Origin of the sequence: Demequina sp., assembly GCA_024707205.1 — a bacterium.
In the GTDB taxonomy this organism is placed as follows: Bacteria; Actinomycetota; Actinomycetes; order Actinomycetales; family Demequinaceae; genus Demequina.
Genome location: JANQAD010000001.1, coordinates 1817529 through 1931246 on the forward strand (window position 1 = coordinate 1817529; position 113718 = coordinate 1931246).

Below are 113718 nucleotides of genomic sequence, written 5' to 3' on the forward strand. Positions count from 1 at the left end.
TGACCCTGCTCGAGGGAGGTCCGGAGGCTCTCTCCTAGGCGCGGGGGGCGGCGCTGAGGCGGCACGCGACAAAGCGAGGTGACTGTGCAGCCGCACGCGCCGTCGGGCTGAATGCTTGCTCCGCGCTAATGTTGGCCCATGGCAGTGCGAAACGTTACGCGTGCAGCGAAGCCGCGCGAGGAGACCGCGCGCAAGCGTAAGGAGATCCTGCGCGCGGCCACTGACGTGTTCGGATCCAAGGGCTACACCAAGGGATCGCTCGCCGACATCGCCGAGCAGGTGGGCATGACGCACGCCGGAGTGCTGCACCACTTCGGATCCAAGGATGCGCTGCTGCTCGAGGTACTCGTGTATCGCGACGAGACGGACGTCGAGCACCTCGAAGGACGGCACATACCAGGGGGTTTGGACCTCTTCCGGCACCTCGTGACCACCGCGCGGCTCAACGAGCAGCGCCCTGGAATCATCCAGGCGTTCGCGGTGCTCTCCGCCGAATCCGTGACGGACGATCACCCCGCGAAGGAGTTCTTCCGCAAGCGCTACGAGACCCTGCGAGGCGAGGTCAAGGAGGCGCTCACCGAGATCTGCGATCCCACGGATCCGCCGCGCGCGGAGGAGCTCGACTTCGCGACCGCCAGCATCATCGCGGTGATGGACGGCCTGCAGATTCAGTGGCTGCTCGCGCCAGACCAGGTGCGCCTGGCGCAGTCGTCAGCGTTCGCGATCGACGCGATCCTGGCTGCCGCGATCCAAGGTCACCGCCGCAGCGTTATGTAGCTCAACCGGTGCTTACCGGCGCGCCCGGCCCCCACGGAATGCCGAGCGCGAACCATGCGACGAACAGCGCCGTCCAGGTGATGAGGATCCACATCGTGTACGGGATCATCAGCGCGATCACCGTGCCGATCCCGGAGTCCTTCTTGTAGCGCTGGGCGATCGTCACGATGAACGGCAGGTAGACCATGAGCGGGGTCAAGACGTTCATGGGGGAGTCACCCACGCGGTAGGCGGCGAGAAGGGTCTGTGGCGCCACGTCCAGCTGCGCGAAGATCGGCACGAAGATGGGCGCGAAGATGGCCCACTTGGGCACCACACCAGGCAGGATGATGTCGAGCACCACGATGACGAGGATGAACAGTACCAGCAGGATCACGGCGGGCACGTTCGCGTTCTCGAGAATGTGCGCCACCTCCACCGCTGCGACCGTTGGCAGGTTGGACCACGAGAACAGAGCGATGAACTGCGCGATCATCACGAACATCACGAGCAGGCCGCCGAGCGTGCCGAACGTCTTGGCCACGGCGCCCACGGTCGCGTCCCCACCGCGAAGGGTCTTGGCGCCGTATCCGTACGCGATGCCGCAGACGAGGAACGCAAGCGAGATGATGAAGATGAGGCTCGCCATGAACGGGGTGGCGCCGATGAGTTCCCCGGTCGCATTGTCGCGAAGCGGGGCGTTCGGCGGCAGGGAGAGCGCGCTCACGAGCACGACGACCGCGAGCAGGGCCCACGCCGCCCACTTGAGCCCGCGAGCCTCCGCCACCTCGTCTACCTCGTCGTCGGGGTTGAGGCCGCTGCCCTCCGGCGGCACGTAGGTGCCAAGCCGCGGTTCCACGATCTTGACGGTCACCCAGGTGGCGACGACGGCGAGCACGATCGACGACACGATCGAGAAGTAGAAGTTCGCTGTCACGTCAAGGGGTTCCATGCCCGTGGGCAGCACCTCATTGGTGATCTCGGTGATCATCGAGTCCACGGGCGTGATGAGCAGGTTGACCGCGAAGATCGCGCCAACACCGGCGAACGCGCCGCCATGCCTGCGAGCGGATGTCTGCCGACAGAGAGGAATGCGGCGGCCGCTAGGGGTATCAGGATGAGATACCCGGCGTCGCTCGCCACCGATGACAGGACGCCGACGAAGATCAGCAGGAAGGCGAGGATCCTGGCCGGGGCCACCTTGACGATCTTGCGAATGAGGGCCCCCATGAGGCCCGCCTGTTCCGCGACGCCAACGCCCGCCATCGCGATGAGCACCACCGCCACCACACCAAACCCGGCGAAGTTCGCCACGAAGCTGGCGAAGAACATCTCGATGCCATCGCTGCTCAGCAGCGATCGCACCGGGATCTCAACCTCTTGAGTTATGTAGTCGGGGAGGATCACCTCTTGCCCGGTGGTGATGTCCCAGGGGACGATCATCCCGCCGAGCGCCTCGTTGATGGTCGCCAATTCGGATTTGGGGACCTGGGTCACGATCTCGTCCGTCACCGACACCTTGGCCCACGCCAGGATCGCGGACAGCACCGCCACGATGGCGATGAGGTACAGGAACATGATCGTGGGGTTCGGAACCTTGTTCCCCAGATTCTCGATCTTGTCCAGAAACCCGCTCTTCGCGGGGGCTTCGGCAGTCGCAGTCATGGTGACCCCTTTCCAGTCGCGAGCCTATTGGGTTGCGGGCCCGCGCGCCCACAGATACGGCGAGGTATCAGGGAAAGCCCGGGTAGCGTCGGGCAAGCGCGGCTGGGTAGATTGGCCCTGCTGGGGAGCGCGAAAGGGGACGGTATGGCGGGCACGATTCGGGTGATTCAAGCGGACGAGCAGGTGCGTCTCCAGGAAATCGGCGCGCTCACCGCGCTCGCCTACCTCTCGGACGCGCTCGTCGACAACGCCCACCCCTATATCCCCGCGCTCCGGGATGCGCACGCCCGCGCTGAGAAGGCCATCCTGCTCGCGATGGCGGACGGGGAGCGCGGAGAGGGCGCGATCGTCGGCACGCTCACGGTGGTGCCGCCCGGCAGCCCGTTCATCGAGCGAGCGGGATCCGGAGAGTTTGAGCTGCGGATGCTCGCGGTGTCTCCCATGGAGCGCGGCCGCGGCATCGGCGCCGAGCTCACGCTCTACGGGGTCAAGCTCGCGCAGGAGCAGGGCGCAACGGGAATCGTGCTGTCCACGATGGAGACGATGCACGCGGCGCACCGGCTCTATGAGCGGCTGGGTTTTGTGCGGCGCACCGACCTCGACTGGGTTGTGCAGGACAACCCCGACGGCACCGTGACTCCCGTTGACCACGCCCCCGACGCCTCCGCGGGTGAGGTGCGGCTGCTTGGCTACTCGTGGGACATGACGAGGACGGTCTAGCCCAACCCTGCCTTGCGCCGCTGGAATGGGCTCGTAGGTTCACGAAACTTCGATTTGGTGAACCTCAGGGCCCATTCGGGGAGGGTGTGGGCCGCAGAGAGCCCCAGTAGACTCGAGCCATGTCTTCCCTGGAACGTGCGGATGTGGCGCGCCTCGCCGTCCTTGCCCGCATCGACATGACCGACGATGACCTCGACCGACTCTCCGGGCAGCTCAGCGCGATCGTCGACGCGGTCGCAACACTTGCGACCCTCGACACGCACGACGTGCCTGCTACGAGCCACCCCATCCCCATGGCGAACGTGGAGCGCGAGGACGTGATCGAGGAATCGCTGACGCCCGCGCGGGCGCTGTCGGGCGCCCCGCAGGCCGAGGGCGACCGGTTCCGGGTTCCCCAGATCCTTGGGGAGGAGGCATGACCGACTGGACGCGCCGCACGGCGGCGCAGATGGCCGACGCTCTCGCGGCTGGGGAGGTCACTTCCGTCTCCCTGACGCAGGCACACCTTGACCGCATCGCGGCCGTGGACGGCGATGTGCACGCCTTCCTCTACGTGAACACCGAGCGCGCGCTCGAGACCGCCGCCGCGGTCGACGCCGACCGCGCGGCCGGCATCTCGCTGCAGCGCCTCGCCGGTGTGCCGATCGGCATCAAGGACGTGCTCGTCACGGAGGGGCTTCCCACCACGGCGGGCTCCCGGATCCTCGAGGGGTGGATCCCACCCTACGACGCGACCGTGACGCGCAAGGTGCGCGAGGCGCGCATGCCCATCCTGGGCAAGACCAACATGGACGAGTTCGCGATGGGCTCGTCCACGGAGCACTCGGCGTTCGGTCCCACCCACAACCCGTGGGACCTTGACCGCATCCCCGGCGGTTCCGGCGGCGGCTCCGCCGCCGCGCTGGCCGCCTTCGAGGCGCCCCTGACCATCGGCTCCGACACGGGAGGCTCCATCCGTCAACCCGCTTCCGTGACCGGAACGGTTGGCGTCAAGCCCACCTACGGCGGGGTCTCGCGCTACGGCGCCATCGCGCTGGCCAGCAGCCTGGACCAGCTGGGCCCATGCGCCCGCACCGTCCTCGACACGGCGCTCCTGCACGAGGTGATGGGCGGCCACGACCCCCACGACGCCACGAGCCTGCGCGAGCCCGTCCCCGGCGCGGTGGCAGCGGCCCTTGAGGGAGCGTCGGGCGATCTGACTGGCGTGACGCTTGGCGTGATCCGCGAGCTGGGTGGCGAGGGCTACCAGGACGGCGTGAAGCAGCGCTTCGAGGAGGCGCTCGACGCGGCAAGGGCCGCTGGCGCCACGGTGGTCGAGGTGGACTGTCCGAGCTTCGTGTACGCGCTCGCCGCGTACTACCTGATCCTCCCTGCGGAGGCGAGCAGCAACCTCGCCAAGTTCGACGGCGTGCGGTTTGGCCTGCGCGTGGAGCGCGAGAACATCGAGCGGACCATGGCCGCTACCAGGGCCGAAGGCTTCGGCGACGAGGTCAAGCGGCGCATCATCCTCGGCACCTACGCCCTCAGCGCGGGCTACTACGACGCGTACTACGGCTCCGCGCAGAAGGTGCGCACGCTCATCCAGCGCGACTTCGCCGCGGCATTCGAGAAGGCGACCGTGCTCGTGAGTCCCACGGTGCCAAGCACGCCGTTCAAGCTGGGGGAGCGCATCGACGATCCGCTCGCGATGTACCTCAACGACGTGGCGACCATCCCGGCGAACCTTGCTGGCATCCCCGGCATGTCCATCCCTGCGGGTCTCGCTCCGGAGGACAACCTCCCGGTGGGCTTCCAGCTGCTCGCCCCCGCGCACGAGGACGCGCGCCTGTATCGCGTTGGCGGGGCCATCGAGGCCCTGCTGAACGCGAAATGGGGAGGCCCCTTGAGCTCCCTTGCCCCCGAGCTTTCGGAGGTGTCCCGATGACCAAGCTCACGTATGACGACGCCGTGGAGCGCTTCGATCCCGTGTTCGGCATCGAGGTCCACGTGGAGCTCAACACCAAGACCAAGATGTTCTGCGGCTGCCTCAACGAGTTCGGCGGAGAGCCCAACACCCACGTCTGCCCCGTTTGCCTTGGTCTGCCAGGCTCGATGCCCGTAACCAACGGCAAGGCGGTGGAGTCCGCGATCCGGCTGGGCCTGGCGCTCGGCTGCGAGATCCGCGAGTCCAGCCGCTTTGCACGGAAGAACTACTTCTACCCGGACCTCGCCAAGGACTACCAGATCTCCCAGTACGACGAGCCCACGTGCTTCGAGGGCTCGGTGGACGTGGTCCTCGACGACGGCGAGGTCGTGACCATCGCGATCGAGCGCGCCCACATCGAGGAGGACGCGGGCAAGAACACGCACGTGGGCGGCACCGGCGGCATCCAGGGCGCGGACTACTCGCTCGTGGACTACAACCGCGGCGGCGTGCCCCTCGTTGAGATCGTCACCAAGCCCATCGAGGGCATGGGCGAGCGGACGGCCGAGGTGGCCCGCGCCTACGTCGCGACCATCCGCGACATCGTCCGCGGGCTCGGCATCAGCGACGGCCGTATGGAGCAGGGCAGCCTGCGCGCGGACGTGAACCTCTCGCTTCGCCCCAAGGCGGCCGACGGCGCGGATCAGTCCGCGGTGCCGTTCGGCAAGCGCTCGGAGACCAAGAACGTCAACTCGCTGCGCGCGATCGAGCGCGCGGTGCAGTACGAGGCCGGCCGCCAGGCCGAGCTGCTCACCGCGGGTCAGCCCGTGGTGCAGGAGACGCGCCACTGGCACGAGGACACGTCGTCCACGACTCCGGGCCGCTCCAAGGAGCAAGCGGAGGACTACCGCTACTTCCCCGAGCCCGATCTGCTGCCGGTAGAGCCCTCGCGAGCGTGGGTGGAGCAGCTGCGCGCCACCATCCCCGAGCACCCGGCAAAGTTGCGTGCCCGCTTGCGCGAGGAGTGGGGCTTCAGCGAGCTCGAGATGCGCGACGTTGTCGCGGCCGATGCGGTCCAGCTCATCGTCGACACCGTCGCGGCCGGCGCCTCTCCGCAGGCTGCGCGCAAGTGGTGGGGCGGCGAGCTCGCCCGCACTGCCAACGAGCGTGAGGTGACGCTCCAGGACCTCCCGGTCACCGCGCAGGACATCGCCGAGCTCCAGGGCCTCGTAGATGCCGGAACCATCAACGACAAGCTCGCCCGTCAGGCGCTCGAGGGCGTGCTCGCGGGCGAAGGCTCGCCAGCGTCGGTCGTTGAGAAGCGCGGCCTGGTAGTGGTGAGCGACGACTCCGCGCTCGAGGCCGCCGTCGACGAGGCGCTCGCGGCCCAGCCGGACGTTCTCGAGAAGATCCGCGAGGGCAAGATTCAGGCGGCCGGCGCGATCGTGGGTGCGGTCATGAAGGCCACGCGCGGGCAGGCGGACGCCGGACGCGTGCGCCAGATCATCCTCGCGCGCGCTGGCGTGGAGGGCTGACGCCGGGCGCCTGTCGGAGCCGACGGGCACACTGAGGGGATGGCCCCGGACACGCCATCGGTGGAGGACCGCACCACGCCGTCCCAAGCGTGGGTGCGGAACGTCTCGCTGTTCCTCGCCGGACAGACGGTCTCGCTGCTGGGATCCATGCTCGTGCAGTATGCGGTGCTCTGGTACCTCACACTCACCACCAAGGACGGCACGATTCTGGCGCTGTCGGTGGCGTTCGGGTTCCTCCCTCAGGCGATCGTGTCCGTGTTCGGCGGGGTGTGGGCGGACCGGCACAACCGCAAGTACCTCATCATGGCCGCCGACGCGACCATCGCGCTCGCGACCCTCGCACTCGCCCTGTTCATGATGAACGGCGTCACCTCCGTCTGGCTGATCTTCGCGGCGATGGCGATTCGCTCGGCGGGCGCTGGGGTGCAGACGCCGGCGGTGGCCGCGGCGCTCCCGCAGCTCGTGCCGGCAGAGAAGCTGCTGCGAGTCAACGGCATCAACGGCGCCATCCAGTCGGGAATGATGCTCGCGTCACCGCCCGTCGCCGCACTGCTGTACGCGAATGTGCCGCTCCACGGGATCTTCTTCATCGACGTGGGCACGGCTGCCATCGGCATCGGCATCCTTGCCCTGGTGCCCCTGCGAGCGGTCATGCGCAGCGGAGAGCGCGTCGGCTACTTCGACGACCTGCGCGAGGGCGTGCGATACATCGGCGAGCACCACTACGTGAAGTGGGTGCTCTATCTCTTCGGCGGCATCATGATCGCCGTTGGCGCGCCGTCCATGCTGACGCCGCTCATGGTCGTGCGGTCCTTCGGCGACGAGGTGTGGAAGCTGACGGCGCTCGAACTCGCGTTCTCCGTTGGCATGCTGCTCGCGGGCGCCGCGATCGCCGCGTGGGGCGACCGGTTCGAGCGCACCACCCTCATCGTGTGGTCCACGCTCATCCTCTCCGCACTCACCGTGGCGCTCGGCCTGTCGCCCGTGCTGTGGGTGTTCCTGGTGACGATGTTCTTCGTGGGGCTTGCGGTGCCGTTCTTCTCCACCCCCATCTTCACGGTGCTTCAGGAGTCGGTGGATCCCGAGCGGCTCGGCCGCGTGTTCGGGTTCGTGAGCATCGTGTCGGCGATGGGGATGCCCGCGGGCATGCTGGTCTTCGGGCCGCTCGCCAACGTCATCAGCGTGGAGGCGGTGCTGGTCATCTCCGGCGTGCTGATGTTCGGCATAGGAGTGCTCGCGTTCCTGACGCCGAGCGGCCGCGCGGCGCTCGACTACGTGCGGGCACACCGGGCCCCAACTACGCCAGAGTCAGCCTCACCGCAGCCCAGCTGACCGCCGGCAGCTGCACCGTCACGCTGGCACCGTCAACCACCGCACGGCCCGACGCTGGGGTCACCCGGTCTGGGGCGTCGGCCGTGTTCGTGGCCAGCGGATCGGGGTCGGTGAGCACCGTGACCTCTGCCGAGGCGACCTCACCAGGGACTGCGATCGTCAGTCCGTGCTCGGAGTCCGGGTCGAGGTTCACCGCGAAGACGGTGATCGAGCCGTCGTCGGTCAGCGTTGCGACAGCGTCGACGAACTCGCTGGGCCTGTCGCTGGCGAGGACCGTTGTTCCTGCTAGTCGGGCGGTTATCGCGAAGGGGTAGAACGTGGTCTGCCGCCACGCGCGGCCGCCGGGCTCGGTCATGATGGGCGCGATGACGTTCACCAGCTGCGCAAGGGACGCGGCCCGCACGCGATCCGCGTGCCGCAACAGGGTGATGAGCAGGGAACCCACCACCACGGCATCCGCGGCCGTGTACACGTCCTCGAGCAGGTGAGGAGCCACGGGCCAGTCGTCGCCCTCCGGGAACGGATTCACGGGGGTGGACATGCGCCACACGTTCCACTCGTCGAACGAGATCGCGATGCGCTTGTCGCTTCCCCGTGCGGCCGCGACCTCGTCGGCGATGCCCACCACCGTGGTGATGAAGCGGTCCATGTCGTCGGAGGATCGCAGGAAGGCGCTCAGGTCCTGGTTGGAGGGGTCGTAGTACGCGTGCGCCGAGATGAAGTCCACCTCGTCGAAGCAGTGCTCGAGGACCACCCGCTCCCACTCGCCAAAGGTCGCCATGGAGGTTCCCGAGGATCCGCACGCCACCAGCTCGAGCGTGGGGTCGAACTTGCGCATCACCCGCGCCATGTCCAGCGCGGCGCGGCCGTACTGCTCGGGCGTCATCTGGCCCACCTGCCAGGGCCCGTCCATCTCGTTGCCCAGGCACCACATGCGCACGCCGTACGGCGCGTCGGCACCGTTGGCCCGCCGCGCGTCGCTCAGCGCGGTGGCGCCAGGGTGGTTGCAGTACTCGAGCAGGTCCAGGGCCTCGGGTGTCCCGCGCGTCCCGATGTTGACCGCCATCATCGGCGCCACGCCCGCGGCCGCGCACCACGCCATGAACTCATCGGTGCCGAACTCGTTCGTCTCGGTGGAATGCCACGCGAGATCCAGCCGCGTGGGCCGCTCCTCTAGCGGCCCCACGCCGTCCTCCCAGCGATACGAGGAGACGAAGTTGCCCCCGGGATAGCGGATGGTCGTCACCCCAAGCTCGCGCACCAGCTCGAGGACATCCGCGCGGAAGCCCAAGGCGTCCGCCGTGGGGTGTCCCGGCTCGTAGATGCCCGAATACACGCACCGCCCCAAGTGCTCCACGAAGGAGCCGAACAGGCGGCGGTCCACGGAGCCAGCCACAGCGTCGGGCCGTATGGTGAGGTGCGTCATTGCCATAGTTTCAGCCTGCCAGACTGGACCCATGGCATGGGAACTGACACCGACGCCCGTTGGGGCCGCCCAGGGCGAGGGCCTCGTGGCCGCGCTCACGTTTGACGACGGGCCAAACGGCGCGGACACCGCGGAGTTGCTCGACTTCCTGAGCGACCGCGGCATCCGCGCGGTCTTCGCGGTGGTCGGCTCGCAGATCCAGGCGCGCGGTGTCGATGGGCACAGCGGCGCCGAACTGCTCCGCCGCATCGTCGACGAGGGCCACGTGCTGTGCAACCACTCCACGGGATTCGCGGACATGGGCGAGTACTCCGCCGAGGAGGTGCGTGCGGACCTGGCGCGCAACCTCGAGATCATCCGCTCTGTTGTGCCCGACGTTGTGGTCCCCTTCTGGCGCGCGCCCAACGGTTCGTGGGGGTTACGTGCGAGGTGGCGGTCGAGTTGGGCATGCAGCCGCTCGACGTGATCAACCACATCGGCGACTGGGCCGAGCAGGACGCGGATGTGCTCGAGGCGAGGCTGTGGGAGCGCCTGACGCGCGGTCAGCTGCTGTTGATGCACGACGGCGGGGGAGACCGGTCCGGGACCGTCGCGGCGGTCAAGCGCTTCGTCGACGATGCCGTGAGCGACGGCTGGGAGTTCACGCTGCCGGTGGGGTGCGAGTAGCCGAGCGGCTAGCCGAGCCGCGCTTCGCGGCGTCCTGACTGACCCGCGGCCACGTGCACCGTGGCGCTCAGCCCGTGTGCCTCAACCACGTAGTCCCCGCCCCAACCGCTCACGGTGACCACGCCGTCGGGCCCAGGGGTGAGTTCAGTGAGCGGCAGCCACCACTCGCCGTGAACGAGCCCCTGCAGGGCGTCGTAGGCGGGCTTGCGTGAACCGTCGGCGCGGAGCAGGCCAGCGGGCGCCCCGAGCCAGGTGTCGCGGTCGCACAGTCCCCAGTAGGTGACGGACTCGACGAGCGGGTGCTCCACCGCCTGTCGGTACATACGGGTCGTTTCCGAGGCCTGGCGCTCCTCGCCCTCGGGAGTGCTCGGCCAGTGTTCCACCTGGTAATCGTTCAAGTCCACGATCTCCGGCGGCATGAGTTCCCCGGAGACGAGCGTGACCTCGGTGAACTGCAGGGGCAGCCCAAAGGCGCCGAACCGCTCGAGGATCCGGCCCAGATCGTCCTCGCCGCGGAAGCCCTGATGCATGTGGGTCTGGAGCCCGATCGCGTCGATCTGGATCCTCGCCGAGAGGCACTCCTCGATGAGGTTCGCGTACTCCTCGGTGAGGAGGAAGTCGTTGATCACGAGGCGCGCGGCGGGGTTGGCCTCGCGAGCGGTCTCGAAAGCGAGCCGCACCATCTCGACGCGCCCAAGCTCGGCCGCGAGGGGAGTGATCGCGTTGTCCTCGGCCGTGAAGCGCGGCATGATGACGGCCTCGTTGATCGCGTCCCAGTGGTCGATGACCCCGGCGAACGCGGAGACCTCGCGGGTGATGCGCGCGCGAAGCGTGGCCTCCACCTCTGAAAGAGGGCGCCCAAGCAGCCACTGGGGCGCCATCGTGTGCCACGCGAGCGGGTGGCCCTTGAGGCGCACCCCGCGGTCCGCGAACCACTGGGCCGCGGCGAGCAGCCGCTCGGTTTCCGGTGAGCCCTCGCGCGGCTCGAAGTCCCGCCAGTAGAACCCGAGCGTCGCCTGGTTGAACAGGCCGATCCAGGGATCTACCAGGCCAGACGTTGAAGCGGCACCGCTGGCGACATCCATGAGCTCGAACCCGATGTTCCCGAACCCAAAGTCATGGCTCACCTGCCGTAATGACACCGGTGTACCGAGAGGAGTCCCGTCCGGGAGCAGCACCCTCACATCGACGGTGCCGGTGCGATGGGCGAGAGACGTCACGACAGGGCGCTCAGGACACAGTGCTGCGCGTGAGCCGCGGCGAGTCCTCCCGCACAGCGAGCGTCTCGCCCACGACCGCGAACTGAGACTGCGATACCCGCGACTCGGCGTCTCCCACCCACACCTCGAAGTCTCCGGGTTCCACGACCCGCACCAGGTCGCGGTTGGAGAACGCGAGCCTCGCGGTCGGCACCTCGAACGTGACGGTCGCGGAGCTGCCGGCGTCAAGCGCGATGCGCTGGAAGCCAACAAGCTGCGCTACGGGCCGTGAGACGGACCCGAGCACGTCGCGCACGTACAGCTGCACCACATCCTCGCCCGCCAGGGGGCCCGCATTGGTGACCGTGACGCTCGCGGTGACCACGCCGTCGGGCCGCACCAGCTCAGAGACGGAAAGGTCGCCGTAGTCGAAGATGGTGTACGACAGGCCAAAGCCGAACGGGCGCACGGGCGCGGTGCCCACGGAGGTCACGTCGCCGTCGCCGCCGAGCGCGGAGTGCAGGTAGGTGTACGGCTGGGCGCCCGTTGAGCGCGGCATCGTCACGGGCAGGTGGCCCGACGGGTTCACTCGCCCGGTCAGGACGCCCGCCACCGCGGTGCCTCCCTCCTCGCCGGGGAAGAAGGTCTGGATCACGGCCGCGCAGCGGTCCATGGCCCACCCGATCGCGTAGGGGCGGCCGGTGAGGAGCACGAGGACCACGGGCGTGCCGGTTTCGAGAACGGCCTCGACCAGCTCGCGCTGGACGCCGGGCAGTTCGAGCGACTCGACGTCGCAGCCCTCGCCAACGGTGCCGCGGCCGAAGAGGCCCGCGTGGTCGCCGGCCACCACCACCGCGACATCAGCGGCGGAAGCGGCCTCGACAGCGTCGGCGAACCCGCTGCGATCGTCGGAGGCGACGTCGCTGCCCTTGACGTAGGTCACGTCGTGGTCGCCGAGGCCCTCGCGAACGGTGGGCGACTCGAAGCCGGCAGGGAAGCCGGGACGGTGTGCGAGGACGTGGTTGACGAACGAGTAGCAACCGAACAGCGCCGCCGAGCGGTCCGCGTTGGGGCCGATGAGGGCAACCTTCGCCGTGGGTGCGAGCGGGAGCGTGCCGTCGTTCCTGAGGAGGATGACGGAGCGCTCCGCGAGGGCGCGTGCGGCGTCCCGGTGGGCGGGGGAGTCGAGGTCCACGCCAGTGGGGGCGCCTCGTCGAAGGTGGAGTCGAGGAGCCCGAGCGATTCCTTCTGCCGCAGCACGCGCTCCACGGCGCGGTCCACGATCTCCATGGAGACACGGCCCTCGTCGATGGCGCGCCGCAACGGCTCGAGGTACGCATTGCCGCTTGGGAGCTCGACGTCCACGCCGGCTGCGAGGGCCTGGCCGGCGGCATCCGCGAGGTCGTCGGCCAGGCCATGCAGCACCTCGAGGAAGGCGACGCCGAAGTAGTCGGCGACCACCACTCCATCGAAGCCCCACTGCCCACGTAGGAGGTCCGTGAGCAGCGAGGGGTCAGCGTGTGTGGGGACGCCGTCAAGCTGCGTGTACGCAGGCATGATGGCACGCACGCCGCCGTCCTTCACCGCCATCTCGAAGGGGATGAGCAGCTCGTCCGCGACCTCGCGCGGGCCCGCGTGAACGGGCCCGAAGTTGCGACCGGCGGCGGACGCCGAGTAGCCGACGAAGTGCTTGAGCGTCGCGTGCACACCGGCCCCTTGCAGGCCCTGCACAAACGCCGTCCCAACACTGCCGACGAGGTAGGGATCCTCCGCGATGCACTCCTCGACGCGCCCCCAGCGCGGGTCGCGAATCACGTCGAGCACGGGAGCGAGCCCCTGGTGAATGCCGAGGGCGCTCATCGACTCGCCGATGAGTCCCGCCATGCGCTCGACGAGATCTGGCGCGAACGTCGCACCCCACGCGGGCGGCGACGGGAACGTCGCGGCCTTCCACGCCGCGAGTCCCGTGAGGCACTCCTCGTGCACGATCGCCGGGATGCCGTGTCGCGTGTTGCGCACGAGTTCCCGCTGCACGTCCCACAGCCAGGCCGCGCGCTCGTCGGGCTCCACGGGGTTGGTGCCGTAGACCCTGGTGAGGTGGCCGAGGCCCCCGGCAAGGGCGTCGGCCAGGCCGTGCGTCGATACCTGCTGGCCCTGGAGGGGCGCGACGACGTCGCCGGCCTCGTCCTGCCACAGCCCGACGAGCTGGGCGAGCTTCTCCTCGACGGTCATGTCGGCAATGAGCGCGCTAACACGGCCCGACGCTGTGGCCTGGGGCGCTCCCGCGCCCTGGTGAACGGTGGTCACGGCTCAGCCCTTGACCGCGCCCGTGAGGCCGTCGACGATGCGACGCTCGAGGAGGAGGAAGAAGATCAGCGCGGGGATCATCGACAGCGACGTGTACGCCATGATCAGCGTGGTCGACGACGCGTGGGCGCCCTGGAACGCCGTGACGCCTAGCGGGAGGGTCATGCCCTCTTGCGGTCCGGTGAGCAGCAGCAGCGGCAGCAGGTAGGCATTCCACGAGCCGATGAACGCGAGCACGCCAACCGTCACCATGCCGGGACCGGCCAGTGGCAGCACGATGCGCCAGAAGAACCCAACCCGGGTGACGCCGTCAACGAACGCCGCCTCCTCGAGCTCGTTCGGGATCGCCTTGAGGAACGGCCGCATGATGATCACCGTGATGGGCAGGGCGAACGCTATCTGCGGGACTATCAGGCCCCACAGGCTTCCCGTGAGGCCGAGCCCTCTGATCATGAAGTACAGCGGCAGCACGGCAACCGTGAGGGGGAACATCAGGCCGGTGACGAAGATCAGGTAGATGAACTCCCGACCAGCGAAGCGGTAGCGGGCGAGCGGGTAGGCGGCCATCGTGCCGAACAGCACCACGCCGACGGTGGTGCCGAGCGCCACGACGAGCGAGTTGAGCGCCTGCCGCCAGAACGTGCCTTCCTTGAGGATGTCGATGTAGTTGGACCACATCCACGGGTCAGGAAGCCCGGTGGGGTTCGTCGCCAGGTTCTGCTGCGAACGGAAGCCGCCGATGATGAGGTAGAGGATCGGGCCGAGCGTCAGGGCGATGCCGACGAGGCCGATGAAGACCGCGCCGAGCGCGGCGCCATCAAAGCGGCCACCCCGCCGCGGTGAGCCTGCGCGCGGAGGCGCCTCTGCCGTCGGGCTGGTGGGGGAGCTTCGTTGAGCGTTGCAGTCATGGCTACCTCGCCGTCTCAGAGTTGTCGTTGTCGCGGCGCAGGATGGTCAGCATGTAGAAGACGGCCACGACGAGGGAGATGATGAACATGATCACGGCGACCGCGGAGCCAAAGCCCACGTCGTGTCGGAAGTAGCCGAACTGCATCATGAAGGTCGCGATCGTGGAGTACTGACCCTGTGTTCCTCCGCGGTTGAGCACCCAGACCATGTCGAACAGCTGGATGGATCCGATGAGGGACAGGAAGACCCAGATGCGGATGGTGGGGCCGATGAGCGGGATGTTGATGCGGCGCTGCACCTGCCACCAGCTGGCGCCGTCGATGCTCGCCGCCTCCTGGAGCTCTTGCGGCACGCCGGACAGGCCCGCGAGGAACAGGATGATCGCGAGTCCCAAGTACTTCCACGTGACGATGAAGAACACGGTCCATATGCCCCATGTATGGGACTCGAACCAGCCGCCTTCCGGCGCATGCAGCCCGATCGCCTCCATGAACTGGGTGGCGATGCCGTTGGGGTCGAAGATGATGAACCACATGACGCCGGCGATGACCTCGCTGATGACGTATGGGGCGAAGATGATGACGCGCACGACACTGCGGCCTGGGAACCTGCGATTCAGGACCAGGGCGATCATGAGCGCGAGGGGAAGCTGGATCGCCATCGAGGCGACGATGATGAGCAGGTTGTGGCTCATCGCCGACCAGAAGGGCTCGGTGTAGGCGGTCTTGAACGCCTCCCGCGTGGCCGGGTCGTTGCCGCCCCAGAGCGCGCGGGCGTAGTTCTCGAAGCCAATGAACTCGGCGTCGGAGAACTTCTTGATGCCGTTCCACTTGTAGAGGCTGTACCGCGCTGCGGACGCCACGGGGAACACGACGAACAGTGCGAAGAGAATCAGGGCCGGGCCGGTGAAGAGGCCGATTTCCTGCCACTTGCGGCGCTGGTCGCGGCGGCGAAGTGCCACCATGTCCGGGCTGGCGGTACGGGGCCCCGCCGACGACTTCTCGCCGACGGGGCCCTTTCCCTTGCCCGAGGTCTCCATCGTTGTCACGTGGAGCGCCTCGCTTTCTTGTACTAGGTGCTTGCTCTGGTTACTCGGTTGCTGCGGCTGCGGTCATGTTGTCGACCACGCCCTGCGGGGTACCGGTGCCACCGAAGATGGCCACGATGCCGTCGTTGAGCGCGCCACCGACGTTCGGACCGAGGTCCGTGTCAAGCCAGAGCTGGACGTAAGCGGCATTGGAAGCGGCCGCCGCGATCTTCTGGTTGATGGGATCCGCGACCGCGCTGGAAGCGTTCGGGTTGGTGGGCAGGCCACCAACGGCCTCTGCGAAGCCCTTCTGGACGTCGTCGCTCACAATGTACGCGAGGAAGTCCGCGCACTGCGGCGGGGCGTCCACGTAGCAGGAGAATCCGTCACCGCCACCGAGAGCGGCCGTGGGGTCACCCTGGCCACCGCCGACTGCCGGAACCGGGAACCAGCCGAGGTCGTCGAGCAGCGCCTGGTTGGCGGCATCGCTGCCGTCAGTGAAGCCCTGGTAGACGAAGAAGTTCCACTGGCCCATGAGCTCCATGGCCGCGTTGCCGTTGGCCACCATGCCAGCGGAGGACGTGGCGCCGGTCTGCGCGACCGTCGACATGAAGTCCTTCTGGAACGGCTTGGTGTCAAGGAACGACTGCAGGTTGTCGCCGGCCTGCAGGAAGCAGGGGTCGGTGAAGTCGAACGAGCCGAGGTTCTTGATGACGTCCTGCGAGCAGGCCTGGAGGGCGAAGTTGTACCACCAGTGCGCGGCGGGCCACTTGTCAGCGGCGCCGACGGCGATGGGGGTGATGTTCGCGTCCTTCAGCTTCTGCACGTCCGCGTTGAGCTCGTCGAACGTGGTGGGCTCGGAGGTGATGCCGGCCTTCTCGAAGAGCGACTTGCGGTACCAGATGCCCTCAACGGCGAACTGGAAGGGAAGACCGTAGGTCTTGCCATCCGCCTGCCACGGGCCAACGGCACCACCGAGGGTGTCGATGGTGTCCTTCAGCGTGTCGCTCAGGTCCATGAGGTAGCCGGCCTCGGCCTGTGCGGCCATCTCGCCGCCACCCCACTGCTGGAAGATGTCGGGCGCGTCGCCAGACTGCAGCGCGGTGGGGATACGCGTGCGCTGCAGGTCCTCGTTCTGGATCTGCTCGATCTCGATGGTGACGTTGGGGTGCAGGGCGTGGTAGTCGGCCGCGACCTTGTCCCAGTAGTCGCCGAGCGAGTTCTCGCCGGAGTCACCCGCAACACCGTTGTGCCACCAGGTGAGGGTGACGGGCTCATCGTTGGCTGCGGTGTTGGTGGGAGCCGCAGAGTTGGTTGGGTCTCCGCCGCCGCTGCATGCGGCGAGCACCAGCGCAGATGAGGCAGCGATAGCCGCGAGTGCGGCCATTCGTCGCATGTGTGCCATGAATTTGTCCTTTCGGATCGTCGTTGATCTATGCCGAACAGGGGAAGTCTGGCACCGCCAGGCCGTTAACGTCAAACGATATCGATAACGTTTTCGCAACAGTCGAAAACCCGCTACTATTGCGACCATGAACCCAGCGGCGCGCGTCAAGCTCTCCGACGTCGCCGCTCGTGCGGGCGTCTCCGTTGCCACGGTTTCCAAGGTCGTCAACGGCCGGTACGGAGTGTCCAAGGACACGATCGACCTGGTACAGGGCGTGATCGACGAGCTCGGCTACGTGGGCAACCTCTCCGCCGCGTCCCTTCGCTCCTCGAGCACGAACGTGCTTGGCATTCTCGTCGCGGACTTTGAGCCCTACTCCGCGGAGATCATCAAGGGAGCCGCGACCGTCACCCGGGGCACCGCGTGGGAGCTCTTGGCACACGCCGGCGGCGAGACGCACGGTTGGGAGCGCCGCTCGATCGCCCGCCTGGGCGGGACCCTCATCGAGGGGGCCGTGGTGGTGACGCCCACCACCTCGAACTTCAACCTCATCGTTCCTGCCGTCGCCATCGACCCGCACTATGGCCCCAATCAGATGCCGACCGTGGACGCCGACTCCTATGCGGGCGCGCTCGCGGCGGTGGAGCACCTCATTGGTCTGGGCCACACCCGCATCGCCTTCATCGGCGGTCGCAGCGAGCTCGATTCGTCGCTGCTGCGCGAGAACGGGTTCCGCGACGCGATGGCCGCGGCGGGACTCGAGATTCCCGAAGGGTACGTTCGCGAGTCGCGCTACGACCCCGACGTCGCCGAGGCCATCGCCCTCGAGATGCTCGCGCTCCCGGAGCGCCCGACCGCGATCTTCGCCGCGAACGACGTGACCGCGATCCGGGCCCTCGGCGCGGCTCGCATGCTCGGCATGCGCGTGCCGCACGACGTCTCCGTCGTCGGCTTCGATGACATCCCCCAGGCTTCCCTCGTGAGCCCAACGCTCACCACGGTTCGCCAGCCGCTGGGCGCCATGGGCGAGGCCGCGATGCACATGCTGCTCGACATCCTGGCCGGCAAGGACCGCGAGACCCACGTGCGGATGCCCACCGAGCTCGTCGTGCGCGAGTCCACGGCCCCTCCTGCCGCCTGACGCCTAACCCGCCTCAAGCGTCGGGTGGCCTGCTACTGTCTGTGGGCATGACGGGGGTACGGAGCGTGGTGAGCTCCACGGTGATGACTCTGAGTGTGTTGACGCTCGGCGCCTGCGCGTTCGGCGAGCAACAGGTCATCGAGGGCTACATCGACAACGCCTATGACAACCGCGCGGTCGCTCACGTGGTGGTCGGCGAGCGTGGGGAGAGGGATGGGCAGCCGGTCGTTGATCTCATGATCGAGGATTTCGAGATTCTCGAGGAACCCGCGCTGAGTCTCGAAGTCGGTGAGGTCTACACCGTCGAGACCGGTGGTCTCGCCGTGGACGAGGGCACCAACCTCGTCGTCTTCCTCAACTCGATGCCCGCCATTGCGTACGCCATGGACACCTCGACGGACCTGCCGGTCAAAGGTTTCGACACGCCGACGTTTGGTGGGGTCACGCAAGAGGCCGCTTTGGATTGTCTCGCGGACGTCTACGGAACCACGGGACCGCACCGGCGCGAAGAGGTGCTGCGCGAAGACGTTGGCGCCGATATGGACGACCGGCACCACGAATGCAGGAATCGAAACTGAGGCCGAGGTCCAGGTTCGACGGCGGCGCCGGCTAGACCCCGTAGGCCGCCCTGGCGGCGGCGTAGGCCTGGCGGATGGCCGGCTTGGGATCCGGGGTGGGCGAGGCGAAGGTCGCGACAGGCCACGACGGGCGCGAGCCCGTGAGCACCCACGCGGCCTGGGCGGCCGCGCCGGCGGCGACGTATTCGCCGGGCTCCGGGATCTCGACGGGTGCGTCGAACACCTGAGACGCCACCAAAGCCACAGCCGGCGACTGCGCGGCGCCGCCGACAATCAGCACGCGGTTCGCGGAGACCCCGAGACGCAGGATCGCGTCCATGCCGTCGGCGAGGGAGCACAGCATCCCTTCGAACGCGGCGCGCGCCAGGTTCTCCCGCGTCATCGACGCGAGCGTCAGCCCCGTAAGGGAGGCCGTCGCGTGCGGCAGGTTGGGTGTTCTCTCGCCCTCGAAGTAGGGGACAAGAAGAGAGCCGCCCGCGCCGGGTTCGGCGTCCAGCGCGAGGCGGCTCAGCTCATGGTGATCAACACCGAGGACGCGCGCGAAGGCATCGAGGATGCGCGCGGCGTTGAGGGTGGCGATCAGGGGAAGGAAGTCTCCGGAGGCGGAAGCGAAGCCCGCCACGGTGCCGGTCACATCGCGGACCGGTGAGGGCGTGACGGCGAACACCGTGCCCGAGGTGCCGATGGACACCACAACATCGCCCGCAGCGGCACCCAGCCCCAGGCCGGCCGCGGCGTTGTCGCCGGCCCCCGGCCCCAGCGTCGGGCTGCTTGCTGCGATCGAGGAATGCACAACACCCGGGCTCTCCGCCGCCCGAGCACTCGCGGCAGGACGGCGTCATGCCCGAGCGCGGCGGAGAGCAGGTCGCGATCGTAATCGCCGGATGTGGGGCTCCAGTACCCCGTTCCCGACGCGTCCGACCGGTCCGTGGTGAGCGCCTCGAGGTCTGGGCCGAGCGGGGACTCGATCGCCGGCCCATAGCCTCGGAGGCGCCACGTTAGCCAATCGTGGGGGAGCGCTACTGCGGCGACGCGCTCCGCGTTCGCGGGCTCGTTGTCACGCAGCCAGCGAAGCTTGGTGGAAGTGAAACTCGCGACGGGAACGAGCCCGGTCCGAGAAGCGAGGACGTCGGCGCCGAACTCGCGGACCAGGTCCGCAGCCGAGCCCGCTGAGCGGGTGTCGTTCCACAGCAGGGCGTCGCGGATGACCCTTCCGTCGTCATCCAGCGCCACCATGCCGTGCTGTTGCCCGCCCACGCTGATAGCGGCGACGTCGTCGAGGCCGCCAGCACCCTGGATGGCGGCGAGCAGTGCCTTCCACCAGAAGCGTGGATCCACAGACGTGCCGTCGGGGTGGCTGGCGCGGCCCTCGCGGACCACAAGGCCCGTCTCAAGGTCGCGAATCACGACCTTGCAGCTCTGGGTGGACGAGTCCACTCCCGCAACCAGCGTCATTGCCTCCCCTTGCGTGTTGTGCGCCGAACCGCGCGCGTGACTAGCCGCGTGCCCCCATCAGGTGCTCCGTAGCGAGCTGCTGCAGGCGAACGAAGCCGAATCCCTTGCCGCCGAAGTAGGCCTCCGCGTTGAAGTCCTCGTAGGCGGAGCGGTCTGCCTTGAGCTGGTCCGCGGTCTCGCCGTCGCCGAGCGTGTTCTGGCCAAGCTCGTAGACCCGGGCCGCCTGCAGGGCCTCCTGCACCTCGGGGTCCGCGCGGAATGCGCCCGCGCGCTCCTTGAGCAGCAGGTACATCTGCATGTTGGCCTTGACCGAGTCCCACACGCCGTTCTCGTCCTCGGTGCGCGAGGGCTTGTAGTCGAAGTGGCGGGCGCCGTCGTAGCGCGGACCGCCGTTGGGCGAACCGTTCTCCAGCAGGTCTACCAGGGAGAACGCGTTGTGCAGGTCGCCGTGACCGAACACGAGGTCCTGGTCGTACTTGATGCCGCGCTGGCCGTTGAGGTCGATGTGGAAGAGCTTGCCGTGGTACAGCGCCTGGGCGATTCCGGCGGTGAAGTTGAGGCCCGCCATCTGCTCGTGGCCCACCTCGGGGTTGAGGCCAACGAGCTCGGGGCGCTCAAGCGAGTTGATGAACGCGAGGGCGTGGCCAACGGTCGGGAGCAGGATGTCTCCGCGGGGCTCGTTGGGCTTGGGCTCGATCGCGAACCTGATGTCGTAACCCTTGTCTGTCACGTAGTCGCCGAGGAAGTTCACGGCCTCGCGGTAGCGCTCGAGCGCGGCGTTGATGTCCTTGGCGCTGTCGTACTCGGCGCCCTCGCGGCCGCCCCACATGACGAAGGTCTTGGCGCCGAGCTCTGCGGCGAGGTCGAGGTTGCGCAGCACCTTGCGCAGCGCGAACCGGCGCACGCCGCGGTCGTTGGAGGTGAAGCCGCCGTCCTTGAAGACCGGGTGGGAGAAGAGGTTGGTCGTGACCATCTCGACGATCACGCCGCTGTCGGCGCACGCGTCCTTGAGGTCATCGATGTGCTTCTGGCGCTCCGCGTCCGAGCTGCCGAAGGGGAACACATCGTCGTCGTGGAAGGTAATGCCCCACACGCCGAGTTCGCCGAGCTTGCGGATCGCCGCCGGGTTGTCTAGCGGGGGACGGGTGGCCGAACCGAACGGGTCCTGCGCGGCCCAGCCCAGGGTCCAGAGACCGAAGGAAAACTTGTCCGCCTTGGTGGGTGTGGGCGCCATTGCAACACTCCTGAAGATAACGACTGCTTATGTTGTGACTGACAACATATACTCATTGCGCAGGCCTGTCAAAAGGACGGACATCGAAGTCGGGAGCGCCATGGTGGACACCCCCACGCGGCCCCCTCAGCCATGGACGGTGAGGGGATCCGGCGGCGCGCGCCACGACTCCATTCGCGGCCACAATCTGTCCACGGTACTCAGCGCCGTGCACTACGGCCACGCCGTCTCGCGCGCCACGCTCACGCGGGAGACGGGACTCAATCGCTCGACGATCGGCGCCGTGGTCGCGACGCTCGAGGAGGCGGGCCTCGTCACCTCGGAGGAGCCCGACGCTGCCGGCACCGTTGGCAGGCCAAGTCCCGTCATTCGTCCCGCAAGCGGGATAGCCGCGCTCGCGATCAACCCCGATATCGACGCCGTCCGCGTGGCGCTCGTCGGCCTCGGCGGACGGGTCCTCGCCCAGGCGAGCGAGACCCTCCCGTCGATCCCAAGCCCCGCCGACGCGGCCGCAACCGCCGCCCGACTGGCGGCCTCAATCCTGGGTGAGTCAGCGTCGGGCCTGGTAGGTGCCGGGGTTGCAGTTCCCGGCCTCGTGGACTTCGAGGGCGGAACCGTGGTCAACGCTCCCCACCTCGCGTGGCGCAACCAAGAGATCGCGGGACCGTGGAGCACGGCCCTGGGGATGTCCGTGCACGTCGGCAACGACGCGAATGTGGCGCTGCTCGCGGAGGTGCGGTTCGGCGCCGCGCGGGGCGCGCGCGACGTGCTATACCTCAACGGATCCACCTCCGGCATCGGCGGCGCCGCGCTCGTGGGCGGGAGGCTCATGACCGGCTCGCGCGGGCACGGCGGCGAGTTCGGCCACATGGTGGTGCGCGGGGGAGCGGCGCGATGCGACTGCGGCCGCACCGGCTGTCTCGAGACCGAGGTCAACGTGCAGCGCCTCGCGAGCCTTGCCGGCACCGCGCGGGCCGCCGAGGTCGAGCGCCAGGCAGCCGTGCTCGCGGGCGCGGTCGCCAACCTCATCTCCGCGTTCAACCCCGAGCTGGTGGTCGTCGGCGGCTTCCTCGCCGAGCTCATCGACGCGCAGTCGGCGCTCGTGACCGAGATCGTGGCGCGCGACACCCTGTCGCCGCTCGCGGACTCGGTGCCGATCGTGCGCGCGGAGCTGGGTGACTCTGTGCTCGCGCTCGGTGCCGCCGAGCTCGCCTTCGCGCCCCTCCTGGCGGACCCGGTGCCAGCGCGCGCGTAGCCGCACAGCGTGGCCCGCGAAGTCACATCCCGGAATGGGTTCTGGTGGCTGCGAAACGCGCGATTCGCGACCACCAGAACCCATTCCGGAGGGAGAGGTGCGGGGCGGGCGTGTCAGCATCAGGGCCTGCACGCCCGTGCAAGACTGGCCGGGTGCTCACCATCTCTGTAGGCGACCAGGAGACGGCCGACGCTATCGGCGACGTCGGCGGCGAGGCTCGGCTGGTGCTGTGGGACCCGGGTGCGGGGGACGCGCCGGAGGAACTGCGCGATGAGATCAAGATCGTGTGCGTCCCCCACAAGACCGGAGGTAGGAAGGTCTACGCGCGGCTCGCGAAGCTGCCCAACCTCAAGCTGATCCAGATTCCGTCCGCCGGGTACGAGCACGCTCTCCCGATCACCCCGAAGGGCGTTGCTCTCGCGAGCGCCAGCGGGGTCCACGACTCGCGCACGGCGGAGATGGCGCTCACGCTCGCGCTCGCGAGCCAGCGTATGTTCCCCGAGCTGCTCGAGGCGCAGCGCAACCACGACTGGCGCGGCAACACCTACCCGCCCTCGCTTGCCGATCGGCGCGTGCTCATCGTGGGCTACGGCTCTATCGGCAGCGCGATCGGCGCGCGCATGCGCGCGTGCGAGGCGCAGGTGCTGGGCGTGGCCACCCAGACTCGTATGGCGGCGGACGGAACCCTCGTCCACGCAGTGGAGGACCTGCCGCGGCTGCTCCCCGATGCGGAGATCGTGGTGCTCGTCACCCCGCTCAACGACAGCACGAGGGGCCTGGTAGATGCCGAGTTCCTGGCGCTGATGCCGGACAACGCGCTGCTCATCAACGTGGGCAGGGGGGCGTGGTTGACACCGATGCCCTGCTCGCGGAGCTGAACAGCGGTCGCCTCCGCGCGGGCCTCGACGTGGTGGATCCGGAGCCGTTGCCGGCGGATCACCCGCTGTGGGATGCGAAGAACTGCATCATCATGCCCCACGTGGGCGGGATGACGCCGCTCACGGACCGTCGCTACACGGACCTTGTGCACGCGCAGATTCGCGCGGCGCTCGCTGGCGAAGAGCCTGTCAACTTCGTCGGCATCGGCGAGTGGGTGCCCGAGCCGCGACCGTAGGCGCGTGAGCCGTCAGCTGGCGCGGTCGCGCAGCGCGATCCACGCAGCGACGATGCGCTCAAGCTCGTCGCGGCGCTCCTCGGCCTCCGCGATCGAGACGACCCGCAGCGCTAAACCGTCGTTCCCCGCGGGCTCAAGGTGCGGGAAACTGCCGGGGATCGCGCGACCCGCGTGAAAGATCAGCGTGGCAACGGACGTGGGCTTGGGGTAGAAGCTCGCGAGGAAGCCCTTGTAGACGAAGGTCGGAGTCTGCCACTTGATGCACTCCGAGAGCCGCTCGTCCGACTGCAGCATGATCTGTCGCACGCGCTGCACCACGTCACGCATCGGATTGTCGTAGCGAGCCATCCATGCGTCGACCTCAGGGGACGTCATACGGAGCAACGTACCGTTACATGCGGCCCGACGCTGGTACCAGGTCGCGATTGCGTCGCCGCTCGCGCCGCGCGAGAGCGCGCTAGACGGTGGCGGTCTCGCGCGTGTGCAGGGCCACGTGGGCGGCGGCGGCCTCGATGAAGTTCGTCAGCATCGCGCGGGTGGCGCCGTCGACGATCTCGCCGCCCGCGAAGTCCTCCGCGTTGAAGCGGAGGAAGGTCTCCGGCTGACCCATGGTCGGCGCGTTGTAGTGGCCGAGAATCGCGCGCAGGTGCTGCTGCGCGGCCATCGTGCCGAACAGCCCGCCCGAGACGCCCATGATCGCCACGGGCTTGCCGTCGAAGGAGCCCCTTGCCATAGGGACGCGCGGCCCAGTCGAGCGCGTTCTTGAGTGCGCCCGGAAGCGAGCGCGAGTACTCAGGGGTGACGATGATGATGCCGTCGGCGTCCGCGATGTCCTGCTTGAAGTCGAGGGCGGCGGCAGGGAAGGCGGGCTCGAGGTCCTGGCGATACAGCGGCAGCTCGGACCAGTCGATCTCGAAGAACTCGACGCCCTCGGGCGCGATGGACTGGAAGTGGCTCGCGACCGTGCGGTTGATGGAGCGGCTAGAGAGCGAGCCGACGATGACGCCAATGCGCATGACAACGTCTCCTTATGAGAGGTGAGGGGGATCGCCGACCGCAATGCCGGCACACAATGCTTGTGAACTACGCAGACAACGGGCTTGAAGCCTCAACCATTCCCAGAACTGGTGAGGCGTGCGCCACACCCGGCCACAGCGTCGGGCCTGCTACTTCTTGGCGTTGTCGCGAACCACTGGGAGCGCGGACACGCCGCGGCGCTCGAGCCCGGGAATCGCGCGCGGGGGGCGGGTGTAGAGCGCCCTCGAAGAGTCGAGCAGCCACGGCACGAGCACCACTGCCACGCCGGGACACAGCACCAGTCGGTGCCGGATGCGCCGCGCCTTGCGGTTGTGCAGCATGCCCTCCCACCAGTGGCCGAACACGTACTGGGGGATGTAGACGGAGATGACCTCGGACCCGTGCTGCTCGCGGTGCTCGCGAATGTGCTCGACGAGCGGCGTGGAGACGTCGCGATAGGGCGACGGAAGGATCGTCAGGGGCAGGCGGATGCGCTGCAGCGCCCAGTTCCGCTCGAGCTCTGGCAGGGCCGACGGGTCGGTCGCCACATGCACGGCCTCGAGGCTTCTGTGCTGGGCGGCGATGGCGTAGTCGAGGGCCTTGAGCACGGGCGTCTGCACCTTGTGCACAAGCACGATCGCGTGGTCGCCGGTGGAGCCGAAGACGGTGCTCGGGTCCGGCTCAACCTGCTGGTCGACGTCGGCGTAATACCGGTTCACCTTGCGCATGAAGAACCACAGGATCGGCATGATCACGAACACGATCCACGCGCCGTGCGTGAACTTGGTGATCGTGACGATGACGAAGACCGTTCCCGTGGTGATCGCGCCCACGAAGTTGATGACGCGGATGCGCTTGACCTTCGCCGCTGCGGCGCCGGGGGCGTGGCCGGAGCGGAGCTTGCGCGTCCAGTGGACCACCATTCCGGACTGGCCGAGCGTGAAGCTGATGAAGACGCCGATGATGTACATCTGGATGAGCAGGTTGACGTTGGCGCGGAAGACCAGCTCGAGCAGCGCGGCTGCCGCGCCCAGGATGATCACCCCGTTGCTGAACACGAGGCGGTCGCCGCGAGCCTGCAGCGCCTTGGGCGCGTAGCGGTCGCGCGAGAGCACGGAGCCGAGGGACGGGAAGCCGTTGAACGCCGTGTTCGCGGCGAGCAGCAGCACCAGGGCCGTCGCGGCCTGGATCGCGTAGAAGCCGAGCGACGTGTAGCCGCCGAACACCGACGCCGCGATCTGCGCGATGACGGAGCGCTGCGCCGTGCCTTCGCAGTCCTCGAAGCCTTGGAGTTCACATGGGTCGGCGGCGTAGTGCACCTGGGTGCGGAGAGCGAGGAAGGTGATGCCGATGAACGCGGTCACGGCGATGGCGCCCATCGTCAGCAGCGTGCGCTGCGCGTTCGAGATCTTGGGGCGCCGGAAGGCGGGCACGCCATTGGCGATCGCCTCGACTCCGGTGAGCGCCGAACAGCCGGACGCGAACGAGCGCAGCACGAGCAGGACGATCCCCGCAGTGGCGAGGTCGTGGTGGCGAACCGTGTACCCGGCGGACTCTGCAAGGGGCAGCGTCCCGAAGACCTCGCGGGCTACACCTACGACGATCATGGCGGCGACGCTCGCGATGAAGAAGTACGTTGGCGCTGCGAAGGCGCGCGACGACTCGGCGACGCCGCGCAGGTTCACGGCGATCAGGAGTCCCACGCAGACGATCGCCATCTCCACGCGCAAGGAGTGCAGCTCGGGGAAGGCGGAGATGAGGTTGTCCACGCCCGAGGCCACGGACACGGCGACCGTGAGCACGTAGTCGACGAGCAGGGCCGACGCCACCACGAGTCCCGCCCTCTCACCCAGGTTCTTGGACGCGACCTCGTAGTCACCGCCGCCGGAGGGGTACGCGCGGATCAGTTGGCGATACGACACGACGACGATGATCATGAGCGCGGCGACCGCGGCCGCCACCCACGGCGCGAACACGAGGAAGGCGAGGCCGCCCGCGGTGAGCATGAGCAGCAGCTCCTGCGGGCCATACGCGACGGACGACAGCATGTCCGAGGAGAAGATGGGAAGCGCCATGCGCTTGCGCAGAAGTTGACCTTCTGCCTTGTCCGTTGAGAGCGGTTTTCCGAGGAACCAGCGCTTGACGTCGCGCGCCGAAGAAGTCACGTATGTCAATGCTACGCGCGCGTAGGTCCACGCATGAAACCGCCTGCTACGACAGGTGTTTCGCGGCGTAAACGGCTGCCGCATCGCGCAACAGGGCCGCGGCGCCCGGCGTGATCTCGTCGTAGTGGCTGCGGAAGCGCTCGTCGTCCACGTACATCTGCGTGAGCGACACGTAGGCCTCCGCGCTCGGCGTCCAGATCTTCGCGACCCACTCGTAGTGGCGAGCCGCGACGTCCTGTACCTCTGCGCTGTCGGGAGCGAGGTGGATGCGGGCTGCGGCGCCGAGCGCCTCGACGATCTCGCGGTCGATCTCCATGTGCCGCCGCTTGCCCTCGGCGCCCATGCGCTCCCAGTTGGCGTTCGAGCTGTCGACTACGGCGTCACCCCAGCGCTCGCGGGCCTCTGGCTCGTACTGGGCGTGCTTGAAGCCCTCGAACATCTCGTCGGTTGTCATGGCGGTTCCCTCTTCCAGGTGGTCGATGGTGCGGCTCACCGTGGCGGCGAGGCGCGCAAAGCGGTCGCGCTCCTTGGTGAGCGCCTTGAGGGTGGTCCTTCAGCAGCCCGACGGCGTGGTCGGGGGCGGCGTCCAGGACGCGGGCGGTGGTGGCCAGGTCCACCCCGAGCTCCTTGAGGATCAGGATGTGCTGGAGCCGGAGCAGCTCCTTCTCGCCGTAGTAGCGCCGGCCATCGGCCGCGGTGTCCGCAGGCGGGAGCAGGCCGATGGCGTCGTAGTGGCGCAGGGTGCGGCTCGTGACGCCGGTTTTCTTCGCGACCTGTGCAATGGGCAGCAATAACATGTTATGAATGGTAGAAGTTGACGCCGCGTCAACGTCAAGCCCGCGTTTTGAGCGCAACGCAGCCACAGCGTCGGGCCGGTTCTAGACTCCCCGTATGACGTCAACGCCCGACATCAAGCCCCGTTCACGACAGGTCACCGACGGCCTCGAGGCCACCGCGTCCCGCGGCATGCTGCGAGCGGTTGGACTCGGCGACGAGGACTTCGCCAAGCCGCAGATCGGCATCGCGAGCTCGTGGAACGAGATCACGCCCTGCAACCTGTCGCTGCAGCGCCTCGCGGCCGCATCCAAGAACGGGGTGCACGCCGGCGGCGGCTACCCGCTCGAGTTCGGCACCATCTCCGTCAGTGACGGCATCTCGATGGGGCACGAGGGAATGCACTTCTCGCTCGTGAGCCGCGACATCATCGCGGACTCGGTCGAGACCGTGATGATGGCCGAGCGCCTTGATGGATCCGTGCTGCTCGCGGGCTGCGACAAGTCGCTGCCCGGCATGCTCATGGCGGCCGCGCGGCTGGACCTCGCCTCGGTGTTCCTCTACGCGGGCTCGATCATGCCCGGGCACGTGAAGCTTAGCGATGGCACCGAGAAGGACGTCACGATCATCGACGCCTTCGAGGCCGTGGGCGCGTGCGCCGCCGGGCTCATGTCCGAGGAGGACCGGCTGACCATCGAGAAGGCCATCTGCCCGGGTGAGGGCGCGTGCGGCGGCATGTACACCGCGAACACGATGGCGTCCGTTGGTGAGGCGCTCGGCATGTCGATCCCCGGCTCCGCGTCCCCGCCCTCCGCTGACCGACGCCGCGATTACTACGCGCACAAGTCGGGTGAGGCGGTGGTCAACATGCTGCGGCTGGGCATCACCGCTCGCGACATCATGACCAAGGAGGCGTTCGAGAACGCGATCGCCGTTGTCATGGCGTTCGGCGGCTCCACCAACGCGGTGCTGCATCTGCTCGCGATCGCGAACGAGGCCGAGGTTGACCTCACGCTCGACGACTTCTCGCGCGTCGCCGCGAAGGTGCCGCACCTTGGCGACCTCAAGCCGTTCGGCAAGTTCGTGATGAACGACGTTGACCGGGTCGGCGGCGTGCCGGCCGTCATGATCACGCTCCTCGAGGCCGGACTCATGCATGGCGACGCCCTCACCGTCACCGGTAAGACCCTCGCCGAGAACATGGCCGAGCTCAAGCCGGAGAAGATCGACGGCCGGGTGGTGCGCGCGCTGAACAACCCGATTCACAAGTCGGGCGGGATCACGATCCTCAAGGGCTCGCTCGCGCCCGACGGCGCCGTGGTGAAGTCCGCGGGCTTCGACAACGACGTGTTCGAGGCGACCGCTCGCGTGTTTGATCGCGAGCGCGCCGCGCTTGATGCGCTCGAGGCGGGTCAGATCCACAAGGGCGACTGCGTCGTGATCCGGTACGAGGGCCCCAAGGGCGGTCCCGGAATGCGCGAGATGCTCGCCATCACCGCCGCCATCAAGGGCGCCGGGCTCGGCAAGGACGTGCTGCTGGTCACCGACGGCCGCTTCAGCGGCGGAACCACGGGCCTGTGCGTTGGCCACATCGCGCCCGAGGCCGTGGACGCGGGGCCCATCGCCTTCGTTCGCGATGGGGACAGGATCACGCTCGACGTGGCCAACGGCCGGCTCGAACTGCTCGTGTCCGAGGAGGAGCTCGCCGCCCGACGCGAGGGCTGGGAGCCGCTTCCCGCGGTGTACACGCGCGGCGTGCTTGCGAAGTACGCGAAGCTGGTGGGATCTGCCTCGAAGGGGGCGGTGCTCAGCTGAGGCCGACTGGTGACCCGGCCACAGCGTCGGGCCGTTGCCAGACTGTGACCAAATCCCTACCCGATCGGCTCACCCAACCTCCAGCCACCCTCTAGCGTTACGTATCGCAAGAGAGGGGATTGCTATGGAGACCCAACGATGAGTCACCCGATGCTGGAACAGTTGTGCGCGGAGCGATACGGCCGCCTGATTGCTTTCGCAACGATCCTGTCCGGCTCGCGTGCCATGGCGCAGGATCTCGTCCACGACGCGCTCCTTTCCGTGTTCAGCCGCTCGCGCAACTTCCCCACTCTCAACGCCGCAGAGGCGTACGTGCGCAAGGCGATCGCCTCAAGGTTCATCGATTCCAAGCGCCGCGAGAGCCGCGATTCCAAGGCCGGCGCCCGGTTCGGGGCTCAGCAGACAGGAACCTACGCGGACCCCGAGGTGCCCGACTCTCGACTCGCCGCAGCGCTCCAGGCCCTGCCCCCGCGCGAGCGCGTCTGCGTAGCACTTCGCTATCTGGACGATCTCAGCATTCAGGAGACGGCGGACGCCTTGGGTCTGGCCCCGGGCTCCGTGAAGCGGTACGTGGCCGACGGCGTGGGCCACCTCAACATGGCGCTCGGGTTGAACGAGGTGGTGGCCGACCGGCCCACGGTTCCGGTCGACGCCCGGAAGGAGGCATCGTGAGTGACCTGCGGGGCATGATGCGTGATCATGAGGCGACAATGGCCGCCAAGGTGGGTGCGGCGCCCGCGCCGGAGGCCGCCAGGCTGGCGAGGTCAGCGAACCGTCGGCACGCGCTCCGCGTGACGTCGATTGCGGCGGCTGGAATTCTCTGTGCAGGAGCGATCGGCGGGGGCGTGTGGGCGCTGCAGCTCCGTCCCAATGACACTTTGCCCGTGGCGCCCAGCCACACGCCGAGTTCGTCGCCAACCGCTTCGCCAAGCCCGTCAGCGGGCGCGAGCGCGTCGCCGAGTTCGTCTCCAAGCGCGTCACCTTCCGCATCCCCGAGTGCGTCAGCCACGCCCGAGCCCACCGAAACCGCGCAGGCGGCGCCTGACTTCGCCTTCCCCTTCGTGAACACGCCCGTGCAGAGCGAGCTCGCTCGCTTCGACGATTTCGACGCGTGGTTCACGGTGCCCGACTTCACGAGCGACGGCGCGAATGTGCTGCTCAACTACATCGGCGCCCAGCCGCAGCGCATCTACTTTGGTGCGTCCGACGGCTCCAAGCTTCGCCAAGTCACTGGCATTGACGAGTTCTACCGGAACACGCAGCCGGTGTGGTCGCCGGACGGGTCACGGCTCGCCTTCGTGGCGGACGACGGGAGTGGCAGCGCGCTCGCGATCATCAATGCGGACGGCTCCGGACGCAAGGTCATCGCGTCGTTGCCAACGATTGACTATGAGGGCGCGTCGTCAGCGCTTCTGTCGTACTCGGGTGATGGCAAGTACATCGCGGTCACGACAGGGGCGGCGCGGCCGAGCTTGCAGACAGCGTGGTGACGATCGTCACCGTGGCCACAGGTGCCACCGAGACCGTCAAGGGGGCGGGCACCGCGACCTTCGCGCCTACCGGTCACGCGTTCGCCTACTATTCGCTCAACTCGAAGGGCGTGCCAGAACTGCGGGTCCGATCCATTGGTGGCTCGGACTCGCGCGTGGCGAAGGTGGGTGGAGTCACCTGGAGTACCTGGGCGGAGGACGGCATCCAGTGGGCACCTGACGGATCTCGCATCGCGTTCGTGAGCTACGACTCCATGGACATGAACGCGATCTGGCACACGGTGAGCCCGAATGGCAGCGGCCTGGTGACGCAGTCCAAGGCGATGGTCGGCGTTGAAGCCGCGTGGAGCCCTGATTCGTCCAAGGTGGCTGTGCGCGACGCAGACAAGAATCGACTGCAGGTGTTCGCCGCGCAAGGCGGCGAGCTGGCGGCGGTGCAGAGTGTGGGCGTCCTGTGCGGATGGGCCGATGCGGATACCGTGCTCGGAACCCAGTACAACAGGGCATTCGCCCACGCCGTCTCGACGGGCACCGAGTGGTGGGGCGACTATGTGGGCCGCCTTGGTGTGTGGGCCGAGCGGCCCGACGGCCGGGCCGCCTATGTCACCACGGCGGAACTTGAGGACCAACGAACGGTGACCTTTGCCTCCAAGTGACGAGCCTCGTACATCGGTCGTACGTCTCAATATGTAAGATGGTGAACCACGATGCGAGATTGTGCCCCCGCAGCGTGACAAGCGAACCTACGGAGGCGTAGAGTCCCTCACATGCAGGCGATCGTCGTAGTACTTACCGGGCGCGCGGACACCTAAGTCCCAGCCAGGCAACAGTCCGCGCGCAGACCCCGAAGCCACCAGGGCCCAGGGGTTTTTCCATGCGAGGCGGATGCGACGGCCGCCTCATCAACGATCAGGAGAGAAGATGGCACAGGTCGAGACACCGAAGCCCTCAGCGGTGCGCACGCGCCCCGTGACCACTCCCGCGGCGCCGGCCGCGCACGCGGGCGAGAAGATGCTGGGCTCCGAGTCACTCATTCGCTCGCTCGAGATGGCGGGCGTCACGGACATCTTTGGTCTGCCGGGCGGCGCGATCCTGCCCGCGTACGACCCCCTCATGGACTCCAAGATCCTGCGGCACATCCTTGTGCGCCACGAGCAGGGCGCCGGTCACGCCGCGCAGGGCTACGCGCACGCAACGGGGCGCCCGGGCGTGTGCATTGCCACGTCCGGCCCAGGCGCCACGAACCTCGTCACGCCCATCGCCGACGCCAACATGGACTCGATTCCGATGGTCGCCATCACGGGCCAGGTGGGCGCGAGCTTCATCGGCACGGACGCCTTCCAAGAGGCGGACATCGTCGGCATCACGCAGCCCATCACCAAGCACAACATGCTGGTGACGGACCCTGAGGACATCCCGCGCGCCATCGCCGAGGCGTTCCACATCGCCACGCATGGCCGGCCCGGGCCCGTGCTGGTGGACGTCACCAAGTCCGCAATGCAGACCCAGACCACGTTCCGGTGGCCAACCCGCGTGGACCTGCCCGGATTCAACTCGGGCTCCAAGCCGCACGCCAAGACGGTGACGGAGGCCGCGCGCCTCCTGGCCACAAGCAGGCGACCCGTGCTCTACGTCGGCGGTGGCGTGATCCGTTCCGGAGCGTCGGCCGGGCTGCGCAAGCTGGTTGACCTCAGCGGCGCCGCGGTGGTCACCACCCTCATGGCCCGCGGTGCGCTCCCTGACAGCCACCCCCAGCACCTCGGCATGCCCGGCATGCACGGCACGGTCGCGGCCGTGGCGGCGCTGCAGAAGGCCGACCTCGTGGTCGCCCTTGGCGCGCGATTCGACGACCGGGTGACGGGCCGCCTTGACAGCTTCGCGCCCAATGCGGTGATCGTCCACGCGGACATCGACCCGGCGGAGATCGGCAAGAACCGCGTGGTTGACGTGCCGATCGTCGGCGACCTCAAGGACGTGTTCGCGGACCTGGTTCCCGCGCTCGCCGAGGAGCAGCGCAAGCACGGCCAGCCCGATCTTGGCGCCTGGTGGAAGCAGCTCGACGAGTGGCGCACCACGTATGCGCTCGGCTACGACCGCACGGCTGATGGCCTTAGCAGCCCCCAGTACGTGATCCAGCGCCTCGGCGAGCTCAACGACTCCGACTCGACGATCTTCACCGCCGGCGTTGGCCAGCACCAGATGTGGGCAAGTCAGTTCATCAAGTACGAACACCCCAACACGTGGATCAACTCGGGCGGCCTTGGCACGATGGGCTTCTCGGTGCCCGCTGCGATGGGCGCCAAGGTGGGCATGCCGGACAAGACGGTGTGGGCGATCGACGGCGACGGCTGCTTCCAGATGACCAACCAGGAGCTCGTCACGTGCGCGCTCAACGAGATCCCCATCAAAGTGGCGATCATCAACAACTCGTCGCTCGGCATGGTGCGGCAGTGGCAGACCCTGTTCTACGACTCGCGCTACTCCAACACGGACCTCAACACCGGCCACGGCACCGTGCGCGTGCCCGACTTTGTGAAGCTGGCCGACGCTATGGGTTGCGTTGGTCTTCGCTGCGAGTCCGACGCTGATGTGGACGCGACCATCAAGCGCGCCAACGAGATCAACGACCAGCCGGTCGTCGTGGACTTCACGGTGTCGCGAGACGCCATGGTGTGGCCCATGGTTGCGGCCGGTACCAGCAACGATGAGATTCAGTACGCTCGCGGCATGGCGCCGCAGTGGGAACGTGAGGTGTAGGTCATGTCCAAGCACACCCTCTCGGTACTCGTCGAGAACAAGCCCGGCGTGCTGTCTCGCGTCGCGGGGCTCTTCTCAAGGCGTGCCTTCAACATCCACTCGCTCGCGGTGGGCCCAACCGAGCACCCGGATATCAGCCGCATCACGGTGGTCGTCGACGTCGAGGAGCACCCGCTTGAGCAGGTGACCAAGCAGCTCAACAAGCTGGTCCACGTGCTGAAGATCGTGGAGCTGGAGAAGGAGCGCTCCGTGCAGCGCGAGCTGCTGCTCGTCAAGGTGCGCGCCGACGCGCGCCAGCGCGGAGACATCCTGCAGGTCGTTGACCTGTTCCGGGCGCACGTCGTCGACGTCTCCACCGACGCCCTCGTAATCGAGGCGATCGGCACCCCGGAGAAGCTCGACGCCCTGCTCGCCGCGCTCGCGACCTATGACGTGCGCGAGATCGTCCAGTCAGGGACCGTTGCCATTGGCCGTGGCGCCCGCTCCATCACGGAGCGCGCGCTCGACCGCGTCAGCGCCTAAGCCTTCAACCCCACCACAGACCTAAGAACAGAAACGAGAGAAGACCAGTCATGGCCGAGATGTACTACGACGACGACGCTGACCTGAGCATCATCCAGGGCAAGAAGGTGGCCATCATCGGCTACGGCTCGCAGGGGCACGCGCACGCGCAGAACCTGAAGGACTCCGGCGTCGACGTGCGCGTTGGCCTCCGCGAGGGATCTCGCTCCATCGCGAAGGCGGAGGCCGCGGGCCTCGAGGTGCTTTCCGTTGGCGACGCAGCCGAGTGGGCTGACGTCATCATGATCCTCGCGCCCGACCAATTCCAGCGCATCATCTACGCCGAGGACATCGAGCAGCACCTCACGCCGGGCAAGGTGCTCGCGTTCGCGCACGGCTTCAACATCCGCTTCGGCTACATTGCGCCCCCGGAGGGCGTTGACGTCATCCTCATCGCGCCCAAGGCGCCCGGCCACACGGTGCGCCGCGAGTTCGTTGCCGGCCGTGGCATCCCGGACATCATCGCGGTGGAGCAGGACGCGTCGGGCCAGGCGTGGGAGATCGCCAAGTCCTACGCCAAGGGCATCGGCGGCACGCGCGCCGGCGTCATCAAGACCACCTTCACCGAGGAGACCGAGACGGACCTCTTCGGCGAGCAGGCCGTGCTGTGCGGCGGCGTCTCGCAGCTCATCCAGTACGGCTTCGAGACCCTCACCGAGGCCGGCTACCAGCCGGAGATCGCGTACTTCGAGGTGCTCCACGAGCTCAAGCTCATCGTTGACCTCATGCACGAGGGCGGCATCACCAAGCAGCGCTGGTCGGTCTCCGACACCGCGGAGTACGGCGACTACGTCTCCGGCCCGCGCGTCATCACGCCCGACGTCAAGGACCACATGCGCTCGGTGCTCACCGACATCCAGACCGGTGTCTTTGCCAAGCGCTTCATTGACGACCAGGACGGCGGCGGCGAGGAGTTCCAGGCGCTGCGCGCCAAGGGCGAGCAGCACCCCATCGAGACCACGGGCCGCGAGCTACGCAAGCTCTTCGCATGGACCACGGCCGTGGACTCCGACTACGTGGATGGTCAGACGGCGCGATGACCAACTATCGCCTCGCGGTTGTCGCCGGTGACGGCATCGGCCCGGAGGTGGTCGCGGAGGGCCTGAAGGCCCTGCGCGCTGCCACCGAGGGCACGGACCTCACCTTCGAGACCACCGAGTTTGACCTGGGTGCCCGACGCTGGCACGCCACCGGCGACACCCTCACCCCCGCGGACCTCGAGGCTATTGGCGGCCACGACGTCATCCTCCTTGGCGCCATCGGCGACCCGTCCGTTCCCTCTGGCGTGCTCGAGAGGGGGTGCTGCTGCCGCTGCGCTTTGCCCTTGACCAGTACGTGAACCTGCGCCCCTCGCGCCTTTACCCGGGCGAGGTCTCGCCGCTTCGCGACGTTACCGAGGTGGACTTTGTGGTGGTCCGCGAGGGCACCGAGGGCCCGTACGTGGGCAACGGCGGCGCGCTGCGCGTGGACACGCCGCACGAGATCGCCACGGAGGTGTCGATCAACACCCGCCACGGCGTGGAGCGAGTGGTCCGCTACGCGTTCCAGGTGGCGGCCAAGCGAGAGCGCAAGCAGCTCACGCTGGTGCACAAGCACAACGTGCTGGTCCACGCGGGGCACCTGTGGCGCCGCACGGTTGAGGCCGTGGCGCCCGAGTTCCCTGACGTGACGTGGGACTACCTGCACATTGACGCGGCGACGATCGTCATGACGACCAACCCCGGAAAGTTCGATGTGATCGTCACCGACAACCTGTTCGGCGACATCCTCACCGACCAGGCCGCGGCGATCTCCGGCGGCATTGGGCTCGCGGCGTCGGGCAACGTCAACCCGGACCGCACGTTCCCCTCGATGTTCGAGCCGGTCCACGGCTCCGCGCCCGATATCGCGGGCAAGGGCATCGCCGATCCCTCTGCGACCGTCCTCTCGGTGGCGATGATGCTGGACTTCCTTGGCCACGCCGAACTGGCCGCACGAGTGGAAGCCGCCGTAGCGTCGGACGCTGCCGAGAAGGTGCCGGGAGTCACGCGCTCCACTTCAGAGGTTGGCGACGCGCTCGCGGCTCGCATCAGGGAAGCCTGACCCGTTTCCATTACTCATAACATGTTATGACTGGCCAGAAGGAGGACCCGGATGAGCACCACTGCCGCAGAAGTTCCGTCGAGCGTTGAGGCCTTCCGGGTAATCCCCAACGGCGCGCCCCACAGCGATGAGGAGAGGGCCGACGCTCTGGCCGACCTTCGCTTTGGCGTCCAGTTCACCGACCATATGGCCCGGATCACCTGGACCGATGGCGAGGGCTGGCATGACCGCCGGGTTGAGGCGTACGGGCCGCTGCAGTTGGACCCCGCGGCCGCCGTGCTGCACTACGGCCAGGAGGTCTTCGAGGGGCTCAAGGCGTACCGCTGGGAGGACGGCTCCGTGTGGACCTTCCGGCCGGAGGCGAACGCGGCGCGGCTCAACCGGTCCGCATGGCGGCTGGCCCTGCCGGAGCTGCCGGGCGAGGACTTCATCGGCGCCATCGAGGCGCTGGTGCGACAGGACTCCGCGTGGGTGCCGAGCGGCGCGGAGACCTCGCTCTACCTGCGCCCCTTCATGTACGCGCACGAGGCGTTCCTGGGCGTGCGCCCCGCGCGCCATGTGGAGTTTCTCGTGATCGCGTCGCCGGTTGGGCCGTACTTCGCTTCCGGGCTCAAGCCCGTGAGCATCTGGATCGAGAAGGACTATCACCGGGCGGCCCCGGCGGCACGGGCGCGGCCAAGTGCGGCGGAAACTATGCGGCCTCGCTCATGCCGCAGATGGCGGCGTACGCGCGCGGCTACGAGCAGGTGCTCTACCTGGACGCGCGCCACGGCACCCTGCTCGAGGAGCTCGGCGGCATGAACGTGTTCATCGTCATGGACGACGGCACCGTCGTCACCCCCGTCATCAACGGCAACATCCTTGAGGGCGTGACGCGCACGTCGGTGATCTCGCTGCTCGGTGAGGACGACATCAAGGTGGTGGAGCGGGACGTGCCGCTGATCGAAGTGCGCGCGGGGCTCGAGTCCGGCACGATCGCGGAGGTGTTCGCGTGCGGCACGGCCGCGGTGGTCACGCCCATTGGGAAGTTCGGGTCCGAGGACTTTGAGCTGACCGTTGGCGACGGCGAGCCCGGTCCCGTGACCGTGGCGATCCGCGAGCGGCTCACGGATATCCAGTACGGACGCGTGCCCGACACCCACGGGTGGATGCGCCGGATCGTCTAGGGCGGCTCTGCACACGGCCCGACGCTGTGGCTGGCTCTCGGGCGTGAGTCGTGTCTCGGCGTCTCAGGAATTCCTGAAATCAGCGAGCGAGATTCGCCACCGCTGCTCCCGTTATCCACAGATTGACACGACTGGGCCCCGGAGAGAGACTGTCAACCTAACGTTGACACGTGCGGATCGTAGCGAGTGCGCGTCGTCATGGTGTCTCTGACGATGACATCCGGCACGCGCTGGCCAATGCCATTCGCTTTATAGATTTCGACTACAGGGGTGAAGACCGATTGCTCGTCATAGGGCCGGACAGAAGCGGTGTGATGCTAGAGATTGTCGCCGTGCCGGTGTCCGCCCCGGACCGAGTGATCCACGCTGATCGACTCCGACCGAGCCGCTACGACTATCTCCGGTGAAGATGATGACGAAGACCAAGCGCACAATCGACGGTGAGATGGCAGCTCTGGACGCCCTTACGCCGGCGACAAATCCGGGACGCGACGCCAAGCACTTCCGAGCGATCATCGCGGCGGTCGCGGCTCAAGAAGCTGCAGGTGCTCAACTCGCTCGCGCAGTCGAAGAAGCAAGGGCCGCGGGAGACTCGTGGACGGCGATTGCCGTAGCCCTCGGAACTTCCCGCCAGAACGCGCAGCAGCGGTTCGGTGGACGTGTCGAAGGGAACTAACCTACGGCACCGTAAGTTAGACTGGCATGATGTGGACCGAGATGTCCTCGCCATCGCTGGTGACGGTGGAGGAGCGCTGCAACCTGACCCAACTCCTGGACCTGCGCGCCGCCACTGCCCCGGACCATACATTCGCTGAGCTCAAGGCGGAAGACGGCACCTGGACGCCCGTGACGGTCGCCCAGTTCCACACCCAAGTCCGCGCCGCCGCCAAGGGCCTCATCGCCCTCGGCATCGCGCCTGGTGACCGCGTTGGCATCATGGCCGACACCCGCTTCGAGTGGGCCGTCATGGACTTCGCGATCCTCGCCGCGGGCGCCGTGACCGTCCCCATCTACCCGTCATCCTCCGCGGCTCAGGTCGCCTGGATTCTGGCCGACGCCGACGTCACCCACGTGGCCACCGACGCCCCCGAGCGGGCAGACGCCGTGGTGGAAGCGTCGGGCAGGCCACTGGACTTGGCGCGCCTTGGCGACCTGGGCGGCGCCAGCGTGAGCGACGCCGAACTGGACGCCCGCACGGCGGACGTGGGCCCCGACGACCTCGCGACCATCATCTACACCTCGGGCACCACGGGGCGGCCAAAGGGCGCGATGCTGAGCCACGCGAACTTCGTGGACCACGTACGGAACATCGAGCGGGACCCTGACTTTGGCGGGTTCGTCGCCGGCGACGCGCGGCTGCTGCTGTTCCTGCCGCTCGCGCACGTGTTTGGGCGGCTCGCGATGATGCTTGCGATGAGCGCCGGCGTGGTGACGGCGTTCGCGCCCAGTCACAAGACGCTCGCGGCGGACATGGCGAGCTTCAAGCCCACGGTGATCGTGGTGGTGCCGCGCGTGCTCGAGACCATCTACAACCGCGCGGACGCGGCGCAGCACGGCGTCAAGAAGCGCATCTTCCGGTGGGCCGCGAAGGTGGCGCGCGAGTACGGCGCCACGCTCCCCGCGGGCCACGCGGGTGTTGGGTTGCGCGCGAGGCACAGCATTGCGGACAGGCTCGTGCTCGCCAAGATTCGCCACCTCACGGGCGGCCAGCTGCGCTACGCGCTGAGCGGCGGCGCGCGACTCGACGCGCACATTGGCAACTTCTTCGAGGGCGTCGGCGTGACGATCCTGCAGGGCTACGGCCTCACCGAGTCCACGGCCGCAGCGCTCGGCACGCCCGAGCCAACCCGCCGCATGGGCACCGTTGGGCGCCCTCTCGCGGGAACGTCGGCCCGCGTGAGCGATGACGGCGAGATCTTCTTGGCCGGCGCGAACGTCTTCATGGGCTATTGGAATCAGCCCGACGCCACGGCAAGTTCGCTGGTAGATGGCTGGTTTGCCACCGGTGACCTTGGCAGGATCTCCGACGGCGCGCTCACCGTGGTGGGGCGCAAGAAGGAGATTCTGGTGCTGAGCTCGGGCAAGAATGTGCAGCCGGCGGTGCTCGAGGACTCAATCCGGACGCACCCGGCGATCCAGGACTCGGTCGTGGTGGGGGAGGGCAGGCACTTCGTGTCCGCACTGGTGGCGCTGGACGAGGGGATGCTGCCCGACTGGCTGACGTCGCACGCGCTGCCGTCGATGTCCGTGGAGGAGGCGTCGCGGGACTCGCGGGTGCGCGAGCTGGTTTCCCGCGCCGTGTCGTTGGCGAATGCCCAGGTGTCTCGCGCGGAGTCGATCCGTGAGTTCCGGATTGTGCCCGCGAGCTTCACGGAGGCGCGCGAGGAGATGACGGCGTCGCTGAAGGTCAGGCGCGACAGGATCCTCGCGAACTATGCGGACGTTGTTGAGGAGATGTATGCGGGCGCTGCGCCGGCTCTGTAGGCGCGTCACACTAGCTGGGCGTGTGCCGCTCGTTTAGGCATCGTTTGCTGACTCCGAGTCGCGCCATGAACCCTTCGAGCGGAGCCTTTGGCTAGTGCGCTAGCCCGCGGGAAATCCGTCTACCTGGATTGGCAACGCGATTCTTGACAAGAACGCGGCGTACCGTTGCGAGAGGTCTTCGCGATAGAGATCGGCCAGACGGGTGAGTGCCACGCCTCTCATTGCGTGGATCGTGGCGAGGTAGTCCGCGTTCACCGAGAAGTTGTGTTTGAAATCCACGACCAGGTCAGGTAGCCCATCGCCCGCTTTGGACAACGGGAGTTGGTGGTAGCGCGGATTGTTATTCCTCATGAAGTCCTTCGCTGACTGGCTCTTTGGGCTCGCATTGATCGAACTCGCTTGAATATCGAGCAAGGAGAGGTGTTCACCGGCGATCAAGTCGGCTTGGTGGTACGCGGGCGCCAGCAAGACGTGCAGAATGCGTTGCCCAATCGACCCGTTCGCTCGCGCGTTAGCGTCTTGCTCGAGCTCACAATCCTGTGTTAGGACGACGGCGTAGGGAAACCGGGTTATCTTCACGACTACTTCTGCTCCCTCTACCGCCACGCACTCAGGTAGGTCGATGTTCCGGACAATGTCACCTTGCGATACGCGGCTGGCGTTCGGCGCCTCAACGGCACTGCGATCCATCAGGCCTCCAGCGGAATGCGGATTTCAAGGTCGCGCCGATGGGGTTTCCGCAGGCGATCAAGGGTCTCGGCTTCATCATGCACAGCCGTCGACACGACCGTGCTCTCGGAGGCCGAGAAGTAGTCCTTAGGAGGCGTCGGAAACTCCATCTCGAAGACGTCGTCAAGATCGGTCATGCTGCTCTCCCGGGTCCGCGAGTCCCATCGCATTGCGAAGGTCATCTGTGATCGCACGCTCGAAATACTTGTAGGCGAGGTGGTTCAGGCTTTGCAGCTCGTCGAGCACTGCAACGCCCGGAATTCGGGCGGCGATCATCGCGTCCGTGTCGAGGAGAAATGGGGCGCTACCAACCGGCTCCGGGAACGACTCGTTTGGGATTCCGAACTGCAAGCGGATCCGTGCTGGCTCCTCGTCGAACTCCATGAGCGACACCGATCGTACGAGCGTCGCGCCCTTTGCGAAGTCGAGGTGGCGAGTCAAGTCGGTAGCGATCAGGTGTTTCCAACTTGGCTGTTCGACTTCAGCCGGGTCGGCTGGCAACGCCGAAATGTGGTCGATGTAGCGAAGACCCAGCCGACGCAAGTCTGGGTATCCGCCGAGGGCGTCGTGCAGGAAGTCAAGTGCGATTGCAAACTGTGCGGAAAAGTCGTGGAAGCGTGTGTACGAGGTAACGGTGTAGGAGAGGAAGTCACGACACAAGGTGATTTGTCCGCTCCCGTCACGAGTGCGAAGCAGCCACATCGGAAAACTGTCGAGAACCTCATGCTCCATGCTTTGGCGTGTGTCCTCGACCGTCAACGTGACTTGCTGAGTCTTCGCATCCTTCAGTTGTTGCCTCGGAAACGCTGCTACAAACTTGGCGACCGAGTCGGAGGTCATCGCGTCGGAAAGCCCGGTAAGAGGGTTCTCAAAGTCGGCGCGCGCAATTACCTGCTTGATCGTGTTGTCGCGATACACGTTGTAGGTGTCACTCATATTTCTCCTTCATTGGGCTCACGACTGCGGGATCCCTCCATCGAACAAGTGGCTTCTGTGGGTCATGAGTCGGTCGCCTCACCGCTCGAACGAACTCGTTGCCCCCATTGCTTCCGTTACAGTTCGCTCGGCCCTGCACGCGGTTCAAGACGTTGTTTGAGCCACTCCAGCACCGTTCGCTGGTCCGCCAGGTTCGCGCGACGCACCTGCTGAAGTAGCCAGATCGCGGAAGGCTTCTCGAGTGTGAGGTTCTTCGCGCCCTGATTGCACGTGGAGCAGAGCGTTCGCAGATTTGACGGATCGTCAGTGCCCCCGCGGCTCTTGTCGACTATGTGACCGAGGTGAAGTCGGACCTTACGACCGGTGTCGGGGTCGATGTCACCCGCGCCAAGGCCGCAACTTTGGCAGGTGTATCCATCACGATCGAGCACCTCGGCGCGAGTCCGCTGGGAGATCGCACGCTTGAAGCCAGCCTCGACCTGAGTTTCCGGGATGCGCTCAAGGCGGTACTCGCCCTGCTTGAGCGACAGGTCGTCGTGCTGCGTCGATATGGGCCAGCCCTCCTCCTCGCGGAGTTCTCGAACACGCCTGGCCCACTCGCTCGCGGGCGCTGCGACCGCCTGAAGTTCACGAGCTGTTACGACCTTCCCGACGTTCTCGAGAAAGTACGCGCGCAGTTTCGCCTTGACGCTCGGAGAGGTCACCCGCGCACCTCAAGCCGCTCGTGCTTGAGCCAGACGATCGACTTCGTCTCGAACGAACTTACCGATGTACTCGGTGTACGCGGGCGGAATCGACTCATTCAGCTCGTTCTTCGTCATCCAGTCGATCCCGAGGGCGTCGCGCGCGTTGGCGACCGTGCAGTTGCCACCGCCAGTGACCTGCACAAACGAGGTGTCCTGGTCGAGCTTTCCGTAGTGTCCCTTCCGCTTGTCGTGTGTGAAGACGAGCGGGTGCTTGCCGTGAGGCGGCAAGGGGATCTCGAAATTGGCCTCGAACAAGCGGTGACGGATTACGCGAAGTGGCGGAAACATGGTGCCGCACAAGACTGCGGGGTTCCGCAAGGGTGCACCCTCGACGTTCTCGATCACATATGGAAGGCCGGTGGCCCGAAGCATCTCCCGCACGGGTTCGATTAGGCGTGGCCACATGTGGGCGTTGCCGTTGCGGCGCGCGAGGTCCGAGTACGACTGGCACGGCGGTGAGGCGTGGACCGCGTCGAAACTTGCAACGAACTCGGGATCGAGCTTGAGGGCATCCGAACGGATGAATTCGAAAGGGTAGTTGGGTTGCTCGTCAATGTCGACGCCCACTACCTCGAAGCCAGCTCGGTGGTAGCCCATCCCAGCACCACCTGCACAGCAGAAGAGATCTAGAAGTCGGGGTCGTGAACTCATGTAGCGAAGGTACCAACCGGCGCTGACACGGAGCGCGCGACAGGGCCGGGCACGCTCAACTCGACGGCAGTTTGCGACGGGTCGTCACGGCTGACTCGATGCTCAGGGCTACTTGGTCCGCATCCTCGTGCTCCCAGAATCGCAATACCAGCCATCCAGCCGACCGCAGCCTCGCGTCAGTCTCCCGATCCCGCTGCTGCGTCCTCAGGATCTTCGGGCTCCAATAGTCCGAGTGCGTTGCCGGGGATGTGTAGTGCGTCGGGCAGCCGTGCCAGAAGCACCCATCGATGAAGACCGCGACCTTCACTGGCCGAAAAACGATGTCAGCCGTGCGACGTAGCGCGGGGTCGGGCCGTTGTGCGACGCGATAGCGCAGCCCCGCCTCGTGGAGACGGCGGCGCACAGCCAACTCTGGCCCTGTATCTCGCCCGCGGTTCGCCACCATCGAGCGGCGTGTGCCCTCGCTGCTGGCCCAACTCACCCTGTCCACCTAAGGAGGCTACGGCGTTGTTCAGCCGCTCGCACGGCCGTGGGCCCAGTCACGACCATTAGGCGCCGTGCCACACTAACCACCATGAAGTGGCTCGGCGGCACCCTCGTCTTCCTCGCGGAACTCGCAATGTACGCAGGAATGTTCTGGTGGGGCTACAGCACCTTCCCGCACTATTGGGGCTGGCTTGTGGGCCTCACCGTACCCTTCGCGGTGTCCGTGATCTGGTCCCTCAGCCTTTCGCCCAAAGCCCCGCGGCCCCTCCCAACCCCCGCGAAGGTCACCACCCGCCTCGTCCTGCTCCTCGCAGGAGCCGCAGCCTGGTGGCTCGCGGACCTGCACCTCGCCGCCATAGCCACCGCAGCGTCGGCCCTGGTGGGGACCGCTATCGCCGCGAAGTACCCCATCGACGAGCCGGGCGTCAACGCCCCCAAAGGAATGGACGCGGACGAGACCACGTTGCCGCCTGCATGACAACACAGCACACCCAAACTCTCGGCATCATCGGCGCAGGCAACATCGGCTCCAACGTCGCACGCGCGGCCATCGCCGCCGGCTACGACGTAGTGATCTCCAACTCCCGCGGCCCAGAAACCCTCACGGACCTCATCGAAGACCTGGGCCCCAAGGCCAGGGCCGCCACGGCCGCAGACGCCGCACAGGCTGCGGACTTCGCGCTCGTCGCCGTCCCGCTCGGCAAGTACAAGAACGTCCCGGTCGAGGGCCTCGCGGGCAAGGTCGTCATGGACGCCAACAACTACTACCCGCAGCGCGACGGCCGCATCCCCGCGCTCGACAACAACGAGAACACCACCTCCGGCCTGCTCCAGGAGCACCTGCCCACCAGCAAGGTCGTGAAGGCGTTCAACAGCATCCGCTCCACCGACATCCCCCAAGACGGGCTTCCCGCCGGCACCCCCGACCGCCGCGCCCTGCCCATCGCGGGCAACGACGCCGACGCTCGCGCCAAGGTCGCGAAGTTCCTCGACGACATCGGCTTCGACGCCGTTGACCTCGGCACCCTCGACGAGTCCTGGAAGGTCGAGCGCGACACCCCCGCCTACGTCAAGCGCACCACCGCCGACGAACTCACGAACCTCACCGCCAACGTCAATAGGGTTCGCCAGCTCTAGCGGCCCGACGCTAGGGTCGCCTCATGCGCACAGGCTCGCTTGAGACGGCGGACGGTCGCGCACTGCAGTTCTACGACGTCACCCCAGACGCGACGGACCACGTGCCGATCATCTGGCACCACGGCAGCCCCAACGTCGGCGAGCCCCCGGCGCCGCTGTTTGAGGCCGCGGCCGAGCGCGGACTGCGCTGGATCGGCTACGACCGCCCAGGCTACGGCGGGTCGAGCGCCCAACCCGGCCGCAGCGTCGGGCAGGCGGCGTGGGATGCCCAGGCGGTTGCGGACCACCTGGGCGTGGGCCGCTACGTGGTGCTCGGCCACAGCGGCGGGGGAGCGCACGCGCTCGCGTGCGCGGCGCTCACCCCGGAGCGTGTGATCGCGGCGGTGAGCATCAGTGGGCTCGCGCCCATGGGGGCACGCGGGCTGGACTGGTTCGCCGGCCTCAACCCCGGAGGCGAGGCCGAGCTGCGCGCCGCCACCCAGGGCGCCGACGCGCTGCGCGCCCACCTCGAGACCGCCGAGTTCGACCCCACGATGTTCACCGAAGAGGACTGGGCCGCGCTGGGCGGCGACTGGGCGTGGTTCAACGAGGTCGTGGGCAAGGCCGAGGCGAGCGGCTCGGAACCCTTCATCGACGACGACGTGGCATCCGTTGGCGACTGGGGCTTCGACCCGAGCGACATACGTGTACCAACGCTCCTGGTACATGGCACGGATGACCGCGTGGTGCCGGTGACACACTCCCGCTGGCTCGCCGACCACATCGACGGCGCGGAGCTGCTCGAGGTGCCGAACGCGGGCCACCTCGCGGTCATGGCGGCCGCCGAGAGGGTGTTGGATTGGGTTGCCGCGAGGGCGGCGCACGGAACAGCGGATTGAGGATGAGGTAAGCGTTGAAGACCTTGCGGCTCAAGTGGATCCCGCTTATTAGTTTCGGCGTCTTTCTCGTAGGGGCATTCCTCACCGGGGTGCTGAACTACCTGCTCGTCTCTCCGGAGGAGACGCTGGATCCCGCCGCACCCGCGTCGAACTGGGCGGAGGCCGGCGCGAACGCGCTGTTTGGCGCCGCCGTGTTCGGCATCTTCGCGATCATCGCCACGGTGCTGCGCTTCTTGGGCAACAGCCGCTTCGAGGCCCGGCACGGCCGCCCGCGCTGGTTCATCACCGGCACGCTCGTGGGCGAGATCCTGTTCATGGCGCTCGCGTGGGCCGTGATCTGGGCCGCGGTCACCCCCAAGGTGGACGCCGGCTTCATGTGGATCTCGTACGTGGAGCTGACCATGTTGTGGCTGGTGGTGAGCTGCGCCCCGCTCATTCTCAGCTTCATGCGGCTCGGCGCCCGCGAGAGCTAGGTAGTCGCCGGGGCCGCGTCGGCCGAGACGCGTATCCACAGGGTCCGGTTGGGTGTCGGTGGCGACACGTACCCTTCATCCATGAACCTGCCCGCCTACACGGTCACGCGGAAGCCCGTGAAATACACGCGGATTCGCGTGCACCCGCCCGACGGCAGGGTCACCGTCACGGCCCCGCGTCACGTGAGCGCTCGGGAGATTGAGCAGTTCGTCGCCACCAAGGCAGGGTGGATCGCCAAGCATCAGGAGCGCATCGCCACGGCCGAGCCGGTGACGAACCCGGAACCGGTCCCGGAATACCTGCGGCCCGTGCTGTATGCGCGGATCGGGCCGCTCGTCGAGTACTGGGCGGACCGAATGGGACTCGCGGCGCCCACGTTCTCGGTGAGGCGCATGAAGACCAGGTGGGGAACCTGCAACATCCAGCGACGCCACATCACCATCGCGCTTGAGCTTGCGCGACGGGACGAGGAACTGCTCGAGTACGTTATCGTGCACGAGCTCACGCACCTGCTTGAACGCGGCCACGGGCGGCGTTCAAGGCGATCATGAGCCGCTACTTGCCGGAGTGGCCGCAGCTGAGAGCACGGCTCAACGGGAGGTGAGCCCCGTGAAGGGGCTCGTTGCTGAGGGCTATCCTCCCGCGAGCCAGTGCTCCAGCTCCTCACTGGGCATGGGGCGGGCTATGTAATAGCCCTGCGCAAAGTCGCAACCCCAACCCGCAAGCTTGTCCAGGATCTGCTGGTTCTCCACGCCTTCGCCGGTGCACTCGATGTCGAGGTCGCGGGCGGTCATGACGAGCGACTCCACGAGCGAGCTCGCGGCGTCGGACCGCTGCACCTTCCGCACAAACCTCGTGTCGATCTTCACCTCACGGAACGGCAGCGCCGCGAGTCGCGCGGCCGTCGAGTAGCCAGTGCCGAAGTCGTCGATCACCAGGTGGAAGCCATCGGCCTCCAGTCCACGCAGGGCGGTGAGCGCAGCTGCGTCGTCCGCGAGGGCGGAGGTGTGGCTCACCTCCAGCGCAACCCGCTCCGGTGCCACGCCGAAGTGCTCGCATGCGCCGATCAACTGCCGCAGCTGCTCGCGGTCCTTCAGCTCGGCGGTGGAGAAGTTGATCGAGATGCGCTCATCGGTACCTGCTCGCGCGGTTGCGAGCCACTCGAGCGCTCTCGCGGTGACTGCCTCTGTGATCGGCCGCAGCAGCCCCTGCTCCGTGGCATACGGGATGAAGGTGCTCGGCGGGATATGACCCAGCGTCGGGTGGTCCCACCGGGCCAGCGCCTCGAAACCCGCCGGCTTGCCAGTGGTGCAGGAGATCTTGGGCTGATAGACGTTGTGCAGCTCCTCATGCTCGATGGCGCGGTTCAGCGCCTCCGCGAGCTGATCCTCGCTCCACCCGTCGAGCGGGTCCGCCACTCGCTCCACGGTCTCCAGAGCGTGCGGGTTGCGCGCGAGCGCCACGAGCACGTGGCCCTTGGAGAACGGCTTGCGCAACAGGCCGGCGTGAACGAGTCCCTGGGCGGCGCCGAACTCGCGCGCCGCGCGGATTCCGCCGCGGCTCGAGCCGCACATGATCACGATCCCCGCGCGCGACCGGGCGCGAGCGAGACGATCGAGCACCGACATCGCCTGGTGCTCGTCGCCCACGATGTCCACGAACGAGAGCGCCGGCAGCCAGTCAGATGCCCACTCCACGAACTTGTCCGGGTCCGCCGTGGCCCGTGCCTCGAAGCCCTCTTGCTCAAGGACCTCGGCGAGGGAGTGAGCGACGGCCGTGTCGGCGTCGAAGATCGTGACGCGGCGAAGCTGGTCGGTCATGGCGCCACCGGCGTCCGAGCGCGCGCTACACGGGACGCGTATGCCAACGCAAGAGTCACTCCCATTGCGCCCCCAGCCCTCAGTTGCGGGAAAAGCTCGATTTCCAGCCTAGGCGCGCAAAGGAATGGCGTAAATAGCGCTCTGCGGTAATGGGAGTGGAATTGCTCACTCCCCGCGCACGGGGTTTATCGACCCGTTGTCGAGACGTCGACGGTGATCGGCGATCCAAGCTCCACCATGTACGTCGAGTGGCCACTCGGGTCATCCTCGTGCACGCGCGCCCAGAACGACACTGTGTATGGCTCGCGGGAGGCGATGATGTCGCCGAGCACGCTTCCGCTCAGTGCGTAGTCGCTGACCACGGCCGCGGCGGCGAAGTCCTCGCCAGGCTCAACCACTTCCACCTGGTCGCGGGAGTTGAGCAGCATGACATTCGACGTTGCCGTCTCCCACATGGAATCGCCGACTATCGCACTCGAATACGCCGTCACCGAGTGCTTGCTGACCTCATTGGGCGCCGTTTCCACCCACATCACCACCGAATCGACGTCAATAGCGAGGGGCCTGCTGGAGGTGTTAGTGAAACGGACGTGGGCCGAGATGGTGTGGTCGTCATCGACCGAGAAACTCTCAAAGTTGCTGGTAGACGTGGGTCCGGCGGAGTACCACACCGGCGCGCAGCTCTCGAGGCCGATGGCGCTGCTCACCGTCGTATCCGGGTTCCCCTGAATCGCGACTCGGGGGTCGTCCTCGGGCTCGTCGTGGTGGCAGATCATGCCCTTCACCGCCGAGCTGCGGTTCGCGTCGCCGATCTTGCGCGGCTGCGCAGCGGGGGCGAACTGCAGCGCTGACCACGGGGCCGCCACCGCCGTCCCCTGAACGCTTGGCGTGCCGGCCGGGTCCATGGTGGCCACGGTCCCGAACGTCTGCGCGCTCCACACCAGCCCGCCGGCGAGCGCGAACAGGCCAACCGTTCCGGTGGTCACGATCGCCGCCCGCTGGCGACGAATCCGCCGTGCAGCAGGCTGAATGACCTCGTCCGCATCCCGCAGCTCAAAGCTCGCGCGGCCCGTGTTCGCCGCGGCAGTCAGCGACTCGTGCAGTTCGGTGCTCATCGCCTGCCTCCCTTCACCTCAACGACAACGGTGATGCCGTCGTCCGCCTCGTATACGTCTTCTGGGGCGAGCCCAAACTCGCCGTGTGTTCGCGTCAAGGTGGCCACCCCGTCGGCCAGATACCGGCGCACCGTGCCGGGCTGCAAACCCAGCTCGCGCGCAATCTGGCTCGCGTTGAGGCCATCGAAGTAGCGCATGACCACGCACGTGCGCTCTCGCGGCGGCAGCGACAGCACCGCCTGGTGCAGTGCCGTTCTTGTGTCCGACGCTGTGGTCGGGTCGGGCGCACTGGCGTCGGCCTCGCGGTGGTCCGGCCGTGGGCGGGCGCTCGCACGGCGGTGACCGTCGACGAGGGCGGTCTGCATCGCGCGCTTCACGTACGCATGGGCGGCGTCGAGCGGCATGGCCCGGCGACTGCCGCGGAAGGCGCGCACGAGAGCGTCCTGGAGGAGATCGTCGGCCGCGTGGTGGTCGCCGGTGAGGACGAATGCGTACCCGTAAAGCGCCCCGCCGCGCTCGCGGACGAGCGCATCAAGGGTCTCGCTCCACGTGCTCACGTCGCCGACCTCCCGCCTTCGGTGATTGTCTCACCGGCTAAGACGCAGCGGAGGGCGCAAGTGTGGGGTAGAGGTGCCGTCAGTTTGCGGACGGGGAGGTCATGACCGTGCCGTCGCTGACTGTGTAGGTGGCGCCGTCAGGCAGTGACACGAGCAGCTCGGTTGGGCCCGCGTCAGATCTGGGTCCAATGCGCACCTGCAGCGCGAGCTCGAATGGAGTGTCCCCGGCGATGGCGCTGCCGACCAAGGTGCTGTCGCTCGCGTTCCACGTGATCGAGCCCTCGAGTGGCGTCCCGGCGACGAGCACAGCCAGGTCCTCGCTCGAGTTCAGTACGCCCACCTCAGTTGACGCGGAGGTCCAGGTCGTCGTCGCGGCGAGGGTAGTGTCCGTGTTGGCGACGTCCGCCGCGAGGCCATCGGAGCCGGTCGTGAGCACGCCGATGATTCCCGCGCGGTCGAGGAGCACCGGGTAGGAGTAGTTGGCGAGGCGCCAGTTCAGCGTGATGGTGCCGGCCGCGGGATCGACGCTGACCTCCGAGGTCAGCTTCAGCGCCAGTTCCGAGGTGAGCCAGACGGTGACGCAGTCCGTGGTGACTGCAGCGTCTGTGGCCGGGTCAAGGTGGGGATTCTCGTCTCCCACCTCGCACTTCAGCCCGGCCGGCCCCGGGTATTCGGAGCCGCGCGCCCTGTTGCTCGACTCGGAGATGAGGTAGGTGGCGTCGATCGTTCCCGGGGGCCTCACGATCCCGGACGGCGACGGCTCGGGCGCGGGTTCGCCAGCGATCACGCTCGCGGTGATCCACACCGCTCCGATCGCGACCAGCACGGAAGCGGACCAGGAGAGGGCGACGTTGCGCCGATGCTTCCGGGCGCGGCGCGTTGCGGGTCCGATGGCGTCCGTCATGTCACGGCTGCCAAGCGACTCCATGCCCGCGGCGATGGCCCGGTCGACGGACTCGCTCTGAGAGGCGTCGGTCACGGCGCGCACGCGGTCTTCCGCCGACAGTGCGCGCATCTGTTCGCGCACCTCGGCGTCGGCCTGGTCTACGGTCGCGGGCCCGGCCCCGCGTCGGAAGGTGCGGTAGAGCGCCTCCTTGACGAGGTCATCCGCCGCATCGCGGCTCTCGGTGAGCGCGAACGCGTACCCGTATAGCGCGGGACCGCGATCGCGCATCAGCGCCTCAAGCGTCTCGCTCCACTTGCTCATTCGTGCCTCCCAAGTGTGCGAGTCTGCCATGAACCGGGCGGCGGCGGAGAAGTGTGGGTCAGAAGTTGTCCACAGCGCTTGACAGCCCAAAGCGCCCTTGTGCAATGGTGAAACCTCGACAATCCGATACCAGAGTGGTATCAAGGAGGTATGGCTATGACACTGAGACTCGACGAGCGGCACGACGAGATGCTCGCGCGCCTTGCCGAGAAATGGGGCGTCTCCAAGAACGAGGCAGTCCTCCGCGCGGTAGAGGCGGCAGATAGTGGCACGGACCTGGACCTCGATGTTGCGTCGGCGTACGGGCGCGCAGTTTTTCAGTACAAGGACGCGCTTGACCGCCTTGGGTCTGTCTAGATGATCCGCTATCTCGATTACCGACACATCGTCGACATCGTGCATGCGGAGGGACTCGGTCCCATTCGAGACGCGGGACTCCTCAAGTCCGCGATAGAGCGACCGCAAACAACGCTCATGGGTGTCGACGCCTATCCATCGCTTCACCTCAAGGCGGCCGCGCTAGCGCACTCGCTATGTCTCAACCATGCGCTCGTGGACGGCAACAAGCGCATTGCTGCAATCGGGCTCTACGTGTTCCTCGGAATCAACGGGGAGGATCTGGTGCTCACCAATGACGAACTCTTCGACCTCGTCATGGCCGTGGCCTCCGGCGAGCTGCGCGACGTTCCCGAGATAGCGGCGAGGCTGCGTACCCAACCCAGGTGAGCGTCGGGCCGTATCGCGCACGCGAAACCTGTGCCAGAATGAAACCGATGTTTACGTCGATCATCATTCCGTAGCGCGTCGGTCACCCCCCGACGCGCAGCCTCCCGCACCCATGGGAGGCTTTTTTGTTGGGAAATGGCCGCGCACAACCAGAAGGAGTCACCGATGTCCGATCTCACAGTTGAGGTCTACGACACCACGCTGCGCGACGGCGCGCAGCAGGAGGGCATGAACCTGTCCGTTGCGGACAAGATGGCGATTGCGCCCCTTCTTGATGAGCTCGGCGTGGGCATCATCGAGGGCGGCTGGCCCGGCGCCGTGCCCAAGGACACCGAGTTCTTTGCCCTGGTAAACAAGGAACTGAAGTTCACCAACGCGCAGTTCGCGGCGTTCGGCATGACGCGCCGCGCGGGCTCCACGGCTGCGGCGGACCCCCAAGTGCGCGCGCTGCTGGACTCCGAGGCGCCCATCATCACCCTCGTGGCCAAGAGCGACATCCGGCACGCCGAGCGTGCGCTGCGCGTCAGCGGCGACGAGAACCTCGCGATGATCGAGGAGACCGTCGCGTTCCTGGCCGGAGAGGGGCGGCGCGTCGTCCTCGACGCCGAGCACTTCTTCGACGGCTACCGCTTTGACCCCGAGTACGCCGTCCGCGCGCTCCTCGCGGCGGAAGCGGGCGGGGCGTCCACGCTGTGCCTCTGTGACACGAACGGCGGCATGCTGCCCGACGACGTGGCCGGGATCGTCGCGGCCGTGCGGGGGCGGACGTCGGTTCAGCTGGGCATGCACGCGCACAACGATTCCGGCTGCGCTGTGGCGAACTCGATGGCGGCGGTTTCTGCGGGGGCCACGCATGTCCAGGGCTGCGTCAACGGCTACGGCGAGCGCACGGGCAACGCGGACCTCGTCGCGATCGTCGCGAACCTCGAGCTCAAGCGCGGCGCCGTGGCGCTGAAGGGCAACGGGCTCGCCGAGTCCACACGCATCGCCCACGCGATCTCCGAGATCACCAACATCGCGCCGTTCGCGCGCCAGCCCTACGTGGGCGCGTCGGCGTTCGCACACAAGGCGGGCATCCACGCGTCGGCCATCAAGGTAGACCCGGACCTCTATCAGCACACCCAGCCCGAATACGTGGGCAACGACATGCGCATGCTCGTCTCCGAGATGGCGGGCCGCGCGTCGATCGAGCTCAAAGGCAAGGAACTGGGCTTTGACCTCAGCGGCCAGACGGAGCTGCTCGGTCGCGTCACCGAGCGTGTCAAGAACGCGGAGGCGCAGGGCTACACGTACGACGCGGCCGACGCGTCGTTCGAGCTGCTGCTGCGCTGGGAACTCGGACAGGCGCCCAAGTACTGGGACGTGGAGACGTGGCGCGTGCGCGTCTCGTCCACGCCGGGCGATCCCCGCAACGCCGACGCGGAGGCCGTCATCAAGCTTCACGCCGGTGGGGGAGAGCGCGTTGTCACCGTGGGCGAGGGCAACGGGCCGGTCAACGCATTGGACCACGCGCTACGCGTGGCGCTCGAGTCCGTCTACCCGGAGATCGCGCGGTTCGAGCTCGTCGACTTCAAGGTGCGCATCATGGACGCGTCCCACGGCACCGACGCGGTGACGCGGGTGCTCATCACCACGGTCGATTCCGAGACCGGCCTGTCGTGGCGCACCGTTGGAGTCGGCCCGAACATCATCGAGGCGTCGTGGGAGGCCCTCACCGATGCGCTGTTCTATGGACTGCTCAAGCTGGACGTGACGCCCAACCCGTAGACAGCGTCGGGCCTAGGCGCCTAGACCGCGGTGCCCACCAGGCTGCCGATGCCGTAGGTGATCGCCATCGCGAGCGCGCCGCCGACGACGTTGCGCAGCACGCCGATGCGGCGCTTGGAGCGGCCGAGCCGCGCGGAGATGAAACCGGTCGCGGCGAGCGCCACGACGACGATCGCGAAGGTCGCGGCGATGCGCGCGGCGTCCGGCGCCAGCAGCATCGTGAGGAGCGGGAACAGCCCGCCGGTGGTGAAGGCGATGAAGCTTGCGATGCCGGCCGACCACGGGTTGACGATGTCGTCCGGGTCGATGCCGAGGTGCATCTTGGCGTGAATCGCGACCGGGTCGTGGTCGTGCTGCTCGGTGGCCGCACGCCGGGCAGTGTCCTCGGACATGCCCGTCTCCATGTTGAGGCGCACGAGCTGCTCGAGCTCCCAGTCGGGCCGCGTCTCCTGCCACAGCTGCTCGCGCTTGAGCTGCGCGCGCTCGGCGTCACGCTGGCTCGAGACCGAGACATACTCGCCGATGCCCATGCTCAGCGCACCGGCCGCAATTCCCGCGATACCTGCGGTGACGATGATGCCTTGAGGGGGGTTCGCAGCCGCGACGCCGACGAGCAGCGCGGCCACAGAGACCACGCCGTCGTTCGCACCCAGCACACCGGCGCGCAGCCAGTTGAGGCGCGCCGAGAGGTTTTCTTCCTCGAGGTGCTCCTCGAATTCTTCCTCCACCATGCGTTCAGGGTAGGGAAGCGCTCGCGGGCGGCGCTAGGAAGGTAAGCCTGTCTTCGGAGGGCCGAACTTTCGCTATGCCTGGAAGGCTCGGACCTCTATCGGCAGCCCGACGGCGCGGCTGGCTTGGGCGGCCCAGTCCTGTGCGGCCTCTGGAGAGTCCGCGCGAAGGATCCAGAAGCCGCCCATGGCCTCACGGGTCTCGAGGTACGGGCCCTCGGTGACGAGCGGCGGATCGCCGGCGGTCACCACGCGGGCAGCGCCCGCAAACTCGAGGCCGTTGGTCCAGACGAGGGCGTCCTGTGCGCGCATCCGGTCATTCAGCGCGCCAACGCGCGCCATGATCTCGTCGATGTTGTCGGGCACGGCGCTCGGGTCCTGCACGTAGTACATCGCGAGCATGTAGTCGGTCATGGTCTCTCCCTTCTGGCAACTCTACGAACGGCCGCGCGCGATTTCGACAGGGTAGCCGCGACGATCCCCGCGACCTACTCAAGGTGCGCGACTACGCCCGGTGTCCCATCACCGCGGTGCCTACTCGCACGATGGTCGCACCCTCCGCGATGGCCCACTCGAGGTCGTTGGACATGCCCATCGACAGCTCCCACGCGGAGCTCAGCGGCACGGACCCGCGCTCCGAACGAATAAGCGCCTGATCCCGCAGTTCGCGCAGTCGCGCGTATCCCTCCCGCACGGGCGCCTCCTCTCGCGAGTTGAGCCCGATCGTCATGAAGCCCGTCACCGTCAGCGCTGGTAAACCCTGCACTGCCGACGCGAGGTCCAGGGCCTCGCCCGGCGCGACCCCGGCCTTGCCCGCCTCGCCGGAGACGTTTACCTGGATCATCACATCGAGCTCGCGTTCCGCCTCAAGGCAAAGCCGAGACAGCCGCTCCGCAAGGGCGAGCGAGTCCACGGTCTGCACGCACCGCGCGTATCTCACCGCGATTGCCGCCTTGTTGCGCTGCAACTGCCCAATGACGTGAATGCGCGCCCCCGCCGCTTCAAGCGTCGGCCCCTTCTCGGCGAGTTCCTGCATCCGACTCTCGCCAACCAAAGTGCCACCCGCGCGCACGACGGCGGCCACAGCGTCGGGCCCCCAGAACTTGGTGGCCACGAGCAGGCGAACCCCGGCGCCGGCGCGGCCGCAGCTGGCCTCGGCCGCGTGGATGCGCGCCTTGACCTCCGTCAGACGGGCGGCGTAGTCCCAGCTCATTCAGGCGTCCTTCGCGATGGGGGCGATGATGGCGCCGGTGACGCGCACCAGGTCCGCGGCGGCGAGGCCGATGTCCAGGCCGCGTCGGCCGCCGCTGACGTAGATCACGTCGTACAGCTCGGCGGTCTCGTCGAGCGCGGTGGGCAGGGCGCGGCGCTGGCCGATGGGGGAGATGCCCCCGACCACGTACCCGCTGGACCGCTCGGCGTCGGCAGGGGGCGCCATCTCCGCGCGCTTACCACCGAACGCCGCAGCGAGGGCCTTGAGGTCCAGCATGCCGCTCACAGGCACAATCCCCACGCTCAGGTGGCCGTCGACGTAAGCGCACAGGGTCTTGAAGACCTGATCGGCGTCAACGCCGATCGCCGCGGCGGCCTCGAGTCCGTAGCCCAGGTCGCTGCTTGGATCGTGGTCGTAGGGGTGCAGCGTGTGCGCGATGCCGGCCTCGACCAGGGCGTGAACGGCGGGAGTCGCCCCCACGTCGTGCTTCTTGGCCATGCGCCCATTGTTCCGGATGCTCGTCACGTACAGTTGCGCCGTGCCCGAAGCGATGCCGACCGTCGAGATGTGGACCGACGGGGCGTGCAAAGGCAACCCCGGAGTGGGCGGGTGGGGCACCTGGATGCGCTACGGCGATCACGAGCGTGAATTGTGTGGCGGCGAGAAGGTCACCACGAACAACCGGATGGAGCTCACGGCGGTCATCGAGGGGCTGCGCGCTCTCACCAAGCCGTGCGAGGTGACGCTGCACGTGGACTCCACCTACGTCATGAACGGCGCCACCAAGTGGATCCACGGGTGGAAGCGAAACGGCTGGCGCACGGCGGACAAGAAGCCCGTCAAGAATGGCGAGCTGTGGCAAGAACTGGATGCGCAGATGGCGCGGCACCAGATCAACTGGGTGTGGGTCAAGGGTCACGCGGGGGACCCGGGCAACGAGCGAGCGGACGCGCTCGCGAACGCGGGAGTCCTCAAGGCGTTGTGACACCCGACGGCGGGCTACAGTTCACGCGTGACGCTTGAGATCGTGAACCCCGCCAACGGCGCCCTGCTGGCGACGGTGCCCATCACCACCGCAGACGAGGTCGCCGAGCACGCGCGTGACGCGGCGGCCGTGTTCGCATCCGGCGTGTGGTCCGGGCTGGCGCCGCGGAGCGCGCGGCCGCGCTCCACGCGCTCGCGGACCTCATGGAGCGCGACGCTTCGCTCCTCGCGAGGCTGGATTCCGAGGACGCGGGAAAGCCCATCACCGAGTGCGTCGAAGGCGACATCCCCAGCGCGATCGAGTCGATCCGCTACTTCGCGGAATGCGCCGACAAGCTCTACGGCGCCGTCGCTCCCGCGCCCGCAAACGTGCTCGCCTTCACCCAGCGCGAGCCGTTCGGCGTCGTAGCCGCGATCCTGCCCTGGAACTACCCGCTCGCAATGGCGGCGTGGAAGATCGGCCCAGCCTTGGCGTCGGGCAATTGCCTCATTCTCAAGCCGGCCGACGCCACCCCCAGGTCAGCGCTCCACGTCGCCTCGCTCGCGGAGGAGGCGGGCATTCCGGCCGGAGTCCTGCGCGTCCTCCCTGGCACCGGGCCGATTACGGGTGCGGCGCTGGCGTCAGATCCCGTCATTGGGGCTTTGTCTTTCACCGGATCCACGCGCACGGGCCGGACCATTCTGAAGGCCGCGGCCGACTCGAACCTCAAACGCGTGAGCCTCGAGATGGGGGGCAAGAGCCCGCAGATCGTATTCGCGGATGGGCTCGAGTTTGGTGACACGCTCATCGACGGGCTTGTCACCGCGGCGTTCATGACGCAGGGGCAGAACTGCACCGCGGGCTCGCGGATCCTGGTCCACGAGTCCATCCACGACGAGGTCGTGGCGCGCTTCGCGAAGGCGGCGTCGGCGCTCAAGGTGGGGGACCCGTCGGACCCTGAGACGCAGATTGGGCCGATCATCAACGACGCCGCCGCGGACCGGATTCTGGCGGCGGTGCGCGCGGCGGTCGATGCGGGCGCGGTCGTGGCGACCGGTGGCCGCGAGGTCGACGTGCTGCCCGGCGGCCGGTACATCGCCCCCACGATCCTCACGGACATTCCCGCCGGCGACCCCATCATCACCACCGAACTCTTTGGCCCGGTGACGATCGTCCAGAAGTTCTCCACGCGCGAGGAGGCAATCGAGATGGCGAACGTCGTCGACTACGGCCTCGCGGCGTCGGTGTACACGAAGAACATCGATGACGCGCTCGCGACAGCGCGCGGCGTGCAGGCGGGCGTGGTGTCTGTTGGCAACTACTCGGAGGGAGACCTCAGTTCGCCGTTCGGAGGGTGGAAGCAGTCCGGCTTCGGCGGCGTGGAGAAGTCGTTGCGGGCCTTCGAGCAGTGGACCCGCGACAAGGCGATCTGGATCGAGCTGCAGGGTCAGTAGGAGTCTCACGCCTGTCCGACACAACGGACGACGGCCCGTTTCAGCCCCGGGATCGGCTCAAACTCGGTGCGAACCGTCGTGATGGACACGCGTTGGCGTTGGAAGGACGTCGGCCTCGCGCCGAATCGCGTCGCACGCCTCAAGCAGCCTGCGCCGCAGCGCCTCGCCGCGCACGGCGAATTCCCGCTGTCGCGCCGCGTACTCGCGCTTTCCGTCCGGGGTTTCGATGCGCACAGCCTCGAGCCCAAAGTCCGAGACGTCGTACGGCGACGCCGCCATGTCCAGCCGCCGCACCTCCGCCGCGAGCTCGAAGCAGTCGAGCGTCAGTTCGCTCGGCACCGCCGGCGACAGCTTCACGCACCACTTGTACAGATCCATCGTCGCGTGCAGGCAGCCGGGCTGCTCCATCTCCACCTGCGTCTCGCGCGATAGCGCCTGCGCATTGCGCGGCACCGCCTCGTCGGTGAAGAAGCGGTAGGCGTCGAAGTGAGTGCAGACCACATCATGGGATGCGACCACCGCGTCGGTCCCGTCCGCACCCAGTCGCAGCGGCAGGTCGTGCCTGGTGTCTCCGTCTTTGTAGACCATCGCCCACTCGTGCAGCCCAAAGCAGCCGAGGGCCGCGCGCCGGGACAATGTGGCCGCTACCAGGCCCGTCACAAAGTCAACGGTGCCCCCGCGCGCCTCCCAGAAGGCGGCCGCGTCCACAGAGGTGACCCCGCCGTCGGACCGATACCAGCGCCAACCCGAGTGGTCAGCCGCACCCTCTAGACCCACGCCGACTCCCGGGTGCCAGCGCCTCAACAGCGACGGTCGCGTGGAGTAGTAGTCGTAGAGGAAGTCGTCCACGGCGTGTCCCTCGCCGCGCGCCACGCGCTCTCGCCGCGCCGCCGTCAAGGCATCTGCCCGACGCTCAAACGCCAGCGCGCGCGGGCGCCACTGGGTTTGGGTCAGGACGGCAAGCACCGCATGATTGTCTCAGGAGGTCACCATGACAGGACCCATCCCGTTCGAGGAGTTCCCCGGAGGCCAGTTCCTGCACGGCACCAAGGCCGACCTCAAACCAGGGGATCGCCTCACGCCTGGCGTGAGCCCCAACTTCAACACCGTGCTCGGGCACGTGTACTTCACGCAGACCCTCGACGCCGCGGCGTGGGGCGCCGAGCTCGCGGCCGGCGATAGACCGGAACGCATCTACATCGTTGAGCCGACCGGGGAGTACGAGGAGGATCCAAACCTCACGGACAAGAAGTTCCCGGGCAACCCCACGCGCTCATTCCGCAGCGCGGACGCGATCACCGTGGTCGGCGAACTCACCGACTGGGAGGGGCATTCTCCCGAGCAGATTCAGGCGATGCGAGACGGGCTCGCCGCGCTCAAGGAGCGCGGCGAGGACACGATCATCAACTAGGCCGCCGCCTGCGCCGCGTCCCACCAGTTGAGCACCCTCGTGGCGACGAGCGTGGTCCAGCGTCCCGGCTCGCCCCGTTCCTCGAGCAGGAACGGAGTCCGCCCGCGCATCGTGCCCTCGTGCAGCCAGCGCCCATCCTCCCCGCGGCGTGACCGGATGATCTCGATGGCCTCTGCAGCGCGCGGGTCCGGCGCGCTGCCGGAGGAGCGGATGAGGTCGAGGATCCGCAGCACGTGATAGTTGTGCCGGTTGGGGTAGGTGAAGAAGAGGTAGTACTCCTGCACGGGCTCTCCGGAACGCAGCCCGCGGAACAGGTTTCGCGAGTACATGTACTCGAGCGCGCGGTCGACGGCATCGTCCACGCGAGCATCCGGCCCGCGCCGCGCGTTGAATTCGACGAAGCCCTCGAGCACGCCCAAGGTCGAGTCGAAGCTCGACACGTCGGACTCGAAGCAGTTCCAGCCGCCGTCGGGTTTCTGTTCGCCCAATAGCCGTTCTACCAACGGTGACATATCGCGGCCGAAGTATTCGCCGCCCGCACGGTTCGCCCGTTGATGCACGCCTCCACCTCGCCGTCAAAGTAGTCCTCGCCCGCGTACTCCCACTTCACATTCGCGGCGACGCGCTCGATCGCCTCTGCGACCCGGGGATTGGCCGGGTCCACCCCAAAGTCGGCGAGTAGCGCAAGCGCCCACATGGTCGACGTCCACGCCTGACCCTCCGTCTTCCACGTCTCCTCGGTGAAGTCGGCGGGTCCCCACGCGCCGCCGTCCCACGAGCCGTCATCCCACTGCAGATCCAGAAGCGCCTTGCCCCACCCCTCGGTGGCGACGCGAGAGCGCTCCTCAGCCACGGCGTCGGGCGGCGAGCCCACCAGATCCTGGAGAACCTGCCACCGAATGGCGGGGTCGGAATCGAGCAACCACGCAATCGTGTCCATAACGCCGACCCTAGACAGACCCACCGACACGCGCGCGGCGGCGGGCATCGCTGTCCGCGACCGCGGTGGACGCGACGGTGAAGACGTTCTCGAGCGGACCCTGACCCACCCTCCAACGCCACACGCACGCGAAGGCCACGGATACCAGGCACAGCGCGATCCACGCGGCATTCGTCGGTTGATACACGATCGACTGTCCCACGATCGCAATCATCACGATCTGCGCCGAATACAGGGTCAGCGTCATGGACCCCGCGGCGGCGAGCGGCCACGTGACGCGCGGCAGCAGCCCAGCGAGCCAACAGCTCACGCCAATCACAACGCACGCGACGCCCACATTGCCGAGCGTCTCGAACGCGGTGTAGCTGTGCGACTCCACGCTCGTCCAGTCCGCGTGCCGTGCGCCCCACAGCGCCGTGCCCGTTCCGTACGCGATGACGGCAAGCAGCAGGCCCGACGCTGTGAGCCAGGCGAGCGCCCTGCCTCGCCATTGCGCGAGCTTGCCGAGGCCCATTCCGATCAGCACGTACCCCACCCAGACGAGTGCGGGGTAGTGGAAACTCCAGAGCTCGTGCACGACGGGCAACTCGTACAGCCAGCGGGGCAGGTGTTCGGCAAGCGGCACCACCACCTCACGGCCGAGCATGAGGAAAGCGGCACCTGCGGCGATGAGCGCCCACGGGCGCCAGCGGAACGCGACGAGCACCATGAGGAACATCACGCCGAGGTTGTCGAGGATGATGTCCACGGGGGTGGCGAGGATCGACAGGATCCAGCCCAGCACGATGAGCATCCCGCCTCGCACCGCAACCCGGATGCGCGTGTGGCGAACCGGGTCGTCTGCGGGGGAGCGGGTCAGCATGAGCGCGATCGAGACGCCCGCGAGGAGGGCGAACAGGGCGGCAGAGCGGCCATGCGTCACGAAAAGCCACTCCCACCCGGCGTAGCCGTGGGTCCCGTCGTTTGCGACGTGCGCGGCGAACATCCCGAACAGCGCGAGCGCTCGCGCAACGTCGAGGCCCGTGACACGCGCAGGGCGCGCGAAAGGGGAGTCGGTCACGCCATCCCAGCAGCATCGAAGGTCTTCAGTGCCCACTCGTAGTGTTCGCCGAGGCACTCATCCGCGACGTCGCCGAGCGACTGGCCATTAAGCCAGGGATAGCGCTGTGGATCCGTGAGTTCGGCCTCGCCGAAGGTCGTGAGCAAGCGCAGCATTCGCGCATGGGAGGTCACGAGCATCGTCCGGATCGCGTCGTACGGGCGCTCGCGGTGAGAGCGGTAGAACACGTCGTTGAGGTCATCGAGGCGGTCCCACGTGAAGCCCTCCGCCGGGTATGCGGGGACAGAGCCGGCGCGATCCTGCGCCACCCAACCGTCGAATACCAGGTGCCATGCGTGAAGGTGAGCCAAGACGTCGGCCACTCTGCGGTCGTGATAGGCGACGCCCAAATCCCAGTCGGGGGCAGCGTCGGCGCGGCGAAGCACCTCCGCGAGGCGATCGTCGGCCTTCGCGGCGAGCGACGTTGCGCGCGCTGACGGCATCCACACATGCTACGGGCGGCCGCCCGAGCGGGCGCGGCGAGCCACTACCCTTGAGGAATGCGCATTGCACGTTTCACCACGGGAGACGAGCCTCGCTACGCGATCGTCGACGGCGACGAGGGCAAGGAAGAGCTGGTGGTCCTCACCGGCGATCCCATGTACACGCCGGGCACGATCACCGACGAGCGGATCCCGCTCACCGACGCAGTGAGGCTCCTCGCCCCCGTCATCCCGCGGTCCAAGGTCGTGTGCCTCGGCAAGAACTACGCCGAGCACGCCAAGGAGATCAAGGCGCGCGGCCCCGCGTCCGAGGTGCCCATCCTCTTCCTCAAGCCCAACACCGCGGTGATCGGGCCGGACGACCCCATCGTCATGCCCTCGTACTCCGAGGACGTGCAGGTGGAGGCGGAGCTCGCGATCATCATCGGTCGCGTGTGCCGCAACGTCTCTCCCGAGAACGCGGAGGACTATATCTACGGTTTCACCTGCGCCAATGACGTCACCGCTCGCGACCTGCAGCGCATGGAAGACCAGTGGTTCCGCGCCAAGGCGTTCGACACCTCGCTGCCGCTAGGCCCCTGGATCGAGACCGAGCTCGCGCACGACGACGTTGCCATCACGGCCCGGATCAACGGCGAGGTCAAGCAGAACGGCAACTCGCAGGACATGATCCTCGACGTGCCGAACGCGATCGCGATGATCTCCGAGATCACCACCCTCCTGCCGGGCGATGTCATCCTCACCGGCACCCCCGCCGGGGTGACGCGCATGGAGCACGGCGACGTGGTCGAGGTGGAGATCGAGGACATCGGCGTGCTGCGCAACCCTGTCATCCGCCGCGACTGAACCCTTCCCTCACACACGAAAGGCATCATGTCCACCGTTCGCGTTCGCTTCTGCCCGTCGCCAACGGGCCTGCCCCACGTGGGCATGGTCCGCACGGCGCTGTTCAATTGGGCGTACGCGCGCCACCTTGGCGGTCAGATGGTGTTCCGCATCGAGGACACGGACGCCGAGCGCGACTCGGAAGAGTCGTACGACATGATCCTCGACGCCATGAGCTGGCTCGGCATCGGCTACGACGAGGGGCCCGACATCGGCGGGCCGTACGGGCCGTACCGCCAGTCGCAGCGGCGCGACCTCCACGTTGACGTGGCTCGGCGGCTCTTCGAGGCCGGCTACGCCTACGAGTCCTTCTCCACGCCCGAGGAGATCGAGGCGCGGCATCTCGCTGCCGGTCGTCACAAGGCTCTCGGTTACGACGGCTTCGATCGGGACCTGACGGAGGAGCAGAAGGCCGCGTACCGCGCGGAGGGTCGGCTACCCGTCATCCGCATGCGCATGCCGGACGAGGACATCACCTTCACCGACCTCATTCGCGGCGAGGTCACGTTCCCCGCGGGCTCTGTGCCGGACTACGTGATCGTCCGCGGCAACGGCGACCCGCTGTACACCCTGGTAAACCCCGTAGACGACGCGCTCATGCACATCACCCATGTGCTGCGCGGCGAGGACCTGCTCTCCTCGACGCCGCGCCAGATCGTGCTGTGGCGCGCGATGGTGGAGCTTGGCATCGCCGACGCCGTGCCCACCTATGCGCATATGCCGATGGTCATGGGGGAGGGGACGAAGAAGCTCTCCAAGCGCGATCCGGAGAGCAACCTCTTCCACCACCGCGATCGCGGCTTCCTGCCGGAGGGGCTGCTCAACTACCTCGCGCTCCTGGGCTGGTCCATCGCGCCCGACCGCGACGTCTTCACCCGCGAGGAGCTCGTCGCGGCGTTCGACATCGCGGACGTCAACCCCAACCCCGCTCGCTTTGACCTCAAAAAGGCGGAGGCGATCAACGCCGAGCACATGCGCATGCTGCCCACCGCCGAGTTCGCGAAGCGCCTGCTCCCGTATCTGTACGACGCGGGACTCATCGGCTCGCCGGAGGTCCAGGGTCTCGACCACCACGAGGAGGCCACGCTCGCGGCCGCCGTTCCGCTGGTGCAGACCCGCATGACGCTGCTTGGCGAGGGTCCAGGGATGCTCGGGTTCCTGTTCGTTGACACCAACGGCCTCGTCATTGAGCCCGACGCTGTGGCCAAGTTGCCCGAAAACGCTGCGGAGATCCTGGACGCGGCTATCGGGGTGCTCGAGGGCCTGGACAGCTTCAAGCCCGAGGCGCAGCAGGAGGCGCTCAACGCCGTGCTCGTTGACGAGATGGGCATCAAGCCGCGGTTCGCGTTCGGCCCGTTGCGCGTCGGCATCACGGGACGCCTCGTGTCTCCGCCGCTGTTCGAGTCGATGGAGATCCTTGGCCAGTACCAGTCGGTGGAGCGGCTCAAGCGCCTGCGCGCCTCGCTCTAGTCACCCCGCGTCCGCCAGTGTGAACCCACACCCAGCTGCCCAAATGGGGCGTGGTGGTCGCGAAACTGCGATTTCGCGACCACCAGAACCCATTCCACGCGCCGCGGGAGCCGCTCGCGCGGACGCAGGATGACAGCGCGCGGACGCAGGATGACAGACTTGTTAGCGTGATCCGCGCCGTTCTCTTCGACATCGACGACACCCTCGTCGACACCCGTGGCGCCTTCCGTCACGCCCTCGGCACGGTCGCGGCCGAGTACCTGCAACGCGTTCCCAGCGCCGATGAGCTCGCGAACGTGTGGCGCACCGACGCGGGAGGTTACTACCGCGCGCATACGCGCGGAGAGATCAGCTACCGCGAGCAGCGCATGCTTCGCGCCAACGCACTGCACGTGATGTACGGCGGCCCGGAACTCGACGACGAGGCCTATGACGCCTGGAACGAGGACTTCGAGCGCGCGTTCCAGGAGGGCTGGCGAGCGCACGAAGACGCGGCGGCGAGCCTCGACGTCCTGGATGCAGAAGGTATCCCGTACGGCGCGCTCAGCAACGCGGCCGTGGCGTACCAGGAGCTCAAGCTCGCCAAATGTGGCCTCGAGAGGGTCCCGATGCTCGTCGGCGTCGACACCCTCGGCTTCGGCAAGCCAGACCCCGTGTCTTCGCGCTCGCTTGCGAGCGCATCGGCTTCGCCCCAGGCGAGGTCGCCTACGTTGGCGACGAACTGGACATCGACGCTCAAGCCGCCGTGGCCGTCGGGCTCACAGGAATCTGGCTTGACCGCAACGCCGGCGCCGACGAACCGCCGCCCGGCATCCTGCGCATTTCGAACCTCAGCGAGATTGCCCTCGTTACAACCATTTGACGAGATCATGCGTCGCACACTGTAGACGGGGAGGGAGCAGGAGAAGCATGGCGAAGTGGGCAGAGGTGATGGACCAGGTGGTGCGTGAGCGCCGCCCAGCGCTCGTCGGCTATGCCTACTTGGTGTGCGGCTCCCGCTCCGACGCCGAAGAGATCACTCAGGAGGCGATTGTGCGCACGTTCGCTCGTGGCCGCACCAAGACCTCCGTGGCGCAGATCGGCGTCGCCATGAAGCTCGCCGACGGGACCGTGAAGCGGTACCTGTCCAACGCGGCGGCAAAGCTGCGCGGGCTTGTTGAGGACGATGCGGCAGAGGTTGCGGAACTCCACGTTCACGCGACCGTAATCGAGGGAAGGTACGCATGAACGAGTTCAGCAACCGGCTGGGCGCGCTTGCCCAGAACATTGGCAAGGAATACGCACTCTCGGCTCCGGACGACTCCGCGGTGCTGGTGCGCCGTGCGCGTCGAGGTCGCGTGGTGTGGACCGGTGCGGTAGGCACCGCGAGCCTCGCGGGTGCGGCGGCTGTCGCCTTCGGGGGCAGCGCGGCGGCAAGTTCCGTGTTCAACAGCACGGCGGCGCCGGCGCATCACGTGCCTGCAGCCGTGTCCCCGACGGCGTCTGACGACCCGTCGCCGACCGCGACGCCAACCGCCACGGACGAGCCAACGCTGTCTCCGTCGCCCAAGCCCACCAAGACGCACGACGACGACCCCGCCACGCACGAGAAGGCGGAGCACGCCGCTGGCGCCCACAAGCACAAGAGCGACGACGTTTCCAAGCACAAGGGCAACAAGGCCGACTGCGACGTGAAGAAGGGTGACAACTCCAAGCGCGACCACGCGGAGGATGGGACGCACCACCACAAGCACGGCGGCGACGGTTCCAAGGGCGAAGACAACGAGGACCAGGGCAAGAAGGGTTCGGACGACTCCGCGGGCTCGGACGACTCCGGCGGCAAGGGCGAGACCGAGAGTGGTGACGACTCGTCCCAGGGCTGATAGCCCCGCCTATTGACTGTGCCGCCGCGCGCGATCACCACCCGCATCGATTCGCGCGCGGCGGCGCTACGCTTCCCATAGGAGGCGTCCATGAACGCGATCAACCGGGAATGGCACAAGGCCAACCGCATGCCGGTTCGCCCCACGCGCGCCGATCGCGCCAAGTGGCACTTTGAGCATCAGAGAGCATGCGGGTGCCGAACGCCCAGTGAGGCCGAGGCGGAACTCATCGCGGAGTATGAGGCAGCTCTCGCGCGGCGCGAAATGGGCGACAACCCCTCCTGATCGGCCGCACCTAGCGCGCGCACGGCGACGGTGGCACGCTTGAGGCGATGATCATCAGCGTCGAGGCCGATGCTCCCACCCGTTCCGATCGCCGGACATCGTGGATCGTGGGCGGACTCGTTGCGGCGATCTTCGCCTGGATGATCGTGGCCGCGCTCACCAACGATGGCCCGGCCCCCGTGCCAAACCCGCCGCCGGAGCAGTCCACCGTGGCGCTCAGCTCCGCACAGGCGACGTATCTCGTCTACACCAGTTGGCTCGACAGCGCGGCGTTCTCCCAGTGCATGACGTCCCGCGGATTCTCCCGCGAGCCCGTAGCCGGCACCGAGCACAGTCGCGTGCTCGCGGTGGCGGAGTACCTGGGCATCGTGCCGACGGCGCCGGAGTCATGGATTGCGCCGGCGGAGGCCCGGAACGGGTACCCCTCCAGCTCCTTCTCGCGCTCCCGGGACCTGAATCTGGCCCTCCAAGCCGTGGACGACGGAGGCTGCCAGGGTCCGCGCACCAAGGCTGACGTCCGCGACGAAGCCGCGGTGACGGCCTCCGTGGCGAGCGCGCGCGGGGACACCGCCTTCTATCGCTACCTCGCCGAGTCCATGTGGCTGGACCAGCACCCCGCGGACGCGCTCCTCTACTCCACGCACCGGATGATCGCGGTGGTGGATCCCGAGGCGCCGCGGATGTCGGAGCAGTGGACGCCCGCCCTCGCGTCCGTCATGGAATCCATCGACGAGATCGAGGGCTGGACCGAGGGCCCGAGCGAGGGCTACGCGGACTTCGCGCAGGGCGTCGCGGTCGCCCCTGGCGGCGCCACGGTCCTGGTGCGCGTGGGCGATCCCGCGGTCATCGAAGGGGGCTTCGTCTCTGCGGTGGATGCGCCGATGATCGAGTGCGGCGACGTGGGCGTGCTCCTCGGCTCGGGCGCGTTCGCGAGGGCCGACGCTGCGCCTCCGGTGCCGTATGAAGGGCTCGCCGACGGCGTCTGCCGCGTCGTCGGGTGACCCGCGCGCAGTTTGGGCGTAGCCCGGCAACGGGGTACAGTAGGTACCCGGTTCCGCGAGGAATCATTGGGCTATGGTGTAACTGGCAGCACGACTGATTCTGGTTCAGTTAGTTGAGGTTCGAATCCTTGTAGCCCAGCTTGGGCCCCGTCTCGACGGGGCCTTTTGCATGTCCGGCGGACCGGATGGACAGTGCGGCGGTTCTTCCCTAGGGTGGGCGCAACCCACGCGTGCTGAGATCGCGTGCCGTCCGAGGGGTAACCATGACTCTGCGCCACCGCGCCTCCTATTCGCTCGCTCCGCGCCTGTCCGCGCTGCTCGCCATTGCGGCGGTGGCGCTCGCGTCAGTCCTGGTATCGGCCGCACCGGCCGACGCTGCGGGCACCCGGGTCATCAGCGGCACCTTCAGCATCCCGACTTCGGGTGTCCAGAGCTTCTGGGCGGAAACGGTGTCAGTCACGCTCTACACGGAAAGCGGCGACTACTACACGAGCGCGTCGCTCAACACTTCGGCGAAGACCTTCTCCATATCCGGAGTGGACAACGGCAAGTACCGCCTGAAGTTTGAGGCGAGTTTCCTGTGCGGGGAGGACGCCGGGTGCCGCTCGGCAAACCTGCTGTCCGGTTACTACGGGGGCGGAAACGGCACGCTCATCGACGTGACGAGCGCCAACAAGACGGGGCTCACCTATGCCTACGCGGCCGGTCGGACCATCTCGGGCACCATCTCTCTGGGTTCGGGGGGCGAATGCCGCGTGGAAGAACGCGCTGTTCGCAACGGTCTCCATTCCCGGGCCCGCAGGCTGTGAGTGCGGCGACTCGATCCCGTTCAAGGCGGACCCGGTCACGGGCGCTTACGTGATCCGCGGACTCAAGCCCGGCTCCTACACGGTCTCGTTCAGCGGGCAGCCGAGCGACGCGATCGTGCCCCGCGTGAACCTCGTGACCGAGTACTACAACAACTCGTACTCGTGGTCGGGGGCGACCCCCGTGAACCTCACCAGCGCAAACGCCACGAACATCAACGCCACCCTCGAGGTGGGACGCACCATCTCGGGAACTGTGACCCTGCCAGGGGGCGTCGACACCGCGGCACTCAAGGGGATCGACGTCTATGCAGACGGCGCCAGCGGCGAGTGGGCGTACACCGAAGTTGACACCGGCACCGGGGCGTACACGATCTACGGGCTCGCGCCGGCGGTCTACACACTCGAGTTCTCCAGCAGCGACTGGTGGAACGAGGACTACTCCGTGCGCACCTACACCCCGCTCGCGTCGATCTATTACGGCGGCAGCTACACGGCGGGAGGCTCCACGACGGTCGATGTCACCACAGTGAACGCCACCGGCAAGAACCAACTCATGGTGGTGGGCCGAACGATCTCCGGCACCGTCACGTTGGGCTCCGGAGCCGACGCCGTGTGGAAGGACTACCTCAACGTCTACGCAGAGAACGACACCGCGTTCCGCAGCGCCAAGGTGGACCCCACCACTGGCGCGTACACGGTCAAGGGCCTCGCGCCAGGGTCGTACACGCTGAACTTCGAGGCGAGCGGGCGATACGTCGGCAGCGTGTGGACGGACGCGCCCTTCGCGTTCGAGTACTACAACAATCAGCGCAGCCCGTACTCCGCGAACGCGGTGAACGTGACATCCGCCAATGCATCCGGCATCAACGCCACGATGGACCTCCAGGTGGGCAACAGGGACTTCTGGCTTACGCCCAAGCCCACCGTCACCGGAACGCCCGCAGTGGGGCAGACCCTGACGGCCGTCACCGGCACGTGGGAGCCCTACGCCGAATCCTTCACGTATCAGTGGAAGCGAAATGGCGCGTCGATCGCGGGCGCCACCGCAGCGAACTATGCGGTGACCCTGGCCGACGCGGGAACCGCACTCACTGTTGAGGTCACCGGATCCGCGGCGGGCTACAACGCCGTCTCGAAGCCCTCGGACTCGCTCGCCGTGCCGCTGCTGCCGTTCACGACGGCACCGGAGCCCACCGTCACGGGCACCGCCGCTGCGGGCCAGGTGCTGACGGCCGTCGAGGGCACGTGGAGCCCTGCCGCCACCTTCACGTACCAGTGGAAGCGCAACGGCACGAACATCGGCGGCGCCACCGGCAAGACCTACACGGCCACGCAGGCGGACGCCACCAACAACCTCACGGTGACCGTCACGGGCTCCGCGACCGGTTACCAGCCAACGTCGAAGACCTCGGTCGCGGTGCCGATCGTGGCCACGCCGTTCACGTCGGCGCCGGCGCCTGGGGTCACCGGCACCCATGAGGTGGGCAGCACCCTTACGGGGAATGTCGGCACGTGGAGCCCGGCCGCCACGTTCACCTACGCGTGGCTGCGCAACGGCGACCCGATTCCTGGCGCCACGGGTACCAACTACACCCTCGTTGAAGACGACGGCGGGCAGTACATCACGTTCACCGTCACCGGCTCCGCCGCGGGCTATGCGACGACCACTCGCCTGAGTGGCGCGATCGTGCCGACGGGCCACAGCTTCACCGCCACTGCGGCGCCGACCATCACGGGCACGTTCAAGGTGGGGAAGACGTTGACGGCATCCACCGAGGCGTGGACCCCCGTCGCGGACTTCAGTTACGAATGGCTGCGCGACGGCGAGCCGATCGACGCCTACGGGGCCACCTACGAGCTTGCCGCAGCGGACTATGGCCACCAGGTCTCGGTCCGCGTCGCCGGCATCCTCCTGGGATACGAGCGTGAGCAGACGACCAGCACGGCCACCACCGTGGCCATCGGCACCTTCAGCGCCACGCCAACGCCCACGATCTCCGGCAGCGCATACCTGGGGGCGACTCTCACCGCGAAGGTCGGCACCTGGGCGCCCACGCCGTCGGCCTTCACCTACCAGTGGTACCGGAGCGGCAAGGCGATCTCCGGGGCCACCAAGTCCACGTACAAGCTCACGAGCTCGGACTCGGGCAAGAAGATCACCGTGAAGGTGACGGGCAAGAGCACCGGGTACACGTCGGTCGCCACGACGTCCGCCGCCAAGACCCTCTCGAAGTTCTTCACCAAGGCGGGCACCGCGTCCATCAGTGGCACCGTCAAGGTCGGCAACACGGTGAAGGCGTCGGTCGGCACGTGGTCGCCCAAGCCCAGTTCATACGCGTACCAGTGGTATCGCAGTGGGGTGGCGATCTCTGGCGCCACCAAGTCAAGCTACAAGGTCGCGGCCGCAGACGCGGGCAAGAAGCTCACGGTCAAGGTCACGGCCAAGCGCTCCGGGTACGCGTCAACGCCAAAGACGTCGGCCGCAAAGACCGTCGCGAACGGCACCTTCAGCAAGGCGCCCGCGCCAAAGATCACCGGCACGGTGAAGGTGGGCTCCACGCTCAAGTTCACGCGTGGCACGTGGTCGCCCACGCCGAGCTCGTACAGCTACCAGTGGTACAGGAGCGGCTCCGCCATCTCCGGCGCCACCGGCACCAGCTACAAGCTCGTTGCCGCCGACAAGGGCAAGACGATCACGGTCAAGGTCACGGCCAAGAAGACGGGCTACACCACCAAGTCGGCGACGAGCGCCAAGACCACCACCGTCAAGTAACCGGAGTGGGGCGCTCGCGGCCCTCCTCCACACAAATTAGCCGTTGAGGTTCACTGGCCATAGCGTCGGGCCTGGTATTAGGCCCGACGCCGTGTGCCACTCTGCATATTGTGTGGAGGAGCGCCGTGGCTGGGTATGGCTACCAGACGGAGTCGCCGCGAATGACGGCGTCGGAGCCGCCATCCACGAAGACCACCTGACCGCACAGGTGCGTGTTCTCCTCGCTCGCGAGCCAGGCCAGCAGCCGCGCCACGACGATCGCCTCCGCGAAGCCGTTGAGCGGCATCGGCACCATCGCTGCGAGCCCTGCCTTCGCCTCGTCCGTCTCCATGAGCGGGGCCACCATCGGCGTGAGAATCACCCCTGGAGCCACGGCGTTGAGCGGGATGCCCTCACCCGCCCACTCGGCGGTCGGCGCGTTGCGACGGATCCAGCGTGAGAACCCCACCTTCGTGGAGGAGTAGATGAGCTGGCCGTGCTCGGCGTCGGCGGCAAGGACGTCGGCGCGCGCGAGGGCGGCGGCTCGTTGTTGGCCACGAGGGCCTCGACGAGCTCGTCGTCAACGGGCATGAGGCTCGCCATCGAGGAGACGCCAACGGCGCGCGGCGCGTCCGACTCATCGAGCATCGGCCTCAGCCGCTCGAGCGTGGCGACCATTCCGAAGTAGTTGACGCCCACCGTGGCGACGGTGGGGGTGGCGAGGCCCGCGACGGCGACTATCGCGTCGATGCGGCCCCCGGTGAGTTCGTGCACGCGCTCTGTCATGCTCGCGCGGCCGGACTCCGTAGTGAGATCCACGACGATGTCCGCGTCGTGGATGTCGACACCGATCACACGGTGTCCTTGAGAAGCGAGCAGGTCGGCGGTTGCCTTTCCAATGCCAGACGCCGACCCGGTCACCACATAGGTGCGGGTCATGTTGACACCTCCTCGTTGAGGCCCCTCGTACCCTCCACGCTAGGACTGCGGCGCCCCCTTGGTGCGGGACCTTAGGCCCCCGAGCGACCAGGTTCCGAGCACGCCCGCCAGCACGGCAGAGGCCGCGAGCAGCCACCCAAGCGAACTCGCGCTCAACGACTCGGTGGCCAGTCGGATCCACAGCCCAACCAGCACCATGGGCGCGGCAATGAGGCTGGCCGTCACCCAGCGTCGGGCCGTGCCGCTGAGCAGGTGGGCCGCCCCGCTCGCGAGGCCAAAGCCGCCGATGCCGATGCCGAGCATCCACGCGGTGTGGGCGCTCACCGGTTCGTAAGGCTCCTCGAGGAGCTTGCCGAGCGCGGCCATGAGCGTCACGAGGGACATAGCAACGACCAGGTGCCCTATCCACAAGGCGCGAGGTGGAATCGCGTCTGCGGGCAGGAGCGCGAGGCCCGCGGTGCCGCGCACCACCGCGATGAAGAACAACTCGCATACCAGGGCGAACGCTCCCGCGGCTGCCACGAGGAGGGCTCGGTTCCAGTGCTCGCTCGCGTCCGCGGCACCTATCAACTGCACGATCCCCCTCCCCGAGCACAATGAGGATGAAGAGCCCCATGCGCTCGCTCAAGTGCGCGGTGTCGCCGCGCAGGGCGGTGATGGTGGTGGGCAGCTCACGGCCCTCGCGGCGATCGACCTTGTGCTGCGGCGCGCGCTGCGCGCGCTGCCCGCGCCGACTGCGCATCTCGAGCGCACGGTTGAGCCGCTCTTGCGCCTGGATCACGCGATTCTCGCCCGACATGGTGGCGAGCACCCACAGGTCAAAGGCGATCCCGACGGCCCACCAGACGTAGCGCGCGTCCCCCTCGATCCAGAACGACACGATCCACGGGATCACCCCGAAGGTGGCCTGCACTATCGGCATGTCCACCACGACCGCGGCGCGCGACCACGGCCGCGCGATGATGAGCCTGCCGATGACGTACGCGATGGCGAACGCGCGCGCGTGCTCCCCATAGATGCCCGGCACCGAGGCCGCCATGACGCCGAGTATCGCCATCGAGGCGAAGAGCACCGCGATCGATGCGTTGTCCGCGAGCAGGTTGCCGTACGTGGTCACCGACGCCCATACGATCCAGAACGCCACGAACGCCAGCGCGAGCACGGCCACGTGCTGCCAGGGCTGGTCATGCTCCAGCTGGAACGCCACCACCGAGACGCCCGCGACGGCTACGAGATCGAAGAAGAGCTCGGGCCACGAGGCGTGTCGCTCCGACTCCTCGGCGGTGGCTGCGGCGGCTTCGCTCATGTGCCCATCCTGGCGCACCCACCCGGCCGCGCGCGGATTGGCGCCACCGGGGTCCCGTCCGGTACAGTTGGTACTCGCGTTCGCCGCCCTTTGGGTGAGCAGACGACGCTAGGGCCCCGTTGTGTAGCGGCCTAGCACGCCGCCCTCTCAAGGCGGTAGCGCGGGTTCGAATCCCGTCGGGGCTACGTTCAGACCTCGCCGATCACGGCGAGGTTTTTGCGTTCCCTGGCACGTCGGCCGTCGTCGCGAGGCGAGAACGCCATTCGGCGACCAGTTCCGCTGGGGGCACTCCGCACGCGGCGTCCTCTGCCTCGAGTCGGGCCCGACGCTTGGCAACAGCCCCGTACGCGGCGTCTCGCCAAGCGCGGGGGAGCGCCTTCGCGACTCCCAAGGCGCGCCACGGCCAACCGAGCCTCGTCACGATGGCGAGCACAGCGTCGGACCGCGTGAGGCCCCGCTGGCCGTCCCACACCACGATCGTGGACTGGATGACAGTGCCTTCGAGGCCAGCGGCCGCGACGATCGCCTTGCCCACCTCGCCCGCGCTGCCCGCGATCTTGAAGACGGCGCGCGTGTCATGGCGGATGAGCCACGCGACGAAGCCGTTGCACAGCGCGCACTCGCCGTCGAAGACGACGATCGGTGTTGCGTTCATGCGGCCAGGTTAGCCAACGTGAGACCTACGTGAGACTGACTCTGCGCCTCGCGCTAGGTACGTTTGGCAGGCCAAGGTCAGTCGCCGTGCCGTCAAGAGGGAGGCGTTGTGTCACGACGTCGCCGCGTTGCGGTCGCGCTTGGTGCTGCCCTCCTCGCCGTGCTGCCGGTGGTGGCGCCCATGACCTCGCCTCCAGCGGCCGCCGATACTGCTGGCGTCATTCCGGGCGCCTCCGCGCTCGGCAACACCGTCGCCTACCCGGATGTCGCTGCAGGTTCTGGCGGGGTCTATCACGGGGTTGTCATGGACTCCACCTTGGGCAGCCGGATCCTCTATGTGCGGTCCACGGACGCGGGCCGCACGTGGGCGAAGGTTGCGATCCTCAGCGGATCCATTGGGGTCACGCGCCCCGCGGTGGCCGCGGACGGAAAGCACGTGGCGGTGGCGTTCATCGGCGCCTGGACAGATGCCGACGGTGCGCATGGTGAGGCGCCGTACCTCACGACTTCGAGCGACGGCGGCAACAGCTGGACGCCCGCGCGCCGGCTCGGGACGTGGGCCACCGATGTCGACGTCGCCGTGGACGGCGAGCGGACCTGGGTGATCTGGGGCGGAACGGGCGGCATTCGCGGCACGACAGACGGGGGCGAGACCTTCTTCGTCTCCCGCGCCCTGACCGGTGTCGCGAGCGCGCGGATCGCGGCCGAAGGCGGCGTCGTGAGCGCCGCCTATTGGGACGGCGGGAACGACATGGGGAACACCTATGTCGCCGTGGGCCAAGGCGAGAACTTGGGAGACTTCAGCAAGGTCGAGCACGCGAACCTGCGCGACGTTGCCGCCGGAGACGGGCTCGGGTACGCGCTGGTGACGGACGGCACGGACTACTCCGTCCTCGCGTCTTCCCCCGGGGGCTCCCCGTCGAGGGTGCATGTGCCCTCGCCGGAAGGAGGCTGGCCAGGAGGGGACTTCACCACGGCGTCGGCCGGTATCGCGGCGAGCCGTGGGCAGGTGACGTTCGCAACCTGTCAGGCGGGCAGTGTGTGGGTGTCGCAGTCGACTGACTGGCCGACGTTCGGCGAGCCGGCGGCGACCACGACCTTCGATGATGCGATCGGATCGCCATGCAGGCTGACCGTGAGCGCGGCCGCGGGGGGCTCGGACCCACAGCCCCGATTCGACTGGTCCGTGGCCCCCCACTACACGGACACCAACGGCGACGGGCTGCCGGAGCCGCAAACGCGTCGGGCACCCCTGCCGACAACGTGATCGTCGGCGACAACGCGGTGCTCGAGGTGACGCTAGACGGCTGCGCGTCGCTCGCGTCTTCGGGCGGGGCGTTCATCACTCACTACGTGTGGTCCGTGAATGGCACCAAGTGGCGGATCTTGACCATTGCCAGGGCCCCACGATCGAGGTCCATTCCGGCGATACACCAACGGTGCGGCTCGAGGTGCGCGACGACCATGCGGGGCGCGCGGTGACGAGCCGCGAGATCGCACCAAAGGACCTGGTAGTCGTCTCGCTCGGCGACTCGGTCGCGTCCGGTGAGGGCTCGCCGCTCCGCGACCAGAGCGGCACAGCGGAGGTCGCATGGACGGACAGGTCCTGTCACAGTTCGCCGTACGCGGGGCCTGCGCTGGCAGCCAAGCAACTCGAGGACGCGGACCCCCACACGGCCGTGACCTTCGTTCAACTCGCGTGTTCTGGTGCCGCGATCGTCGACACCTTCGACGACCCGAGCCACCGCAAGGGGCCGGGCGACGCCGACGACCCGTCCACGGGGGGCGTCAAGGACGCATACGCGGGGGTCGAGCACGCCAAGACGTGTGACAGCCCCGGCACCCCGTGCCCGTCGCAGCGCCCGTCGCAGCTCACCCAGATGCAGCAGCTGCTAGGCCCGCGGGACGCGGATGCCGTCCTGGTCTCCGTTGGCGCCAACGACGTGCGATTCTCCGGCACCCTCAAGTCCTGTCTGCTGCCGCCTATTGCGCTCCCAGGGCTTATCAACGGCTGCAATGACGGCGCGGCCGCCGGGGAGCACGACTCCCGCATGGACGAGCTCCCCGCGCGGTACCAGCAGCTCGCCAACGGCTTCGACGCCGCGAGTGTGGACCCGGCCACCGTCCACATCACCGAGTACTTCGACCCCACCGGAGACAAGTACGGCGTCTCCAATCTGCGGTGCGTGGGCAAGCCGGAGGGGCTGCCGGCGCTGGACGTGCCGACCGCAGGGCTGTGGGCGCTCGCCTCGAACGTGGACCTCATCACCGACTCCGAGGCGATCTGGGCGCGCAGTCACGTGGTCGCCGGCCTCAACGGCGCCGTTCGCGACGCCGCCTCAGGGCACGGCTGGGACTACGTTGGCGGCATCACGAGCCGCTTCGCCACCCACGGCTACTGCTCCGACGAGCCGTGGATCGTGCGCTTGGGAGAGTCGGTCACCAAGCAGCACGACGAGTTCGGCGCCTTCCATCCCAACAAGGCCGGTCAGGAGGTCTACGGCGACGCGCTGTACACCCACCTGGCACCCCTGGTGCAGGTTCCCCCAACCAAGGTGACCGACGCTGCTCCCGGCGGATCTGCCTCGGTGGGCGACGTCGTGGTGCTGGCGAGCGACGTGTGGGCAGCGCACCCGGAACTGCGCTCGGTGACCCTGACGACGACGGGCGGGCAGCCCCTCGTGGGAGCCGTGCGCAGGCTGCAGAGCGGAAGCGGATGGGGCGAGGTAGCAACGGACGGCAAGTCCGCCGTCGGCGTGTGGGCGGGAGAGCACGGCGGCTTCGCCGCGCAGATCGCGAGCCGTCCCAACGCCACGGTGAATGCGGTGTCGGTGGTTCAAGCGAGTGACGACGCCTCGCGGCTCGTCACGAACCGCAAGACCGCCGTGCATGCGACGCTTTCGCTCGCGGGCGCGGGGGCGAGGGCCACGGCGGTGACCACCACCGTGACCGCCCACGGCGACCTTGGCGACACGCAAGTGTTCGGTCCCACGACGGAGCAGGTGCTGCTGCAGCCGGGCGTGAACGACGTGCTGCTGCCCGTGGACGAGGTGCTGGAGGCCCCGCCCGGAGCCACGCTCGTGGCAACGGTCAAGGTGGACGATCCTCCCGGCGCCGCGGAGGGGGACGATGTCGACAACGAGCTGAGCACATCGACGGGCGCCTTCGCGCCCACGATCGACACGCGACCCCTGAAGGTTGTCTTCATCCCCCTCGATTTCGGCTCGGCAACGGTCACGTGCGGTGACATCGCGACGCAGGCGAACATCTGGGTGGCATGGGCGCAGCAGCTGCTCCCGGTTCCCGACTCCGGCGTTCAGGCGAACCTGTCGTGCACGCCTGAGCTGCTGGCAACGAGCGCGAGCGCGGACGGCGTTGCCCAGGCGCTCGGCGAACTGGACCTCTTGGCCCGCGAGTCCGGCGTGGACTCCGTGGTTGGAATCGCCCCGCACGGCTGGCTCGGCAACGCGCTCGGCGACAGCTCCGTGGCCAGGGCGAGCGTCACGGGCCGGTCCATCATCATCGACTCGGGAGCGCCGCAGGCCACGCTCGCCCACGAGCTGGGCCACAACCTGGGGCTCGAGCACTCGGAGCTGCCGCCCGCCACCGGGGCGTGGGTGAGCCGCAACCGCATCATGCACGGACCGGACTTCATGAGCGCCGTGACCGACGGCACCACCCAAGAGTGGGTGTCCGGCGAGACCTGGGACCTGCTCACTGGGGCCATCGCCGAGGGCTCCGCGCCGCAGCAGCCGGAGCCGGGCGGTTCCGCGTTCTGGGTGCGCGGAGTGATGCCCCTGAGCGGCGACAGCCTCAGCCTCGACCCGTTCATCGACGACGGCAACATCCCCAGCCCGCCGCCGGACGGCTCCGACGTCAGCAGACTCGTGGTGGTTCCGCTCGCCGGAGACGGCACCCCGAGCGGCGCGGCGGTCCAGGTTGGACTGACGCGAGACGAGAGTCTCGGCGGGGACGAGGGCGCGACGCTGCGCTTCGCGCAGAAGGTCGTTGCCCCTGCGGGCACCGTCAAGTTCCGGTTCATCGTCGACGGGACGACGGTGGCCGAGCGCACCCTCGGCAGCGCCCCCACGATCTCGTTGACTTCGCCCACCGCGGGAACCTCGCTTTCTCGCGCGGACACGATTCACGTGGCCTGGACCGTCAGCGACCCGGATACCAGCGATGACGTACCCGCTCCAATAGTCAACCTGCTTGTCTCCGATGACGGCGGCGCCACGTGGCGCCCGCTCGCGAGCGGCTTCACGGGCAGTTCCGCGGACGTCGCCGTGCCGCGAGACCTCGGCGGGGACGCGATCGTCGTCCGCGCGGTGGCGTCGGATGGCGTGCATCTGCGCTGGGCCGACTCCGGCACCTTCAGCATCGACCCCGCACCCAAGCTCACCTCCGACCGCATTGCGTTCGTCTCGGGAGACCCGGACGTTGGGCGCCAGGGCACGGGGGGCTGGGCGGGGATCCGCCCCACGTGGGACCGGATCGGCACCATGAAGCCGGATGGCACGGACGTGCGTTTCTTCGCTCTGCCGACGGACGACGAGGACCCTCCGGGCTGGACCATGCCGGCCTCGTACTCGTCGCCCACGTTCGGACCAGACGGGCGCATCTACTTCCGCAAAGGCAACGGGCGCGTGGTGTCAACGGAGGCAGACGGCACCGATTTGCGCAACGAGACCACCTCCACGTCCGCGTACGGCGCATTCTCGACGGACGCCAACCGCAGGGGCTGCCTGTCGATGAGCGCGGACGGCAGTCGCATGCTCGTCGACCTCACAGTGTTCGAGCGATCGGGATCTGGCTGGACCCCGATCGCCGGGCTGGAGATGTTCCAGAACTTCTGGGGGCCCGCTCCCGGAAACTGGAACGGGCTGTTCCCGTTCTCCGGTGCCCCGATCATGAAGAGCGACCAATGCCCCGTGCTGTCGCCGGACGGCAAGCACGTGGCGCGCGCGTTCTCCGTCGAGGCGGAGACTACGGCGCCCGGGGTCGCCGTCGTCACTGTCGATCCGGGAGCGACGGACTTCCTTCAGTGGCGCTTCGTGACCGAGGCCGCGGACTCCACGCGGATGAGCGCGAGTTGGCTCGACAACCACGACCTGTTGGTCACGAGGGGCAAGGCGGGCACCGATCAGGCGACGTTGCAGCGGGTCGACCTCTCGAACATCCCCGCGACCGACACCTCGGGCGAACGGCCGGTGCTTCTCCCCGCGGCCGCGACCAACCTCGGCACGATCACCTGGCCGCAGAGCACCGCGCACGACCGCGCGCCCAAGTTGCTCTCGGACGGCCGCTACTACGGCGACGCGCAATGCGGCCTGTGGGTGGCGGGCACCTCCACCACTGTGGTGCCCTCGGGCTACGTCCCCGGCAGCTCCACATGCTTCACGCAGTTCGCGTGGGACGACGACGCCGGCTCGACCGGGGGCGGAGGCGACACCATGCTCGGCCTCGACCCCTCACAGGCCCCTGACCCGGCCGCACCAGGGCCGGCTGATCCGGCGCTGGTCGAGGAGGGCCCGCCCGCTCCCGGCGCGGGGACCGACGCTTCCCACCCAACTCCTGACAGCGTCGGGCCGTCTTCGTTCACGATCGCGCCGGGGCAGACCGCCGACCTGGTGCTGAGCAACAACCTTGGCGCCCTGGTTCGCTACGAGGTGGATCCCAATGTGGTGCAGCCGCCCGGCGGGGGCACGGTGACCGCAACCGGCGACGTGGACAGCGCGACTGAGCTCATCACCACGTGGGGTCCCGTTACCGTGAGCGCCGATGCCGCCACCGCGGACGCGACGGGACCGGCACGGATCCGCGTGCGCGCCGTGGGCGCAACCAGTTGGGACACGATCGAGATCAACATCGCCACGCCGCTGCGTCCGTCCGCCTCAGATGACGAGCTCGTGGTGCAGGCCGGTGTCGAGGCCACATTCCCGGAGTCCGCGCTGCTGGACAACGACTCACCCGCGCGGCCGGGTGCGGAACTGTCGGTCATCCAGCTCAGCGGATACGACCGCGGGTCCGCGTTCCTCGACGCCGACGGCGTGGTCCACGTTGTCGCGTCTGATGCGGGAACCGGCACGTTCACGTACGCGGTCGCGGAGGACAGATCGACCGCATACTCGACCGCCACGGTGACCGTCTCCGCTGCGGACACGCCCGTTCCGGTGCTCTCGATCTCGCTGAGCTCCGCGAAGGTCCACCGCGGCGACACCATCACGGTGACCGGCTCCGGCTTCGCGGCCGACGAAGAGGTCACGGCCGTGATGCACTCCGGCGAGCCGTTCGAGATGGGCGCGGTGAGCGCCGACTCCACGGGCCGAATCGTGCTCACGTGGACCATTCCGCAGACCGCCGAGATCGGCTCGCACAGGATCGTGCTGACCGGCGCCAGTTCCGGCACGGTGGAGGGCGCACTGCAAGTGGTCGCGCCGGAGACCCAGGGCGGTGGCGACCAGGGGACGGGCGGCGGCGGACAGTCGGGGACCGGCGGCGGGCTCTCCGGGACAGGCTTCGATGGCGGCGCCTACGCCGCGATCGCCCTCGCGTTGCTGTTGTGCGGCGCCTTCATGATCCTCATCGCGCGGAGTCTCAAGCACCGCAACTGAGCGCTTCGCACGGCGCGCATCACCATCGAACACGATGACCGGTTGGGTCATGACGCCAACCTACTTTCGGCCGGCGTCACGACCGCGCCGTTACTTCACCTTCGTGGACTTGGCGCCCTTCGCCGAGAGGTCGTGGTAGCCCTTCTTGTGAACCGTGACCTTGACCGAGAGGTACGAGCCGCGATCCGCCTTCACCAGGGTGTACGTGGACTTGGTCGCGCCCTTGATCGCCTTGCCATTGCGATACCACTGGTAGCTGTACGAATCCGGCTTGGGCGACCATGAGCCGACCTTGACCTTCTGCGTGTGCCCCACCTTCAGCGTTCCGGTGATCTTGGGGATCGTCCAGCCGGTGAAGTACAGCTTGGCGATGGTCTTTGCGCCCGACGCTGTGGTCACCGTCGCGTACCCCGAGCGCTTGGCGGTGACCTTCACGGTGATCTTTGACCCAGCGTCCGCCTTCGTGAGCTTGTAGGTGGACTTGGTCGCCTTCGCGATCGCCTTGCCGTCCCGGTACCACTGGTACTTCACGGTAGTCGGCTGTGGCGACCACGTGCCCACGTGCGCCGTGAGCTTGTAGCCGGGCCACGCCGCCCCCGTGATTGTCGGCTTCGGCGTCTTCGTGAAGAACTTCGGCAGCGTCACCGAGTTCGAGGTTTTCGCAGTGGTCGCGTAGCCGGCCTTGCTCGCCGTCACCGTGACGGTGATCTTGGTGCCCGAGTCCGCGGCCTTGATGGTGTAAATGGCAGCCTTGGCGCCCGAAATTGCCTTGCCGTTGCGGTACCACTGGTACTTCACTGTGGCGGGTGCCGGTGCCCACGTGCCTGCGTGCGCCGTGAGCTTGGAGCCAACGGCCTTGGTGCCCGTGATGGTGGGCTTTGGCGCGGTGGTGAATGCGCGGTCGGGAAGCGTCACCCTGGCGTTGGGTGCCGAGAGGAAGCCTGCGGCCGCGCTCAGCGCCGAGTTCCAGTTGACCGTGATCTCATTTGTCGAGTACGACGTGATGTCGTCCACGTAGCACAGCTGCGGCGCGCAGTCCTTGTTGGGGTACAGCGCGGCGAACGTGGGGTCCCACGTCCCTGACTGCGCGTTGGGCCCTCCGGACACCGCGCCTTGCGGCGGGTGCGGGTACTCGGGGTTGAGCTGGGCCGCGAACCAGCGAGAGTGCTGGTTCTGGCTGTACTGGGTGCCGTAGCCCGTGACAAACGAGTTGGCGAGCGCGTTGCGCCCAAGGATGTAGTCCATGGACTCGTACGCCGCGTTCTTCAGGTCTGCGGAGCCGCTGAGGTCAAAGCCCGCCGCGAGCACCACGATGTTGTTGAGCACCTGGCTGTTGGAGCCCCAGACGTAGCCGTTCTCCGGAAGCGCCTGGCCGAACGCCTCGCCCTGCTGCACGTGAGCGATGGCGTTGGCGCCAGCGACCACCTGGTCGGCGATCGCGAGGCGGTCAGGGAAAGCGCTGTCAACGGTCGCGAGGTCGATCTTGGCGATTGCGTCCAGCTGGTCCCAACTGAAGCCGACCGTGGGGAACGAGTTCTCTGCGGCCACCGGCGAGGACTGGAGGAAGTCCTTGAACTCGGAGTCACCGGTGGTGAGGTAGAGCTCGGCGGCGGCCCAGTAGAACTCGTCGGTGACGTCGTTGTCGTTGTAGGGACCGCCGCCGTTGTTACCGTCGGCCGCCGTCGCGTAGATCGCGGGGTGGGCGAGCGCGGCCGCCCACGCGACCTTTGCCGCGTCGAGGAGATTCTGCGAATACGTGGGGTCATAGTCCGCGAACAGGCGTGCGCCCTGTGCGGCCGTGGCCGCGAGGTTGAGCGTCGCCGCGGTCGACGGGCGGTGCAGGTAGCGCGTCTTCGCGTCCTGGTCCGGCATGAGCGGCAGGCCCGTCCAGCCGTAGTCGTGCACCTTGTGGTGCACCATGCCCGCGAGGTCCTGACCCTCCGGAACGGTCATCGACATCATGAAGTCGAGCTCCCACTTCGCCTCGTCGAGGACGTCAGGGATGCCGTTCGAAGACTCGGGGACGTTGAGCGAGCCGTCGCCGAGCGCATCGGTCGCCTCCTGTCCCGCGCGCTTGGCACGCTCGTACGTGCCGAGTAGCTGGGCGGTGGCGATGCCGCCGTTGACCACGTACTTGCCGTGGTCTCCCGCGTCGTACCAGCCGCCCACCACATCGAGCGTGTAGTCGCACGTCCACGCCTCGCCGTACACGACGAGCGACTCCGCCTCCGGCTGGCAGCCGACGTTGTCGTCGCCTTGGTTGATGTCGCTGCCGCCTGCGGTCGAGGCGTGACCGGCGGGGCGCGCGTAGTCGTCGCCGACAATGGACGCCTCGATCGGCGTGCCGGAGCGCACCAGGTAGAAGTAGTCGAGGGCGTCCTTCAGCAGTCCGCCGTACAAGGACGAGCCGATCGTGAACGGATAACTGGTGTCGCCGTCGGCCGTCAGTACGTAGGTGCCGTCCGGGTAGGTGCCCGCGAAGTCGATCACGTGCACGTCCTCGTTGGACGACTCGTCTGTTCCCTTGGGCGTGGATATGCCCGACGCCACGGTTGTGTCATCGCTCGTGCGCTTCAGTTCCCATGCGACCGGGTTGGTGGCGTCCGTCACCAGGGTGGCGCGCTTGGGGCCGTCGGTGAGGTAGCCCACCTGGTTGACCTTCACGCGCGGCCCGGTCTCCGGGGCGTAGGCGGGCTTGGTGCCGCCGCTCACCAGGGACACGTTGTCCAGGCAGAACGTCCACGGGCTCGACGCGCCGCCAAGCTGGAAGGCGATCTGGGCGTTGGCGCTCGCGCTGTTCATCGTGAAGTACACGACGTAGTCCTTCGCCGTGGCGCCGGGCGTCTCGTTGTACTCGGTGTACACGGTGTAGGGCGATTGCCCAAGGCCAACCAGCGCGCGCATCGGGCCGCCTGTGCCGGAGGCGCTGAAGCGAAGGGTGTACGGGCCCGCGGGAAGCTGCATGCCGTCGTAGTGGACGTTGATGTCCCAAGGGTTCGTGGTGCCGCCGGGAACCGCCACGCAGAGGGCGCCGCTGTCCGTGGTGGAGCTCGTGACGCCGTCGGTCGACCACGGCGCCTTGTCCGAGTCGAATGTGCCGTTGGTGACGTACTCCACGGCGGGGGCGCCGAGGAAGACGTTGTCGATGCACACGTCGTATGAGACGGCGCCGATGCTGCCGAACTGGAACGCGAGCCCCGCCACCGGAACCGCGTCAGGGAGGGAGAACGAGAGCGAGTAGTGGGTCATCGCCTCGCCCGTCACCGCGGTGGAGGCATACGTGGTCCAGCTGCCACCGGTCTGTTGAACGATCGCCGAGAACGAGCCCGTTGTAGAGGCATCGAACGAGAACTCATAGTCGCCCGCGGGAAGTTCGAGGTTGTTGTAGCTGAGGCCGGCGTCATACACGTTGGCGACGGGACCCGTCACGGTGGCGCAGTAGGCGCCGCTGGACGCGCCGCCGACCACCGAGCCCTGGTTCGCGTAGGCGCCCCACGGGCTCAGGTCCGACGCAAAGTCGCCGTTGTCGAGGAGGTTGACGCCGCCCTGGAGCGCTGGCTCTTGGGGTTCCTCGGGACCGCTCGCCTCGACGACCGTGAGCGTCACGTTGTCGAAGCACACGTCCTCGCCGCCCACCTCGAACAACAGCTTCCCGGCGCCGGCCGCGAGGTCGAAGTCGAAGGACTGGTGGGACCACGCCGTGGGATCAGAGACCGTGAACTCCTGGCCAAGCTGCGAGGTGCCGTCGGGCACCTCGACATTCGCCTTGTAGGTGCCCTGGCCCTTCACATCGAAGGACAGGGTGGCGTCGCCGGCAACCGCTGTCCAGCCGCTGAACCCGAGTCCCGCGTCCCAGCGATTCGCGGCATCGGTGGTGTAGCAGATCGCTCCATCGGTGACATTGATGGCGAAGCTCGCGCCGCCGTTGGTGTAGCCCCAATAGCCAGGGTCGCCGGATTCGAAGTCGTGGCTGAGAAGGGTGATGGCATCGGCGGCCTTGTCGGTCACCGAGATGTTGTCGAAGCAGACGGTGTGCCCACCCGCTTCGCCACCCACCTCGAAGAGGACCTTGGCGTTGGCGGTGTCCGCGGCGGTGAAGTCGTAGGTCAAGGTCTGGGTGCCGGTGACGGTGAACTCCTGGCCCAGGACGTTGGTGTTCTCCGGGGTCTCGACGTTGACCTTGAAGGTGCCTTCGCCGGTCACGGTGAACGCAATCGTCTTGTCGCCGGCGGTCATGGGGATGCCGTCTTGACCGACGCCCGCGTCCCAGCGGTTGGCGGCGCTCGACGTAGCGCACAGCTGGCCGTCGACGTTGGCGAGGCTGGCTCCATAGGACCACCACGGGTCCACCGAACTGTCGAAGGTCCCGTTGGTCACGTCCGCTTGCGCTGCGACGGTTCCTGTGAGCGTGATCGCGACGGCCACGATCGTCGCCGCGGCAACGCGACGAAGTACAGTGCTGTTCACCTTGACTCCTTTGTCAACGGCACCGGCGAAACGTTTCGCGGGTTGTGGCGGATGCTAACAGCGGCTCTGTTTGGCGGCGCAAACGCTCAGGTGAGGTTCTCCGAAACGGTTCGCTGTTCACGCGCACATTTGTGGGAAGCCTCCAAGGACCGTGGGAGAAAACTGTGCGTCGAAGCGCACTGGGCGCCGGTGGCGCACCTCGTCATCCAAGGTGCGTGCGGATCAGGACGTCGCTGAGCTGGCGGGCGGCGTCGAGCACCGCGCCTGAGTGCTCCTTGCCGGGCGTGGAGCCAAGGCGCTCGGCGGGCCCGGAGATCGAGACGGCGGCGATCACCGTCCCTGATGTGCCCCATACGGGGGCGCTCACCGAGCTCACGCCGGCCTCGCGCTCCGAAGAGCTCTCCGCGTATCCGCGCTCGCGAACCACGGCGAGGTCGTTCGCGGTGAAGCGCGCTGTCGCGAGAGCAGGGTGGATGACTTCCGGGGTCTCCCACGCGAGCAGCACCTTCGCGGCGGATCCGGCCGTCATGGTCATGGTGGTGCCCACCGGGATCGAGTCCCTGAGGCCCACCGGACGGTCCACGGCCGCGATGCAGATGCGCTGCGAACCGTGGCGGCGGTAGAGCTGGCTGGACTCGCCGGTGCGGTCCCGCAGGGTAGTCAGCACGGGAAGGGCGGCGCTCACCAGGCGGTCCTCGCCGACGGCCGCGGCAAGGGCAGCGAAGCGGTTGCCGAGGACGAACGCGCCGGTGGCGTCGCGGCCCACGAGGTGGTGGTGTTCGAGGGCCAGGGCTAGCCGGTGCACGGTTGGGCGCGCAAGATGGGTGGCATCAACAAGTTCGGCGAGGGTGGCGGGGCCGTCCTCGAGCCGGGCGAGGATGGCTGACGTCTTGTCAATGACGCCAACGCCGCTATGATTGTCCATAGAGCGATATTAGCGTCTCACATCGTGAGATGTCTAGAGTATTGACAAGGGTAAGGAAGTAGGAGCACGACATGGGCACGACTCTCGCCGAGAAGCTGTGGGACTCCCACCTGGTCCGCAAGGGTGAGGGCGGCGCGCCCGACCTCATCTACATCGACCTCCACATGTGTCACGAGGTCACCTCGCCGCAGGCATTCGAGGGACTCCGCCTCGCCGGCCGCCAGGTTCGCCGCACGGACCTCACCATCGCGACCGAGGACCACAACACCCCAACCCTCAACATCGACCTGCCCATCGCCGACGAGACCTCGCGCGTGCAGATCGACACCCTGCGCAACAACGCCAAGGAGTTCGGCGTCCGCATCCACTCTCTCGGCGACGCCGACCAGGGCGTCGTCCACGTCGTGGGCCCGCAGCTCGGCATCACGATGCCCGGCATGACGATCGTCTGCGGAGACTCGCACACGTCCACGCACGGCGCGTTCGGCTCGCTCGCCTTCGGCATCGGCACGTCCGAGGTGGAGCACGTGCTCGCCACCCAGACGCTGCCCCTCAAGGCGTTCAAGACGATGGCGATCAACGTCGTGGGCTCGCTGCCGAAGGGCACCACGGCCAAGGACATCATCCTCGCGGTTATCGCGAAGATCGGCACCGGCGGCGGCCAGGGCTACGTGCTCGAGTACCGCGGCGAGGCCATCCGCGCGCTGTCCATGGAGGCGCGCATGACGATCTGCAACATGTCGATCGAGGCCGGCGCTCGCGCGGGCCTCATCGCCCCTGACCAGACCACCTTCGACTACGTCCACGGCCGCCCCCACGCGCCGGAGGGTGCGGACTGGGATGCGGCAGTCGAGTACTGGAAGACGCTCGTCACCGACGAGGACGCCGTCTTCGACACCGAGGTGGTTCTCGAGGCTAGCGACCTAGAGCCGTTCGTGACCTGGGGCACCAACCCCGGCCAGGGCCTGCCGATCTCCGCGAAGGTCCCCAGCCCGGAGGACTTCGCCGACGAGACGGACCGTGAGGCCGCCGCCAACGCGCTCGCCTACATGGGCCTCACGCCGGGCACGCCCCTGCGCGACATCCGCATCGACACGGTGTTCCTTGGCTCGTGCACCAACGGCCGCATCGAGGACCTCCGCGCGGCCGCGGACATCATCAAGGGACGCACCAAGGCAGAGGGGACGCGCATGCTCGTCGTGCCTGGCAGCGCCCGCGTTCGCCTGCAGGCCGAGGCCGAGGGCCTCGACCAGATCTTCATCGACTTCGGTGCCGAATGGCGCAACGCCGGCTGCTCGATGTGCCTTGGCATGAACCCCGACCAGCTCGCTCCGCAGGAGCGCAGCGCGTCCACCTCGAACCGCAACTTCGAGGGACGCCAGGGCAAGGGCGGCCGCACCCACCTCGTGAGCCCGCTCGTCGCGGCCGCCACCGCGGTGCGCGGCACACTGTCCACCCCCGCCGACCTCGACGTGCCTGCGCTCGTCTGAACCCGAGGACAACTGATGGAGAAGTTCACCACCCACACCGGCGTCGGCGTTCCGCTGCGCCGTTCCAATGTGGACACCGACCAGATCATCCCTGCCGTCTACCTCAAGCGCGTCACCAAGACGGGCTTCGAGGACGCGCTCTTCGCCGCCTGGCGCGGCGACCCCGAGTTCATCCTCAACCAGGAGGAGTACACGCACGGCAGTGTCCTCGTTGCCGGTCCCGACTTCGGCACCGGCTCCTCGCGAGAGCACGCGGTGTGGGCGCTCAAGGACTATGGCTTCCGCGTTGTCCTCGCGTCGCGCTTCGCGGACATCTTCCGCGGCAACTCCGGCAAGCAGGGGCTGCTCACGGGCATCCTCTCCCAGGAGAACGTGGAGCTCCTGTGGAAGATCCTCGAGACCGAGCCCGGCAAGGAGATCACCGTCTCGCTTGAGGACCGCACCGTCACGTGCGGCGAGCTCACCGTGCCGTTCGAGATCGACGATTACGTGCGCTGGCGCCTCATGGAGGGCCTCGACGACATCGGCCTGACCCTCCAGCACGAGGAGGACATCACGGCCTTCGAGGCCACGCGTGAGTCCTGGCGCCCCAAGACCCTCCCGGCCAAGACGGAGCCCAAGGAGCACGTCGAGGCCGCGCGGCCGGTCGCCTAAGGTTCGTGTTCCGTGCCGCGTCGCGTGCTCATCGGCATCAGCGGCGGTCCCGGCACGGGCAAGTCGACCTTCGCCGCGCGCACCGTCACTGAGCTCGCCGCAAAGGGTGTCACGTCCGTTGTGGTGCCCATGGACGGCTTTCACCTGCCCGACGCTGTCTTGAGTGAGCGGGGGCTGCTGGCTTCGAAGGGGTCGCCAGCGACGTTCGATCGGGCCGGGTTCGAGGCCTTGCTTGAGCGCCTTCGCGACCCGGCGCTCGCGACCTTTGCGCCCGCGTACTCGCGCGAGCTCCACGAGGTGATTCCGGACGCGATCGAGGTGGGCCCCGAGGTGCAGATAGTGCTGGTTGAGGGCAACTACCTGGGGCTTTGGGCGTCCACGGCGGCGCTTCTCGACGAGGTGTGGAAGCTCGAGGTGCCGTGGGAGGTGGCCCGCGAGCGGCTCATCGCGCGCCGGATCGCAACGGGCCGCGAGCCTCGAGAGGCGCAGGAGTGGGTGGACCGCGTCGACTCTCTCAATTTCATGCTCGTGCGGGACTCGTTCGCCACGCGGGTGATCACGGACTTGGTATAGGTTCGCACCAGAACGGGGGATCCGATGCAGCTCATCCGCACTCTCGCGATCGTCGCCGTAGTTGCCGTCCTCGCCACGGGCTGTACCGGAAACAAGGCTGACTCGATCAAGGGGTCCGATCACGCCGAGGCCGGCATCTGCATTGACCCCAACGAGAACCCCAACGGGATCCTGACCGGCGTGAACTTTGTGGTGATGGGCGACAACTCGGCAGACCTCACGATCGGCGACGTCACTCTCATCGAGCCGCAGAACATCGACCTCCTTGAGTCATTCATCGTTCGCGACGGATCGTTCGACACCGCCACGATGGCACCTGAAGACATGGCGAACGGCGAACACGAGTTCGAGGCCGCGGCGGGGGCCGCGCTGGCGCCCGACGAGGTCGACTTCTCCGTTGCGGTGCAAGTCGTGGCGAAAGACCCCGCTAAGGTCGCGACCTTTTCCGGAGTGCGGGTGACCTACGTCGACGAGGCTGGCAGTTCACGGTCCGAGGACAGCGCCTTGGATTTCTCGTTCTCGCCCGGCTGCGGCTAACTGAGCCATCCTCTGGTGCCGAAGCTCGTGATCGACTCGGCGACCACGCTCGCGGCGAACGCCAGGTCTGCCGGGAAGCGATCGCCGTCCAAGCCGAGCGTTGCGATCCGGTGCGCGAGAGCCCCGTGGAAGAAATCGCCCGCACCCAGGGTGTCGACCACGCCCTTGACCGGCGGCACCGTGATCTCGCCGGAACCGCCCGGACACATGTACAGGATCGAGTCGCCGCCGCGCGTGATCGCGGCCCACATGACGCCGCGGGCGCGCAAGTAGGCGAACACGGACTCGGGGCTGCCGTCGGTGCCGGGGGGACGGAACACGGCGGACGCGGCCACAACGTCGACGCTTTGCAGGAACTCGTCGGTGTACGGCCGCGAGCTGCCCGCATCGAGGACCACGGGGATGCCGTGCTCCCTCGCTTCGCGCGCGATGGGCAGGGAGATGGAGGGGAAGTAGCCATCTACCAGCACACATAATGTGTTATGAGTATCGAGAGCGTGTCCGCCCTCGAGGAGCAGGTCGGTCGCAGCCGACGTCGGCGACACGATCGCGCGCTCGCCCGTTGACGCCGTCACCATGATCGACGCCGAGATCGGCGGCCCCTCGTAACCCGCCGCGATGGCGAGCTCGACGCCGCACCCGGCCAGGTCGTCGGCGATGAGCGAGGTCACGGGATGCGAGGGGAGAGCCGTCACCAGCGTCGGCCGGCTGCCAAGGTGAGCACACGCAACCGCAGCGTTCGTGGCCGGGCCTCCCGCCGCTGTGAAGAAGTCGAGGGCGGCCACCTTCTCGTCCGGTGAAGGCAGGCGCGTCACCAGGTGAACCACGTCCCACGTGCACAGTCCCGCGAACACAACACGGGCGGGACCGGACATGACGTCAGCCTACGATTGCGAGCAACGCGGGGCGGCAATGAGACACTAGAACCATGACCGACTCCATTCGCGTGACGGGTGGGGCGCCGCTCAGCGGAGAGATCCGCGTTCGTGGTGCCAAGAACTTCGTCAGCAAGGCAATGGTGGCGGCGCTACTGGGATCCTCGCCCTCGACCCTTCGCAATGTTCCAGACATTCGCGACGTCAGCGTGGTGTCGTCCCTGTTGCGCCTGCACGGCGCCGACGTCGACTACGACGTCGAGACCGGCGTGCTCACCATCGACCCAAGCGCCCTCACCAAGGCTGACGCAGTCAGCATCGCCGAACACGCGGGCTCATCGCGCATCCCGATCCTGCTGTGTGGGCCACTGCTGCACCGGTTGGGCGAGGCCGTCATTCCAGACCTTGGGGGCTGCCGCATCGGCGACCGGCCCATCGACTTCCACCTCGAGATCCTGCAGAAGTTCGGCGCCGTGGTCGCCGAGCACCCAGACGGTCTGCACCTCAGCGCCCCCAACGGACTGCACGGCATCAAGTACTCGCTCGCGTACCCCTCGGTGGGCGCCACCGAGCAGCTGCTGCTCACCGCGGTCATGGCCGAGGGCATCACGCGCCTCGAGAACGCGGCCGTGGAGCCCGAGATCAAGGACCTCATCGACACCCTCCAGAAGATGGGCGCGATCATCTCGGTGGATACGGACCGCTCCGTGACCATCGAAGGCGTCGGCCGGATGCACGGATACGACCACGTGTCGCTGACAGATCGCATCGAGGTGGGGTCGTGGGCGTCCGCGGCGCTCGCCACGGGGGGCGACATCATGATCCTCGGCGCCCAGCAGCGCCACATGGGGACCTTCCTCAACGTATTCCGCAAGGTCGGCGGCGAGTTCGACGTGGTGCCGCAGGGCATTCGCTTCTACCACCCCGGCGGCCAGCTGCGACCGATCGCGCTGCAGACCGACGTGCACCCCGGATTCATGACGGACTGGCAGCAGCCGCTCGTCGTGGCGCTCACCCAGGCGAAGGGCCTGTCCATCGTCCACGAGACCGTCTACGAGAAGCGCTTTGGGTTCACCGACGCCCTGAACGCCATGGGCGCGCAGGTTCAGCTGTTCCGCGAGTGCCTCGGCGACAAGGAGTGCCGCTTTGGGCAGCTCAACTTCAAGCACAGCGCCGTGATATCCGGGCCGACGCCGTTGACGGCGGCGGAGATCACCGTCCCCGACCTGCGTGGCGGCTTCTCCCATCTCATCGCCGCGCTCGCCGCCACAGGCACCTCGACGGTGCACGGAATCGGCATCATCGACCGTGGCTATGAGGACTTCCGGGGCAAGCTGGCGGCGCTGGGCGCCACGGTCGAGTAGGCGGCATGCCCACACGTCCCAACTGGGCCTTCCGCACTGTGGTCAATCTGGTGCGACCGCTCGCGACGTTCCTCCTCAAGCGTGACTGGTCCGGAGCAGAGAACCTGCCGACGGACAGAGGGTTCATCGCGGTCTCGAATCACGTGAGCTACGTGGATCCGCTGACGTTCGGTCATTTCCTCTACAACAACGGCCACCCGCCCCGCTTCTTGGCGAAGAAGGAGCTCTTCGAACTGCCGGTGATCGGCCGCGTGCTCAAGTCAGGCGACCAGATCCCCGTCTACCGAGGAACCTCGCAGGCGAAGGACTCGCTCAACTACGCCCGCGTGGTGCTTGACCGCGGAGACATGATCGCGATGTTCCCCGAAGGCACGCTCACTCGCGACCCGGAGCTGTGGCCCATGGTCGCGCGCACGGGTGCGGCAAGGCTTGCGCTTGAGAGCGGCGCGGCGGTCATCCCGGTGGCGCAATGGGGGGCGCACCTGCTGCTCCCGCCGTACTCCAAGAAGCCAGACCTCTTTCCCCGCAAGCCCATGATCGTGCGCGCCGGGCCGGCTATCGACCTCGACGATCTGAGAGGCAAACCTCTCGACACTGACTTGCTGCGCCTCGCGACCGACCGGATCATGGCTACCCTGACTGCCATGGTGGCGGAAATGCGCGGCGAGCCTGCGCCCCAGCACCCGTACGACATGCGCGCGAACCCCAGCCCTCAGTCGAGCGAGGGGGAGCAGTGACCCGCGCGACCGTCATCGGCGCCGGGGCTTGGGGAACGACGTTCGCCTCGGTGCTCACCGACGCCGGCACAAGCACGACGCTGTGGGGACGTGACCCGCAGTCCCTCGCCGAGATCTCCGCTCACGGCCGCAACACGCGAGCGCTCCCAGACCTCCAACTGGCCTCCGGCATCGCCACCACGATGGACGCCGAGGAGGCGCTCGCGGAGGCGGACATTGTCGCCGTCGCCGTTCCGGCGCAACGGGCGCGGAGCATCATGGCGCCTCTCGCGAAGCTCATTCCCAGCGATGCCGTCGTCGTCTCGCTCATGAAGGGCGTGGAGGCGGGAACGCACTCGCTCATGTCTGAGGTTCTCAAGGAGGTCCTCGGCGTGGGCAACGAGCGCACGGCGGTGGTCTCGGGGCCGAACCTCGCTCGCGAGATCGCCGCCCGCCAGCCGACCGCAACCGTCGTGGCCTCGACCGAACTCGAAGCCGCCGAGCGGGTCGCCGCCGCAACAGCGTCGGGCTATTTCCGGCCGTACACGAACACCGACGTCGTTGGCGTGGAACTGTGCGGCGCCTACAAGAACGTGATTGCCGTGGGCGTTGGGGTCTCCGACGGCCTCGGCTTCGGTAACAACACCACAGCAACCGTCATCACCCGCGGGCTCGCGGAGATCTCGCGCCTGGGCTTGGCGCTCAACGCGCGCCCGGAGACTTTCAGCGGCCTCGCCGGCATGGGCGACCTCATCGCGACCTGCGCGTCGCCGCTCAGCCGCAACCACATGCTCGGCAAGCGGATCGGTCAGGGGGCGACGCTGGACGAGGCCCTCGCATCCGGTTCCGGCACGGCGGAGGGCGTGACGTCCGCGAGGTCGATTCAGGAGCTCGCGGCGAGCCTTGGCGTGGACGTGCCGATCTGCGACGCCGTGGTCACGATGCTTGCCGGGGCCGTGGCACCGCAGGAGGTGCTTGGCCTGCTCCTCAGCCGCCCTCGCAAGGCCGAGGTGGGCTAGTGGCGGCCCGCCCCGTGGTCGCCGTTGTCTTTGGCGGCCGCTCGTCCGAGCATGGGGTCTCGTGTGTCACGGCCGGGGGAGTGCTCGCTGCGATTGACCGTTCTGCCTGGGACGTTGTCGCGATCGGCATCACTCGCGAGGGCCGTTGGACGCTTGCTTCCGCCGATCCTGCGCAATGGCGCATCGTCGACGGTCAGCTGCCGACGGTAGCCGACGCCCCGCACACCGTGCTGCCGCCATCGCAGGCAGGCACCGGCGAGTGGCGCGTGTTGGGCGACGACGGCGCGGTCCGCTCGCTCGGTCCCATTGACGTGGTGTTTCCCGTGCTCCACGGCCCCTTTGGTGAGGACGGCACGGTCCAGGGCGCGCTTGAGCTCGTCGACGTGCGCTACGTAGGGTCCGGGGTGCTGGCGTCCGCGGTTGGCATGGACAAGCAGTTCATGCGCGCGGCGTTCGTCGACGCCGGCTTGCCGGTGACCGACGCTGTGGTGCTGCTTCCCGGTCAGGATGCGGCCCCACGCATGGCCGAGATCGAGGCGCTCGGGCTTCCCGTGTTCGTCAAGCCCGCGCGTGCGGGCTCGTCGATGGGGATCTCGCGGGTCGATGACCTCGCCCAGTTGGACGCCGCCATCGCGGCGGCGCTCAAGCATGACCCCAAGGTGCTCGTGGAGCGCGGCGTCGTTGGCCGCGAGATCGAGACTGCGGTGCTCGGCACACCCGATGGCCCGCGCACGTCTTTGCCTGGGGAGATCGTCACGGGCGGGGAGCACTCGTTCTACGACTTTGATGCGAAGTACCTCGACGAGGCGCACGTGCAGCTCATCTGTCCCGCCGACCTGTCCGAAGACGTCATCGCCCGCGTTCGCGCGATGGCCGAGGCCGCATTCACCGCCGTGGGTGCGGAGTCGCTCGCGCGGGTGGATGTGTTCGTTGGCGAGGACGGCACGGTCACCGTCAACGAGATCAACACGATGCCGGGGTTCACGCCCACGTCGATGTATCCGCGCATGTGGGCCGCCACGGGCGTTGAGTACCCGGAGCTCGTCTCCGCCCTCCTCGAGACGGCTCTCAGCCGCCCGCTCGGATTGCGGTAGGGATTCGTGCCCCAGGGTAGGCAACGCTTCGCCACGCCCCTTCCGCACTAGGCGGCGGGGCGTACGGAGCTGCCGGGTTGTCGTCGCCGGCGCAGGTCCACTGAGGCAGGCGGGATGAACCACACCTGGTTGTCCTCGATGACCACACCCCAGCCCTCCTCGTGAATGATGGTGTGACAGCTCACGCACAGCATCACCAGGTTCCGCTCATCGGTCGGACCGCCATCGTCCCAGGTAATGATGTGGTGGAAGTTTGCCCTGGAGCGAGCCGCGGAGCACTTTGCGCACCCTCTGTCGCGTTCGGCGACGGCGAGGCGCTGCCCTCCGCTTGCGAGCCGCCTGGTGCGCCCCAGGGCGAGCGGGACGCCTCCCTTGCCCTGAAGCAGGGCAGCGAACTGCACGTCCGCGGCCATCGCGAGCACCCGGCCGATGGTGATGGGCGCCTCGACGCCATCGCACGAGGCGAAGCCCGCGCCTGACTCAAGTGACGTCTTTGAGGCGCGGATCACGAATGTGCTCTGCGGCCGAGTGGTCGCGAGTTCGCAGCCGCTCACGTGCAGTGCCATCGCGACCAATGTGTCCGCCATGATCTGGCCCACCTTGCGCTGCGAGCGTGGATCGTCGTCGCGTTGGGTGTTGAGCGCAGTCTGGAGCTCCGCGTCGAACCACGCCTTCACGGGCGCCGCCAGCGCCGGCGGCAGTGACCCAAAGAAGTTGACCGTCCCGTCGACCTCGTCGTAGACCTTGAAGAATCGCTTCTCGTGCTGCCGACGCTCTCGATCCGCGTAGCCCTCGGGGTCGAGCTCCGCGAACGTCTCGAGGCACAGCCGCCTCAGCGCCACGATTGACAGTTGTCGGGCGCTCTCGACCATCAACGCCTCTGCCTGCGCGCGGTTGACGGTCATGTCCTCGAGGTTGCGGCGGATCAGGACCGCCTTCTCAGTGCCCAACCAGCCAGCCCGGATCGCGGCGGCGAGCGGCGACATCTGGGGCTGGGTGTGCGGTGGCGTCGGCACCGCGGGCGCGGGGAAGGAGAGGGAAGTGAGCGACGGCTCGCCGAAAGCAAGTTCGTCGCCGGCCGGGTCGCCGGCATTCGGTTGCTCGACATCCGGAACCACAGACAAGACGGGGCCGTCAGAGGCCCTCGCCCCAGCGTCGGCCAGTGCCTGCCCAAGCCCGATAAGTTTGCCCGCCTCCGTCGTGGACAGCCCCGTGTGCTTGGATAACAGCGCCGCCGCGTTCGGGCTGCCCTTGTATCGAGCGAAACCCTCCGAATCCGAGAGCTCCTCGAGGCGCGCCGCGTACGGCGCGAGCAAGGCATCCGCCGCGTGCCGCACCTTCGCGATCACCGTGGCGGCGTCGAGCGCGCGCTGCCCGGAAAGCTGGCTGGCTGGGCGCAGCGCATTCAGCTCATCGACGTGCCGCCACAGCTCCACGAGCGCGGCGTCGCCCGAACCCTCGAGGGGGTAGGCGATGGCTTCCGCGGTCATGACAACACTCAACCACGAGGGTCTGACATGGCCCCCAACAGCCCATTTATCAGGCTACTTACACTCAAGCCCATTGCTCGGCGCCAAAGACGCCGGCCCCGAGACCTCCGCCAACAGATCGGCGACGGCGTCCTGCGCTCGCGCGGTAGGGATCAGCACCTCAACGGCTGGCGAGCGCCCAAAGGACGTCGCCCGCCACTGGTCGCCGTCCTCGACAACCAGCCAGTCCTGTGATGCCCCCGTGGCAGTCACGGCAACGCACTGATCCGTGGTCGGCCCGGGCGGCTCCACGCCGCATCGCACCACGATTGGGTACTCGGCGCCGTACGCGGCGGTCGCCTGCGAGGACGTGCCGCGCACGTCCAGTCCGCCAAGAGAAGAGGGCATCGCGAGCATCACGCGCGCGCAGTCCGGGTCCGCGGCATAGGGCGCTGGGTCCACAATGAGCGGCTGCGAGCACCCGGCCAGTAGCGCCACACTGGCGCCTGAAATCGCCACCACGCCAAGAAGCCGCACGCCCCAAGCCTAGGCCCGCGATACCCTCGCCGAATGACCACCGGCGTGCGCACCTGGCCGCACCGCCGCGCGTTCTCGATCGCGTGGCCCGCGATCCTCTCCAACCTCTCGGTGCCGCTCGTCGGCCTCATCGACACGGCGATGCTCGGCCACTTCTCCGACGAGACCAACCTCGCCGCCGCCGCCCTCGGCTCCACGGTCCTGGGCGCCGTCTTCTGGCTCCTATCCTTCTTGCGAACGGGCACAACGAGCCTGGTAGGACGGGCTTTGGGCGCCAGCAGGCCCGACGCCGCCCTCACCCACGCGCAACGCTCCGCCATCCTCGCGGCCGGTTTGGGCGTCGGGATTCTGCTGGTTCAGTGGGCGATAGTGCCTCCCCTCATGCGCCTCCTGACGCCCGACGCCGCGATGGCCGATCTCGCCTCCTCCTTCACCTCGATTCGGCTTGCGAGCGCGCCCGCGGTGCTCCTCACCTTGGTAATCGCGGGCTGGTTCATCGGCGCGGGGGACACGCGGCGGCCGCTCGCGGTGGTGGTGACGATCGGCGGGCTCAACGTCGTCCTCGACCTGCTGCTCGTCGCCGGCATGCACCTGGGCGCCGAGGGTGCCGCCGTGGCCACCGTCATCTCCGAGTGGGCGGGCTTCGCCCTGGCCGTGACGCTGTGGTGGCGCGCTCAGACCGAGGCGACCAGAGCGTCGGCCCGGCTGTGGAGAGGGAAGGGGCTGCGCACGGGGTGGCGGGCCGTGCTGGGGCTCAACCGCGATATCTTCCTGCGCACCGCTGTGCTCTACACGGTGCTCACGTTCATGACCGCGTACGGGGCGCACGTATCAACGACCGTGGTGGCTGCGAACGCGATACTGATGCAGCTGATGCTGCTCGCGTCCTATGGGCAGGACGGATATGCGCACGCCGCCGAGTCGCTCGCTGCGCGCGAGATCGGCGCGCGCGATGTGCCGGCCTTCCATCGCGCGGTGGGCGCCGCGGCCGCGCCCGCGGTGGCGATCGGGGCGGTTTTCACGCTGCTATATGCGGTGGCGGGCTCGGCGTTTGTGGCCGTCCTGACCTCGCTGCCCGACGTCACCGCCGCCACGCAGGCGGTGATCCCGTGGCTCGCGGCGCTGCCGTTGCTGAGCTCTGCGGCGTACCTGTTCGACGGGGTGTTCCTGGGATCTGGCAAGGTGCGGTGGATGCTCGTCACGATGGCCGCGTCTGCGCTGGTGTTCTTCCTGGTCTGGTGGCTGGGCGCGTCCGTGGACGGCGACAACGAGCGCAACATCAACCTGTGGCGCGCGTTCCTCGTGTTCAATGTGTGCCGCGGGCTGTTCCTCGGGCTCGCGTATGTGCGCGTGACGCGGGCGCGCGCGTGGCTGGTGCGTAGCGCCGCCTAGGCTTGCCTCCGTGACCACGATCGGCGAGCTTGGCGAGGACGCGCTCATCGCGGCCTTCGCTCCCCGCCTGCCAACCACTGACGCGGAGATCCTCGGCCCCGGCGACGACGCCGCGGTCCTTTCAGTAGACGGGCACCTGGTGGTCAGTTCGGATGTCCTCGTCGAGAACCGCCACTTCCGCCTCGAGTGGTCGACCGGCGAAGACATCGGTTGGCGCGCGGCCGTGCAGAATCTCGCGGACATCGACGCGATGGGCGCCGTGCCAACGGCCCTGCAGGTGACACTCGCTGCGCCCCCGGACACGCCGGTCGCTTGGGTCCTCGCCTTCGCGGATGGGCTGCGGCTAGCGTGCGAGCCCCACGGCGTCGGCGTGGTCGGCGGCGATCTCAGTGCCTCAAACGAGATCCACATCGGCGTCACCGCCATCGGAGAGACCCACGGCATGGATCCGGTCACGAGGGCCGACGCTGTGCCCGGGGATGTCGTGGCAGTTTCAGCCCCGCTCGGCGCGGCAGCGGCGGGTTACGCGCTCCTCGACGCAGGCATCACCGAGGGCGAGGCGGTTCAGCTCTTTCTCAGGCCAAGGCCTTTCATAGGCGCCGGGCTCGAGGCAGCCCTGCGTGGCGCCAGCGCGATGATGGACATCAGCGACGGCCTCTTGCGCGACGCAAGCCGCATCGCCCGTGCCTCTGACGCCGCCCTGGAAATAGCGTCGGGCCTGGTACCGGTGCACCTGGCTGCGGTGGCCGCGGGCAAGCAGTTGAACCGCGACCCCAAGCAATGGGCGCTCACCGGGGAGAGGACCACCACATCCTCGCGACGTTCCCAACCGCCGGCGCCGTGCCTACCGGCTGGACGATCATCGGCGACGTTCGCGTCGGCAGCGGCGTCACCGTGGATGGCGTGGCGCCAACAGAACTGGGCTGGGACCACTTCGCCGGCTAACTCGCGCCTGTACGCACATGAGCGTCGAAAGTGAGCCCGGATCCGACGTTCATGTGCGTACAGCGCGCGGGGGCACAGAAAAACGGGCGCCCCCATCAGGGGACGCCCGCTCGTCGCGAAAGCGGAAATTACGCGGAGACGGCGCGCTGCACCTTGCCGGCCTTGAGGCACGACGTGCACACGTTGACGCGCTTGGGGCTCCCGTTGACGATCGCGCGCACGCGCTGGATGTTCGGGTTCCAGCGACGCGAGGTGCGGCGGTGGGAGTGCGAGATCGAGTTACCGAAGGACGGACCCTTGCCGCACACGTCGCAGTTGGCAGCCACGATAGTTCTCCTTGAAGACTTTTGGATGGGGCCCGAAGGCGTTCGGGCAACCGCACAAGAGTACCCGATGCGCGCCCGTTTGGCCAAGTTCCTATGCCCGACGGCACGGTTGCGGTGGGCGTGTCGGCTCACCGTGGGAACATGGTACCCACCCGATGGGCGGGGGACCTGGGCTTAGGAGGCACGTTGGCGGACGCCGCAGAGTTGCGACGGTGGCTCGACAGCGGCGCGAACGCGGTGAAGCGCGCTCGTGACCGGCTCGACGCCATCAACGTGTTTCCCGTTGCCGACGCCGACACCGGCACCAACATCTACCTGACCCTGCGCGAGGGGAACAGGGCCGTTGGGGACCTGCCGAAGGACGCCACCCACAAGGAGGTCGTGGCCGCGTTCGCTCGGGGCGCGTTGCTGGGCGCGCGAGGGAACTCCGGCGTGATCGTGAGCGCCTACCTCAACGCCTTCCTCACCTCTGTCGACGCTCGCGGCGGCCTCTCCTCGACCACCGCGGCCGACATCGCAGCGGCGCTCGACTCCGCGTCCCACGCCGCGTACTCGGCCGTCGGCGCTCCTGTAGAGGGGACCATCCTGAGCGTCGCGCGCGCCGCCGCCCACGCCGCGCACGGGGCGGCCGCCGCCGGCGCCGCGAGGGAGGCGACGATCGTCGCGGCCGTTGTCGCCGCCCGCGCCGCTCTCGCCCAGACCCAGCACGAGCTTGGCGCCGCGCGCGAGGCCGGCGTGGTCGATGCCGGCGCGGCGGGCCTGGTGCTGCAGCTCGAGATGCTCGCCGAGACCCTCGCCGGGCCCGACGCCCTCGCCGCCTACGACGAGGTGGACTGGTCCGCGGACATGGACGCGTACCGCTCATTCCACTCCCCGCACGGTCATGAGGGGGGCTTCGAGGTGATGTTCGTCGCGGTGAGCCGCACGGACCTCACGCGAGAACTCACGTCGCGGCTCGAGGCGCTCGGAGAGTCGGTTGCCGTGATCGGTTCCCACGGGTTGTGGCAGGCGCACGTGCACACCGAGCGGCCGGGCGATGCGGTGCGCGTGGCGATGAGTACCGGCGCGCGCAAGGTGGTGGTGCGCGGCATCGACGACCACGCGAAAGACGCGTCAACGGTGGTCGCGCTCACCGCGTGCCCCGGCCTGGCCGACGCTCTGGCTGAGGCCGGCGCGTGCGTGCTGCTGGTGCCGCAGCCGGAGCTCGCGCCGCGGAAGGACCTGATGCGCGCGCTGCGCGATGCGGTGGGCTCCGCAGGGGTGGTCGTAGCCGGCCACCCAACACTCCTCGCGGCCGCGCGCAAACTCGGCGCGAAGCGGCGCGGCCCGCGTCTGACGGTGCTGGACGCGGCCCATGAGGCCCACGTCGTTGCCGCCATAGCGGCGTCCGCGCTGGTCACGCCGGGGGAGAACGTCGCCGAGCGCATGGCGGCCGCCGTTGCCAACACCACGGTCGTTGACACCACGCCTGAGGACCTCGACGCAGACGTGGAGCAGGTCCTGACCCAGCGCACGGAGGTCGTCACGGTGATCGTCGGCCGGGGCGTGGACCCCGCGGTGGCCGACCAGGTGCGCCTCTCGGTCGCGTCCGTGGCGCCCGGCGCCGACGTCTCGGTCTTCGAGGGCAATCAGCTCACGCCGGCCATCGCAGTGGGCGTGGAGAACGCGCGGCCGTGACGCCCCAGGCAGGCGGCGAGCGGCTCGCGGAGCCGCTGACCCGCGCGCTGGGCACGCGAACCGCAGCGGCCCTCGAGAAGCTCGGCCTCGCCACCGTCGGAGACCTGCTGCGCCACTACCCCCGCCGCTACGGCACGCCCGGCGAGTTCACCGACATCCGCTCGCTGCGCACGGGGAGCACGTGACCGTCATGGCGGAGGTTCGCTCCGCCACGGTGCGGACCATGCGCTCCCGCGGCGGAGCCATGCTCGAGGCGATCGTCTCCGACGGCCGCGACACCCTGCAGCTGACGTTCTTCGCCAAGCGAGCCGGCGTGCTGCGCATGCACGAGGACAAGTTGCGCCCCGGCCGCACCGGCCTCTTCACGGGCACGGTCGGCGAGTACCGGGGGAAGCGTCAGCTCACGCATCCCGACTACATCCTCGTTGGCGTTGACGCCGCCGACGCCGACGCGGCCATCTACGAGGCGCTCCGCCCCATCCCCATCTACCCCGCAGCCGCATCGGCCCCCACGTGGCGCATCGCGCGGGCCGTGCGCACGGTGCTTGATCCGCTGCAAGAGGGTGACGTTCCGGACCCGATTCCGGCCGAGCTCCGCGAGCGCGACGACCTCCCAACCCTGCTCGAGGCCCTCCGCCTCGTCCACGAACCGGAGCACGAGTCCGACCACGAGCGAGGCCGTGCTCGCCTCCGTTACGAGGAAGCGCTGGTGCTCCAGACCGCCCTCGCGCGGAGGCGAGCGGAGCACGCCTCCCTCGCCGCCGTTGCTCGGCCGCCGCGCGCCGGGGGACTCGTTGACGCTCTCGACGCCCGCCTCCCCTTCGCACTCACCGAGGGGCAGCTCGCCGTGGGCGAGGAGATCTCGCGCGACCTCGCGGGTGACGTCCCCATGCTGCGGCTGCTGCAGGGCGACGTCGGGGCCGGCAAGACGGTCGTGGCGCTGCGCGCGATGCTTCAGGTTGTCGACGCCGGGGGCCAGGCCGCGCTGCTCGCCCCAACAGAGGTTCTCGCAGCGCAGCACGTGCGCGCCCTGCGCGCACTCCTGGGGCCCCTTGGCGACGGGGGAATGCTGGGAGGCGCCGAGAACACGACCCGAGTAGTGCTGGTGACGGGCTCACAGGGCTCACGGGAGCGTCGGGCGGCCTTGGCGGAGGCGGCGGGAGGGGCCGCGGGAATCGTGGTCGGCACGCACGCGCTGCTCAGCGAGACGGTGCAGTTCGCGGACCTTGGCCTGGTGGTCGTGGACGAGCAGCACCGCTTTGGCGTGGAGCAGCGGGACGCGCTGCGGTCGCGGGCGCAGACGCCGCCCCACATGCTCGTCATGACCGCAACGCCCATCCCGCGCACCGTGGCGATGACCGTGTTCGGAGACCTCGAGACGTCCGTGCTCGCGGAGCGGCCAGCGGGGCGCGCGCACACCGTGACGCACCTGGTACCCGCCGACAACCCCGTCTGGATTGACCGCACGTGGGCGCGGGTGCGCGAGGAGGTTGACAAGGGCGGGCGGGTATACGTCGTGTGTGCTCGGATTGACCCCAGTGAGCTGCCCGACGCTGTTGACGACTCGGAGGCGGACGACGTCCTTCCCTTGGAGTCGGCTAAGGAGCGTCCCCCGCTCGCCGCGGCCACCGAGGTGGCCGCGATGCTCGCGGAACGTCCGGAGCTCGCGGGCGTCCGCATTGGCCTGATGCACGGCCGGCTCTCGTCCGAGGACAAGGACGTCGCCATGGCGCGGTTCGCCTCAGGGGAGACTCCCGTGCTTGTCTCGACCACCGTGATCGAGGTGGGGGTGGACGTTCCGGAGGCGACCGCGATGGTGATCCTCGACGCCGATCGTTTCGGCATCTCGCAACTGCATCAGCTGCGCGGGCGCGTGGGGCGCAGCTCCGCGCCGGGAGTTTGCCTGCTGGTCACGTCGGCGGAGGAGGGGACCCTCGCCCACGAGCGGCTCACCGCGCTCGCGGCCACCACGGACGGCTTCGAGCTCGCGGAGAAGGACCTTGAGCTGCGGCGAGAGGGCGACGTGCTTGGCGCGGGTCAATCGGGCCGGTCTTCGCTGCGGCTGCTGCGCGTGGTTCGCGATGCCGCGCTGATCGCGAAGGCGCGGGACGATGCGCGCACTGTCGTTGAGCAAGACCCGAGCCTTGACGCTCACCCGGCCCTGGCGTCGGCCATTCGCGACTGGCTTGGTGAAACCCAAGAGGAGTTCCTGGAGCGGGCCTGAGGCTAGTTGCCTAGTGCGCTAGACATCTTAAGTCTAGGGCTATAGACTAGGTGAATATCCGAGCGGAGTCTGGGTGACGGTTCCGGATGGGCACCGGATCATCAGTCCGGGCGTGTACCGAGCCATATTGAGAGCAATTGCGGAGGCTGACTCGTGACGGTCGAGAAGTTCGAAGGTGTTGCAACTCGCGAGGGTCGCTGGTGGATCGTGAGGGTCGAAGGCATTGGCGTGACCCAGACGCGTCGCTTGCAGGATGGCCCTCAGATGGCACGGGAGTTGATTGCGGCGTCGCGAGAGGCGGCGGTGGACGATATCGAGGTCAGTATCCGTGTCGACACGGTGGAGGGTTACGCGGTGGGAAGCGCCGTCGAGCGCGCGCTCGAGGCTCGAGTGAGCGCAGCAGACGCAGAGGCACGCGCAGCGGAACTCACTCGAGAAGTTGCGCGCGACCTCGCAGATCGCCAGATTCCGTTGCGGGACATCGGCGTCATCCTGGGAATCTCACATCAACGAGCGCATCAGTTGATCGTCGGATAGTGGGCTGTCCTCGACACTGTTCGCCGCGGGCCTGACGCCTAGAAACTCCGCCGCATCTCGCTGTCCGCGAGCCGCGAGGCGGCCACGCCGTTGAGGTGGGCGTCCGCGACCATGCGCCGCATCTCGCTGCGCAGCTCTGAGGACCACTCGAGTGGTAACAGTCCGCCAACCTTGTCGACCGCCTTGTCGATGTCTGGTCCGTAGGCTTCCTCGAGTTCTGGCGTCAGCATGCGACCAATGTATGGCGGCGTTGGCGCTGGCAGAAGCGCCAATGGTGTGACATTGGCCATTCTTGGGGTCCTTTGCGCAACATGTCACACCGAGAGGCCAGGGAGTCACTCAGGCGCGGGGTATCCGGCCGCGTAATACTCCGTCAGCGACACGCCGCCGGGCAGGGGTGTGACGTGGTCGAGGCTCACGAACTTCCCGTCCTTCGTCTGCCACAGCGCCGGCCTCAGCATCTCGTACTTCGCCTCGTCCCACGCGCCCCAGCCGTTCGCAAACAGGCCGCCCGTGTCTCCAGACTCGGGGTTGAGGCACCAGAACGTGAAGGACAGGTGCTTCTCCACGATCAGGTCCCGTAGGGCGACCATCCACTTGTCCTGCCGCGGGTCCTGACCAAGCCGGCCGCCCCACTCGCCGATGAGCAGGGGAGCGGTGCCGTCGTCGTGCAGGTAGAGCCAGTTGGGCTCCCACACGTCCGCCTTGAGGGTCTCCGCCGTGAAGGTCTTCTGGAACCACGGCTGCTCATACACGAGCGGGCCGTAGTCATGCGGCGAATACACCAGCTGGTTCGGCAGTGACAAGGTCACGGGGAGTTCGCCCGCGAACCGCAGGTCGCCGCCCCACCAGGTGAAGTCGTAGTCATTGTTGTCGGTCGACTCGAAGCTGGTCCCCGTCTTGGGGGTCGCCTCGATGCCCTCCACAAAGATGAGCGTGTGGGGGTTCTTCGCGAGGATCGCGTCGCCCGCCTGCTCGGCCGCGCGGCGCCAGTTGGTGGCCGCCTTGGAGGCGTCCCAGATGGCCCTGGGGCTCTCGCTCGGCTGGCCGTGCGGCTCGTTCTTGAGGTCGAACCCGATGAGCGTGTCGTCGTCTGCGTAGCGCTCCGCCACCCAGGCCCAGGCGTCGACGAAGTCGCGCGTCGTGATGGGGTCGTTGAACCACACGGGGTAGAGGTGGCCGTCGTCGTCAGCAAGCGCGGAGTGCACGTCGAGGAACACCTTGACCCCGCGGCCCTTGGCATCCTGCAGGAAGGCGTCGAACACCTCGAGCGTGGTCTTGCCTGCGAGGTCCGGGTTGAGCGAGGCGTTGACCGCTTGCGGCACGCGCGCCTTGCCATCACGCCACTCAAGGAGCAGCTCAGTCGAGATCGGCACGCGAATGACGTTGATGCCGCGGCTCGCGATCTGGTCCATGAGCTCGTCGTGGTTCGCAACGTTCAGCCCCACGAGCATCCGCTGCTCGAGGTTGAACCCGTACCAGTTGGCGCCGGTCAGCCACACGGGCCTCCCTTGCGCGTCCACGATGCGGTTGCCGTCCGTGTGCAGCCAGTCGTCATCGCCAGGGGAGTCAACGTTCGACTGCGACGTGAACGTGGGCGGCCCCGTTGGCGCCGCACTCGGCCGGATCGCGATCGGCCCCGTCGCCTCTCCCGTGCACACCGTCGCGAGGTCCGACGGCGAGGTTCCATCCGCGGTGAAGCCAAAGGTCGCTGTGCTCCCGGCGGCGAGGGTGCCGTTGTACGGGAGGTTCGCGGCCGTGGCAAGCCCGGTGGCGCCCGCCGCGAGCGTCGAGTCCCACGAGGCGCTCACCGTGGCGCCCTCAAGATTGAGCGCCACCTGCCAGTCTGCGAGCGGCGCCCACGCGGTCACGATCACCTCTCCCTGGTAACCGCCCTCCCACTGCTTGGTCACGGAAAGCAGGGCGCCGCACACGGGGCCCGACGCTGAAGCCGAGGGCGTCGCAGAAGGTGAGGGCGCCGTCGGGCCGGCTTGGGAAGACGGCCGCGTACCAGCCCACAAGGCGCCACCCACAAGAGCGACGGCGAGCACGCCGACAACGAGCGCGCGCCGTCGCGTCCACCAAGCCATGGGGACACGTTAGCGGGACCGGGTCGATACGTTTCGATTCTGCCGCTACCGTTGGTGCATGCCTCAGATTGTCGTGGGCGATGCGGCCCTCACCGAGCTCGCGGCGCGAGCGCGCGCGGAACTGCTCGACGACATCCTGCCGTTCTGGCAGCGCCATGGTTTCGACTCGGACGGCTGGCTCCCTGGCGCGGTGCTCGATGACCTCACCATCGACGATTCGCGCCCGCGCCACTCGGTCATCGCCGCGCGAACGCTGTGGACCTTCGCGGTAGCCGCGCGCGACCTCCCCGAGCAGCGCGACGAGCTCTCCGACACGGCGCGCAAGGCGTTGCGCCTGGTACTCCACGACTTTTGGGACGCGGCAAACGGCGGCGTGTTCTGGGCGCTGGACCCTGACCGCAGCGTCAACGCCGACCGCAAGCAGATCTACGCGCAGGCCTTCGCGATCTACGGGCTGGCCCAGTGGTTCGAGATCAGCGGCGACGAGTCCGCGAGGGCCGCCGCGCTCCGCGTGTTTGAGCTGCTCGAGACCCACGCCCGTGACCGTGCGAGGGGCGGCTACCTTGAGGCGCTCTCGCGCGAATGGGGCCCGCTCGCGCAGACCGCGCTGAGCGCCAAGGACCTCTCCGTGCCCAAGTCGATGAACACGAACCTCCATGTGCTCGAGGCGTACACGACCCTCCTGCGCGTCACGGGAGACGAGGGCGTTCGCGAAGCGCTTCACAACCTGCTCGCGGTGTCGCTCGACCACATCGTGGCGCTCGCGCCCTTTGCGCACTGCGAGCTGTTCTTCGACATGGAGTGGCGCTCGCAGGTGGACACCGTGAGCTACGGGCACGACATCGAGGCGAGCTGGCTGCTGTGGGACGCATGGGAGGCGCTCGAGGCTTCCGGCACGGTGGACGGCGCGCTCGAGGAGCGCACTCGCGCGGTGGCGCTCAAGCTGGCAGATGCCGTCCGCAAGCACGGACTCGATGGGGACGGCGGCGTCATGTACGAGGGAACGCCCGCTGGCGTGGTGAATGACCAGAAGCACTGGTGGCCGCAGGCCGAGGGCGTCGTTGGATGGCTCAACGCGTACCAGCTCGCGGGGCGCGCGGAGGATCGCGGGGCGGCGCTTGACGCGTGGGAGTTCATCGAGGCCAAGGTCATCGACCGGGAGCACGGCGAGTGGTTCGCGGAGCTCAATCGCGACGGCACCGTCCGGGCCGGTGAAGAGGGCGACGTGAAGATCGGGCCGTGGAAGTGCCCGTATCACAACGCCCGCGCGTGCCTGGAGGTCATGCGGCGCGTCGCGTGAGCGCCCGTAGACTTCCCGCATGACGCGGATCATCGCGGGAGACTTCGGCGGCAGGCGGCTCCAGGTGCCGACCGCGGGCACGCGCCCCACCACCGACCGCGTCCGCGAGGCGCTGTTCAGCCGCCTGGACGCGGCGAACGCCCTCAAGGGCGCCCATGTGCTTGACCTCTACGCCGGCTCCGGCGCCCTCGGCCTCGAGGCGATGAGCCGCAAGGCCGCGACGGCCACTTTCGTCGAGTCGGCGACGCCGGCGGCACGCGTGATCGAGGGGAACATCCGCGAACTGGGGGTGGGCACCAGGACGCGGGTGATCAAGGAGCGCGCGCTGCCATTCCTGCGGCGCACGCGCGAGAGCTACACATTGGCCCTGGTAGACCCGCCATACGACATTGCGAGGGGGGACCTCGCCGCGGTCCTCGAGGCGCTCGCGGAGCGCCTTGAGCCCGAGGCGAACGTCGTGGTGGAGTGGACACGTCGCGCCCCCCTCCCCGAGTGGCCGAGCACCATCGCGCCCATCGTCTCGAAGGACTACGGTGAGACGGTGCTCCACTACGCGCATAGGACCAACCCATGACGATCGCCGTGCTGCCCGGCAGTTTTGACCCGGTGACCCTCGGCCACGTCGACATTGCGACACGGGCCGCGAACCTCTTCGACCAACTCATCGTCGCGGTGGCGCACAACTCGTCGAAGGCGCCCCTCCTGGACGCGACAACGCGAGCCGACCTAGCGTCGGGCGCCCTCAGCCACCTGCCCAACGTGACGGTCGCCGTCGCGGACGGCCTGCTCGTGAGCTTCTGCAGGGAGCGTGGCGCCACGGCCATCGTGAAGGGCCTGCGCGGTGGCGCCGACTATGACTACGAGCGCCCCATGGCCCTCATGAACCGATCGCTCACGGGCATCGAGACCGTCTTCATCACCGGTGACGCCGCGCTGGCGCACGTGGCCTCCTCGCTTGTGAGAGACGTTGCGCGGCACGGCGGCGACATCTCTCCCTACGTGCCCGCCGGGGTGGCCGACGCTGTGGCGGCAGCGCTCTAGGCGCGCCGGGGAATCGGGTTGAGTCTGAGGGTCCCTTTCCCGTACACTTGATCGCTGGTCCTGCCGTAAGCGTCAAGGGCCAAGGTCCACCCGGACCGGAACGAGCTGGAGGCGTGCGTGCCTAAACACCACCGCCCTGCCGCCTCGCCCTACCTGTTCTCGATGAGGGAACTCGTGCGGCGTCCTGGCGAGCAGCGCACCGCCTCAGGTGAGTTTCCGGCCCCAGCGGTCCTTGGCACAGATGTGATCGGTGTGCCGGAAGGCGCAGACGTGAAGCTCGAGGTGAGCTTTGAGTCTGTGTCCGAGGGCATTTGGGCTCACGGAACCGTCACGGCCGAGGCCGTCGGGGAGTGCAGCCGCTGCCTGGACGAGGTTCGACTCGATGTCGACGCCAACTTCCAGGGGCTGTTCACCTACCCCGATCGCGCGATCGACGACGAGGAAGAAGAGCCCGAGGACGTCTATGAGTTTGACGGCGACTCGATTCACCTCGAGGAGCTGGTGCGGGACGCGGTGGTGACTTCGCTGCCGTTCATCCCGCTGTGTAGTCCGGATTGCCCCGGGTTGTGCGACCAATGCGGCGCGCGGCTCGCGGACGACCCAGGCCACACGCATGAAGTGATCGATCCACGATGGTCGGCCCTGCAGGGTCTGACCGAAACGAAAGAGAGTTAGCCGTGGCTGTTCCCAAGCGCAAGATGTCGCGCAGCAACACGCGTGCGCGTCGCTCGCAGTGGAAGGCGACCGCCGCCGACCTCGTCGCCTGCCCGCAGTGCAAGGCCCTGAGGCTTCCGCACCAGGCGTGCCCCACGTGCGGCGCCTACAACGGTCGCCAGTACGTCGAGGCGCTGCGCACCGAGCACGAGGCGTAAGCCCCCGCTTTCATGACCACACCGGGCCAGGCGTCAGCTGATGCCCTTGTGGAGCGACTCGGAGTCAGCGTCGACCCCGAGTTGCTTATTCTTGCCCTCACGCACCGTTCGTTCGCGTACGAGGCCGGGGGTCTGCCGACCAATGAGCGCCTAGAGTTCCTTGGCGACTCCGTGCTCGGCATCGTCGTGACCGATTGGCTGTACCGCACCCACCCGGACCTCGCTGAAGGCGACCTCGCCAAGATGCGGGCCGCGTCCGTGTCGCAGCGTGCGCTCGCCGTGGTGGCGCGCGAACTCCAACTCGGCCCGTGCGTTCTGCTCGGCAAGGGCGAGCGCGCCTCCGGTGGCGCTGACAAGGACTCGATCCTGTGCGACGCGTTCGAGGCGATCCTCGGCGCCATCTACCTGACCCACGGGATCGAAGTCTCGCGCGACGTGGTGCTGCGCCTGGTGGGCCCCACCCTCGCCGCCGCCGCGGTCTCCGGCGTCGCCCTCGACTGGAAGACCTCGCTCCAAGAGGCCACCGCGGAGCGCGGCCTGGGTGCGCCCGTTTATGACGTCGACGGCACCGGCCCCGACCACCAGCGCGAGTTCACCGCCCGCGTCCTCGTTGGCGGCGACGTGATCGGCACCGGCACCGGCAGCGCCAAGAAGCACGCCGAGCAGGCCGCCGCCGCCGAGGCGTATCGCGCGATCGTCGCGACCGACGCCGCGAATGCCTGACCGCTCCATTGCCTGAACTGCCTGAGGTCGAATCCGTCCGACGCGGACTCGAGTCCCACATCCTTGGCGCCAGGATCGAGCGCGTCGAGATCCTCCGCGGATCATGCGTTCGCCGCGCCGCCAGCCCCCAGGCCTTCGTTGATGCCATCACGGGAACGCGCATCGACGCCGTTGTGCGTCGCGGCAAGTTCCTGTGGATGGTTCTCGATGGCGGTGCGCTCGCGCTCTCGGCGCACCTGGGCATGTCCGGCCAGTTCCGCGTGGCGCCCGTGCCGCCGCCCACTCCTCACCCGCACTGCAGGGCTCGCCTCTCACTCTCACTGCCCGACGGCCCGCTCACCCTTGACTTCCTGGATCAGCGGACCTTCGGTTACCTCGACGCCGAGCCCTTGGTGCCCACGCCGGACGGGCTCCCGGGTGGCTTGGGCAGCGCGCTGCCCCTGGTTCCCGCCTCTGTCTCACACATCGGTCGCGACGCGCTGGACCCGGCGCTGCGCCGCGCTGCGGTGCTCGTGCAGTGGCGGCGGGGAACCAGAGGTATCAAGCAGGTGCTGCTCGACCAGACGCGAGTGAGCGGCATCGGCAATATCTATGCCGACGAGGCGCTGTGGCGAGCGCGCGTGCATCCGGCGACCCCAGCGTCGGGCCTGAGCGGCAAGGCAACCGGAGCGCTGCTGGACGCGACGGGCGAGGTCATGGCGGAGGCGCTCGCGGCCGGGGGGACGAGCTTCGACGCGCTGTACGTCAATGTCAACGGCGAGTCCGGGTATTTCGATCGCTCGCTCAACGCGTACGGACGCGGGGGAGAGCCGTGCCCTCGGTGCGGCAGGGCCATGGTGCGTGCGGTCATGGGAGGTCGGTCTACGCACTGGTGTCCGCGCTGCCAGCGCGAGCGCTCACGCTAGGCTCGGGGCATGGCCGACATCACCGTGATGGTGCTCGATGACCACGAAGTGGTCCGTCGGGGCATCTGCGACATCATCGATCGCGCCGACGGCTTCGCCGTCGTCGCCGAAGCAGCGAATGTGGCGCAAGGAGTGCGCAGGGCGGTCGCCGTGCGCCCGCAGGTGATTCTCAGCGACCTCAGGCTTCCCGACGGCACCGGCCTCGACGTCATTGCCCAGGTGCGGCAGTCGCTCCCTGAGACCCGCGTGGTGGTGCTGACCTCTTACGACGACGACGAGGCTCGCGCGGCGGCTCGCGCTGCCGGAGCGGACGTGTTCCTCGCCAAGACGGCGGGCTCCGCCGAGGTGCTGCAGGCCGTCAGGGACGCGGCGAGCGGGCGGGAGCACGGGCAGCACATCGCCGTCCACGAGGATGACGCCATTGCCCGCCTCACGCCCATGGAGCGCCGCGTGCTCGAGCTCGTGGGCGAGGGGCTCGCGAACAAGGAAATCGCGGATCAACTCGGCATCGCGGAGAAGACCGTCAAGAACCACGTGACGAGCGTGCTGGCGAAGATGGGTCTTCAGCGCCGCACCCAGGTGGTGGCGTGGGCCACCGCCAAGAAGGCGCAGTCGTTCAGGGGCTGACCGCCTGCGCGCGGTGACGGCGCGCATCCATCACGATCGCGACGATCCCCAGCACCAAGAACACGGCATTGAGCGGGTAGAAGAAGCCGGGAGCCACCGCGAGCCCGATCGCCCCCACCCCCGCGGCCCACAGTGGCCCCGGCAGCAGGCACAGCACCACGCCGGCCGCGCCGACGACGGTGAGTGTGATCAGGCCAGGGTTAGGGCCCTCCTCTGCCGCGTCCGCCATGAACGCCCACGTGTTGAACACCGCGAGCACCGCGGCGATCCTGAGTGCAGTCTTCATCGCTTCTCCTATCCCTCGACCTCGACGTTCCACTCGGCGCGCGTGCCCGGATGGTCCGCGGCGGGAGCCACCGGATCCAGCGTGAAGGTGCCGTTGCGGCGCAGCGCGCGGCCCGCGAGATTGGACGTCCCGGAGTGCCGGTTGCGGGCGCCGGCCGGCCCGATCCCATTGTCGGTGACGACCAGGCTGAGACGCCCGTCCGCGACGGACAGATCGATGTGCACGGCCTTGGCGTCCGCGTGCCGCGCCACGTTCGAAAGCAGCTCGCGGAGGACCGCGACCACGTCGTCGCCAAGGCTGACGTCTCCCGCCACGGCATCGTCGACGCCGCTCCAGTCGGTGTGGAGCGTTGGGGCGAAGCCGAGCGAGTCGTGCGCCATGATCAGTTCGCGGTTGACACGCTCGCCGAACGGCTCGCTCGAGCGGTGTCCCGCGAGCGTGCTCATCACGCCGCGCACCTCGTGCTGGGCGCGCTTGACGTGGTCGAGCGTGCGGGAGAGGCGCTCGGCGGCCTCGGGGGACACGTCCGCGGAGATCGCCTCGATCTGCATCGCCGTGGCAAACAGCTCCTGTGAGACGAAGTCGTGGAGATCGTCCGCGAGCCGCTCTCGCTCCTCGAGCAGTTGGCTGACATTCTTGGCGTGCGCGAGTTCGGACAGCGTCAGCGCGATCGCCGCCTGATTGGCGAACCGCTGCGCGGTCGCGAGATCGTCGGCATCGAAGGGCCGCTGCCCCTGGTCTCGCCACAGCATCAGCAGCCCGACGCTGCGGTCACCTGCGCGCAGAGGCGCGTACAGCGTCGGGCCCAGTTCTTGGACCGGCATCAGAATGGTGCCCCCAGGCGGGGCCGCGGCGATCGTGCCCTCGCCGGACCGGATGGTGGAGAGTGCGTAGCCATCCTCCGGCAGGGCGAGGCCGAGCATCTCGGCGGCACGCGGCCCGGACGTGAACTCCATGACCCACGAGTCCCTGAGGCCGGGGAGGACGAGAGCCGCGTGGCCGGCCCCCGCGAGGCGCTTGGCGGACTCGACGACCACCGCGAGTGCTTCCTCGTCGCCGGGATTGCTGAGCAGCCCGGTGGTGATCTGTTGCGACGCCTCGAGCCAGCGCTCGCGGCTCACCGCGCGCTCATACAGCTGTGCGTTGTCGATCGCCACGGACCCCGCGGCGGCGAGCGCGAGCACCGCGGCCTGGTCGGCGTCCGTGAAGCCGGACTCCTTGTCCGCGAGGTAGAGGTAGCCGTACACCTCCCCTCGAACCTTCAGCGCGGTGCCAAGGAAGGCGCCCATGGGAGGGTGTCCTGGGGGGAAGCCCGCGAACGAAGGGTGCTTGGTCAGCTCATCGATGACGATGACGCCCTCATCTGGGATCCGCGCCAGCGTGGCGACGTGATTTGGTGCGCGGCCAATCCTCTCCCACACCCCGTCACGAACGCCCGTGAAGTGGAATTCGATGCTGGTGCCGTTGGAGTCGACGATGTTAATGGCCCCGTAGCGGGCTCCCGTCTGCTCCGTGGCCGCCGAGATGAAGCGGTCCAGGATGCTTGGCAGGTCGAGCTGCGAGTTCAGCGAGAGGATCGCGTCGAGCAGCGGGCTCCCGGTCAAGGCGTCATCACGTCCCACGTTGCCCACGCTACGGCACTCCGACCCGTGTGAAGTTGCTCTCACTGGGGCGTTCGATGCCTGCGATGTCTTACCGGCCAGTTAGTGTCTGCTACGTGCGCGTGGGGCGAGGGCCCCGCGATTGAGGCGCACCTAACCGAGGGGTTCCATTTCTATGACTATTTCTCATGCCGCCACAACGAAGAAGACCTGGGCGGTCCGCACCGGAATTGCTGGCATTGCAGCTGCGACGCTCGCCGTCTCCGGTATCGCCATCGCCGCCAATGCGGCGGCCCGGCCTTCGCGCCGTACGACGAGACTGACTCTCCCAACCCGTACGAAATCACCAACGGCCTCGTGTTCTACAGGGCCGCTGACATGGGCTGGGTTGTCAACGCCCCCATTGCGGACGTCGAGTCGCTCGCGTACACGGTCGCCGACGGCACGTCCTACGCACCGTCGTTCCAGCTCGTGACCACCGCCGACCGCGATGGCGGCACCGCCAAGTACGGCCGCCTTGTGTGGGAGCCCTACATGCAGGCCGGCGAGCTGAACCCCAACTCGGGTGAGTACACCGACCTCGAGGATGGCCTCTGGTGGACCAGCAAGATCGTCTCCGGCGCGGGCAGCCAGTCCGAGCCGCAGCCCCTCGCGTTCTTCGAGAACGGCGGCGGTGCAGGCTGGGACAACGTCAACGTCATCGCGGTTGATGTCCACCAGGGCACCACTTCCGACGTGACGAGCGTCGTCACCAAGGTGAACTACAACGGAACGGACATTGCCCTGGGCAACGCCGACGCCACGCCGTTCGCGCAGTCGGACATCGAGGCCGCCACGGCGCCGCTGGTGTCCGCCCTCAACGCGTACAAGGCCAACCACCACCTCAAGGACGGCACGTCCATCGGCACGTCGTCCGCGACGCTCAGTGGTACGCCCACGGTCGGCAAGAAGCTGGGCGTCAAGCTCTCTGGCAACATCACCAAGGCGACCGGTGTCAAGTACCAGTGGTACGTGAGCGGCGTGGCCGTCAAGGGCGCCACCAAGTCCACCTTCACGGTTCCCAAGAGCGCCAAGAAGCACACCGTGACCGTCAGGGTCACGGGCACGTACAACTACGTTACGTTCGGCGTTCAGTCCAACGGGGCTGTCGCCAAGTAGCACGTCTGTATCACGCGATGGGCGGCCCTTCGGGGCCGCCCATTGTCGTTTCCGGGTCAGACCTCGTCGAGGGAGATGACCTGATCGGCGATCGCCATGACGTCATCGTCGTGGGTCACGATGACCACGGCGCGGCCCTGCTCCCGCATCCGCGTCACGGCTGCCTCAAATGCCGCAATACCAGCGGTGTCGAGGTGCTCGCCCGGCTCATCGAGCAGCTGCAGCGGCACGTCCGCAAGGAGCGCTCGCGCCATGAGCAAGCGTCGCCGCTCGCCGCCGGAGACCGTGTGGCCACCCGTGCCCAGCTCGGTGTCGA

107 protein-coding genes, 2 tRNA genes and 10 pseudogenes (2 of these 119 running past the window's edge) are annotated in these 113718 nt (G+C 67.9%); 71 read left to right on the forward strand and 48 right to left on the reverse strand.

The genetic code is table 11. The features are described from left to right. Positions 1-38: pseudogene (ligA, locus tag NVV57_09300) on the forward strand (NAD-dependent DNA ligase LigA); it begins 2013 nt to the left of the window's first position. Between the two features lie 100 nt (positions 39-138). Further along, on the forward strand, positions 139-777 hold the full coding sequence (locus tag NVV57_09305) for a TetR/AcrR family transcriptional regulator (GenBank protein ID MCR6712865.1): 639 nt from the start codon (positions 139-141) through the stop codon (positions 775-777). A gap of 1 nt (position 778) precedes the next feature. Here the strand turns inward: NVV57_09305 and NVV57_09310 are convergent. Continuing rightward, positions 779-2334, reverse strand: a pseudogene (locus NVV57_09310) (AbgT family transporter). A gap of 231 nt (positions 2335-2565) precedes the next feature. Here NVV57_09310 and NVV57_09315 point away from each other — a divergent pair. The 5 genes from NVV57_09315 (at position 2566) to NVV57_09335 (ending at position 7911) form a co-directional block, all read left to right on the forward strand. Continuing rightward, complete coding sequence (locus NVV57_09315) at positions 2566-3141, forward strand: GNAT family N-acetyltransferase (GenBank protein MCR6712866.1); 576 nt, start codon at positions 2566-2568, stop codon at positions 3139-3141. Between the two features lie 119 nt (positions 3142-3260). Further along, the gene (gene gatC, locus NVV57_09320; protein MCR6712867.1) at positions 3261-3560 is read left to right on the forward strand and encodes an Asp-tRNA(Asn)/Glu-tRNA(Gln) amidotransferase subunit GatC; all 300 of its coding nucleotides are present in this window, start codon (positions 3261-3263) and stop codon (positions 3558-3560) included. Then, positions 3557-5065, forward strand: coding sequence for an Asp-tRNA(Asn)/Glu-tRNA(Gln) amidotransferase subunit GatA (gene gatA / locus NVV57_09325; protein MCR6712868.1), 1509 nt, complete (start codon positions 3557-3559; stop codon positions 5063-5065). The genes gatC and gatA overlap by 4 nt, the downstream gene beginning before the upstream one ends. Beyond that, positions 5062-6579 carry an Asp-tRNA(Asn)/Glu-tRNA(Gln) amidotransferase subunit GatB gene (gene gatB, locus NVV57_09330; protein ID MCR6712869.1) on the forward strand — a complete coding sequence of 506 codons (1518 nt, stop codon included), beginning with the start codon at positions 5062-5064 and terminating at the stop codon, positions 6577-6579. Before gatA ends, gatB begins: the two co-directional genes overlap by 4 nt. 39 nt (positions 6580-6618) lie before the next feature. Next, positions 6619-7911 (forward strand): MFS transporter, encoded by a 1293-nt coding sequence (locus tag NVV57_09335; protein ID MCR6712870.1) that lies wholly within the window; start codon positions 6619-6621, stop codon positions 7909-7911. On the opposite strand, the gene NVV57_09340 is transcribed toward NVV57_09335, so the two are convergent. Then, a complete protein-coding gene (locus tag NVV57_09340; protein ID MCR6712871.1) occupies positions 7877-9337 on the reverse strand; it encodes an alpha-N-arabinofuranosidase in 1461 nt (486 codons plus the stop codon). The genes NVV57_09335 and NVV57_09340 overlap by 35 nt on opposite strands. Before the next feature lie 31 nt (positions 9338-9368). On the opposite strand from NVV57_09340, the gene NVV57_09345 reads away from it, so the two are divergent. Together NVV57_09345 and NVV57_09350 are read left to right on the forward strand one after the other, a co-directional pair. Then, positions 9369-9803, forward strand: a complete 435-nt coding sequence (locus tag NVV57_09345) for a polysaccharide deacetylase family protein (GenBank protein ID MCR6712872.1) — start codon at positions 9369-9371, stop codon at positions 9801-9803. Then, positions 9785-10003: a hypothetical protein gene (locus NVV57_09350; protein ID MCR6712873.1), complete on the forward strand. Its 219-nt coding sequence runs from the start codon at positions 9785-9787 to the stop codon at positions 10001-10003. The genes NVV57_09345 and NVV57_09350 overlap by 19 nt, the downstream gene beginning before the upstream one ends. Positions 10004-10011: 8 nt before the next feature. Here NVV57_09350 and NVV57_09355 read toward each other — a convergent pair whose 3' ends face one another. From NVV57_09355 to NVV57_09375, 5 genes and pseudogenes are all read right to left on the reverse strand, one after another. Next, entirely contained in the window at positions 10012-11223 is a 1212-nt protein-coding gene (locus tag NVV57_09355) for an endo-1,4-beta-xylanase (GenBank protein MCR6712874.1), read from the reverse strand. Between the two features lie 10 nt (positions 11224-11233). Further along, a pseudogene (locus tag NVV57_09360) lies at positions 11234-13434 on the reverse strand (glycoside hydrolase family 3 C-terminal domain-containing protein). A 78-nt stretch (positions 13435-13512) separates the two neighbouring features. After that, the gene (locus NVV57_09365) at positions 13513-14301 is read right to left on the reverse strand and encodes a carbohydrate ABC transporter permease (protein ID MCR6712875.1); all 789 of its coding nucleotides are present in this window, start codon (positions 14299-14301) and stop codon (positions 13513-13515) included. 118 nt (positions 14302-14419) lie between these two features. Then, complete coding sequence (locus tag NVV57_09370) at positions 14420-15457, reverse strand: sugar ABC transporter permease (protein MCR6712876.1); 1038 nt, start codon at positions 15455-15457, stop codon at positions 14420-14422. Between the two features lie 49 nt (positions 15458-15506). Next, positions 15507-16850 carry an extracellular solute-binding protein gene (locus NVV57_09375; protein MCR6712877.1) on the reverse strand — a complete coding sequence of 448 codons (1344 nt, stop codon included), beginning with the start codon at positions 16848-16850 and terminating at the stop codon, positions 15507-15509. Positions 16851-16977: 127 nt separating this feature from the next. Here NVV57_09375 and NVV57_09380 point away from each other — a divergent pair, with 127 nt between their 5' ends. Further along, positions 16978-17973 carry a LacI family transcriptional regulator gene (locus NVV57_09380; GenBank protein ID MCR6712878.1) on the forward strand — a complete coding sequence of 332 codons (996 nt, stop codon included), beginning with the start codon at positions 16978-16980 and terminating at the stop codon, positions 17971-17973. A 47-nt stretch (positions 17974-18020) separates the two neighbouring features. Further along, entirely contained in the window at positions 18021-18551 is a 531-nt protein-coding gene (locus NVV57_09385) for a hypothetical protein (GenBank protein MCR6712879.1), read from the forward strand. Positions 18552-18582: 31 nt separating this feature from the next. Here NVV57_09385 and NVV57_09390 read toward each other — a convergent pair. After that, a pseudogene (locus NVV57_09390) lies at positions 18583-20006 on the reverse strand (FGGY family carbohydrate kinase). Positions 20007-20046: 40 nt separating this feature from the next. Further along, entirely contained in the window at positions 20047-21240 is a 1194-nt protein-coding gene (gene xylA, locus NVV57_09395) for a xylose isomerase (protein ID MCR6712880.1), read from the reverse strand. 100 nt (positions 21241-21340) lie between these two features. On the opposite strand from xylA, the gene NVV57_09400 reads away from it, so the two are divergent. Further along, on the forward strand, positions 21341-22495 hold the full coding sequence (locus tag NVV57_09400) for an ROK family transcriptional regulator (GenBank protein MCR6712881.1): 1155 nt from the start codon (positions 21341-21343) through the stop codon (positions 22493-22495). Between the two features lie 491 nt (positions 22496-22986). Beyond that, a pseudogene (locus NVV57_09405) lies at positions 22987-23609 on the forward strand (hypothetical protein). A gap of 12 nt (positions 23610-23621) precedes the next feature. On the opposite strand, the gene NVV57_09410 reads toward NVV57_09405, so the two are convergent. The 5 genes and pseudogenes from NVV57_09410 to NVV57_09430 form a co-directional block, all read right to left on the reverse strand. After that, positions 23622-23984 carry a DUF1801 domain-containing protein gene (locus tag NVV57_09410; GenBank protein ID MCR6712882.1) on the reverse strand — a complete coding sequence of 121 codons (363 nt, stop codon included), beginning with the start codon at positions 23982-23984 and terminating at the stop codon, positions 23622-23624. A gap of 82 nt (positions 23985-24066) precedes the next feature. Then, complete coding sequence (locus NVV57_09415) at positions 24067-24342, reverse strand: NAD(P)H-dependent oxidoreductase (GenBank protein ID MCR6712883.1); 276 nt, start codon at positions 24340-24342, stop codon at positions 24067-24069. Between the two features lie 40 nt (positions 24343-24382). After that, positions 24383-24625, reverse strand: a pseudogene (locus NVV57_09420) (NAD(P)H-dependent oxidoreductase). Between the two features lie 150 nt (positions 24626-24775). Further along, a complete protein-coding gene (locus NVV57_09425; GenBank protein MCR6712884.1) occupies positions 24776-26701 on the reverse strand; it encodes an APC family permease in 1926 nt (641 codons plus the stop codon). A gap of 136 nt (positions 26702-26837) precedes the next feature. Continuing rightward, the gene (locus NVV57_09430) at positions 26838-27245 is read right to left on the reverse strand and encodes a TipAS antibiotic-recognition domain-containing protein (protein MCR6712885.1); all 408 of its coding nucleotides are present in this window, start codon (positions 27243-27245) and stop codon (positions 26838-26840) included. Positions 27246-27330: 85 nt separating this feature from the next. Between NVV57_09430 and NVV57_09435 the strand changes: the two genes are divergently transcribed. The 3 genes from NVV57_09435 (at position 27331) to NVV57_09445 (ending at position 30052) form a co-directional block, all read left to right on the forward strand. Beyond that, the gene (locus NVV57_09435; protein ID MCR6712886.1) at positions 27331-27585 is read left to right on the forward strand and encodes a hypothetical protein; all 255 of its coding nucleotides are present in this window, start codon (positions 27331-27333) and stop codon (positions 27583-27585) included. A gap of 97 nt (positions 27586-27682) precedes the next feature. Next, positions 27683-29380: a dihydroxy-acid dehydratase gene (gene ilvD / locus NVV57_09440; GenBank protein MCR6712887.1), complete on the forward strand. Its 1698-nt coding sequence runs from the start codon at positions 27683-27685 to the stop codon at positions 29378-29380. 138 nt (positions 29381-29518) lie between these two features. Continuing rightward, complete coding sequence (locus NVV57_09445) at positions 29519-30052, forward strand: RNA polymerase sigma factor (protein MCR6712888.1); 534 nt, start codon at positions 29519-29521, stop codon at positions 30050-30052. Positions 30053-30077: 25 nt separating this feature from the next. On the opposite strand, the gene NVV57_09450 is transcribed toward NVV57_09445, so the two are convergent. Further along, complete coding sequence (locus NVV57_09450; protein ID MCR6712889.1) at positions 30078-30389, reverse strand: hypothetical protein; 312 nt, start codon at positions 30387-30389, stop codon at positions 30078-30080. A gap of 52 nt (positions 30390-30441) precedes the next feature. On the opposite strand from NVV57_09450, the gene NVV57_09455 reads away from it, so the two are divergent. The 8 genes and pseudogenes from NVV57_09455 to NVV57_09490 all read left to right on the forward strand — a co-directional run bounded on the left by NVV57_09455 (position 30442) and on the right by NVV57_09490 (position 39920). Then, positions 30442-30870, forward strand: coding sequence for a hypothetical protein (locus NVV57_09455; GenBank protein MCR6712890.1), 429 nt, complete (start codon positions 30442-30444; stop codon positions 30868-30870). Continuing rightward, a complete protein-coding gene (locus NVV57_09460; protein MCR6712891.1) occupies positions 30864-31526 on the forward strand; it encodes a hypothetical protein in 663 nt (220 codons plus the stop codon). The genes NVV57_09455 and NVV57_09460 overlap by 7 nt, the downstream gene beginning before the upstream one ends. Positions 31527-31791: 265 nt before the next feature. Further along, a complete protein-coding gene (locus tag NVV57_09465; protein MCR6712892.1) occupies positions 31792-33627 on the forward strand; it encodes an acetolactate synthase large subunit in 1836 nt (611 codons plus the stop codon). Between the two features lie 3 nt (positions 33628-33630). Next, positions 33631-34149, forward strand: coding sequence for an acetolactate synthase small subunit (gene ilvN / locus NVV57_09470; protein ID MCR6712893.1), 519 nt, complete (start codon positions 33631-33633; stop codon positions 34147-34149). 50 nt (positions 34150-34199) lie between these two features. Next, on the forward strand, positions 34200-35228 hold the full coding sequence (gene ilvC / locus NVV57_09475; protein MCR6712894.1) for a ketol-acid reductoisomerase: 1029 nt from the start codon (positions 34200-34202) through the stop codon (positions 35226-35228). Next, positions 35225-36270 (forward strand): annotated as a pseudogene (locus NVV57_09480) (3-isopropylmalate dehydrogenase). The gene ilvC and the pseudogene NVV57_09480 overlap by 4 nt, the downstream one beginning before the upstream one ends. Positions 36271-36321: 51 nt before the next feature. Beyond that, positions 36322-37436: pseudogene (locus tag NVV57_09485) on the forward strand (branched-chain amino acid aminotransferase). A 705-nt stretch (positions 37437-38141) separates the two neighbouring features. Continuing rightward, the gene (locus NVV57_09490) at positions 38142-39920 is read left to right on the forward strand and encodes a long-chain fatty acid--CoA ligase (GenBank protein ID MCR6712895.1); all 1779 of its coding nucleotides are present in this window, start codon (positions 38142-38144) and stop codon (positions 39918-39920) included. Positions 39921-40019: 99 nt separating this feature from the next. Here NVV57_09490 and NVV57_09495 read toward each other — a convergent pair whose 3' ends face one another. From NVV57_09495 to NVV57_09520, 6 genes are all read right to left on the reverse strand, one after another. Continuing rightward, on the reverse strand, positions 40020-40610 hold the full coding sequence (locus tag NVV57_09495) for a hypothetical protein (GenBank protein ID MCR6712896.1): 591 nt from the start codon (positions 40608-40610) through the stop codon (positions 40020-40022). Beyond that, positions 40610-40786, reverse strand: a complete 177-nt coding sequence (locus NVV57_09500) for a hypothetical protein (GenBank protein MCR6712897.1) — start codon at positions 40784-40786, stop codon at positions 40610-40612. The genes NVV57_09495 and NVV57_09500 overlap by 1 nt, the downstream gene beginning before the upstream one ends. Next, positions 40773-41585 carry a TIGR04255 family protein gene (locus NVV57_09505; protein ID MCR6712898.1) on the reverse strand — a complete coding sequence of 271 codons (813 nt, stop codon included), beginning with the start codon at positions 41583-41585 and terminating at the stop codon, positions 40773-40775. Before NVV57_09505 ends, NVV57_09500 begins: the two co-directional genes overlap by 14 nt. 116 nt (positions 41586-41701) lie before the next feature. Continuing rightward, entirely contained in the window at positions 41702-42289 is a 588-nt protein-coding gene (locus NVV57_09510) for an HNH endonuclease (protein MCR6712899.1), read from the reverse strand. A 9-nt stretch (positions 42290-42298) separates the two neighbouring features. Continuing rightward, positions 42299-42982 (reverse strand): DNA cytosine methyltransferase, encoded by a 684-nt coding sequence (locus NVV57_09515; GenBank protein ID MCR6712900.1) that lies wholly within the window; start codon positions 42980-42982, stop codon positions 42299-42301. Between the two features lie 55 nt (positions 42983-43037). Continuing rightward, a complete protein-coding gene (locus NVV57_09520; protein ID MCR6712901.1) occupies positions 43038-43463 on the reverse strand; it encodes a very short patch repair endonuclease in 426 nt (141 codons plus the stop codon). Positions 43464-43556: 93 nt separating this feature from the next. On the opposite strand from NVV57_09520, the gene NVV57_09525 reads away from it, so the two are divergent. The 5 genes from NVV57_09525 (at position 43557) to NVV57_09545 (ending at position 46508) form a co-directional block, all read left to right on the forward strand. Then, entirely contained in the window at positions 43557-43946 is a 390-nt protein-coding gene (locus NVV57_09525) for a YrdB family protein (GenBank protein ID MCR6712902.1), read from the forward strand. Continuing rightward, positions 43943-44605, forward strand: a complete 663-nt coding sequence (locus tag NVV57_09530; protein MCR6712903.1) for an NAD(P)-binding domain-containing protein — start codon at positions 43943-43945, stop codon at positions 44603-44605. The genes NVV57_09525 and NVV57_09530 overlap by 4 nt, the downstream gene beginning before the upstream one ends. Positions 44606-44628: 23 nt before the next feature. Beyond that, positions 44629-45483, forward strand: coding sequence for an alpha/beta hydrolase (locus NVV57_09535; protein ID MCR6712904.1), 855 nt, complete (start codon positions 44629-44631; stop codon positions 45481-45483). A 14-nt stretch (positions 45484-45497) separates the two neighbouring features. Further along, the gene (locus NVV57_09540) at positions 45498-45956 is read left to right on the forward strand and encodes a hypothetical protein (protein ID MCR6712905.1); all 459 of its coding nucleotides are present in this window, start codon (positions 45498-45500) and stop codon (positions 45954-45956) included. A gap of 81 nt (positions 45957-46037) precedes the next feature. Beyond that, the gene (locus NVV57_09545; GenBank protein ID MCR6712906.1) at positions 46038-46508 is read left to right on the forward strand and encodes a M48 family metallopeptidase; all 471 of its coding nucleotides are present in this window, start codon (positions 46038-46040) and stop codon (positions 46506-46508) included. Between the two features lie 81 nt (positions 46509-46589). Here the strand turns inward: NVV57_09545 and NVV57_09550 are convergent, their stop codons facing one another. The 4 genes from NVV57_09550 to NVV57_09565 all read right to left on the reverse strand — a co-directional run bounded on the left by NVV57_09550 (position 46590) and on the right by NVV57_09565 (position 50656). Next, a complete protein-coding gene (locus NVV57_09550; protein MCR6712907.1) occupies positions 46590-47777 on the reverse strand; it encodes an EAL domain-containing protein in 1188 nt (395 codons plus the stop codon). A gap of 185 nt (positions 47778-47962) precedes the next feature. After that, positions 47963-48892 carry a hypothetical protein gene (locus tag NVV57_09555; GenBank protein MCR6712908.1) on the reverse strand — a complete coding sequence of 310 codons (930 nt, stop codon included), beginning with the start codon at positions 48890-48892 and terminating at the stop codon, positions 47963-47965. Next, the gene (locus NVV57_09560) at positions 48889-49449 is read right to left on the reverse strand and encodes a sigma-70 family RNA polymerase sigma factor (protein MCR6712909.1); all 561 of its coding nucleotides are present in this window, start codon (positions 49447-49449) and stop codon (positions 48889-48891) included. The genes NVV57_09555 and NVV57_09560 overlap by 4 nt, the downstream gene beginning before the upstream one ends. Positions 49450-49528: 79 nt before the next feature. Further along, positions 49529-50656 carry a hypothetical protein gene (locus tag NVV57_09565; protein MCR6712910.1) on the reverse strand — a complete coding sequence of 376 codons (1128 nt, stop codon included), beginning with the start codon at positions 50654-50656 and terminating at the stop codon, positions 49529-49531. 156 nt (positions 50657-50812) lie between these two features. Here NVV57_09565 and NVV57_09570 point away from each other — a divergent pair, with 156 nt between their 5' ends. From NVV57_09570 to cimA, 3 genes are all read left to right on the forward strand, one after another. Further along, entirely contained in the window at positions 50813-51013 is a 201-nt protein-coding gene (locus tag NVV57_09570; GenBank protein MCR6712911.1) for a CopG family transcriptional regulator, read from the forward strand. Next, positions 51014-51382, forward strand: coding sequence for a type II toxin-antitoxin system death-on-curing family toxin (locus NVV57_09575; GenBank protein MCR6712912.1), 369 nt, complete (start codon positions 51014-51016; stop codon positions 51380-51382). A gap of 165 nt (positions 51383-51547) precedes the next feature. Then, positions 51548-53149 carry a citramalate synthase gene (cimA, locus tag NVV57_09580; protein MCR6712913.1) on the forward strand — a complete coding sequence of 534 codons (1602 nt, stop codon included), beginning with the start codon at positions 51548-51550 and terminating at the stop codon, positions 53147-53149. A gap of 20 nt (positions 53150-53169) precedes the next feature. On the opposite strand, the gene NVV57_09585 is transcribed toward cimA, so the two are convergent. From NVV57_09585 to ybaK, 4 genes are all read right to left on the reverse strand, one after another. Further along, positions 53170-53880: a VIT family protein gene (locus NVV57_09585; GenBank protein ID MCR6712914.1), complete on the reverse strand. Its 711-nt coding sequence runs from the start codon at positions 53878-53880 to the stop codon at positions 53170-53172. Between the two features lie 72 nt (positions 53881-53952). Continuing rightward, a complete protein-coding gene (locus tag NVV57_09590) occupies positions 53953-54291 on the reverse strand; it encodes a YciI family protein (GenBank protein MCR6712915.1) in 339 nt (112 codons plus the stop codon). A 91-nt stretch (positions 54292-54382) separates the two neighbouring features. Then, positions 54383-55090: a YggS family pyridoxal phosphate-dependent enzyme gene (locus NVV57_09595; protein ID MCR6712916.1), complete on the reverse strand. Its 708-nt coding sequence runs from the start codon at positions 55088-55090 to the stop codon at positions 54383-54385. Then, positions 55091-55588, reverse strand: coding sequence for a Cys-tRNA(Pro) deacylase (gene ybaK / locus NVV57_09600; protein ID MCR6712917.1), 498 nt, complete (start codon positions 55586-55588; stop codon positions 55091-55093). It abuts the gene before it with no gap. Positions 55589-55640: 52 nt separating this feature from the next. Between ybaK and rnhA the strand changes: the two genes are divergently transcribed. Next, positions 55641-56075, forward strand: a complete 435-nt coding sequence (gene rnhA, locus NVV57_09605; protein ID MCR6712918.1) for a ribonuclease HI — start codon at positions 55641-55643, stop codon at positions 56073-56075. Positions 56076-56221: 146 nt separating this feature from the next. Further along, entirely contained in the window at positions 56222-57508 is a 1287-nt protein-coding gene (locus NVV57_09610) for an aldehyde dehydrogenase family protein (GenBank protein ID MCR6712919.1), read from the forward strand. 57 nt (positions 57509-57565) lie between these two features. On the opposite strand, the gene NVV57_09615 is transcribed toward NVV57_09610, so the two are convergent. Then, complete coding sequence (locus tag NVV57_09615; GenBank protein ID MCR6712920.1) at positions 57566-58474, reverse strand: 3-methyladenine DNA glycosylase; 909 nt, start codon at positions 58472-58474, stop codon at positions 57566-57568. 25 nt (positions 58475-58499) lie between these two features. On the opposite strand from NVV57_09615, the gene arr reads away from it, so the two are divergent. Beyond that, on the forward strand, positions 58500-58919 hold the full coding sequence (arr, locus tag NVV57_09620) for an NAD(+)--rifampin ADP-ribosyltransferase (GenBank protein MCR6712921.1): 420 nt from the start codon (positions 58500-58502) through the stop codon (positions 58917-58919). Here the strand turns inward: arr and NVV57_09625 are convergent. Genes NVV57_09625 through NVV57_09640 form a run of 4 tightly spaced genes read right to left on the reverse strand, consistent with a single transcriptional unit; the run spans position 58916 to position 61401 of the window. Continuing rightward, the gene (locus NVV57_09625) at positions 58916-59407 is read right to left on the reverse strand and encodes a hypothetical protein (protein ID MCR6712922.1); all 492 of its coding nucleotides are present in this window, start codon (positions 59405-59407) and stop codon (positions 58916-58918) included. The two genes, arr and NVV57_09625, sit on opposite strands and share 4 nt — an antisense overlap. Before the next feature lie 8 nt (positions 59408-59415). Further along, complete coding sequence (locus NVV57_09630) at positions 59416-59859, reverse strand: hypothetical protein (GenBank protein MCR6712923.1); 444 nt, start codon at positions 59857-59859, stop codon at positions 59416-59418. Positions 59860-59869: 10 nt separating this feature from the next. Further along, positions 59870-60919, reverse strand: a complete 1050-nt coding sequence (locus NVV57_09635; GenBank protein MCR6712924.1) for a DUF1624 domain-containing protein — start codon at positions 60917-60919, stop codon at positions 59870-59872. Beyond that, positions 60916-61401, reverse strand: coding sequence for a ClbS/DfsB family four-helix bundle protein (locus tag NVV57_09640; GenBank protein MCR6712925.1), 486 nt, complete (start codon positions 61399-61401; stop codon positions 60916-60918). Before NVV57_09640 ends, NVV57_09635 begins: the two co-directional genes overlap by 4 nt. Before the next feature lie 57 nt (positions 61402-61458). Between NVV57_09640 and NVV57_09645 the strand changes: the two genes are divergently transcribed. The 10 genes from NVV57_09645 (at position 61459) to NVV57_09690 (ending at position 70486) form a co-directional block, all read left to right on the forward strand. Next, the gene (locus NVV57_09645; GenBank protein MCR6712926.1) at positions 61459-62247 is read left to right on the forward strand and encodes a fumarylacetoacetate hydrolase family protein; all 789 of its coding nucleotides are present in this window, start codon (positions 61459-61461) and stop codon (positions 62245-62247) included. A 27-nt stretch (positions 62248-62274) separates the two neighbouring features. Further along, positions 62275-63756, forward strand: coding sequence for a glutamate--tRNA ligase (gltX, locus tag NVV57_09650; GenBank protein ID MCR6712927.1), 1482 nt, complete (start codon positions 62275-62277; stop codon positions 63754-63756). A 167-nt stretch (positions 63757-63923) separates the two neighbouring features. Next, the gene (locus NVV57_09655) at positions 63924-64643 is read left to right on the forward strand and encodes an HAD family hydrolase (GenBank protein ID MCR6712928.1); all 720 of its coding nucleotides are present in this window, start codon (positions 63924-63926) and stop codon (positions 64641-64643) included. 22 nt (positions 64644-64665) lie between these two features. After that, positions 64666-64983, forward strand: coding sequence for a hypothetical protein (locus NVV57_09660; protein MCR6712929.1), 318 nt, complete (start codon positions 64666-64668; stop codon positions 64981-64983). Beyond that, positions 64980-65618, forward strand: coding sequence for a hypothetical protein (locus tag NVV57_09665; GenBank protein ID MCR6712930.1), 639 nt, complete (start codon positions 64980-64982; stop codon positions 65616-65618). The genes NVV57_09660 and NVV57_09665 overlap by 4 nt, the downstream gene beginning before the upstream one ends. A gap of 90 nt (positions 65619-65708) precedes the next feature. Then, positions 65709-65903, forward strand: a complete 195-nt coding sequence (locus tag NVV57_09670) for a hypothetical protein (GenBank protein MCR6712931.1) — start codon at positions 65709-65711, stop codon at positions 65901-65903. 47 nt (positions 65904-65950) lie between these two features. Beyond that, a complete protein-coding gene (locus NVV57_09675; protein ID MCR6712932.1) occupies positions 65951-66904 on the forward strand; it encodes a hypothetical protein in 954 nt (317 codons plus the stop codon). Positions 66905-66971: 67 nt separating this feature from the next. Then, a tRNA-Gln gene (locus NVV57_09680) sits at positions 66972-67043 on the forward strand. Between the two features lie 124 nt (positions 67044-67167). Next, positions 67168-67713 carry a hypothetical protein gene (locus NVV57_09685; GenBank protein MCR6712933.1) on the forward strand — a complete coding sequence of 182 codons (546 nt, stop codon included), beginning with the start codon at positions 67168-67170 and terminating at the stop codon, positions 67711-67713. Positions 67714-67762: 49 nt separating this feature from the next. Further along, positions 67763-70486 carry a hypothetical protein gene (locus NVV57_09690; GenBank protein ID MCR6712934.1) on the forward strand — a complete coding sequence of 908 codons (2724 nt, stop codon included), beginning with the start codon at positions 67763-67765 and terminating at the stop codon, positions 70484-70486. 139 nt (positions 70487-70625) lie between these two features. Here the strand turns inward: NVV57_09690 and NVV57_09695 are convergent. After that, positions 70626-71404 (reverse strand): annotated as a pseudogene (locus NVV57_09695) (SDR family oxidoreductase). Positions 71405-71443: 39 nt separating this feature from the next. After that, positions 71444-71980 carry a hypothetical protein gene (locus tag NVV57_09700; GenBank protein ID MCR6712935.1) on the reverse strand — a complete coding sequence of 179 codons (537 nt, stop codon included), beginning with the start codon at positions 71978-71980 and terminating at the stop codon, positions 71444-71446. 461 nt (positions 71981-72441) lie between these two features. On the opposite strand from NVV57_09700, the gene NVV57_09705 reads away from it, so the two are divergent. Together NVV57_09705 and NVV57_09710 are read left to right on the forward strand one after the other, a co-directional pair. Beyond that, the gene (locus NVV57_09705; protein MCR6712936.1) at positions 72442-72822 is read left to right on the forward strand and encodes a hypothetical protein; all 381 of its coding nucleotides are present in this window, start codon (positions 72442-72444) and stop codon (positions 72820-72822) included. Beyond that, positions 72823-72895, forward strand: a tRNA-Glu gene (locus NVV57_09710). Between the two features lie 17 nt (positions 72896-72912). On the opposite strand, the gene NVV57_09715 is transcribed toward NVV57_09710, so the two are convergent. Beyond that, a complete protein-coding gene (locus NVV57_09715) occupies positions 72913-73365 on the reverse strand; it encodes a DCC1-like thiol-disulfide oxidoreductase family protein (protein MCR6712937.1) in 453 nt (150 codons plus the stop codon). A 108-nt stretch (positions 73366-73473) separates the two neighbouring features. Here NVV57_09715 and NVV57_09720 point away from each other — a divergent pair, with 108 nt between their 5' ends. Together NVV57_09720 and NVV57_09725 are read left to right on the forward strand one after the other, a co-directional pair. Beyond that, entirely contained in the window at positions 73474-74631 is a 1158-nt protein-coding gene (locus NVV57_09720) for a hypothetical protein (GenBank protein ID MCR6712938.1), read from the forward strand. Positions 74632-74740: 109 nt separating this feature from the next. Next, on the forward strand, positions 74741-79978 hold the full coding sequence (locus tag NVV57_09725) for a hypothetical protein (GenBank protein MCR6712939.1): 5238 nt from the start codon (positions 74741-74743) through the stop codon (positions 79976-79978). Between the two features lie 90 nt (positions 79979-80068). On the opposite strand, the gene NVV57_09730 is transcribed toward NVV57_09725, so the two are convergent. Further along, the gene (locus tag NVV57_09730; GenBank protein ID MCR6712940.1) at positions 80069-84445 is read right to left on the reverse strand and encodes a glycoside hydrolase family 9 protein; all 4377 of its coding nucleotides are present in this window, start codon (positions 84443-84445) and stop codon (positions 80069-80071) included. Positions 84446-84647: 202 nt separating this feature from the next. Further along, positions 84648-85370 carry an IclR family transcriptional regulator gene (locus NVV57_09735; GenBank protein ID MCR6712941.1) on the reverse strand — a complete coding sequence of 241 codons (723 nt, stop codon included), beginning with the start codon at positions 85368-85370 and terminating at the stop codon, positions 84648-84650. Positions 85371-85441: 71 nt separating this feature from the next. Here NVV57_09735 and leuC point away from each other — a divergent pair, with 71 nt between their 5' ends. The 4 genes from leuC to NVV57_09755 are packed head-to-tail and all read left to right on the forward strand — an operon-like array spanning position 85442 to position 88624. Next, positions 85442-86860, forward strand: coding sequence for a 3-isopropylmalate dehydratase large subunit (gene leuC / locus NVV57_09740; protein ID MCR6712942.1), 1419 nt, complete (start codon positions 85442-85444; stop codon positions 86858-86860). Between the two features lie 15 nt (positions 86861-86875). Continuing rightward, entirely contained in the window at positions 86876-87514 is a 639-nt protein-coding gene (gene leuD / locus NVV57_09745) for a 3-isopropylmalate dehydratase small subunit (protein ID MCR6712943.1), read from the forward strand. A gap of 12 nt (positions 87515-87526) precedes the next feature. Continuing rightward, entirely contained in the window at positions 87527-88087 is a 561-nt protein-coding gene (locus tag NVV57_09750; GenBank protein ID MCR6712944.1) for a nucleoside/nucleotide kinase family protein, read from the forward strand. A 24-nt stretch (positions 88088-88111) separates the two neighbouring features. Beyond that, complete coding sequence (locus NVV57_09755) at positions 88112-88624, forward strand: hypothetical protein (protein MCR6712945.1); 513 nt, start codon at positions 88112-88114, stop codon at positions 88622-88624. Here NVV57_09755 and NVV57_09760 read toward each other — a convergent pair. Further along, positions 88621-89499, reverse strand: a complete 879-nt coding sequence (locus tag NVV57_09760; protein MCR6712946.1) for a PfkB family carbohydrate kinase — start codon at positions 89497-89499, stop codon at positions 88621-88623. The two genes, NVV57_09755 and NVV57_09760, sit on opposite strands and share 4 nt — an antisense overlap. Positions 89500-89552: 53 nt before the next feature. Between NVV57_09760 and murA the strand changes: the two genes are divergently transcribed. The 4 genes from murA to NVV57_09780 are packed head-to-tail and all read left to right on the forward strand — an operon-like array spanning position 89553 to position 93692. Next, entirely contained in the window at positions 89553-90863 is a 1311-nt protein-coding gene (gene murA / locus NVV57_09765) for a UDP-N-acetylglucosamine 1-carboxyvinyltransferase (protein MCR6712947.1), read from the forward strand. Between the two features lie 5 nt (positions 90864-90868). Next, positions 90869-91600, forward strand: coding sequence for a 1-acyl-sn-glycerol-3-phosphate acyltransferase (locus NVV57_09770; GenBank protein ID MCR6712948.1), 732 nt, complete (start codon positions 90869-90871; stop codon positions 91598-91600). Further along, positions 91597-92598 (forward strand): NAD(P)-dependent glycerol-3-phosphate dehydrogenase, encoded by a 1002-nt coding sequence (locus NVV57_09775; protein ID MCR6712949.1) that lies wholly within the window; start codon positions 91597-91599, stop codon positions 92596-92598. Before NVV57_09770 ends, NVV57_09775 begins: the two co-directional genes overlap by 4 nt. Beyond that, a complete protein-coding gene (locus NVV57_09780; protein ID MCR6712950.1) occupies positions 92598-93692 on the forward strand; it encodes a D-alanine--D-alanine ligase in 1095 nt (364 codons plus the stop codon). Before NVV57_09775 ends, NVV57_09780 begins: the two co-directional genes overlap by 1 nt. 47 nt (positions 93693-93739) lie before the next feature. On the opposite strand, the gene NVV57_09785 is transcribed toward NVV57_09780, so the two are convergent. Both NVV57_09785 and NVV57_09790 read right to left on the reverse strand, forming a co-directional pair. Beyond that, positions 93740-95182 (reverse strand): DUF222 domain-containing protein, encoded by a 1443-nt coding sequence (locus tag NVV57_09785; protein MCR6712951.1) that lies wholly within the window; start codon positions 95180-95182, stop codon positions 93740-93742. Between the two features lie 54 nt (positions 95183-95236). Next, on the reverse strand, positions 95237-95698 hold the full coding sequence (locus tag NVV57_09790; protein MCR6712952.1) for a DUF3515 domain-containing protein: 462 nt from the start codon (positions 95696-95698) through the stop codon (positions 95237-95239). Positions 95699-95731: 33 nt separating this feature from the next. Here NVV57_09790 and NVV57_09795 point away from each other — a divergent pair, with 33 nt between their 5' ends. Then, entirely contained in the window at positions 95732-97090 is a 1359-nt protein-coding gene (locus NVV57_09795; protein MCR6712953.1) for an MATE family efflux transporter, read from the forward strand. Positions 97091-97100: 10 nt separating this feature from the next. Beyond that, positions 97101-98069 (forward strand): thiamine-phosphate kinase, encoded by a 969-nt coding sequence (thiL, locus tag NVV57_09800; protein ID MCR6712954.1) that lies wholly within the window; start codon positions 97101-97103, stop codon positions 98067-98069. A 94-nt stretch (positions 98070-98163) separates the two neighbouring features. Here thiL and rpmB read toward each other — a convergent pair whose 3' ends face one another. Continuing rightward, positions 98164-98361: a 50S ribosomal protein L28 gene (gene rpmB, locus NVV57_09805; GenBank protein ID MCR6712955.1), complete on the reverse strand. Its 198-nt coding sequence runs from the start codon at positions 98359-98361 to the stop codon at positions 98164-98166. A 186-nt stretch (positions 98362-98547) separates the two neighbouring features. Between rpmB and NVV57_09810 the strand changes: the two genes are divergently transcribed. The 3 genes and pseudogenes from NVV57_09810 to NVV57_09820 all read left to right on the forward strand — a co-directional run bounded on the left by NVV57_09810 (position 98548) and on the right by NVV57_09820 (position 102799). After that, entirely contained in the window at positions 98548-100038 is a 1491-nt protein-coding gene (locus NVV57_09810) for a DAK2 domain-containing protein (protein ID MCR6712956.1), read from the forward strand. Between the two features lie 35 nt (positions 100039-100073). Next, positions 100074-102262: pseudogene (locus NVV57_09815) on the forward strand (ATP-dependent DNA helicase RecG). Positions 102263-102415: 153 nt separating this feature from the next. Next, positions 102416-102799 carry a hypothetical protein gene (locus NVV57_09820; protein ID MCR6712957.1) on the forward strand — a complete coding sequence of 128 codons (384 nt, stop codon included), beginning with the start codon at positions 102416-102418 and terminating at the stop codon, positions 102797-102799. Positions 102800-102837: 38 nt separating this feature from the next. Here the strand turns inward: NVV57_09820 and NVV57_09825 are convergent, their stop codons facing one another. Further along, the gene (locus tag NVV57_09825) at positions 102838-103029 is read right to left on the reverse strand and encodes a hypothetical protein (protein ID MCR6712958.1); all 192 of its coding nucleotides are present in this window, start codon (positions 103027-103029) and stop codon (positions 102838-102840) included. Positions 103030-103134: 105 nt separating this feature from the next. After that, positions 103135-104889, reverse strand: a complete 1755-nt coding sequence (locus NVV57_09830; protein ID MCR6712959.1) for a cellulase family glycosylhydrolase — start codon at positions 104887-104889, stop codon at positions 103135-103137. A gap of 58 nt (positions 104890-104947) precedes the next feature. Here NVV57_09830 and NVV57_09835 point away from each other — a divergent pair, with 58 nt between their 5' ends. From NVV57_09835 to NVV57_09870, 8 genes are all read left to right on the forward strand, one after another. Next, positions 104948-106189 carry an AGE family epimerase/isomerase gene (locus NVV57_09835; GenBank protein ID MCR6712960.1) on the forward strand — a complete coding sequence of 414 codons (1242 nt, stop codon included), beginning with the start codon at positions 104948-104950 and terminating at the stop codon, positions 106187-106189. Between the two features lie 19 nt (positions 106190-106208). Then, entirely contained in the window at positions 106209-106763 is a 555-nt protein-coding gene (rsmD, locus tag NVV57_09840; GenBank protein MCR6712961.1) for a 16S rRNA (guanine(966)-N(2))-methyltransferase RsmD, read from the forward strand. Further along, the gene (gene coaD, locus NVV57_09845) at positions 106760-107230 is read left to right on the forward strand and encodes a pantetheine-phosphate adenylyltransferase (GenBank protein MCR6712962.1); all 471 of its coding nucleotides are present in this window, start codon (positions 106760-106762) and stop codon (positions 107228-107230) included. The genes rsmD and coaD overlap by 4 nt, the downstream gene beginning before the upstream one ends. A 117-nt stretch (positions 107231-107347) precedes the next feature. Next, positions 107348-107905, forward strand: a complete 558-nt coding sequence (locus NVV57_09850) for a YceD family protein (GenBank protein MCR6712963.1) — start codon at positions 107348-107350, stop codon at positions 107903-107905. A 2-nt stretch (positions 107906-107907) separates the two neighbouring features. Beyond that, positions 107908-108102 carry a 50S ribosomal protein L32 gene (gene rpmF / locus NVV57_09855; protein ID MCR6712964.1) on the forward strand — a complete coding sequence of 65 codons (195 nt, stop codon included), beginning with the start codon at positions 107908-107910 and terminating at the stop codon, positions 108100-108102. Between the two features lie 12 nt (positions 108103-108114). Continuing rightward, positions 108115-108825: a ribonuclease III gene (gene rnc / locus NVV57_09860; protein MCR6712965.1), complete on the forward strand. Its 711-nt coding sequence runs from the start codon at positions 108115-108117 to the stop codon at positions 108823-108825. An 8-nt stretch (positions 108826-108833) separates the two neighbouring features. Next, complete coding sequence (gene mutM / locus NVV57_09865) at positions 108834-109730, forward strand: bifunctional DNA-formamidopyrimidine glycosylase/DNA-(apurinic or apyrimidinic site) lyase (protein MCR6712966.1); 897 nt, start codon at positions 108834-108836, stop codon at positions 109728-109730. A gap of 9 nt (positions 109731-109739) precedes the next feature. Beyond that, a complete protein-coding gene (locus NVV57_09870) occupies positions 109740-110357 on the forward strand; it encodes a response regulator transcription factor (GenBank protein MCR6712967.1) in 618 nt (205 codons plus the stop codon). Here the strand turns inward: NVV57_09870 and NVV57_09875 are convergent. Together NVV57_09875 and NVV57_09880 are read right to left on the reverse strand one after the other, a co-directional pair. Next, positions 110347-110643, reverse strand: a complete 297-nt coding sequence (locus tag NVV57_09875) for a hypothetical protein (GenBank protein ID MCR6712968.1) — start codon at positions 110641-110643, stop codon at positions 110347-110349. The genes NVV57_09870 and NVV57_09875 overlap by 11 nt on opposite strands. Before the next feature lie 8 nt (positions 110644-110651). Further along, positions 110652-112265, reverse strand: a complete 1614-nt coding sequence (locus NVV57_09880; GenBank protein ID MCR6712969.1) for a GAF domain-containing protein — start codon at positions 112263-112265, stop codon at positions 110652-110654. 357 nt (positions 112266-112622) lie between these two features. Here NVV57_09880 and NVV57_09885 point away from each other — a divergent pair, with 357 nt between their 5' ends. Continuing rightward, complete coding sequence (locus NVV57_09885; GenBank protein ID MCR6712970.1) at positions 112623-113402, forward strand: hypothetical protein; 780 nt, start codon at positions 112623-112625, stop codon at positions 113400-113402. Between the two features lie 56 nt (positions 113403-113458). Here NVV57_09885 and cydC read toward each other — a convergent pair whose 3' ends face one another. After that, positions 113459-113718: the 3' portion of a thiol reductant ABC exporter subunit CydC gene (cydC, locus tag NVV57_09890; protein ID MCR6712971.1), read on the reverse strand. 1366 nt of this gene lie beyond the right edge of the window; 260 of the gene's 1626 nt are visible here — the last part of the coding sequence; its start codon lies beyond the right edge, outside the window; it ends in the stop codon at positions 113459-113461.

Excerpts from the sequence above, each read along its gene's own strand:
- NVV57_09630 (MCR6712923.1), bottom strand. The coding sequence starts at position 59,859 with ATGGACACGATTGCGTGGTTGCTCGATTCCGACCCCGCCATTCGGTGG.
- NVV57_09830 (MCR6712959.1), bottom strand. The coding sequence starts at position 104,889 with ATGGCTTGGTGGACGCGACGGCGCGCGCTCGTTGTCGGCGTGCTCGCC.
- gatB (MCR6712869.1), top strand. The coding sequence starts at position 5,062 with ATGACCAAGCTCACGTATGACGACGCCGTGGAGCGCTTCGATCCCGTG.
- NVV57_09555 (MCR6712908.1), bottom strand. The coding sequence starts at position 48,892 with ATGAGCACCGAACTGCACGAGTCGCTGACTGCCGCGGCGAACACGGGC.
- NVV57_09565 (MCR6712910.1), bottom strand. The coding sequence starts at position 50,656 with ATGAGCAAGTGGAGCGAGACGCTTGAGGCGCTGATGCGCGATCGCGGT.
- NVV57_09515 (MCR6712900.1), bottom strand. The coding sequence starts at position 42,982 with ATGAGTTCACGACCCCGACTTCTAGATCTCTTCTGCTGTGCAGGTGGT.
- NVV57_09735 (MCR6712941.1), bottom strand. The coding sequence starts at position 85,370 with ATGGACAATCATAGCGGCGTTGGCGTCATTGACAAGACGTCAGCCATC.
- NVV57_09715 (MCR6712937.1), bottom strand. The coding sequence starts at position 73,365 with ATGAACGCAACACCGATCGTCGTCTTCGACGGCGAGTGCGCGCTGTGC.
- NVV57_09345 (MCR6712872.1), top strand. The coding sequence starts at position 9,369 with ATGGCATGGGAACTGACACCGACGCCCGTTGGGGCCGCCCAGGGCGAG.
- NVV57_09505 (MCR6712898.1), bottom strand. The coding sequence starts at position 41,585 with ATGAGTGACACCTACAACGTGTATCGCGACAACACGATCAAGCAGGTA.
- NVV57_09595 (MCR6712916.1), bottom strand. The coding sequence starts at position 55,090 with ATGAGCTGGGACTACGCCGCCCGTCTGACGGAGGTCAAGGCGCGCATC.
- rsmD (MCR6712961.1), top strand. The coding sequence starts at position 106,209 with ATGACGCGGATCATCGCGGGAGACTTCGGCGGCAGGCGGCTCCAGGTG.
- NVV57_09305 (MCR6712865.1), top strand. The coding sequence starts at position 139 with ATGGCAGTGCGAAACGTTACGCGTGCAGCGAAGCCGCGCGAGGAGACC.
- leuC (MCR6712942.1), top strand. The coding sequence starts at position 85,442 with ATGGGCACGACTCTCGCCGAGAAGCTGTGGGACTCCCACCTGGTCCGC.
- NVV57_09665 (MCR6712930.1), top strand. The coding sequence starts at position 64,980 with ATGAACGAGTTCAGCAACCGGCTGGGCGCGCTTGCCCAGAACATTGGC.
- NVV57_09545 (MCR6712906.1), top strand. The coding sequence starts at position 46,038 with ATGAACCTGCCCGCCTACACGGTCACGCGGAAGCCCGTGAAATACACG.
- ilvC (MCR6712894.1), top strand. The coding sequence starts at position 34,200 with ATGGCCGAGATGTACTACGACGACGACGCTGACCTGAGCATCATCCAG.
- NVV57_09675 (MCR6712932.1), top strand. The coding sequence starts at position 65,951 with ATGATCATCAGCGTCGAGGCCGATGCTCCCACCCGTTCCGATCGCCGG.
- coaD (MCR6712962.1), top strand. The coding sequence starts at position 106,760 with ATGACGATCGCCGTGCTGCCCGGCAGTTTTGACCCGGTGACCCTCGGC.
- NVV57_09550 (MCR6712907.1), bottom strand. The coding sequence starts at position 47,777 with ATGACCGACCAGCTTCGCCGCGTCACGATCTTCGACGCCGACACGGCC.
- NVV57_09770 (MCR6712948.1), top strand. The coding sequence starts at position 90,869 with ATGCCCACACGTCCCAACTGGGCCTTCCGCACTGTGGTCAATCTGGTG.
- NVV57_09870 (MCR6712967.1), top strand. The coding sequence starts at position 109,740 with ATGGCCGACATCACCGTGATGGTGCTCGATGACCACGAAGTGGTCCGT.
- rnhA (MCR6712918.1), top strand. The coding sequence starts at position 55,641 with ATGCCGACCGTCGAGATGTGGACCGACGGGGCGTGCAAAGGCAACCCC.
- NVV57_09400 (MCR6712881.1), top strand. The coding sequence starts at position 21,341 with ATGGTGGACACCCCCACGCGGCCCCCTCAGCCATGGACGGTGAGGGGA.
- NVV57_09350 (MCR6712873.1), top strand. The coding sequence starts at position 9,785 with ATGCAGCCGCTCGACGTGATCAACCACATCGGCGACTGGGCCGAGCAG.
- NVV57_09410 (MCR6712882.1), bottom strand. The coding sequence starts at position 23,984 with ATGACGTCCCCTGAGGTCGACGCATGGATGGCTCGCTACGACAATCCG.
- NVV57_09495 (MCR6712896.1), bottom strand. The coding sequence starts at position 40,610 with ATGGATCGCAGTGCCGTTGAGGCGCCGAACGCCAGCCGCGTATCGCAA.
- NVV57_09685 (MCR6712933.1), top strand. The coding sequence starts at position 67,168 with ATGACTCTGCGCCACCGCGCCTCCTATTCGCTCGCTCCGCGCCTGTCC.
- leuD (MCR6712943.1), top strand. The coding sequence starts at position 86,876 with ATGGAGAAGTTCACCACCCACACCGGCGTCGGCGTTCCGCTGCGCCGT.
- NVV57_09705 (MCR6712936.1), top strand. The coding sequence starts at position 72,442 with ATGACGCCGAGTATCGCCATCGAGGCGAAGAGCACCGCGATCGATGCG.
- ilvN (MCR6712893.1), top strand. The coding sequence starts at position 33,631 with ATGTCCAAGCACACCCTCTCGGTACTCGTCGAGAACAAGCCCGGCGTG.
- ilvD (MCR6712887.1), top strand. The coding sequence starts at position 27,683 with ATGACGTCAACGCCCGACATCAAGCCCCGTTCACGACAGGTCACCGAC.
- cimA (MCR6712913.1), top strand. The coding sequence starts at position 51,548 with ATGTCCGATCTCACAGTTGAGGTCTACGACACCACGCTGCGCGACGGC.
- rnc (MCR6712965.1), top strand. The coding sequence starts at position 108,115 with ATGACCACACCGGGCCAGGCGTCAGCTGATGCCCTTGTGGAGCGACTC.
- NVV57_09590 (MCR6712915.1), bottom strand. The coding sequence starts at position 54,291 with ATGACCGACTACATGCTCGCGATGTACTACGTGCAGGACCCGAGCGCC.
- NVV57_09670 (MCR6712931.1), top strand. The coding sequence starts at position 65,709 with ATGAACGCGATCAACCGGGAATGGCACAAGGCCAACCGCATGCCGGTT.
- NVV57_09380 (MCR6712878.1), top strand. The coding sequence starts at position 16,978 with ATGAACCCAGCGGCGCGCGTCAAGCTCTCCGACGTCGCCGCTCGTGCG.
- NVV57_09660 (MCR6712929.1), top strand. The coding sequence starts at position 64,666 with ATGGCGAAGTGGGCAGAGGTGATGGACCAGGTGGTGCGTGAGCGCCGC.
- NVV57_09575 (MCR6712912.1), top strand. The coding sequence starts at position 51,014 with ATGATCCGCTATCTCGATTACCGACACATCGTCGACATCGTGCATGCG.
- NVV57_09795 (MCR6712953.1), top strand. The coding sequence starts at position 95,732 with ATGACCACCGGCGTGCGCACCTGGCCGCACCGCCGCGCGTTCTCGATC.
- NVV57_09335 (MCR6712870.1), top strand. The coding sequence starts at position 6,619 with ATGGCCCCGGACACGCCATCGGTGGAGGACCGCACCACGCCGTCCCAA.
- NVV57_09525 (MCR6712902.1), top strand. The coding sequence starts at position 43,557 with ATGAAGTGGCTCGGCGGCACCCTCGTCTTCCTCGCGGAACTCGCAATG.
- NVV57_09585 (MCR6712914.1), bottom strand. The coding sequence starts at position 53,880 with ATGGTGGAGGAAGAATTCGAGGAGCACCTCGAGGAAGAAAACCTCTCG.
- NVV57_09760 (MCR6712946.1), bottom strand. The coding sequence starts at position 89,499 with ATGTCCGGTCCCGCCCGTGTTGTGTTCGCGGGACTGTGCACGTGGGAC.
- NVV57_09570 (MCR6712911.1), top strand. The coding sequence starts at position 50,813 with ATGACACTGAGACTCGACGAGCGGCACGACGAGATGCTCGCGCGCCTT.
- NVV57_09465 (MCR6712892.1), top strand. The coding sequence starts at position 31,792 with ATGGCACAGGTCGAGACACCGAAGCCCTCAGCGGTGCGCACGCGCCCC.
- NVV57_09490 (MCR6712895.1), top strand. The coding sequence starts at position 38,142 with ATGTGGACCGAGATGTCCTCGCCATCGCTGGTGACGGTGGAGGAGCGC.
- NVV57_09375 (MCR6712877.1), bottom strand. The coding sequence starts at position 16,850 with ATGGCACACATGCGACGAATGGCCGCACTCGCGGCTATCGCTGCCTCA.
- NVV57_09340 (MCR6712871.1), bottom strand. The coding sequence starts at position 9,337 with ATGACGCACCTCACCATACGGCCCGACGCTGTGGCTGGCTCCGTGGAC.
- ybaK (MCR6712917.1), bottom strand. The coding sequence starts at position 55,588 with ATGGCCAAGAAGCACGACGTGGGGGCGACTCCCGCCGTTCACGCCCTG.
- murA (MCR6712947.1), top strand. The coding sequence starts at position 89,553 with ATGACCGACTCCATTCGCGTGACGGGTGGGGCGCCGCTCAGCGGAGAG.
- NVV57_09885 (MCR6712970.1), top strand. The coding sequence starts at position 112,623 with ATGGGCTGGGTTGTCAACGCCCCCATTGCGGACGTCGAGTCGCTCGCG.
- arr (MCR6712921.1), top strand. The coding sequence starts at position 58,500 with ATGACAGGACCCATCCCGTTCGAGGAGTTCCCCGGAGGCCAGTTCCTG.
- NVV57_09430 (MCR6712885.1), bottom strand. The coding sequence starts at position 27,245 with ATGACAACCGACGAGATGTTCGAGGGCTTCAAGCACGCCCAGTACGAG.
- NVV57_09535 (MCR6712904.1), top strand. The coding sequence starts at position 44,629 with ATGCGCACAGGCTCGCTTGAGACGGCGGACGGTCGCGCACTGCAGTTC.
- NVV57_09370 (MCR6712876.1), bottom strand. The coding sequence starts at position 15,457 with ATGGAGACCTCGGGCAAGGGAAAGGGCCCCGTCGGCGAGAAGTCGTCG.
- xylA (MCR6712880.1), bottom strand. The coding sequence starts at position 21,240 with ATGGCGCCCACACCCACCAAGGCGGACAAGTTTTCCTTCGGTCTCTGG.
- NVV57_09640 (MCR6712925.1), bottom strand. The coding sequence starts at position 61,401 with ATGCCGTCAGCGCGCGCAACGTCGCTCGCCGCGAAGGCCGACGATCGC.
- NVV57_09825 (MCR6712958.1), bottom strand. The coding sequence starts at position 103,029 with ATGCTGACGCCAGAACTCGAGGAAGCCTACGGACCAGACATCGACAAG.
- NVV57_09315 (MCR6712866.1), top strand. The coding sequence starts at position 2,566 with ATGGCGGGCACGATTCGGGTGATTCAAGCGGACGAGCAGGTGCGTCTC.
- gatA (MCR6712868.1), top strand. The coding sequence starts at position 3,557 with ATGACCGACTGGACGCGCCGCACGGCGGCGCAGATGGCCGACGCTCTC.
- NVV57_09530 (MCR6712903.1), top strand. The coding sequence starts at position 43,943 with ATGACAACACAGCACACCCAAACTCTCGGCATCATCGGCGCAGGCAAC.
- NVV57_09445 (MCR6712888.1), top strand. The coding sequence starts at position 29,519 with ATGAGTCACCCGATGCTGGAACAGTTGTGCGCGGAGCGATACGGCCGC.
- gatC (MCR6712867.1), top strand. The coding sequence starts at position 3,261 with ATGTCTTCCCTGGAACGTGCGGATGTGGCGCGCCTCGCCGTCCTTGCC.
- NVV57_09785 (MCR6712951.1), bottom strand. The coding sequence starts at position 95,182 with ATGACCGCGGAAGCCATCGCCTACCCCCTCGAGGGTTCGGGCGACGCC.
- NVV57_09875 (MCR6712968.1), bottom strand. The coding sequence starts at position 110,643 with ATGAAGACTGCACTCAGGATCGCCGCGGTGCTCGCGGTGTTCAACACG.
- NVV57_09500 (MCR6712897.1), bottom strand. The coding sequence starts at position 40,786 with ATGACCGATCTTGACGACGTCTTCGAGATGGAGTTTCCGACGCCTCCT.
- gltX (MCR6712927.1), top strand. The coding sequence starts at position 62,275 with ATGTCCACCGTTCGCGTTCGCTTCTGCCCGTCGCCAACGGGCCTGCCC.
- NVV57_09755 (MCR6712945.1), top strand. The coding sequence starts at position 88,112 with ATGCAGCTCATCCGCACTCTCGCGATCGTCGCCGTAGTTGCCGTCCTC.
- NVV57_09835 (MCR6712960.1), top strand. The coding sequence starts at position 104,948 with ATGCCTCAGATTGTCGTGGGCGATGCGGCCCTCACCGAGCTCGCGGCG.
- NVV57_09385 (MCR6712879.1), top strand. The coding sequence starts at position 18,021 with ATGACGGGGGTACGGAGCGTGGTGAGCTCCACGGTGATGACTCTGAGT.
- NVV57_09645 (MCR6712926.1), top strand. The coding sequence starts at position 61,459 with ATGCGCATTGCACGTTTCACCACGGGAGACGAGCCTCGCTACGCGATC.
- NVV57_09425 (MCR6712884.1), bottom strand. The coding sequence starts at position 26,701 with ATGGCGCTTCCCATCTTCTCCTCGGACATGCTGTCGTCCGTCGCGTAT.
- NVV57_09415 (MCR6712883.1), bottom strand. The coding sequence starts at position 24,342 with ATGGCAAGGGGCTCCTTCGACGGCAAGCCCGTGGCGATCATGGGCGTC.